Source organism: Stenotrophomonas sp. SORGH_AS_0321 (genome assembly GCF_031453215.1).
Taxonomy (GTDB): domain Bacteria; phylum Pseudomonadota; class Gammaproteobacteria; order Xanthomonadales; family Xanthomonadaceae; genus Stenotrophomonas; species Stenotrophomonas chelatiphaga.
In genome coordinates this window covers 1363037-1478379 of record NZ_JAVIZG010000001.1, presented here as the reverse complement: position 1 = coordinate 1478379, position 115343 = coordinate 1363037, and the positions used below count along the sequence as shown (strand labels likewise).

Genomic DNA, 115343 nt, shown 5'->3' with positions numbered 1-115343 from the left:
CGGGGTCGCGATCGCGCCGGAACCGCTGGTCGCCGATGACATCGCCGGCGGGCGACTGATCGCACCCTGGGGATTCACCGCCACCGCCGGGGCGTGGGTGCTGGCGCGGCACGCAGCGCGTGCGGATCCGCGTGTCGATGCGCTGGTGGCCTGGCTGAAGGCAGAACTTGCCGATCAATGAGCCGGCACTGGGCGCATCTGCTCAGTCGAGGGTGGCGCAGTCCGCGCGGCGGACCTCTTCGACGAACTTGCGCATCAGGTAACCGTCCTTGATGCCCGGCTCGGACTCGATTCCGCTGGACACGTCCACGCCCCACGGCAGGGTCGCCACGGCCGCATCGAAGATGTTTTCCGGGGTCAGCCCGCCTGCCAGCAGGAACGGTCGGTGCAGGCCGCTGGGAATCCGCGTCCAGTCGAAGGCAACGCCGGTCCCGCCGCCGCCGCCCGGCGCGTGGCTGTCGAACAGGAAGCCGGCCGCACTGGGGTAACGCAGTTGCAGGGTGCGCGCATTGACCTCTTCGCGGCCGCCCATCGCAATGGCCTTCAGGTAAGGCATGTTGAAGCCGCGGCAGAAACCCTCGTCTTCATCGCCATGGAACTGCAGCAGCGTCGGACGCACGGTGCGCAGCACTTCGCGCACTTCCTCGCGCGTGTTGTCACGGAACAGGGCCACTACATCGACCATCGGCGCGATCGCCTGGCGCATCGCGCGTGCTTCGGCCGGCGCCACGCGGCGCTTGCTCTCGCGGGCGAAGATGAAGCCCACCGCATCCACGCCGAGCTCGCCGGCCAGGCGGACATCGCCGGCCCGGGTCATGCCACAGAACTTGATGCGGGTACGGTAATAGGAGCGGCTCATAGAGTGACCTCGGCAGGCAGGTGCCAGTTGTCGGGGTACAACGGGCCCAGGAACACCAGTCCCTGAGGAGGTGCAGTGGGCCCGGCGACAGTACGGTCCCGGCCGGCCAGCAGCTCGCCGATCCACTCGACCGGACGCTCCCCGCTGCCGACCAGGATCAGCGAACCCACGATATTGCGAACCATGTGATGAAGGAATGCATTGGCGCGCACCGACACTTCGATCACGTCCTCGTTGCGCAGCACGCTGACCGACTGCATGTCGCGCCGAGCGTGCAGCGCTTCGCACTGGATGCTGCGGAAGGCACTGAAATCATTCTCGCCCAGCAGTGCCTGTCCGGCCTGGTGCATCAAGCTGGCATCCAGCGGGCGCCGTTCCCAGCTCAGCGTCTGCCGCTGCAGCGCCGGGCGTATCGAACGGTTCAACAGGCGATAGCGGTAGCGCCGCGCGCGTGCGGAAAAGCGCGCATGAAAATCATCGGCGACCGGCATGCACCAGCGCACCGCGATCGACCGGGGCAGTCGCGCGGTGGTGCCCAGGGTCCAGCCGCGCGGATCGCGCACGGCATCGGTGTCGAAATGCACGACCTGGCACTGGCCGTGAACGCCTGCGTCGGTACGGCCGGCGCAGACCACGCGCACCGGCGAATCAGCAATCGACGACAGCGCCTTTTCCAGGCTGGCCTGCACGCTCGGGCCGGCTTCGCCCAGGTTCTGCCAGCCCTTGTAATCGCTGCCGTCGTACTCAACGCCCAAGGCGTAACGCATGCTGCTACCTCTGAATCTGTGAAAAGACGCCAACCCGGCCGCCGGTGCCGGCGTCAGCCGGCCGGATCGCGCTCGGACCAGACCGCCAGCGCGTTGCCACCGGGCTCGCGGAAGTGGAACCGGCTGCCTCCCGGAAAAGAAAACACCGGCTTGAGCAGCTCGCCGCCCGCGGCGAGGATCGCATCGATCACCGGCTGCAGCTGGTCGGCATACAACACCACCAGGGGCGCGCCTGCGGTGTCGGTTGCCACCGGCGCGGCACGATAGAAGCCGCCCTGCAGCCGCCCATCGTCGAAGGCGGTGTAATCCGGACCGTAATCCTGGAACTGCCATCCGAACACGGCCTGGAAGAACGCGCGACTCTGCGCCGGATCCTGCGTAGCGAATTCGATGTAGTCGATGCGATGGTCGCGTTGCATGCTCGATACTCCGTTCAGCGTAGGGCTCAGCCGAGGCGCGCCAACAGTTCGCGCGCCTGCGCCTGCAGATGCGGATCATCGCTGCGCGCCACCTCTTCCAGCAGCGAGCGCGCGGTCTGCGCATCGCCCAGGTCCAGGTACGCGATGGCCAGTTCAAGGCGGTCATGGCCACCGGCATGCGCGGACGTGGCAGCGGCCGCATCCGGCGCTTGCCCCGCTGCCTCTTCCGGCAGCTCCGATGCCACCGGTACGTCGCTGGCGGGAAGCTCGAAAACGCCGCGGAAGGCGTCTTGCTGCTCGGCATGGCGGGCGTAGGCGGGCACCGGATCAACCACCGGTTCGGGTTCGGGTTCGAAGAACGGTTCCACGGCAGGCGGCGCCGCCGTCGAAACGCTTGCCGGGGGTTCCAGGTCGAAATGCACGGGCGTTTCGCCGGCAATGCCGGTCCCGGTGTCGGTGCGCGCATCCGGCAGCACGTCGGTCACCGCGTCGGCGTCGACGTCTGCCTCGGCCTGCTCCCGGGGATCGTGCTCCCAGGCCGCGCGCTCGGCCAGCACGTCCAGCCCGGCGCCGGCCGGGACGGCAACCGACAGCGCGCTGTCGTCGTGGTCGTCGCGGCGCAGCGGCGGCAGGGGCGAAGGCTTGCGGCGAGGCGACAGCCACCAGCCCACGGCCACCAGCAGCAGCAACGGCAGCACCAGCCAGAACCAGGGACCGCTGGACGCCTGCTGCGGGGCCTCTGCCAGGCGCGCCTGTGCGGCCGCGATCTCGGTGTCCTTCAGGCTGACCAGCGCCTGCTGCTGCGCCTTCAGCTTTTCCAGATCCGCGACGCGTTGCTTGAGTTCATCGATCTCGGCATCGCGCGTGGCGACGTCTTCCCTTGCCTGACGCAGTTGTTCGTTGCCGAGCATGTCACCCTCGTTGCCATCACCGGTGCCGGTGGTTGAGCCAGCCGTGGCGGCCGCAGCCGCCACCGCCGGAGCGATTTCAAGACGCGCGCCGGAACCGCGGGCCGCCGGTGCGGCGGCGGCTGGCGTGGCCGCTGCAACGCTGGAATCGGCTGCTGCAGGCTGCGGAAGGGTGCGCGACTGCCGCCACTGCGCGGCGTGCTCCCTCACCATCGCCGCCGCTTCGCTGCCATCGACGGCGGCCAGCGAGGCAGCATCGGGCACCCGCAGTACCGCCCCCTGCTTGAGCAGGTTGATGTTGCCGCGGATGAAGGCCTCTGGATTGGCCCGCAGCAGGGCGATCATCGCCCGTTCGCGGCTGATCTGTTGGCTGCCGGCGAGGGTCTGGGCGATCTGCGACAGGGTCTGCCCCGGTCGCACGGCGATATCACCTTCCGTCCCCGCAGCAAGGGGCGCGGTCGCGCGGGAGGGCGCCGCGCTGGCGGTCCGCGTTGCAGGTGCAGCGTCCGCAGGCAACGTTGCGGGGGGCGTCTGCGCCGGCACGGCCTGCGGCTCACGGATGATCGCATTGGACAGTGCGCCGGCGGGCGCTTCGATCTCCGGCTCGCTCAGCGCAACCGCGCTGGTCGGTGCATCCATCAGCGCCGAATACTCGCGCACCAGCCTGCCTTGGCCCCAGTCGGCCTCGATCAGGAACGCCAGCGCAGGGGTTTCCACCGGCGAAGCCGAGGTGACGCGCACCACCGCCCGTCCCTGTGCGGTACGGGTGAGTTCGAACTGCAGTTCACTGACCAGGCCGGTCGGGCGCTGCAGGCCCACCCGCTCGAAGGTCACCGGCGAAGCCAGCCCGACCCGCAGGTTCTGCAGTTCGGACGGATCGGCGGAAATCACCGGAATTTCGGCGACCAGCGGCTGCCCGGGCCGGGACAGCACGCGGATGTCACCCAGCCCCAACGCCATCGCCGAGCTGCTGGCGAGCGCCAGCAGCAGGATGGAAAGATACTTGAGCGGTCGCATGACGCCGCGGGCCCCTTTGTTCATGGCGGCCAATATAACGGCTGGCCGCCACAAAGTGGGGGGTCGCGACCGGCACGCCCCCCCCTCCCTCCTCAGCGTGCTTCGGCAGCGACCAGCTCGGCCAACTGCACCGCATTGAGCGCAGCGCCCTTGCGGATGTTGTCCGACACGATCCACAGGTTCAGGCCGCGCGGGTGCGAAAGGTCTTCGCGGATACGGCCGACGTACACCGCATCGGTGCCCGAGGCGTGGGTGACCGGGGTCGGGTAGCCGCCGGCTTCGTGGCGATCCACCACTTCCACGCCCGGCGACTGCGAAAGCAGTTCACGCGCCTGCGCGGCAGTGACCTTGTCGCGTGTTTCGATCGCCACGGCTTCGGAGTGGCCATAGAACACCGGCACGCGCACCGCCGTGGGGTTCACCAGGATGCTGCTGTCGCCGAGGATCTTCTGGGTTTCCCAGACCAGCTTCATTTCTTCCTTGGTGAAGCCGTTGTCGAGGAAGTCGTCGATATGCGGGATCAGGTTGAAGGCGATCTGCACCGGGAAGCGCTGCGGATCGATTTCCTGGAAGCTGAGCAGCTGGCCGGTCTGCTTGCCCAGCTCTTCCAGCGCCGAACGCCCGCCGCCGGACACCGACTGGTAGGTCGCCACGTTGATCCGCTCGATGCCGTAACGCCGATGCAGCGGCGCCAGTGCCACCAGCATCTGCATGGTGGAGCAGTTGGGGTTGGCGATGATGCCGCGCGGACGGTTGGCGACCTGGTCCGGATTGACCTCCGACACCACCAGCGGCACGTCGTCGTCGTAGCGGAAGGCCGACGAGTTGTCGATCACCACCGCACCGGCGGCAGCGAACTTCGGCGCATAGTCCTTGGACACGCTGCCACCGGCGGAGAACAACGCGATGTCCACGCCGGTCGGATCGAAGTCGGCGAGGTCCTTGATGATGTGCTTCTGGCCGTTGAATTCGACTTCGCCGCCGGCCGAGCGCGACGAGGCGAGCAGGGTCAGCGTGCCGACCGGGAAGTCACGCTCGGCCAGGATGGACAGCATGGTTTCGCCGACCGCACCGGTGGCGCCGACGACGGCGACGTGGAAGGAACGTTGTTCGGTACTCATGGGGCATTCTCAAAAAAAGTAGGGGGATTCACGCAATGCGGCCGGGTTCGGGGAACCTCCTCGTGCAGGCGCGGAGGCTCCCTATCGTTTTTTGCTTTTATCGCCCGAAGCAGCGCGCGCGGCCAGGGCCGCGTCGGCATTGATCGCGCTCGGCATGCGCGTCGCTTCACCGGCCACGCCCAGCGCGGCCAGCAGGTTGTCCACCGCCAGCTGCACCATGGCCTTGCGGGTGCCCAGCGAGGCGCTGCCGATATGCGGGGTCAGCACCACGTTGCGCAGCGCCAGCAGTTCCGGACGCACCTGCGGCTCGCCTTCGTAGACATCCAGCCCGGCCGCCGCCAGCCGGCCGTGGGCCAGTGCATCGGCCAGCGCCAACTCATCGACGATACCGCCGCGGGCGATGTTCACCAGCGTCGCAGTGGGCTTCATCTTCGCCAGCGCGGCCGCGTTGATCAGGTGGTGCGAGGCTGCCGTGTACGGCAGCACCAGCACCAGGTGGTCACTCTGCGCCAGCAGGGCATCCAGCTCGGCATACTGCGCACCGACCTCCGCTTCGGTCGCAGCCGGAAGCCGCGAGCGGTTGTGGTACAGCACGCGCATGCCGAAGCCGTGCGCGCCGCGGCGGGCGATGCCCTGCCCGATGCGGCCCATGCCCAGGATGCCCAGCGTGCTGCCGTGGATGTCCGCGCCCAGCATGGTCTGGAACGACCACTGGCCCCACTGGCCGTCGCGCAGCCAGCGTTCGGATTCGGTGATCCGGCGCGCAGCGGCCATCAACAGGGCAAAGCCCAGGTCCGCGGTGGTCTCGGTCAATACGTCCGGGGTGTTGCTGGCCAGGACGCCGGCCGCGCTCAGCGCATCGACATCCAGGTTGTTGTAGCCCACCCCGACATTGGCGATCACCTGCAGGCGATCGGCACCGGCCAGCTGGGCCGCACCGACGCGTTCGTTGAGGGTGATGATGGCCCCGTCGACGTCCCGCAGCCGTTCCGCCAGTTGCTCCTGCGTCCACGCGGTCACCGCGTCAGTGGTGATCAGCTCGACCTGCGCTCGCAGCGGCTCGATCACCGCATCGATGAGCGGCTGGCTGACCCAGACGACGGGGCGCGCATCAGCCATCGATGTGGCCCGGGATGCGCGGGGTGATGCTGCCGACATCGCCACACTGCGCGCGGTGGCGCAGCGCCTGGTCCATCAGCACCAGCGCCATCATCGCTTCGGCGATCGGCGCCGCGCGGATGCCCACGCAGGGGTCATGCCGGCCGGTGGTCACCACTTCGATCACATTGCCTTCGCTGTCCAGCGAAGCACCGGGCAGGCGCAGGCTGGACGTGGGCTTGAGCACGATCGACGCCGTCACCGGCTGCCCGGTTGAAATACCGCCCAGGATGCCGCCGGCATGGTTGCTGGCAAACCCCTGCGGGGTCAGCAGGTCGCGATGCTCGGTGCCCTTCTGCGCGGCACTGGCGAAGCCGTCGCCGATCTCCACGCCCTTCACCGCGTTGATGCTCATCAGCGCCGAGGCCAGTTCACCATCCAGCTTGCCGTAGATCGGTTCGCCCCAGCCCGGCGGCACGTTGTCGGCCACCACGTCCACGCGCGCGCCGACGGAATCGCCGGATCTGCGCAGCGCATCCATGTAGGTCTCCAGCTCGGGCACCTGCGCGGCATCGGGCCAGAAGAACGGATTGTCTTCCACCGCCGACCAGTCGAAAGCACGCGGCGTGATCTCGCCCAGCTGCGACAGGTAACCGCGCACGGTCACCCCGAAGCGCTCGGCCAGCCACTTCTTGGCGACCACGCCGGCCGCCACGCGCATGGTGGTTTCGCGTGCCGACGAGCGGCCGCCGCCCCGCGGATCACGGATGCCGTACTTGTGCCAGTAACTGTAGTCGGCATGTCCCGGGCGGAACTGCTGGCCGATGTTGGCGTAGTCCTTGCTGCGCTGGTCGGTGTTGCGGATCAGCAGGGCGATCGGGGTGCCGGTGGTCAGCCCCTCGTACACGCCCGACAGGATCTCGACCTCATCGGCCTCGCGGCGCGCGGACGTATGCCGACTCTTGCCGGTGGCGCGCCGCTGCAGGTCGTGGGCGAATTCGGCTGCCTCCAGCGCCAGCCCCGGCGGGCAGCCGTCGATCACGCAGCCGATGGCCGGGCCGTGCGACTCGCCGAAGGTGGTGACGGTGAACAGCCTGCCGAACGAATTGGAACTCACGGCCGCTGTGCCGCCAGTTCGGTGATGCGGGCACTGTGGGCGATCAGCTCACGGCATTCCACCGCGAAGATGCCCATCTGGCCGACCTTGAACTCCACCCAGGCGAAGTCCACTTCCGGCAGCAGCTTGACCAGGTGCTGTTCGGACTCGCCCACTTCACAGATCAGCAGGCCGTCTTCGCTGAGGTGCAGCGGCGCATCGCGCAGGATCTTCAACACCAGGTCCAGGCCATCGTCGCCCGCGCGCAGGCCCATTTCAGGCTCGTACGAATACTCCTGCGGCAGCGCGTCGGTTTCGTCATTGGTGACGTACGGCGGGTTGGTGACGATCAGGTCGTAATGGCGCCCGGCCAGGCCGGTGAACAGGTCCGACTTCAGCAGGGTCACGTTGTGCGCCTGCAGGCGGTCCTTGTTCTCATGCGCCAGCGACAGCGCGTCATCGCTCAGGTCCACGCCGTCCACTTCCCAGTTCGGGTAGTAGTGGCCCATGGCGATGGCGATGCAGCCCGAACCGGTGCACAGGTCCAGCGCGCGGTCCACGTGGCGGCCAGCCAGCCACGGTTCGAAGCCGGTTTCGATCAGTTCGGCGATCGGCGAGCGCGGCACCAGCGCGCGGCTGTCGCTCTTGAAGCTCAGCCCGGCAAACCAGGCTTCGCCGGTCAGGTAGGCGGCCGGCACGCGTTCGTCGATGCGGCGCTGGAACAGCGCCAGCACGTCCTGCTTTTCAGACTGCAGCAGGCGCGCCTGCCCGTAGGCCGGACCGAGGTCGTGCGGCAGGTGCAGGCTGTGCAGCACCAGCTGGGTCGCTTCATCCAGCGCATTGTCGTAGCTGTGCCCGAAGGTCAGGCCCGCCGCGTTGAAACGGCTGGTGCCGTAGCGGATCAGGTCGATGATCGTGTGGAGTTCGGCGGCCGGTTCGGCGGTCATGGCGGTACGACGGGTAGATTGGCCCCCGATTATAGGGTCTGGCGCCTGCCTCGGCATCCGTTGCAGGGGAAACCGCCACCGCGCTGCCGTTATGATGGGGGCCGATCCCTCGGCAGCGCAGGCCCTCATGTTCAATCGCAACGTCGGCATCATCCTGCTGATCGCCCTGGCCGCGGGCCTGGGCCTGCTGGCCGCGCAGAAGGTATTCGCGCCCAAGGCGCCCAGCGGCCAGCCCGCTACCGAAGCGATCACCTTCTATCCCCAGCCGCGCCCCCTGCCGGACTTCAACCTGGCCCAGTCCGACGGCACCCGGCTCATTCCCGGCGAGCTGAAGGGCCACTGGACCCTGGTGTTCCTGGGCTTCACGTTCTGCCCGGATGTCTGCCCCACCAGCCTGCTGGACCTGGCCCAGGCGCAGAAGCAATGGGAGGCGGTGCCTGAAACGCTGCGCCCACGCGTGTTGTTCGTATCGGTCGACCCCGAGCGCGACAGCGCCACCCGGCTCGGCGAATACGTCCACGCCTTCCACAAAGACACCCTGGCCGCCACCGGCGACGTGCCGTCGCTGGAAAAATTCGCGACCTCGCTCGGCCTGGTGTTCCAGAAGGTGCCCGGCAGGACCTTCGACGAAAACCCCGAGGACTACACGATGGAACACTCGGCCACGCTGGCCGTGCTGGATGCCGAAGGCCGGCTGGCCGGCATCATCCGTCCCCCGTTCAATGCGCCGGCCATCGCCCGCGACCTGCAGAAGCTGACCGAGAAATCCGCCCCATGAGCTTGATGACCACCCTGAGCTACGCCCTGCCCCACCGACTGCTGTCTTCGATGGCGCGTGCGCTGGCGTACTCGGACAACCCGCGCGTAGCGCAGTGGCTGATCGACACCGTCACCGCGAAGTTCGGCGTGGACCTTGGCGAAGCGGCCAATCCGGATCCGCGCAGCTACAAGACCTTCAACCAGTTCTTCACCCGTGCATTGAAACCCGGCGCGCGCGTGGCCGATGCCGATCCGCGCACCCTGGTGATGCCGGCGGACGGCCGCATCAGCCAGCTCGGCCGCATCGAAGGCGGCAGCATCTTCCAGGCCAAGGGACAGTCGTTCACCGCCGCCGAACTGCTGGGCAGTACCGAAGATGCCGTGCCGTTCAACGACGGCCTGTTCGCCACGGTGTACCTGTCACCGAAGGACTACCACCGCGTGCACATGCCGTGGACCGGCACCCTGCGCGAGACCGTGCACGTGCCCGGGCGGTTGTTCAGCGTGGGCCCGGCGGCGGTCAACAAGGTACCCGGCCTGTTCGCCCGCAATGAGCGGCTGGTCTGCCATTTCGACACCAGCTTCGGTCCGATGGTCAGCGTGATGGTCGGTGCGCTGCTGGTGTCCGGCGTGGAGACGGTCTGGAGTGGCGAGGAGATCCCGCACTACGGTGACCGCATCACCTGCAAGGATTACCGCGGCCAGGGCATCACCCTGGAGCGCTTCGCCGAAATGGCGCGTTTCAACTATGGCTCCACGGTGATCGTGCTGCTGCCGCCGGGCGTGGCCGATTTCGCCCCGCACCTGGATGCCGAACACGCCGTGCAGCTGGGGCAGGCGCTGGCCACGCTGCGCTGATCGGCTGCCAGCGGCCGTTACGACTGCAGGGCAGATGCGGCAACACCGCATCCCACCGGCATCCCTCGGTAATACAGGGCGACGGGATAGAATGCGGTCATGACTGAATTCATCCCACCCGGCACGCTGTTCCACGCCCTCCCCTCCCCGTTCCCGTTCAAGCGCGGCGGCGCGCTGAGCGCTGGACGGGTGGCGTATGAAACCTGGGGCACGCTGGATGCCGATGCCGGCAATGCGATCCTGATCGTCACCGGGCTCTCGCCCGACGCGCACGCCGCGAGCAACGCCGCCAATCCGGCTACGGGCTGGTGGGAAGGCATGGTCGGACCGGGCAAGCCGATCGATACCGATCGCTGGTTCGTGATCTGCGTGAACTCACTGGGCAGCTGCAAGGGCTCCACCGGGCCGGCGAGCATCGACGCTGCCACCGGCAAGCCGTATCGCCTGAGCTTCCCCGAGCTATCGGTGGAAGACGGCGCACGCGCCTCTGTCGAGGTGGTGCGTGCGCTGGGCATCACGCAGCTGGCCTGCCTGGTGGGCAACTCGATGGGCGGCATGACCGCGCTGGCCCTGCTGCTGCTGCACCCGGGCATCGCGCGCAGCCACATCAACATTTCCGGCAGTGCGCAGGCCCTGCCGTTCTCGATTGCCATCCGCTCGCTGCAGCGCGAAGCGATCCGGCTGGACCCGCAATGGAATGGCGGCCAGTACGACGATGCCAACTACCCGGAATCGGGGATGCGCATGGCACGCAAGCTCGGCGTGATCACCTACCGTTCGGCCTTGGAATGGGATGGTCGTTTCGGTCGCGTGCGGCTGGATTCGGACCAGGCCGATGACGATCCGTTCGGCCTGGAATTCCAGGTGGAAAGCTACCTGGAAGGCCACGCAAGACGCTTCGTGCGCTTCTTCGACCCCAACTGCTATCTGTATCTCAGCCGCTCGATGGACTGGTTCGACCTGGCCGAGCAAGGCAATGGCGACGTAATGGCCGGACTGGCGACCATCAAGGTGGAAAAAGCCCTGGCCATCGGCGCCAATACGGACATCCTGTTCCCGGTACAGCAGCAGCAGCAGATCGCCGAAGGCCTGCGCGCGGGCGGGGCCGAAGCGCAGTTCATCGGCCTGGATTCGCCGCAGGGACACGATGCGTTCCTGGTTGATTTCGAGCGCTTCGGTCCTGCGGTACGCGGTTTTCTCGGCGAACTGTGAGTCGTCGCGCCACGCCACGCAAGCGCGCAAAGCCCGCGGCCGATGCACCCGCGCTGAGCCCGCGGACCGCGCTGGCGCTGCTGGTGGCCGGCATGCTGCTGGGCTGCACGGTGGCCGGCTGGCTGCCGGAGTGGTTGGCCGGCTGGCTGCTGCTGGTCAGCCTGTGGACCTTCGGCGCTTACTGGCGGGACAAGCGCGCGGCGATCCGCGCCCAGCCACGGGTATCCGAACGCAGGCTGCAGGTGCTGGCGCTGCTGGGGGGCTGGCCGGGTGCCCTGTTTGCCCAATCGCTGCTGCATCACAAGAACCGCAAGGTGAGTTTCCAGCAGGTGTTCTGGGTCTGCGCAGCGGCAAACGCAGCGTGCACCCTGGCACTGCTGCGCGCCTTTTCCGCTGCTGCCTGAGATCGATCAGGGCACGATGTTGTTGAAGTACTGCTTTACCTGCGGCCAGATCAAGTCGATCCTCGCCCCGGAATTGGTGCAGTTGCTCCAACCGAGGTGATGAAGTGCGACCACGCGGTTGCTGGCACGCCCGATGACCGGCGAACCGGAGCTTCCGCCTTGGGTATCACAACTGTAGCTGGCGTCCCGCCCGCCGTTGGCGGCGGTGCTGATGAGCGTGCAACGCTGCCCACCCTGCGCGTCGCTGGTGACCGCCAGCTCTTTCAGGCGACCCTGAGGATGTTGCGGGATGAAGATTTCCTGGCCTGGCCGGGGCGTGCCGACATCCAGGCCAAGGTAACCAAAGCGCGTGATGTTCGCGAACTGGTTGACCGTGAACAGGCTGTAGTCGAGTGCGGCGTCGGTTTTCAGCAGCGTGGCGCCGCTTACTTTGGTGACCGCCGCGCTGGCTCCGCTGCCACACTGCGCTGCCTCATGGTTGAACCAGACCTCCGTGGAGGCGACCCCTGCGGCACTGTTGAAGCAGTGATTGTTGGTGAACAGGCGGTTGTCGCTGCCCACCCGCCAGGCCGTGCACAGAAAACGTCCACCGATCAGCAGCCGTGCCACCGGCCTGGCCGCGTTGTAGGCTTGGTTGTCATGTCCTGCCAAGCAGGCTACCGGCTGCAGGTCATTGGCGCCGCAGATCGCGCGCGGCCCCGCAACCGCGCCTTCCAGAGGGCTGGCCGCAGCCAACCGGGCAACCTGGTCAAGCGGCAACCCTTCGTCATAGTGTGCAACGTGGACGCCGTGATGGCCTTCCCACGGCTCTTCCGCCGTGCCGGTCAGGCGCAGGATGGCGGTGTCGCCGTGGATGGACATCGCACCGAACCGGGTTCGACCGTCCTCATCCAGGGCGGCATCAACCGTATGGGCGTCACGGACCTGGCTGCTGTAGCGATGGACTTCCGTTCCGTCCGGATTGGATATCTCCAGCGTTACACCCCGCGGCAGATCGAACTGGCTCAGGTGGACCTTGATGTAGGTGGCATGTTTTGCCGTCACGACGATGGGCTTGGTATCGCCTGCACCGCGCGACGCAGGGGAGACCAGCCGCACGTCCGTCGCGCGGGTGACCCCTGCAACAGGCGGCTCAGCTGCGTTGGCAGCCAGGGAAAGCGTTGAACTCATGGCCAGGACACAGCTCAGCCGACGGACGTAGGTTGCTGCATGTTTCATTGCGCGCTCCAAGGGAAGGACACAGTTCGACTGTGCAGCCCTCCGCCATGAAGCGACGTCAGGCGAACACCCGACGCCTGCTGGGCAGATGGCCCTGGCAGACATCGGAGTCCGCCGGTCCAGGACCTGCCGGGTGGTCACACTACGCCGGCAGCGGCATCTGCAGCGCCGCACGGGTGCGCCACGATTCCAGCAGCTGCCGGCCCTGCCAGCGCCGCCACCCTGCTTCAGGTCATGGCATGCCGGCAAGCCGGTCCAGCGCCGCACGCAGGTTGGGCAAGGGGCCGATGTGCCCATTGTTGCCGACCTGCGGCGTGCCGGTCTCCACCAGCAGGCTGCGCATCTGCAACGGGGTGAGCGAGGTCCCGCGCGCCTTCGCGGCGCCGGACACTGCGGCGACCGCCGAAGCCACGATCGGTCCCGCGCTGGAGGTACCGTTGAAGCGCTGCGTGTAGCTCGCGTTGGCTCCCCCGTTGTACAGGTCGCGGCCTCCGGTGGTGGCCACGCAGCCGCCCCACCCCTGCAGGTTTACCCGGCGTCCGTGGGTGGAGAAACCCAGTCGTGAGCGGGGCACCACGCTGTCCCTGCACCACTGCGTGGCCGCCGCACCGCCCGCGCCCGCCAGGATGGCGCCGGAGTCAGGCCGCCCGCGCGGAAAACCGGGACCGAAGCAGCCAGCGTCCAGGTTGACGTTGCCGTTGCCTGCGGTCTCCACCACGTGGATGCCACGCCTGACCGCGGAAACCACCGCGTCGTAGATCGATGGGATCCATTCGGGTGCGACGTAGCCGTTGCACGGCGCCGGGCCGGGGAACTGCTGTTCGATCAGGATCACATCGCCCGGGGCGAGCTTCGCCGCTGCCAGCGCCACTGCATTGGCCGCGTTGTAGCCGGTCTGTGGACTGGTGACGTTGACGTAGTGCGGCGTGGCACCACTGACCAGCCCGCGCACCCCGAAGCCGTTGTCATCGGCGATCATCTCGCCCAGCACCGATGTGCCGTGGTTGTTGTCGTTGAACGGATCGCTGATGCTGGCCCCCTGCTTGATCCAGGTTCCCGGCACGCGCAGTTTGGTCAGGTCCTCGTGCTGCCAGTTCCAGCTGTATTCGATGTCGACCACGCGTATGCCCTTTCCATCGCCCCCCGGCACCGTGCGTGCGTGGACGGCATCGATACCGGTCGGGGCAGCCAGCGCGTACCCCTGCCGCTCGACGAACAGCGGTGACGCCCACTGCACGGTGGCAGGCGCCGGAGCGACCGATGGCGGTGGCGCGGGCAGCGGTGCGGCGTAGGCGATTTCCACCGCATCCATGCCGTTCAGCAGGTCGATGACGGCTGCCGCGTCCTGTCCCGCTTTCAGCTGCATGCGATACCACTGGCCCAGTGCGGGCAGGTCCACGCGATGCGATGTGTCGTGCACGACATCGGCGGAAAACAGCGGGGTGACCCGCAGCACCGGTCCATCCGCTGCAGTCAACGCGTCAAGCCGGGGCAATGCGCCGCTGCGCCGGGAGGTCCAGCCGGCCGTGCCGGGTGCCGTGCGGTCGGCATTGCGGAACTTCACTTCGATGAGGTCCTGCGAGTAGCCAGGGCCGATCCGGGTCTGCCGGGGTTTTTCGATGGACCACGCCGCATCATCGTTGCCGGCCTGCGCGCCGGCGATGGCGGGCGACAGCAGCAGGGAGCAGGCAGCACTGGCGAACAGGGCCTGGGACAAGGTCAGGCGCATGGAGATTCCTCCTGGAGACAGTGGCGCGGGTCGAAGCCCGCACGCGCCACGGTGTGGCGCATCTCCAGTGTGCTGAACGCCCGGATTGCTTCCATCGGACAACGCTGCGGCGCCAGCTCCGGGAATCACCTGACGCTGGCGGGCTCAGCCAGGCTCCGCCACGTGCAGCCGTCCGGCCTGCAGCCGGTACACCTGGTCCACCACGCCTTCGGGCAGTGGATCATGGGTGATGATCAGCAGGCTGCGACCTTCGAGCAGCGCCGGCAGGTCAGCCAGCAGTGCGTGGGCGGCATCCACGTCCAACCCTTCGGTAGGTTCGTCCAGTACCAGCAAAGGTGCGCCGCGGAGCAACGCGCGCGCCAGCGCCAGGCGCCGCGCCTGCCCCGCCGACAGCGTGGCGCCGTTCTCGCCGACCCAGCCCTGCAGGCCACCGACCGCGCGCGCCCAGTCGCCCAGCCGCACCCGCTCCAGCATCGCCCACAACACGGCGTCGCTGGCGTCGGGATCACCAAGACGCAGGTTGTCGGACACGCTGCCGGCGAACACCGGTGCGTGCTGCGGCAGCCACGCCAGCTGCCGGTGCCAGTCATCCTGCGCGTAATGGCGGATGTCGATCCCGCCATGGGTGATGCGTCCGCCGGTCGGGTCATACAGGCGCAGCAGCAGGCTGGACAGGGTGGTCTTGCCGCTGCCGCTGTCGCCGCCGATGGCGATGCGCCGGCCCGGCTCCAACGTCAGGTCCACGCCATCCAGTACGCTGCGCCCGCCCTCCGTCCAGGCGAACGAAACGCCTTCCCAGCACACTGCCGCCGGGACCGTCGGCAGCGGTCGCGGCGATGCAGGCTCACTGACCATCGGCGACTGGTCGACGATGGACTGCAGCCGGGACACCGACACCTGGCCGGACTGCAATGCCTGCCAGGCCAGCCCCAGCCCCGCCCACAGTTCGATCATGGCCACGCTGAGGAACACCAGCCCGGAGGCCATCGGTGCATCCAGGCGCCCGGTTTCATGGGCTGACAACGCCAGCACCAGCATGGCCAACAGGCCGCCGCCGGTCACCACGCCATGCAACGTCGTGCCGGCCAGCAGGCGCCAGCGCCGCCGACGATCACGCGCGCGAAGCTGGCGCGCGGCCACGTCCACCCTGCCCTGCCAATGGTCCAGCGCATCCAGCGCCGCCAGGTCGGCAGCCCCCTCGATGCCCTCCAGGGACAGCGTGCGCAGCTGCGTGCGGTGTGCTGCGCGGTCGCCTTCTTCGCCGGCGCGTCCGCGCACCCCCAGCCACGGGACGCCCACGCCGACCAGCACGGCCATGGCCGCCAGCAGCGCCGCGGCCTGGGGCAGGATCAGCCACGCCGATCCGATGGCCACCAGGCTCAGCGCGGCCAGCGCGCACAGCGGACCCAGCGCGCGCACGAACAGGCCATCCACCTCGGCGATGTCGCCCAGCAACCGGGGCCAGCAGTTCGCCGGTACGCGTGCTGCCCAGCCGCGCCGGTGCCAGCGGCAAGGCGCGGCGGAAGAACCAGACCCGTGCATCGCGCGCGATGCGCAGGGTCACATCGTGGCCGACCAGCTTTTCGAAGTAGCGCGACACGATCCGCGCCATGGTCAGGCCGCGGATGCCCGCCGAGGGCGAGAAGAAGTTGAACCCGCTGCCAAGGCCGGCAGCACCGGCCAGCGCGGCCGCGGTCAGGAAGCCGCCGGACAGGCCGAGCAGCGCCGTCCCGGCCAGCATCGTGGTCCACAACAACAGGACCGTCAGCAGCAGGCGGGGCGTGTGGCGGGCGAACACCGCGCGGAGCGGATCGCGTTGCGCGGCGCTCATGCGCGCACCTGCCGCGGGTCGTGGTGCAGCAGGCCGTCGGGCAGCCGCAACGTGCTGTCGGCCCAGGCGATGGCCGCGGGGCTGTGGGTGGCGATGATCACACTGCGACCGCGCGCATGGATTGCCAGCGCCTGCAGCAGGGCCGCTTCGGTACGCGGATCCAGGAACGCGGTGGGTTCGTCCAGCAGCATGATGCCGGGATTGCGCAGCAACAGCCGGGCCAGGCCGATGCGCCGCGCTTCACCGCCGGACAAGCCGAAGCCGCGCTCGCCGATCACCGTATCCAGTCCGTCGGGCAGGCGGTCGGCGAAGGCCAGCACCTGCGCGGCCCCGGCCGCCTGGCGCAGGGTGGCCAGGCTGGCGGTCGGATCGGCAAGCCGCAGGTTGTCGGCGATGCTGCCGTGGAACAGATAGGGGCGCTGGCCGGCATAACCGACTTCCAGTCCCGGACGCACGATGATGCTGCCCTCGCGTGGCGGCAGCCAGCCGGCCAAGGCTTCAAGCAGGGTGCTCTTGCCGCTGCCGCTGGGCCCTACAACCGCCAGTCGCTGGTTCGGTTCCAGCTGGAAACCGAGGTCCTGCAGCACATCGTGGCCTGCCCCCAGCGGGCGCAGCACCAGCCCACGCGCCTGCAGCACGGGCGCGTGCACCTGCACCGGCTCTGCAGGCACGCTGACCGGCGCCCGCCGCGGGGCAGGTCCCACCGCAGGCCCGGGCAGCTCGCCGAGCAGGCGTTCGATCTCCGCGGCAGCGGCCAGCGCGTTGGCACGATCATGGTAGTGCGCGGCGAGGCGACGAAGCGGCGCATAGAATTCCGGTGCCAGCAGCAGGCAGAACAGGCCCGCCCCCAGCGTGGGCACCTGCGCATGCAGGGACATCATGCCGAGGTAACTCAGGCCCAGGTACAGCGCCACCATCGCCACGCTGACCGATGCGAAGAACTCCAGCACGGTGGAGGAAAGGAACGCGATCCGCAGCACTTTCATCGTGCGCTGGCGCACGCCATCGGCGGCCGCGGCCACGCCCTCCAGTTCGGCCTGGCCGCGGCCGTACAGGCGCAGCAGGCCCAGTCCCTTGATACGGTCGGCGAAGTGCCCGCTCATCCGTGCCAGCTCACCCAACTGGGCGCGCCCGGCCGCTTCTGCGCCCCAGCCCACCAGCATCATGAAGAACGGCACCAGCGGCGCGGTGGCGATGAAGATGATCGCCACCACCCAGTCCACCCAGGCCACTGCCACGGCGATGATCAGCGGCACCACCACCACCTCGATGCGCACCGGCTGGAAGCCGCTGTAGTAGTTTTCGATGGCATCGGCATGGGCCAGCATCACTTCGCCAAGCTCGCCGCTGCGCTGTTGCCGCAGCCACAGTGGCCCCTTGCCCAGCACGCTGGCATAGGCACGTTCGCGCAGCGCCAGCCGTGCTGCATCGGCCACATCGCCGGCGCACGCCTGGGTCGCGCTGCCCAGCAGGGTACGCAGCAGCAGCACCACGCCCAGCCCCGCCAGCACCCACGCGCCGTCGGCCAGCGGTGCGCGTTCGAACAGCACATGCTGGACCAGCCAGGCAATGGCCCCGGCCTGGGCCACCAGCAGCACCCCGGAAACGCTGATCGCCGTGGCGGCCAGCCGGCGGCGTCCGCTTGCCGCTGCTCCCAGCGTATCCAACCAGTGCTGGCGGGCCTTGCGCTGCAGCGCTTCGTGGCGCTGGGCTTGGATCAACTGGGTTTCGATGTCCTGGCTCACGGTGGCTCGGCTGGAACGGTCTGGGGGCATTGTAGGCGCAGCTCCCTGCACCCCTGCGGCGCCCGGTCGCACCGACGCTGCGGTTGGCATACGATTGCGCCGGGGATCCATTCATACATTGATCTGAATCAAGGCTGTTCGAAGTAGTCGGTCACATCATCGCTCCACGTAGACCACCCTTCCCGCAACCCCAACGGCACTATCCCACGAGGTAGCCAGGCCATGATTGATTCGACAGTCGTAGAACTGTCGCGGCTGCAGTTCGCCCTGACCGCGATGTACCACTTCCTCTTCGTCCCGCTCACCCTTGGCCTGTCCTTCCTGGTGGCCATCATGGAAAGCGTGTACGTCATGACCCGCAAGCCGGTCTGGCGCCAGATGACCCTGTTCTGGGGCACGCTGTTCGGCATCAACTTCGCCATCGGCGTGGCCACCGGCCTGGTGATGGAGTTCCAGTTCGGCATGAACTGGTCCTACTACAGCCATTACGTCGGTGACATCTTCGGTGCGCCGCTGGCGATCGAAGGACTGATGGCGTTCTTCCTCGAAGCCACCCTGATCGGGCTGTTCTTCTTCGGGTGGAAGCGGCTGACCCCGGTCAAGCACCTGGCCGTGACCTGGTTCATGGCGCTGGGCACCAACCTGTCGGCGGTATGGATCCTGATCGCCAACGGCTGGATGCAGAACCCCACCGGCGCGGTGTTCAACCCGGAAACGATGCGCATGGAGGTGGTCGACTTCGCCGCGGTGCTGCTGAACCCGGTGGCCCAGGCCAAGTTCGTGCACACCGTCAGCGCCGGCTACGTGACCGGTGCGATCTTCGTGATGTCCATCAGCGCGTTCTACCTGCTGCGCAACAAGCACCGCGAAATGGCGCGCCGCTCCTTCGCGGTGGCGGCCGCCTTCGGCCTGCTGTCCTCGCTGTCGGTGGTGGTGCTGGGTGACGAAAGCGGTTACGCCGCCAGTGAACACCAGAAGATGAAGCTGGCTGCGATCGAAGCGATGTGGGAGACCGAGCGGGCACCGGCGGACTTCACCGCCTTCGGCATCCCCAACCAGGCGACCCAGCAGAACGACTTCGCGATCAAGATCCCCTACCTGATGGGGCTCATCGCCACCCGCTCGGTGGACCAGCCGATTCCCGGCATCCTGGAACTGGTGGAACGGGCCGAGCACCGCATCCGCGGCGGTCAGATCGCCTACGGCGCGCTGCAGCGGGTGCGGGCGGACAAGAACGACCTGCAGGCGCGCGAGATGTTCGATCGCCACTGGCAGGACCTCGGCCATGGCCTGCTGCTGAAGCGCTACCGCGACGACATCGGCAACGCCACGCCGGAAGAAATCAGCAAGGCGGCGATGGACACCGTACCGCGGGTCGCTCCGCTGTTCTGGACCTTCCGCATCATGGCCGGGCTGGGCTTCTACCTGATCGCCTTCTTCGCACTGGCGTTCTATTACTCCTGCCGCAACAACTTCCAGGACAAGCGCTGGTTCCTGACCCTGGCCCTGTGGTCGCTGCCGGCGCCGTGGATCGCGATCGAATGCGGTTGGTTCGTTGCCGAATACGGTCGCCAGCCGTGGGCCGTGGATGGCGTGCTGCCCACGTTCTACGCTGCCTCCGGCCTGGCCCTGCATGAAATCCTGACCACCCTGGCGGTGTTCACGCTGTTGTACACGGTGCTGCTGGTGATCGAAGTCAAGCTGATGCTGAAGGCCATCCGCACCGGTCCCGACGAGATCCTGCCGTCCCTGCAGGCGCCACGCGCGTCCGTTTCCCACAATGCCGCCCCGGCCCCAGGCCAGGCGTAAGGCAGGAGAACCCCGATGGAATTCCTTGGACTCGATTACACCACCCTGCGCATCATCTGGTGGCTGCTGCTGGGCATCCTGCTGATCGGCTGGGCGGTGATGGATGGCTTCGACCTCGGTGTCGGCACGCTGCTGCCGTTCGTGGCGAAGACCGACGACGAACGCCGGCTGGTGATCAACACCATCGGCCCGGTGTGGGAAGGCAACCAGGTCTGGCTGGTACTGGGCGGCGGTGCGATCTTCGCCGCCTGGCCGCCGCTGTACGCGGTCAGCTTCTCCGGCTTCTACCTGGCCATCTTCGCCATGCTGTTCGGCCTGATCCTGCGCCCGGTGGGCTTCAAGTACCGCAGCAAGATGCCCGGCAAGCGCTGGCGCGACAACTGGGACCGGGTGCTGTTCGTCGGCGGCCTGCTGCCCGGCCTGATCGCCGGCGTGGCGGTGGGCAACGTGCTGCTGGGCGTGCCGTTCCACTTCGATGACAGCATGCGGATCTTCTACACCGGCTCGTTCTTCGGCCTGCTCACCCCGTTCGCACTGATCGCCGGAGGGGTCAGCGTGGCGATGCTGGTATCACACGGGGCGGCCATGCTGGTGTTGAAGACCGACGGCCCGGTGGCCGAACGCTCGGCCCGCTATGGCAGCGTGGCGGCGCTGCTCAGCTTCGTGCTGTTCGCCCTGGCCGGCGCCTGGGTGGCCTTCGGCCTGCCGGGCTATGAAATCACCTCGCAGGTGGTCACCGATGGACCGACCAATCCCTTGCTGAAAACCGCCGCCGAGGGCGCCGCGGCCGGCGGCTGGCTGCGCAACTACAGCAGCATGCCGGCCACCCTGCTGGCCCCGATCGTCGGCCTGCTCGGTGCGCTGGCCAGTGCGGTGCTGCTGCGTGCCCGGCGTGGCGGTCTGGCGTTCCTGGCTTCGGGGGCGTCGATCACCGGCATCATCCTGACCGTCGGTTTCGCGATCTTCCCGTTCCTGCTGCCCTCCTCCAGCCAGCCCGGTTCCAGCCTGACCGTATGGGATGCCTCCTCCAGCCACCTCACGCTGTTCATCATGCTGGTGGCCACGGTGATCTTCCTGCCGATCGTGCTGGCCTACACCACCTGGGTCTACCGCGTGTTGAAGGGCAAGACCACGGCCGAAGACATGTCAGACAACCCCAACGCGTATTGACCCCCACGTGCCGGCCAACCGCCGGCACCTCTCGAAGGAGCACACCATGTGGTATTTCGCCTGGATCCTCGGCACCGGCCTGGCCTCGGTCGTGGCCATCCTCAACGGCATGTGGTTCGAAGCCCGCGAGTCGGGCAGCATCGACGGCCGCGACGGCCGCGACGGCAAATGATGTAACAAAAGTGTTGCCGCCTTGGCCTTCACACGGTATCTTAGGCGGCTCCTTCGGGGTGTAGCTCAGTCTGGTAGAGCGCTACGTTCGGGACGTAGAGGTCGCAGGTTCGAATCCTGTCTCCCCGACCACTCTGGTGGTCGGAACGACCGAAGGAAGTTGAGATTCCCCTTGCCGCCCAGTGCGGGAATCGATATGATAGGCGGCTACCCTTCGGGGTGTAGCTCAGTCTGGTAGAGCGCTACGTTCGGGACGTAGAGGTCGCAGGTTCGAATCCTGTCTCCCCGACCACTTTGTTGGTCACGAAGAAACCTGGAAGACGACGGTCTCCCGGGTTTTTTTGTGCCTGTCGTTTTTGCTGGCGACGTACAATGGCCACCTCCCCCACCCTGCCGCACCGGCGTTCGCCCGGTGCCGCCGTTGCATCCGGAGGCCGCCGCGCGCGCCACCGGCAAGGATCCACCATGAGCCCCACCGCCTCCTCTTCATCGCCTGCGCCTTCGCTGCTGCACGGGCGCGCCCTGGTCTTCGCCGCCATCGTGCTGGCCGCGGTCAACCTGCGCACCGCGGTGACCTCGGTCACCCCACTGCTGGACGTGCTGGGCCAGACCTTCGGCTTCGGCACCACCATGACCGGCGTGCTCGGGATGCTGCCGACCGCTTCGTTCGCGCTGTTCGGTGTGTGCACGCCCCTGCTGGCGCGCCGCCTCGGCCTGGAACGCACCACGCTGCTGGCGATGTCGCTGGCGCTGGTCGGCCTGCTGCTGCGCTCCAGTGCGCTCGGCATGGGCAGCCTGCTGGCCGGTTCGGTCATCGCGCTGGCCGGCATGGGGATCGGCAACGTGGTGGTGCCCCCGCTGGTGAAGCGTTACTTCGCCAACAAGGTGGGCACGATGAGCACGCTGTACATCAGCGCGCTGCAGCTGGGCACCATGCTGCCGGCCTTGCTGGCGGTGCCGGTTGCCAACGCGGCCGGCTGGCGCGTGTCGCTGGGCATGTGGGCGCTGCTGGCCCTGGCCGCGACCCTGCCATGGCTGATGCTGGTGCGCCGCACCCCGCGCCACGATGTGATCACCGACGGCCCGGATCCGGGCGCCCAGCCACACGGCCGCGTCTCCGCGACCTCGCTGGGCTGGGGCATGACGCTGATGTTCGGCATGACCTCGCTGATGACCTATTCGATGTTCACCTGGCTGCCGCGCATCGTGGTCGAAGCCGGCGCATCGCCGGCCTTCGGCGGGGTGATGGTGGCGATGTTCTCCGCGCTGGGCCTGCTGCCTTCGCTGGTGATTCCGTCGCTTGCGGTACGCATGGCCAACCCGTTCCCGCTGGTGCTGATCGGCTTCGGCTCCTTCGTGGTGGCCTTCGCCGGGCTGCTGCTGGCGCCGATGAAGGCCCCGCTGCTGTGGGCCTGCCTGCTGGGCCTGGGTCCGTCGACCTTCCCGCTCGCGCTCACCCTGATCAACCTGCGCACCCGCACCCCGACCGGATCGGCCGCGCTGTCCGGCTTCATGCAGGGCGTCGGCTACAGCTTCAGCTGCCTGGGTCCTTTCCTGGTGGGTTGGCTGCATGACATCAGCGGCAGCTGGACGTTGCCGTTCGGGTTCCTGTTCTGCTGCGCGCTGGTGATGCTGTGCGCCTCGTGGTTCGCCTGCAAGCCGCGCAAGCTCGAAGACCTGTGGTGAAACACGTCGCTGGGTGAAAAGCCATCCACGACAATCGCGTTATGATCCGTCGCAACTGACGCAACGCGTCACTTGTCGACCCTGCATCTGTCGCAGGGCGTCTTCCTGCGGTGGCGGCCGCAGCATGAACGTCCGTGGCCGGACGTGCATCCAGTCGCCCCCGCATTGCGTATAGGGGCAAGGATGCGGGCAAAGTCACTGGCAGCAGGCACGATCAGGCTGGACCGGCCCGCCTCCGCATCCCTCGATTTCCATCACGCGGCTCCGCAACGCGTCGTTGCAGGGGCTTGGCACGTGATGTGCGTCACACTTTCTAATTCTTTATCGCACGAACCAGCTCCTGGGGGTTTCATGTTTGTCCATCGTCCGCTGGCGCGTTGCGTCGGCCTGGCCTGCCTCGTCCTGGCGACAGGCGCGCACGCCGCCCTTGCCCCCGCCAACCGCGCCGAGCAGATGGCTGAAATCAGCCGCCATCGCGACCAGGCCCAGTGGCTGGATGCGCTGGCGGCGATCGAGCGCGCGCAGCAGTCCAGTCCCGGCGACGACCTGCTGTACAAGCTGCAGGTGCTGACGTTGGGTGATATCGGCAATGCCAGCCGTGCCTGGCAGCTGTACCAGGCACGCCCGGACCTGTTCGATGCGGGCCAGAAGGAACGCTTCGAAGCGGACTACCTGGCTCGCCTGGTGGGCTGGAGCATGGCCTATGGCGAAAGCGAAGACACCCGCCTGGATGAAGCCGAAGACACCCTGGCGCTGATGGAAAACTACCTGCGGCGCGACGGCATCCCGCTGGCGCAGGCCCCCCGGCGCATCCGCCTGGACCGCCTGATCCTGCTCAACCGCCTGTCCCGCCACGCCCAGCTGCGCGAGGAGTATCTCGCCCTGCGCGCCGATGGCATCGAGCTGCCCGACTACGTGCTGCCGGCGGTGGGCGACTCGCTGATGGCCACCCAGCATCCGGACGAGGCGATCCCGGTGCTGTCGCAGGCGGTGAAGAACGACCCCTCGCGCTTCCAGGCGCGCTCGGAACTGGCCTATGCGTACCTGGAAATCGAACAGGCGGACACCGCCATCGACTACCTGGTGGCCTGGCAGAAGGACGAGCCGATCTGGCGCTGGGGTCCGAATGCGCGTGCGCCCTACGCCAACTGGGCCCGCTATGAGGCCGACCTCAACCTGGCGATGATCCGCGCCTACAGCAACGACCTGCCCACGGCCCAGGCCGAGCTGGAACAGCGGGTGGCGATCGGTCCGGGCAACGGCGGCCTGCAGACCGCGCTGGGCGGCGTGTACCAGATGCGCGGATGGCCACGGCGTGCGCTGGAGCGCCACCAGATGGCCTACACGCTGGATCCGCGCGATGTCTCTCCGCGCATCGGCATGTTCGAGTCCCACATCGCGCTGCAGCGCGACGACCGTGCCCGCCCGATACACGACGACCTGCTGGCCCGCTACCCGAACCAGCCTTCGGTGCAGCGCATGGACCGCGCCTGGCGCGCGCACCGCGGCTGGCAGCTGGAAGCCAATGCGGAAGTCGGCCGCAGCAGTGGCGGTGGCGGCGCTTCGCCGCTGGGCAACGACGATGGCAGCTACCGCGTGCAGGCATCTTCGCCGATCCTGGCCGATCGCTGGCGGGTGCTGGCCTTCGCCGACCGCCGTTCGGTGGACTTCCAGAACCAGCGCATCAACCCGTGGTGGTTCGGGGCCGGGGTGAACTACCGCTTCGACCAGCTGGATGGCGAGCTGGTGGTGCTGCACCCGAATGACGACGTCGGCGACACCGGTCTGCGCGCCGGACTCGGCTGGCAGTTCAACGACCAGTGGCACATCGGCGCCAGCGCCGCACGCAACGATGCCGATGCGTCGATGCAGGCCCGCGTATCGGGCATCACCGCCGACAGCGTGGCGCTGGCTACGACCTATACCCGCAACGAGCGTACGCAGTGGCGGATCGGCGCCAGCCAGTACCGCTATGACGACGGCAACCGCCGCGACACCGTCAGCACCTCGGTGGAGCAGCGCCTGCTCAGCCGCCCGACCCTGCAGGTGGACGGGCTGGGCAGCCTGTATGCCAGCCGTGGCAGTCGTGATGACGTGCCCTACTTCAATCCCTCGCGCGACCGCTCGGTGGAAATCGGCCTGCGCATCGACCAGCAGTTGTGGCGGCACTACGAGAAGCATTTCCGCCACCGCCTGACCGTGTCGGTCGGCGACTACTGGCAGGAAGACTTCGGCAGCGCACTGGTGCCCTCGGTGGAGTATCGCCACGAGTGGCAGATCGGTGCGGGGCGCATTTTCGAGTACGGGGTGCGCTGGTCGCGTCCGGTGTATGACGGCCAACGCGAGCGGCATGTCGGCCTGGAAGCCGGCCTGCGCTGGGGAGAATGAGATGCGAGTGAGCAACATGCGACTGCCGATGATGATGATCCTGCTGGTGCTGCTGGCGCTGTGCGCGCCGCTGCAGGCCCAGACCCGCCCGGAACTGGATGCGGCCGGCAACGGCCTGCTGGTGCTGAGCTACCACGACATCCGCGATGACGTGGCCGCCAAGGGCGATCCAGATGCCTATGCGGTGAGCACGCAGAACTTCGCCGCCCACCTGGACTGGCTGTCCGCGCACGGCTACCACCCGGTGTCGCTGAGCCAGCTGGTCAAGGCATCGCGCGGGGAAGCGACGCTGCCGCCCAAGCCGGTGCTGCTGACCTTCGATGATGGCCTGCGCAGCGTCTACAGCAAGGTCTACCCGCTGCTGCGTGCCTACAACTACCCGGCGCTGGTGGCGGTGATCACCGACTACGTGGACATGGCCCCGGATCGCACCATCGATTACGGCTACCGCCCGTTCGGCCGCGATGATTTCCTGACCTGGGACCAGCTGCGCGAGATGAAGGACAGCGGCCTGATCGAACTGGCCAGCCATACCGACAACCAGCACCACGGCGTGCAGTCCAACCCGCAGGGCAACTCCACGCCGGCAGTCATCACCCGCGCTTACGATCCGGCCACCGGTACCTACGAGAGCGCGGCTGCGTATGAAAAGCGCCTGCGCGATGACCTGTCGCGCAGTGCCGGACTGATTGAAAAGAACCTCGGTGTGCGTCCGCAGGCGATCGTCTGGCCGTACGCGGCCTACAACCAGCTCAGCAACGACATCGCCGAGCAGCTCGGCATGCCGGTGTCCTTCGACCTGGAAGGCCGCAGCACGCCGGTCACGCGTGACCTGCACGGGTTGGCGCGCCTGCTGGTGACCGGCAATCCGAACGTCACCGGGCTGGCCTTCGAACTGCGCCGCAACACCAACCTGGACGGCACCCGCGCCCTGCAGATCGACATGGACGCGGTGTATGACAAGGACCCGGCGCAGCTGGCGCGCAACCTGGACACGCTGATCGACCGGGTCAAGAAGATCGGCCCGACCCACGTCTACCTGCAGGCCTTCGCCGATCCGGACGGAAACAACACCGCCGATGCGCTGTATTTCCCCAATCGCCACCTGCCGATGCGCGCAGACCTGTTCAACCGCGTGGCGTGGCAGCTGAAGACCCGCGCAGGCGTGAAGGTGTACGCGTGGCTGCCGGTGCTGGGCTATGAACTGCCCGATCCGGCACAGAAGCAGGCGCTGGGCATCGCCAGTCCGGAAAAAGACGGCATGTACCGGATGGACTTCACCAAGCCGGCCGCTCGCCAGATCATCCTGGACATCTACGAAGACCTGGCGATCAATTCCTACTTCGAAGGCCTGCTGTTCCACGACGATGCCTACGTGCGCGATACCGAACTCACCGGCCTGGCGCAGGAAGGCGATGACGGCAACCGGACCCAGGCGCTGATCGACTTCACCCTGGCCCTGCGCGACCGTGCGCAGCGCTGGCGACCGAAGCTGGGCACCGTGCGCAACCTGTATGCACAGCCGGTGCTGGAGCCGCAGAGCGCGGCCTGGTTCGCCCAGCGCCTGGACCTGTTCAACGCCGCCTACGACCACACCGCCCTGATGGCGATGCCGTGGATGGAAGGCAGCCGCCACCCGGAACGCTGGCTGGACCGGCTGGTGGCCGCGGTGCGCGAACACGATCCAGAGCTGAAGCACACCCTGTTCGAACTGCAGACCGTTGACTGGCGTACCCAGACCGCGATCCCCGGCGAGCGCCTGCGTGCGCAGGTACGCCGCCTGCAGGCACAGGGCGTGCGCCACCTGGCGTGGTACCCGGATGACTTCATCGCGGACAAGCCTTCCACGGCCGATGCGCGCGCGGCGATGTCGGCGCGCAACTTCCCCTACCCGGAGCGGTGACATGGACCACGCGCCTGTCTACTACCTGTTCCAGTTCGCCTTCTTCTACCCGATGGTGATGGCGTTCTTCTGGATGTCGGGAGGCCTGTACTACTTCTTCCGGCGGGAGCGGAAGTCGCGTGACCGCAATGATCCGCCGCCGATGGACGAGTACCCGTTCGCTTCGCTGCTGATTCCCTGCCACAACGAATCGGACAACCTGGACGACACCATCGGCGCGGCGCTGGCGCAGCGCTACCCGGACTTCGAAGTGATCGCCATCAACGATGGCAGCCGCGATGACACCGGCGCGCGCCTGGACGCGCTGGCAGCGATCCATCCGCGCCTGCGCGTGGTGCACCTGGACCGCAACCTGGGCAAGGCCAACGCGCTGCGCATGGGCGCACTGGCCGCGCGCTCGGAGTACCTGGTGTGCATCGACGGCGATGCGATGCTGGAAGAGCACGCCATGCACTGGATGGTCTGGCACCTGACCAGCGGGCCGCGCGTGGGCGCGGTCACCGGCAACCCGCGCATCCGCAACCGCTCCACCCTGCTGGGCCGCCTGCAGGTGGCCGAATTTTCCTCGATCATCGGCATGATCAAGCGGGCCCAGCGCGTCTACGGCCGCATCTTCACCATTTCCGGGGTGATCGCCGGCTTCCGCCGCACCGCCCTGCATCGCATCGGCTACTGGGCCGATGACATGGTCACCGAAGACATCGACATCAGCTGGCGCCTGCAGCTGGACCACTGGGACATCCGCTACGAGCCCAATGCGCTGTGCTTCATCCTGATGCCGGAAACCCTGCGCGGACTGTGGAAGCAGCGCCTGCGCTGGGCACAGGGCGGCGTGGAGGTGCTGCTGCGGCATGGCATGAGCCTGTTCAACTGGCGCAAGCGCCGCATGTGGGGCGTGCTGGTGGAGTACATCTTCAGCGTGCTGTGGGCCTACGTGATGCTGCTGATCATCGTGTTGTGGGCACTGGGCAAGTTCGTCGAACTGCCGCCGTCGCTGTACATCCAGACGCTGCTGCCGCAGTGGCACGGCGTGATCCTGGCGCTGGTCTGCCTGCTGCAGTTCGCCAGCAGCCTGATCATCGACCGTCGTTACGAAATCAACATCGGCCGCAATTACTTCTGGGTGATCTGGTACCCGATGGCCTACTGGTTGATCAGCCTCTTCACCACCCTGGTGGCACTGCCGAAAACGCTGATGAAGCGGGGCAGGAAGCGCGCCACCTGGGTCAGTCCGGACCGGGGAATTCGATGAACGCCAACAAGCCGTCGCGTCGTTTCGATTCGCGCCTCATCCAGAAGCCGCGCCAGCAGCCACGTCTGCAGCGCACTGCATGGGGATTCGTCACCATCGCGTTCTGGGCGTTCTATTTCTACCTGTGGGCGCCGGTGCTGACGCTGATCTCGTGGCTGGTCGGTGGACGCCTGGCGTGGCTGCAGTTGTATGAGCGCAAGCAGCAGCTCGACCCGTTCATCGTCATCGCCCTGCCGGTGCTGCTGATCGGCTGCGCGGCCCTGCTGATCCTGTGGGCCGAGTACAACCGCTACCGGTTTGCCGGCAAGGAACGGCGCACCCCGCGCGTGGATGTCGCACTGCCGGAGATCGCACGCGACCTTGGCGCCAGCGATGCGCTGGCACGCCAGCTGTCCGGGGCGAAGGCGGTCACGCTGCACATGGACGATGATGCACGTCCGGTCGGCATGACCGAACAGGTGCTGATGGTGCGCCCGCTCGCGGTCGGCTGACCTGCCGCCACCTGCCCTGCGGTAGTGACGGCCGCTGGCCGTCTGCTCCTGCCCTCGCCGCTGCGCTCGCCGAGCATGGCTCGGCGCCACCTGCCCTGCGGTAGTGACGGCCGCTGGCCGTCTGCTCCTGCCCTCGCCGCTGCGCTCGCCGAGCATGGCTCGGCGCTACCTGCTCAAGGGTAGTGACGGCCGCTGGCCGTCTGCTCCTGGCCTCGGTGGGTGACGACCGTTGGTCGTCACGCCTTGTCCGTACGCACCTGGCCTTCGCCGCGCACCACGAAACGTTCCACCGTCAACGCTTCCAGGCCCATCGGGCCGTAGGCATGCAGGCGCGTGGTGGAAATGCCGATCTCACTGCCCAGACCCAACTGGCCGCCATCGGAAAAGCGCGATGATGCATTGACCATCACCACCGCCGACTGCAGGGCGTGGATGAAACGTTCGGCGTGGTCCGCGTCCCGCGTAGCGATCACTTCCGTGTGGTCGGAGGTGTAGCGGCGGATATGCGTGATGGCCGCCTCCAGATCGTCCACCACTTTCACCGCGATCACCAGGTCCAGGAACTCGGCCGCGTAGTCGTCATCGGTGGCCGCCGTACTGCCCGCCAGCAGCGGCAGGGACAGGGCGTCGGCGCGCAGCTCGACACCGCGTGCGGCCAGCGCCTGGCCGGCGCGCGGCAGGAATTCCGCGGCGACATCCCGGTGCACCAGCAGGGTTTCCAGCGAGTTGCACGCCGACGGCCGGCTGCACTTGCCGTCCACCAGCAGGTCGATGGCCTGATCGATATCGGCGCTGGCATCCACGAACAGATGGCAGACGCCCTTGTAGTGCTTGATCACCGGCACGCGCGCATGTTCGGCAACGAAGCGGATCAACCCTTCGCCACCCCGCGGGATCGCCAGGTCGATCAACTCATGCAGTTGCAGCAGTTCCAGCATCGCCTCGCGGCGCAGGTCGGTCAGCACCGTCACCGCCGCCTCCGGCACGCCGTGCACAGCCAATGCGCTGCCCAGTGCGGCGGCGATGGCGGTGTTGGAATGGATCGCCTCCGAGCCGCCGCGCAGGATCACCCCGTTGCCGGCCTTCAGGCACAGCGCCGCGGCCTCGGCGGTGACGTTCGGGCGCGCTTCGTAGATCATCGCGATCACCCCCAGCGGCACGCGCACTTTCTGCACGCGGATGCCATTGGGACGCACGTCGTCACGGGTCACCTGGCCTACCGGATCCGGCAGCCCGGCCACTTCGCGCAGCGCCTGCGCCATCGCGAACAGACGCGGCGGGTCCAGCATCAGCCGGTCCAGCATCGCGCTGCCGATGCCCTTGTCACGCGCGGCGGCGAGATCGCGTGCATTGGCGGCCAGGATCTGCCCGGCATGCGATTCCAGCGCAGCGGCCATGGACTGCAGCAGCGTGGTGCGCTGCACCGTGTCGAGCCCGGCCACCACGGTGGCCGCAGCGCGGCAGGCGCGTGCTTGTCCTTCGATATCGCTCATGGCAGCAGGCACTGACCGGGTTCACAAGGTGGGAACCGGAGTATAGCCGAGGCCTGCACTGGGCCTTGGCCGGGTGACCCCTGCACCCGCCTGTCTGGTCTGACTCCTTCCGTCGGAGCGTTCGCCGTCGTTGCGGGTCCATCGGCGGCGCCACAGGGCGCACCTGTACTGACTTCAAGCTGCCCGGGCGCATGTGCGCAATGCTGGGCCGGGCCTTTGAATCCAGCGCCCGGCCCGCAACCCGACCCTGACCATGGAGCCGACCAAGCAATGTCGACCAACGCCGAAGAATCCAATCCTCGCGATCCGTCCCCCGATCCCACCATCCGCCTCGCCATTGACAATGTCACGTTGGCACCGCAGGCCGGCGCGGCGATCGACTTCAGGATCAGTGCCTCCACGCTCCTCAATCCCAGCGCCGGCTACCAGCTATGGAGCGAAGACAGTGAAGGAAAACTGCATCGCCATAGTGCTACGAAAAGCAGTGGGGAGATGCACTCCCAGCCTTTCGGCACGCGACAGTGGTGGGCATCAGTGGGAAAAAATTCCAACCGCACGATGCGATTCTTCGCAGCACGCGAACGGGAAAACCCGAGGCGGGCCAGCGAGTATGTGGACGTGCCGCTGCCCGAGGTACCTCCACCGGCCGAGTTCACCGCCCGCGACGGTGTGATGAAAGTGGTGGCAACCGGCAGAGTGCGGCCAAACGCATCAGCCCAGCTCAGTGTCAGCGGGCGGGTCACGACCGTCGAGGCGAACCGCGACGGCCGCTGGACAGCCACCGTCGTTGCAGCGGAGGGAACACATACCGCCAGCGCAATCGCGCTCGATGTGCGACTGGGCAACTCGGCTCCCGCTTCGACAAGCGTTACCGTCAGCGCCCCCCCGCACATCCCCCTGCGACTGCAGTTTCCAGAAGAAGGCAGAAAGATTACCCGGATAACGCGCGTTACCGGCGTCTCCACTCCATACTCGGACCTACAGGTGTCGCTGGGCGAGGGTCCTCCAGCCGCAGCAACAGCGAATCCGGGCGGCGCATGGGAAGTCAGTGAAGTCCGCTCCGAGCGCTCCGGAGAGGTCGTGCTGCGGGTTGAGAATCTGTCAACCGGGGAGGTCGTTGAACGTCGTGTCGAGGTCGACTATTTTCCGCCCTGGAGCGTCTCTCGTCTGATCGCTGGCCCTCTGGTCGATGAAACCGGCCTGGTCACTCGGTTCGGTGCCATCGCCGAGGGCACGGGCGAGCACTTCGACATCATTGAGTTCAGCGTGGGCAGGGACGGTCCGTGGACAGAACTGAGCACCGTTGACGAAAACGGTGTGTGGCGATTCGAGCACCTGATCAGCCCCCCTCCACCACCGTTCCGGCCGGGCCGACTATTCCTGCGTACGGCGGGGGATCCGATCGCCCAGCTGCACACGGTCGAGTTTCAGGCACCGATCATCACCTCACCACGGGAAGGGGAAGAGACGGGCCCTGCTCCTGTCTTCAGCGGCACCGCAGTGGCCCCCTTCAATATCGAGCTGGCAGACGGCAGCAAACAGCATCTCAGACCAGACACGGAGAACAAATGGAGCACTGAACTCGGGCCGCTCGCGCCCGGCGAGCACACCATCATCGCGCGCGTCTCTGACCGGTCCCAGCGCGAGATCACCCGACGTACCATCCGGGTGCTGGAAGAAGCGCCTCCCGGAGTTCCCGATGTAAACCGTAAGCAGTAGAGGCGAAACAGCCGCGCACAGCGTGACGCTAGACCAGCACCAGGTCGTCGCGGTGCACGACGTTGCCCCCGTAGTTGTAGCCGAGCGCCGCTTCGATATCCCGCGAATGGCGCCCGGCGATGCGGCGTATGTCGCTGGCTGCGTACTGGGTGACGCCGCGCGCGACGCTCGCCTCGCCACCGCCGGCGCCCGGCCGGCAGCGGATCTCGACCATGTCGCCCCGCCGGAACTCACCGTCCGCCCCGGTGATGCCCCCCGGCAACAGCGAAGCGCCCTTGCCGCGCATCGCCTGCACGGCGCCGTCGTCGATCCAGATCACCCCGGGTTCCACGGGGGCGTGCCGCAGCCAGTACTTGCGTGCGGCCTCGCGGCTCTGTGACGCATGCAGGCGCGTGCCATGCAGACGCCCCTGCGCAAGCGCGCGCACCACATCGCCGTTGCGGCCATTGAACAGGATCGTTTCGATGCCCAGCCGCGCCGCTTTCGATGCCGCTTCCAGCTTGGTGCGCATGCCGCCGGTGCCTGCGCTGCTGCCGCTGCCGCCCGCCATCGCCAGCACGTCGGCGGTCAATTCCTGCACCTGCGGGATTGGCTGCGCCGAGGCATCGCGGCGCGGATCGGCGCTGTACAGGCCGTCGATGTCGGTGGCGATGAACAGCACATCCGCATCCACAAGCGCCGCCACGGTGGCGGCCAGGTTGTCGTTGTCGCCAAGCTTGAGCTCGTCCACCGATACGGTGTCGTTCTCGTTGACCACCGGCAGCGCGCCCAGCCGCAGCAGCTCGTTAAGGGTCGCGCGTGCGTTGAGATAACGACGGCGGTTGCGCAGGTCATCGTGGGTGAGCAGCACCTGCGCCACGGGCCGTTCGAAGAAGCGCTGCCACAGGCCGATCAGCTGGGCCTGGCCGAGTGCAGCCAGGGCCTGGCGGGCGGCCATCGCCGCACCGGCCGCCTCGACCCGCGGCAGGATCGCGCGGCCGGCGGCGACCGCGCCGGAAGACACGATCACCACATCGCGGCCGGCCAGCACGTTGGCCGATACGAACTGGGCAAGCCCCAGGGCATGGCGTGGGGACAGCCCGCCGCCATCGGCGGCGAGCAGGCTGCTGCCGACCTTCAGCACGGCGCGCCGCCAGTCCGGCAACGCTTGTCCGGGAAACGGCGATGCGGTCATGGCGGCAGGGTCGATCATCAACAGGGGCTCACCGGGTGGTCCATTCGTGGACGGTCAGGTCCGAAGACTGCAGGGTCAGCAGCGGATCGCGCGCGACGATGGCGCGGGCCTGCTCCAGGCTGTCCACGTTGCACAGCACGTATGCCCCGCCGCTGCCGTCACTGAAACCGCCGGTCAGCTGCAGCTGGCCGGCAGCACGCAGTTCATCAAGGAAGGCGGTGTGCGGCTGCACCGCCGCCGGATCGAAATCCGGCCGCCGCATCGCGATCACCAGGTACACGGCGGCGGCCATCAGGCCAGTGCCTGCCAGCGCGCGCGCAGGACGTCCAGGCGCAGGTCGGCGGCGGCGCCGGGCGACACCCGCGCGGCCAGGCTGCCTTCCGGCGTACGGCCCTGGCCCGCCGTGTCCGCGCCTGCCGCTGCGGCCTTGTAGGCTTCACGGAACGGCACGCCGGCGACGGCCGCCTCGACCGCCACGTCGGTGGCGTACATACCTGAATCGATTCCGGCCAGCAGCTTGTCGTTGCGCCATTCCAGGTTGGCCAGCAGCGCCGGCAGCAGTTCCAGCGCGGCCAGGCCGCGGCCGAAGCCGTGGAAGATCGCGCCCTTGGACCCCTGCAGGTCACGATGGTAGCCGGACGGCAGCGACAGCAGCTGCTCGATTTCGGTGCGTGCGGCGGCGACGCTGGCGTGAGTGGCGCGCATCAGTTCGATGACATCGGGATTGCGTTTGTTCGGCATGATTGAACTGCCGGTGGTGTACTGCGCCGGCAAGGCCACGAAACCGAATTCCGCGCTGGTGAACAGGGACAGGTCCCAGGCGATGCGGCGAAGGTCCAGCGTCGCGCCGCCGAGTGCTTCCAGCGCGGCCATTTCGAACTTGCCGCGCGACAGCTGCGCGTAGATCGGCGATACCTGCATGCGCGCGAAGCCGAGCGCGGCAGTGGTGTGTTCGCGGTCCAGCGGCAGGTTGACGCCGTAGCCGGCGGCGGTGCCAAGCGGATTGGCATCCACCAGCGCGTGCGTATCGCGGGCGCGGATGGCGTTGTCGATGAACGCCTCTGCCCAGCCCGCCCACCACATGCCGGCCGAAGACACCACGGCGCGCTGGATGTGCGTATAGCCCGGAATCGGAAGGTCTTTCTCGGCGTCGGCCCGATCCAGCGCCACCTTGGCGATCTCCGCGCTGAGCTGCGCTACGCGCTGCAGCTTTTCCTTCAGCCACAGCCGGGTCGCCACCAGCACCTGGTCGTTGCGGCTGCGGCCGGTGTGGATGCGGCGACCGGCATCGCCGAGGCGGTCGGTCAGGCGCGCTTCGATGGCCGAATGGCCGTCTTCGTACTGTTCGTCCAGCACGAAACGCCCGGCACGGAAGTCATCGGCCAGCACCTCCAGTTCACGCTGCAGGCCGGCCAGCTCGTCGGCGCTGAGGATGCCGATGTGCGCCAGGCCCTCGGCGTGCGCTGCACTGGCGGCGATGTCATGCAGGAAGAATTCGCGATCAAGGATCACGTCATCACCGGCGAGGAAGGTCTGGATCTTTGCGTCGACCGCGACGCCCTGCTTCTGCCACAGAAGGTCTGCCATGCTGTGCTCCATCGGCGGCCTGGGCCGCCCGTTGATTCAATCAATGCGGGATCGAGGTGAGTTCGTCGATACCCAGCGCGAGGTTGAGGTTCTGCATGGCCTGGGTGGCCGCGCCCTTCAACAGGTTGTCCAGCGTGGCCACCACCACCACCCGCTTGCCGCCGGGCGCAACGGTGAAGCCGCCGACCTGCACGCCGTGGCGGCCGGCGATGCGGCTCACCCACGGCGCGTCGTCGACGACTTCGACAAGCGGCTCAGCGGCGTAGGCATCGGCGAAGCGCGCGGCGATCTGTTCCCGGGTCTGCATCTGGTTGAGCCAGAGGTTGACCGTCATGGTGATGCCGCGGAAGTGCGGCGCCACGTGCGGCATGAACTCCACCGGCACGCGCAGGTGCGCGGACACCTCGCGTTCGTGTACGTGGTTGGTCAGTGCGTACGGCATCAGGTTGTCGGCCAGCAGTTCCGGATTGTTCTTGTCCGAAGGCGTCGTACCGGCGCCGGAATAGCCGGACACCCCGAAGCACTGCGGCGGGCCGGCCAGCAGGTCCAGCAGCGGGTGGATCGCCAGCTGCATCGCGGTGGCATAGCAGCCCGGGTTGCTGATGTGCTTCTCACCGTTGTACTGGGTGCGGGTCAGCTCGGGCAGGCCGTAGTACCAGCTGCCTTCGAAGCGGTAATCAGCGGACAGATCGACGATCACCGTGTCCGGCCTTGCCGCCTCCAGCGCGGCCACGAACGGTGCGGCCAGGCCATTGGGAAGCGCCAGGATCACCGCGTCCACGCCTTTGGCGGCGACCGCGTCGGCGTCCAGGTTTTCGTACTGCACCTCGCCGGTGATCTCCGGATGGTGGTCGGCCAGCCGTTGCCCGGCGCGCTCGCGCGAGGACACGAACGCCAGCTGCAGGTTCGGATGCGCGGCCACCAGTTTGATCAGCTCCGCGCCGGTGTGGCCGCGGGCACCGACGATGCCCAGGGTGAAGGTTTTTACGTTCATGCGTGGCTGTCCAGGCGGAACTGCAGGTGGCGTTTCACCGCCGCCCATTCCGTGTCGATGATGGAGAAAACAACGGTATCGCGCGGCGTGCCGTCGGGATGCCGGGTGTGGTTGCGCAGCACGCCGTCCTGCTTGGCGCCGAGACGCGCGATGGCCGTGCGCGAGGCATGGTTGAACCAGCTGGTTTCAAACACCACGGCCAGGCAGCCGAGCGTTTCGAAGGCATGCTGCAGCAACAGCAGCTTGGCCTCGGTATTGACCCCGCTGCGCTGTACGCGCGGCGCGTACCAGGTATAGCCGATGCTCAGCTTGGGCACGCTGGCATCCAGCGCGTAGCAGCGCGTGGTGCCGACGATCTCTCCGCCTGCATCACGGATCACCATCGGCAGCACCTTGCCTTCGGCCTGCGCCTGCAGCGCGGCGTCCACATACGCCGCCATGCCGACGACCGACGGCACCTGGGTGAACCACAGCTGGTCCAGCCCGGTGCCTTCCACGGCGCGCTGCAGGCCCGGCACGTGCCGGGCCTGCAGCGGCTCCAGCGAGACGTGGCGGCCTGACAGCGTCGGCGCAGCGGTCCAGTCGGCGGGCGCGTTCATCCGAGCAGGCTCGGCGCGCGCTGCGCGCAATGGTCGACGTAGGCCTTGATGCGATCGAAGCCGTCGGCACCGAACCAGAATGTCTTCCACGTGCCCTGCTTGTAGCAGCCATCGGATTCGGCATAGTAGAAGTGGTTGATCGGATTGCCGTTGCGCGAGCGCCAGAACAGCTGCGGCGTCTCGTCCAGCATCACGTTCCACACCGCCCGGCCCAGGCCCTCGCCCTGTGCGTCGTCGAGCACGGCGAACTTGTCCAGGTACACGCCTTCGGCTTCGTCGGTAAGGATCACCGCGGTGCGGTAGTTTTCGCTGACATACGCGCGCAGCAGGCGGGTCTTGTCGAAGTAATCCGGCACCAGCACGCGGCCGAAACTGGATTCGATCAGCCCGCGCAGGCGCGGCAGGTCCAGTTCGTCCCACGATGTCGCGCGCAGCACGCGTTCGCCCTTGCGCACCAGCGTACCGGAGCCCTTGTGGGTGAACAGTTCCTTGGCCAGGTCGGCCGGCCGGGTGATCGACACCGACGACTCCAGCGGCAGCCGGTCCAGCAGCGATTTGATCTGCTCGATCTTCACCTTCATGCCGCCGTGGATCCACGGCTGGGTCATCAAGTGTTCGTACTCGGTGGACAGGTTGATCGAGTCGATCACCTTGCCCTCCTCGTCCAGCAGCCCGCCGGTGCCGGTCAGGAAGATGATCTTGTACGGCTGCAGCTCCTGCACCAGCTCGTTGGCGGCGAAGTCGGCGTTGACGTTGAGGATCTGTCCGCTGCGGGTCTCACCCAGGCTGGTGATGACCGGAATCGAACCGGCGCGAAGGCTGGCTTCGATCGGTGCAAGGTTGACCTTCTTCACTTCGCCGACCAGCCCGTAGGTGGCCTGGTCCATGTACTCGGCTTCGAACACGCCGCCGGTGATCGAAGTGGCGCGCGCGCCGTTCTGCTGCAGGGCCTCCACCAGCCGCAGGTTGGACTGCTGGAACACCTGGCGCACGATCGCCAGCGCTTCCGGCGAGGTCACCCGCAGGCCACTGACGGTCTGCTTTTCGATGCCGGCCGCGGCCAGCTCGGTATCCAGCTGCGGGCCGGCGCCGTGCAGCACGATCGGGGTCAGGCCTACCTCCTGCAGGAACGACAGCGAGGACGTCAGCGCTTCCAGGTCATCGCGCAGCACCGCCCCGCCGACCTTCACCACGGCGAAGCGCTTGGCGTCGAGCTGCGAAAAACGCTTGAGGTACTGGCTGATTTCCTTCGCGCTGGCCATGCTGGAAAGCAGGCGCACGATGGTCTGGCGGGTCTGGCGATGAGGCTGGAGGGCTGGGGACATTTCGGTTTCGTCACAGGCGGCGGGGGCCGCGTTGCAGTTCCGCCGTGCCGGAGCACGACGGCGTTGGGGGGTTCACGCGCCGGCGCTGATGATCCGGTGCACGGCGTCGGCATAGCGCTGCAGTTGTTCCAGGGTCACGAACTCATCGGCGGTATGGGCCTGGGCGATGTCGCCCGGGCCGAACACCAGCGTGGTGTAGCCACCGGCCGAGAACAGCGAGGCCTCGGTCCAGAAATCCACCGCGTTGCCGATCGGCAGGTCCAGCGCATCGGCCACGTCACGCGCGGCCAGGCGCCGGTTTTCGGCATCGGCGATGTCACCGGCCGGAAGGCTGGGGCCACGGAAGGTTTCGGTGAACAGCGCCGCTTCCGGTTCGGCGAAGCCGGCAAAGGTCGCCAGCAGTGCATCGATGTCCATCGACGGCAGTGGACGGAAACCAAAACGCAGCTCGGCCGCCGGCGCGATCATGTTGGCCTTGATCCCGCCTTCCACGCGGCCGATGTTGAAACGCAGGCCGGTCAGCCCGCCGAAGCGCGCCGTGGACAACGAGTCCACATGGTCCAGCGCGCGGTTGCCCCAACGCATTGCCTGGTGCAGCGCGCTGGCGGCCGCATCCTGCTTGCCCGACGCGTGGCCGGCGCGGCCGGCGAACTGCATCAGCACCGAGCTGATGCCACGGTGGGCCAGCACCGCCTCGCTCATGGTCGGCTCGGCCACCAGCACCGCTTCGTAGGGAAGGCCACGGGCCAGGAAGGCGGCAATACAGCGCGGATCGTTGGCTTCCTCGTCGCTGGAAAACAGGAACGCCGCGTCGCCCTCACTGGCATTGGCCGCAGCCACCAGCGCAGCGGCCGCGCCCTTGATGTCACACACTCCCAGGCCGACCACGCGGTCGTCCAGGCGGCGCATCACATGCGGATCCGCACTCCAGTGCGGCGAATCCGGCACGGTATCCAGGTGCACGTTGAACAGGTACTTCGGCGCACCGCGCACCGCATGCAGGCTGACCGCGCCGTCACCGTGGTCGACCACCTCCACATTGAACCCGGGCAGGTTGTCGCGCAGGTAATCGAAGATGCCACCGGTGGTGATCGCACGCGGCGGGTTGCGGGTGTCGAAGGACACCAGCGCCTGCAGGTGATGAAGCGTCTGTTCAAGCATGGATCAACAATCCTGTGGAATTCCGCCGGGCATGGCCCGGCGCTACCGTAATGCGTCTGGTGGAGAGCCCCCTTGGTGTTCAAGGGGGCGCGCCAACGGCGCGGGGTTGAGGAAGAATGCGCGGGCAGGTCGATCGCGGCTTAGCCGCGATTGACCTGCGCGTAGAGCGTGGAGCTCATCCCGAACAGCTTGATGAAGCCTTCGGCCTCTTCCACGCCCCAGTCGGCCGACTGCGCATAGGTGGCGCCCTTGGTATTGAGCAGGTGCGGCGAACGCACGGCCACCGCGTCGACGCGGCCACCCCGGGTTTCCAGCACCACTTCACCATTGACCTTGGCCTGGGAGGACTTCAGGAAGGCTTCGATGTCGGTCTTCAGCGGGTCGTGGTAGAAGCCTTCGTACACCAGCTCCACCCACTTGCGCGACACGTCCGGCTTGAAGCGGTTCTGCTGCTTGGTCAGCACCGCGTCTTCCAGCGCGCGGTGCGCGGCCAGCAGCGAGACCAGGCCCGGCGCTTCGAACACGATGCGGCCCTTCAGGCCGATCACGGTGTCGCCGGTGTACACGCCACGGCCCACGCCATACGGAGCGAACAGCTTGTTGAGCGTGGCCAGGATCTTCTCGCCCGGCAGCGCCTTGCCGTCCAGCTCCACGGCAACGCCGTCGACGAACTTCAGGGTGACCGTGAGGGCCTGCTCCGGCCATTCGCTGCGCGGTGCGCACCAGCCGCGGGCGCCTTCGCCCGGCGCTTCCCAACGGTCGATCTCACCGCCGGACATGGTCAGCCCCAGCAGGTTCTCGTTGATGGTGTAGGCCTGCTGCTTGGCGCGCACGCCGAAGCCGCGCTCTTCCAGGTACTTCTGCTCGTAGGCACGGGTCTGGGTGTGCTCTTTCTGGATTTCGCGGATCGGGGCGATGATCTGGTAGTCGCCCAGCGCCTTCACTGCCAGGTCGAAGCGCACCTGGTCGTTGCCCATGCCGGTGCAGCCGTGGGCGATGATGTTGGTGCCCAGTTCGGCGGCGCGCTTGAGCGCGGCATCGACGATCAGGTAACGGTCCGACACCAGCAGCGGATACTGGCCCTGGTAGCCTTCGCCGGCCCACACGAACGGCTTGACGAAGCCTTCCCAGATCGCAGGACCGCCGTCGACGGTGACATGGCTGGTGACGCCCAGTTCGGCGGCGCGCTTTTCGATGAAATCGCGCTCTTCATCATCCACGCCACCGGTGTCGGCGAACACGGTGTGCACGTTGTAGCCGCGTTCCTGCAGGTAGGGCACGCAGAAGCTGGTATCAAGGCCGCCGGAGAAGGCGAGGACGACGTCTTTGTTGCTCATGGGGGTAAGGTCCTGGTAGCGCCGGGCCAAGCCCGGCGGAAGGTTCGAATCGGAAAGAAATCAGCGGCCGGCCAGCGCGGCCATGATCGCCTTCTGCACGTGCAGTCGGTTTTCGGCCTCGTTGATGGCGATGCACTGCGGCGAATCCATCACCGCATCGGTGGCCTTGACGTTGCGGCGCAGCGGCAGGCAATGGCTGAAGACCCCGTTGTTGGTCAGCGCCATCTTCTGCTCGTCGACGATGAAGTGCTTGTACTGGTCGCGGATCGGCTTTTCCGGTTCCCAGTTGCCGAAGAACGGCAGCGCGCCCCAGCTCTTGGCGTACACCACGTCGGCACCGGTGTAGGCGCTTTCGATGTCATGGCTGACCTGCAGCGAGCCGCCGTTCTCGGCTACGTTCTGCTCGGCCCAGCCCATGTAGCGCTCGTCCAGGATGTAATCCGGGGTCGGGCACAGCAGGGTCACGTCCATGCCCATGCGGGTGGCGATGGTCAGCGCGGAGTTGGCCACCGCGGTGTTCAGCGGCTTGGGATGGTAGGTCCAGGTCAGCACGTACTTCTTGCCACGCAGGTCCTGGGTGCCGAAGTGCTCCTGCAGTGCCATCGCGTGGGCCAGTTCCTGGCACGGATGGGTGATGGTTTCCATGTTGATGACCGGCACCGGCGAGTACTTGGCAAAGCTCTTCAGCACGGTGTCTTCGCGGTCGACCGACCAGTCCACGAACTTCGGGAAGGCGCGCACCGCGATCATGTCGCAGTAGCGGCCCAGCACCTTGGCCACTTCGGCGATGTGCTCTTCGGTATCGCCATCCATCACGGTGCCGAGGTTGAACTCGATCGGCCATGCGTCCTTGCCCGGCTGCAGCACCACCGCGTGGGCACCGAGCTGGAAAGCACCCAGTTCGAAGCTGGTGCGGGTGCGCATGGACGGGTTGAAGAACACCAGCGCGATCGATTTGCCTTTCAGCTGGTCGCCGAGCTTGTTGCGCTTGAACAGCGCGGCCTGGGTCAACAGCGCATCGAGTTCGCTGCGGCTCCAGTCCTGGGTGTTCAGGAAGTGCTTGAGGGACATCAATCGATCCTTGCGGTGTGGAGTTGAGTGCAGATGCAACTTTTCAGAACCCGGAAACGAAAAAACCCAGCCGGGGGGCTGGGTTTTTTACCGAACAGACAGCACGAAGCTCCGGTCACCCAGCGGAAATGTGGGATTCCGGTCGGCGGGCACGCGAGGTCATGCTGCTGGCCTGGCGGGCGGCGCTGGAGTCGTGCTGGAAGTCGGTGGCGTTCATTTCCGCCCATGGTGGCATGGCCGATGGTGCGGTGCAAGACCCGCCGTCAGGGATTTGCCGGCGAACCCTGTTCGGCCCCGACCCAGGGGGTGATGGAGACCCGGATCTTCAGCCGGTTGCCAGGATCTTCCGGCAGCCGCGAGCGGTACTTGGTGCCCTTGTAGACGTAGTCCACGTCGTAGGCGATGGGCCGGCGGAACTCGCGCCCGACCGGCACGATGCGGCAGTCACGGGTCAGGATCGGCGCGTTGCTGGGCTGGGCCCCGACCGGCACCGCGGCCACGTCCGCACTACCCTCTTCGCCGGGCTTGAAGATCGATCGCACCGAATCCCACAGGCGCCCGAAGCGCCCCTTTTCTTCCACCGGCTCTTCGCCGGTGACATTGACCGGCGGCAGGTTGCGCGTGGTGACCGGTTCACAATGCTCTTCGGTGCGGGTGGCGCGCAGGGTCTGGAACACCGGTTCGACGTTGAGCACCTGGGCGTAATCGAGCTTGATGTTCTCCACGATCACCACCCGGTTGCGCGGCTCGGCCTCTTCCGATTGGGCCATGGCAGGGCCGGCCAGCAGGCAGGCAGCCAGTGCGGGAAGGAAGAGGTATCTCATCGGCAACGGGTTCGAGGGCACATCGATAGTGTAGGCAGCACGGACGCCAAGGGGCTGAACATTACCCGTCCGCCGCGCAGGGGGCCAGCCCATGGCGTGCCCGGATGACCCCGCGCGGTACCCCGGGAGCCCCTGCAGCGCTAGAATCGACGGCTTGTCCCCCAGCGCCCCCGCCATGACCCTGCGCCTGCACAACAACCTGACACGCCAGCTGGAAACGTTCGCCCCGCTCGATCCGGCCTGTCCGACCCTGTATGTGTGCGGCCCCACGGTCTACAACTACGTGCACATCGGCAATGCGCGCGGTCCGGTCGTGTTCGGGGTGCTGGCCGACCTGCTGCGCCGTCGCTTCGGCGCCCTGCGCTATGCCCGCAACATCACCGACGTGGACGACAAGATCAACACCGCCGCGCGTGAGCAGGGCGCTCCGATCAGCACCATCACCGACCGGTTCGCCGCCGCCTACCGCGAGGACATGGCCGCGCTGGGCGTGGTGCCACCGGACATCGAACCGGAAGTCACCGCGCACATGCCGCAGATCGTGGAAATGATCGCCCAGCTGATCGACAACGGGCACGCCTATGCCGCAGAAGGCCACGTGCTGTTCGCGGTGGACACCTTCGACGGCTACGGCAAGCTCTCCCGCCGTGATCCGGAGGAAATGCTGGCCGGCGCCCGCGTCGAAGTGGCCCCGTACAAGCGCGCAGCCGGCGATTTCGTGCTGTGGAAGCCGTCCAGCGACGACCTGCCCGGCTGGGACTCGCCATGGGGCCGTGGCCGACCTGGCTGGCACATTGAATGCTCGGCGATGGCCGCCGCCCACCTGGGCCCGACCATCGACATCCATGCCGGTGGCGTGGACCTGCAGTTCCCGCACCATGAGAACGAAATCGCGCAGAGCGAGTGCGCGCATGGCGGCAAGGTGTTCGCGCGTTTCTGGCTGCACAACGGCATGCTGAACTTCGGCGGTGCCAAGATGAGCAAGTCGCTGGGCAACATCGAGCGCGTGCACGACCTGGTCCGCCAGCATCCGCCCGAAGCCCTGCGCCTGGCCCTGCTTTCCGCCCATTACCGGCAGCCGCTGGACTGGTCCGATGCGGTGATCGAGCAGGCCGAGCGCACCCTGGACCGCCTGTACGGCACCCTGCGCGACCTCGCCGACCTGCAGGCCACTGCCCGCATACCGGCCGTGGTGGAAGCGGCGCTGGACGACGACCTCAACACGCCGCTTGCCTTGGCCGAACTGGCCCGCATCGCCGGCGAAGCGCGCAAGGCCACCGATCCGGCCGAGCGCATGCAACTGAAGCAGGACCTGCTGGGCGCCGGGCTGGCGCTGGGCCTGCTGCAGCAGGATCCCGCCGCCTGGTTCGGCACCGCGGGCGGCAGCCGCGACGACGATGCGCGCATCCAGGCCCTGATCGATGAGCGTGCCGCCGCCAAGCAGGCACGGGACTTCGCCCGCTCCGACGCCATCCGCGACCAGTTGGCCGCCGAAGGGATCGTGCTGGAAGACACCGCGCAGGGCGTGCGCTGGGTGCGCAAGCGCGCCTGATCGCCCTCGTGCCGGCCCTCCCTGCCGGCCGCACTCCGCCACATGAAGAATGAAATGACCGACTCCCCGTTCCCGCTTGAAGCCAACGCCGCCGAGGCCCAGACCACCATTGCCGAGGAGTTTTCCTTCTTCGGCGACTGGTCAGAGCGCTACCAGTACCTGATCGACCTGGGCCGCAAGCTGCCGGTCTTCCCGGAAGAATGGAAGAGCGAAGAGCATCGCCTGCTGGGTTGCCAGTCGATGGTGTGGATCGTGCCGGAGGGCAACGCCGATGCCCTGCACTTCCACGCGATCAGTGACTCGGCCATCGTGTCCGGGCTGATCTTCCTGGCCCTGCGCGTGTACTCCGGGCGCTCGGCGCAGGAAATCATCGATACCGAACCCAGCTACATCCAGGACATCGGCCTGGCACGGCACCTGTCGCCCACCCGCAGCAACGGCGTGGCCGCGATGCTGGCCTTCATCCGCGAAACCGCGCAGGCCCAGTTGCAGTCCACGCGCCCGTGAGTCTCCCGGCCCCCACCGAAGAGACCGCACGCACGCTGCTGGCGCGCCCGGGCTTCAGCAAGCTGCTGGCCTACCGCATCTTCGCGATGCTGTCCTACCAGGTGGTTGCGGTCACCGTGGGCTGGCACATCTATGAAGTGACCCGCAACCCGTTTTCGCTGGGCCTGGTCGGCCTGGCCGAAGTGTTGCCGTTCTTCTGCGTCGCCCCGTTTGCCGGCTACCTGGTCGACCACCTGCCGCGACGCCGGCTGGGCATGGCCGCCTGCGCCGGCCTGGTGGCGACCGCGCTGGTGCTGTGCGCGGTGGCGCTGGGCTGGCTGCCGTTCCACGGCGTGTGGCCGATCTATGCCGCCATCGCGCTGACCGGCATGGTCCGTGCCTTCCTGTCACCGATCTACAACGCCCTGTTCGCCCGGGTGCTGGAGCGCCACCAGTTCGCGCGCGGCGCAGGCCTGGGCAGTGTGTTCTTCCAGGCCGGCATGGTGGTCGGCCCCGCGCTGGGCGGCGTGCTGGTCGGATGGGGTGGCAAGGGCGTGGCGTACGGCGTTGCGACCGGCTTTGCGTTGATGGCGATGGCCTGCCTGGCGACGCTGAAAGTCAGCGAGCCGGTGCACACCGGTCCGGCCGCGCCGATCTTCCGCAGCATCGCCGAAGGCGCGCGCTTCGTGATCGGCAACCGGATCATGGTCGGGGCGATGGCGCTGGACATGTTCTCGGTGCTGCTGGGCGGCGTGGTGGCGATGCTGCCTGCCTTCCTGCAGGAGATCCTGCATTACGGGCCGGAAGGGCTGGGCATCCTGCGTGCGGCGCCTGCCTTGGGCTCCATCGCGGTCGGCCTGTGGCTGGCCCGCCACCCGCTGCAGAAGCATGCCGGCCGCGTGCTGTTGTTCGCGGTGGCCGGCTTCGGGCTGTGCGTGATCGGCTTCGGGCTGTCGCACCACTTCTGGCTGTCGGCGCTGATCCTGCTGTTCTACGGCGCGTTCGATGGCGTTTCGGTGGTGGTGCGCTCGACCATCCTGCAGTTGGCCACGCCGGAAGAGATGCGCGGCCGCGTGTCGTCGATCAATGGCATCTTCATCAGTTCGTCCAACGAGCTGGGCGCGTTCTACGCCGGCACGATGGCGAAGTGGCTGGGACTGGTGCCGGCGGTCGTGCTGGGCGGATTCGCGGTGCTCAGCGTGGCGGGCATCACGGCGTGGAAGAACCCCACGCTGCGCCGCCTGAACCTGCGCGACCTGCAATAGATCCGGCAGCGTGACGGCCAGCGGCCGTCACTACCTGGATCCTCAGTTGCCGCAGCCCTGCAGCTTCAGCGTCTGGCCCTGGCGCAGGCTGTAGGCCGGGGCCTTCAGTCCGTTGGCGCGGGCCAGCGTGGGCACGTCGCAGCTGAACTTCGCGGCGATCCGGCCCAGCGTCTCACCCTTTCCTACCTTGTGCGAGCGCACCGGCTGCGCGCGCGGCGCGGCCGGACGCGGCGCCACGACGGGCGCGGTCGGCGCGGTGCCCACCACGCTGGCTTCCGCCGCGGCGACCGGCACCACCCCGCCCACCGCCACGCTGCCGGTGAAGCTGGCCGCGCTGGGGCGCACGATCGCCGCGTTCAGATCAGCGGTGATCAGCGTGCGTGCCAGGTCAGCCCGCGGGCCGCTCACGCAGTTGCGCGTGTACAGGCCGGCGATCCGGGTGGTGGCGTTGATCAGCGTACCGGCCGGGATCCAGCCGTCGGCTTCGTAACGCGGGTTGAGGTTGCGCAGGGTGCGCATGTAGCCATCCCGCGTGCCCTGGCTGCCCAGGCAGATGGTCAGCTCATAGATCGTGGTGGACTTGGCCAGGCGCACCGTCGCCGGCTGTGCGTTGACCTTCGGGAACTCCACCCCGTACTGCTGCGGGTGCAGGAAGATCCACGCCGCGGCGATCACCATCGGCACGTAGTCCTTGGTCTCGGCCGGGAATTCGCTGTACACACTGTCTACCCAGAAGCTCTGCCCGCCGCCCTGGCGGAACACGCGCAGCGCGCGGCCTTCGCCGCCGTTGTAGCCGGCCAACGACAGCTCGATGTTGTTGTTGAGCTGGCGCATGCGCTCGTTGAGGTAGGTCGCACTGGCTTCGGCCGCGCTGCGCGCATCGAAGCGGGTGTCGAAGCCGGTGCCATCCGGGCCCAGCCCGAAACGCCGGCCGGTGGCCGGCATGAACTGCATCAGGCCGGCCGCGCCGGCGCGCGAGGAGGCGTGTACGCGACCGTTGGATTCCTTGGCCATGATGCCGAACAACAGCGCTTCGGGCAGGCCGCGCTTTTCCCATTCCGGCCACATCACCGCGCGCACGTTCTGGTAGTTCTCGTAGCTGGTCAGCAGCGCCGGGCGCATGTCGGTCAGCCAGCGCCGGATGCCGGCCTGGATGGCCGGGTTGTACTCGACCATGCTGTCGAAGGCATGCCGCTTGTCGTTGAGCAGCGCCGCCGCGCGCGCCGCCTCGGGCACGTCGGCCGCCAGCGGCCCGATGTGGTCCGGGTCGGCCTGCAGGGTGTCGCCGGCCTCATCGGCCACGCTGTCATCGCCTTCGGCATCGGCATCACGCTTCAGCAGGCGCTTGTAGGTCGCCAGCAGGGTGCTCATCTGGCAGCCCTTCTGGCCCACGCACTCGCTCAGCACGTCCTCCATGTCTTCCAGCGCTGCATCAGCCTCGCCCGCGGCCTTCGGATCGGCATTGGCCACGCGCAGCAGCGCGTCGGTGTAGCGCTTTTCGGCCACGCCCATGCGCTGCTGCAGCGCCTCGGCCTTGGCACGATCACGGGCGGAAACACGTTGCGCATGGGCATCGGGGACGGCCAGCAGCAGGCTGGCGAGGGCCAGGACGGGCAATCCACGAGCAAGCAGGACAGGAACGGGCATTTTTGGCACTGTGTGCGAATCAGGCAGGCAGAGTAGCGGTGCCGCCACGATCCGGGCAACCCGGGGCGGGCCCGCACCGCGCTGCCGGTTAACATTGCGCGCATTCATCACGAGGGATGGACCATGGACCCGATTCTGCTCGGCAAAGGCATCACCGACGACGTAGCGGTCACCCTGTTGCCGAAGCTCGGCAATCGCCACGGCCTGGTCGCCGGCGCCACCGGTACCGGCAAGACCGTGACCCTGATGACGCTGGCCGAGGGCTTCTCGCGGGTCGGCGTGCCGGTGTTCCTGGCCGACGTGAAGGGCGATGTGTCCGGCCTGGCCGTGGCCGGCGCCGGTGGCGATGCGCTGCTGCAGCGCGCCGCGCAGATCGGCGTGGCCGACTACGCGCCGGCCGCCAGTCCGGCCGTGTTCTGGGACCTGTACGGCAAGCTCGGCCATCCGGTGCGCACCACCGTCAGCGAGATGGGCCCGACCCTGCTGACCCGCATCCTGGAGCTCAGCGACACCCAGGCCGGGGTGATGGACATCGTGTTCAAGCTGGCCGACGACCGCGGCCTGCTGCTGCTGGACCTGGACGACCTGCGTGCCCTGCTCGGCCTGGTGGCCGAAGAGCGCAAGGACATTTCAACCGAATACGGGCTGGTCAGTGCGCAGTCGGTGGCGGCGATCCAGCGCGCCCTGCTGCGGCTGTCACAGGACGGCGGCGAGGCGTTCTTCGGCGAACCGGCGCTGGAACTGGCCGACATCATGCGGGTCAACCACGATGGCCGCGGGGTGATCGGCATCCTGGCCGCCGACCAGCTGGTGCTGAAGCCGAAGCTGTATTCCACCTTCCTGCTGTGGCTGCTGTCGGAACTGTTCGAGACCCTGCCGGAAGTGGGCGACCTGGAAAAACCCAAGCTGGTCTTCATCTTCGACGAGGCCCACCTGCTGTTCAACGATGCGCCCCCTGCCCTGGTGCAGCGCATCGAACAGGTGGTGCGGCTGATCCGCTCCAAGGGCGTGGGCGTGTACTTCTGCTCGCAGTTCCCCGACGACGTGCCGTCCAACATCCTCGGCCAGCTGGGCAACCGCGTGCAGCATGCGCTGCGCGCCTTCACCCCACGCGACCAGAAGGCAGTGAAGACCGCTGCGGAGACCTTCGTGCCCAACCCGAAGCTGGACGTGGCACGCGTGCTGTCCTCGCTGGGCACCGGCGAAGCGCTGGTATCCACCCTGCAGGACAAGGGCATCCCGATGCCGGTGCAGCAGACGCTGATTGCCCCGCCGCGCTGCCGCATGGGGCCGGTGACCGAAGCCGAACGTGCCCAGGTGCGCGCCGGCAGTCCGGTCGGCAGCCGCTACGACACGGCGATCAACCGCGAATCGGCGGCTGAACTGCTGGCCCAGCGCGCGCAGAAGACCGTCGAACAGGCCGCTACCCCCAAGGCGCGCACGCGCGAGCAGGACGACGCGCAGGACGGCGGTTTCGGCCAGACGATCAAGGATGCGATCTTCGGCACCAAGCGCCGCCAGGGGATGATCGAAACCATGGCCAAGCAGACCACGCGCACGGTGGGCACCAAGCTGGGCAACCAAATCGTGCGCGGGATCCTGGGCGGCATCTTCGGCGGAAAGCGCTGAAGGCCCGTAAGCTGTCCCATTGCAGTTGCGTAGAGAGCAGTAGATGTCGCGTTGGCGTCCCCCCGCAGAAAAGAGCACCGCGCTGATCACCTCCGGCGGCCATGCACGCTTGAAGGCCGAGCTGGAGGACCTGTGGCGGGTGCGCCGCGACCGGAGGTGGTGAAGGCACTGGCGGCTGCGGCGGCCGAAGGTGACCGCTCGGAGAATGCCGAGTACACCTACCGCAAGAAGCAGCTGGGTGAGATCGACCGCCGCGTGCGCTACCTCAGCAAGCGGCTGGAGGCGCTGCGCGTGGTCGATGGCGAACCGAGCGACGCGCAGGCGGTGTTCTTCGGTGCGTGGGTGGAGCTGGAGAACGTGGACAGCGCGGAGATCAGCCGTTATCGCATCGTCGGCCCGGACGAAACCGATGCCGCCACCGGCTGGATCAGCATCGACTCACCGCTGGCGCGGGCGCTGCTGAAGAAGCGCGTGGACGATGAGTTCGAAGTCGAACTGCCCGGCGGCCGCCAGGGCTTTGCGATCCTGTCGGTGCAGTACGGCGCCGGAACGCAGGAACGGTAACGTCGGTAGCGCCGAGCCACGCTCGGCGAGCGCATCGCGCGGCCTGGCTCGGACACCGATATCCCCGAACGAAAAGCCGCCGACCATGGGTCGGCGCTACCGAAGCGCGCGGACGTTCTGGTAGCGCCAAGCCACGCTCGGCGAGCGCATCGCGCGACTGCCCCAGAAGCCGCCGACCATGGGTCGGCGCTACCGAAGCGCGCGGACGTTCTGGTAGCGCCGAGCCACGCTCGGCGAGCGCATCGCGCGGCCCGGCTCGGACACCGATATCCCCGAACGAAAAGCCGCCGACCATGGGTCGGCGCTACCGGAACGCACGCCCTGCATCAGTGCGGAGCGAGCACGCCAACCGGCAGCGGCGGCGGATATTCGCGTCCCGCCCGCAACGGACGGAAATAATCGGCCTGGGCATACAGCCCGGCGTCCTGCCGCAGGTGCCAGCCTGGGATGCCGGCCAGTGGCAATGGGCGAAGCTCCAGCGGATCCTGCAGCACCGTGCCCGCGTCCAGCGCGCGCGCGACGGCTGCGATGCAGGCATCGTCCTCCTCGCCCTGCACCACCAGGCACTTGCCCACCAGCAGCCGCTCCGGCAGCAGCGCCTGCTCCATCAGCGCATGACCGATCACTGCGGCCACGCCGATCTCCCCGCTCACCCACCGCCCTGCCCCCTGCACGAACAGCGCCTGCCAGTCGTGCGCATCCCACGCCGCGAGCAGATGCGGGTCACGCACCCGCACGATCACCCCCGATTCGTCGAACTGGGTCAGCGCGGCCTGCGCACGGTTGCGGGCCTGCGGGCCCACCTGCTGGATGTGCTGGCACTGGCGGCTATTGAGCGCCCGCTTGATGCTGGGGTAGCGCGCCCACACCAACGCGTTGAACAGGTCGTGCCAGTTGCAGGCACGGGTAGCGATCTGGCCGGTTTCGGCGATGCGCTGCTCGTAATGCCGGCCATCAGCGAGCAACGCCGCGTCCTGCTCGACCAGCTGCTTTTCCGATAACGGCAACACCGCGTTGAGCGCTTCGATGGAAGGCCACTGCGCAGCCTCCAGCAGCCTGGAAAACGGCGCCAGTGCGCCAAACATCTGGGTGCGCGAAGCAGGCCGCAGCCACCGCCTCGCGCGGTGGCGCGACGAAGCGGCGGCGGGTCGCGCAGGAATCCGAAGCGTGACGACCAGCGATCGTCGCCCACCCGGGACCCGGCGCTTCCGGCTGAGTCACAGCATTTTCAGGTCGAGTGGCTTGCGCACGGCGGGCACGGCAGCCGGTGGCAAGGCATCGCCGTACAGATCGTGCTCGTCGCTTTCGGTGATCTCCACGTCGACGAAATCGCCGACCCGCAGGGTCACCGCATCGGCATTCTGGATATGCACCAGCCCGTCGATCTCCGGTGCGTCGGCCTTCGAGCGCGCCACGGCGATATCGCCTTCGATGGCATCGACCAGGCACTGCTGCACCGTGCCGATCTTGGCTTCCAGCCGCGAGGCGGAAATCTGCGCCTGCTTTTCCATGAAGCGCGCCAGGCGTTCCTGCTTCACTTCTTCCGGTACCGGGTTGGGCAGGTCGTTGGCGGTGGCGCCTTCGACCGGCGAATACGCGAACGCGCCGACGCGGTCCAGCTGCGCCTCGTCCAGGAACGACAACAGTTCCTCGAACTCGGCTTCGGTCTCGCCCGGGAAGCCGACGATGAAGGTCGAGCGCACGGTGATGTCCGGCGCGATGCGGCGCCAGTTCTGCACCCGCTCCAGGGTCTTTTCCACCGCGCCGGGGCGCTTCATCAGCCGCAGGATGCGCGGGCTGGCGTGCTGGAACGGGATGTCCAGGTAAGGCAGGATGCGGTTTTCCGCCATCAGCGGCACCATCTCGTCCACGTGCGGGTACGGGTAGACGTAGTGCATGCGCACCCAGGCATCCAGCTCGGACAGGCCTTCGCACAGCGACTTCATCCGCGTCTGGTAGGCCTTGTCGCGCCACATGCGCTCGGCGTATTTCACGTCCACGCCGTAGGCAGAGGTGTCCTGGGACACCACCAGCAGTTCGCGCACGCCGCCACGCACCAGCCGTTCGGCTTCGCGCAGCACCTCATCCACCGGCCGCGAAACCAGCTTGCCGCGCATCGAGGGAATGATGCAGAAGCTGCACTTGTGGTTGCAGCCTTCGGAAATCTTCAGGTAGGCGTAATGGCGCGGGGTCAGCTTGACGCCGTAGTCCGGTACCAGGTCCACGAACGGGTCGTGGCGCGGCGGAATCGCCGCATGCACCGCTTCCATCACGCTCTGGTAGTCCTGCGGCCCGGACACCGCCAGCACGTCCGGGTACGCCTCGCGGATCTGCTCCGGGCGCTTGCCCAGGCAGCCGGTGACGATCACCTTGCCGTTGGCGTTCATCGCCTCGCCGATCGCATCCAGCGATTCGGTCACCGCCGAATCGATGAAGCCACAGGTGTTGACCACCACCACGTCGGCGGCGTCGTAGGTCGGGACGATGTCGTATCCCTCTACCCGCAACTGGGTGAGGATGCGCTCGGAATCGACGAGGGCCTTCGGACAGCCAAGGCTGACGAAGCCGACTTTGGGGTTCAGCTGGGACATGGATCGGGACTCTGGGGGCCTGGGCCGGGCGTGGCCTGGGGGCCTGGATCGGACAAGTATACCGGGCCCGCCGGGCGCCCCTGAACCCTGCCCGGCCCACAGGTGGGCCACGGCAAGGACACGCTAGTCACCTACGTGGATTCCACAGCATTTCGCATGGTCAGACAGCCCAGACAGTCACAGGATGGACGGGCGCGCGACAGACACCGCCCGCGTGCCGGGCCGGCACGGTGCCGGCATCCATTCAACAGGAGCCCCCGATGAAACCCTTTGCCGCCACCTGCCTGGCCGCCGTGCTGCTGGCCGCCGGCCTGCCCGGCGCCCGCGCCGCTGACAACCATTACACCTGCTCCTATCGGCTTTACGAGAACGGCCAGCCCGTGGTCCGCCGCGTGGAATACGTCGAGGCGAACCTGCAGGCGGCGATGGCCAAATTCGAGGCCTTTCTTGCCGACCTCAGGGCGCAGGGCAAGCACCCACAACACCTGGGATGCCGCTGAGCTGACCCCGCGCTGACGTCCCAGAGGAGGATAATTCTGTCGAAATCACACTGAAGAGGCGTCACACCATGGGAAACTGGATCACCCTGGATACCCACCACGGCAAGGCCCGGGCCTGGGAGGCGCTGCCGGAGGGCACCCCGCGCGGCGGCCTGGTGGTCATCCAGGAAATCTTCGGAGTCAACGAACACATGCGCTCGGTGGCCGAGCGTTTCGCCGCCGAAGGCTATGCGGTACTGGCGCCCTCCTTCTTCGACCTGCTCGACGATGCCGACGCGGGCAAGCCGCTCGAACTCCCCTACGACAACGAAGGGGTCAAGGCAGGCCTGGATGCGGTCAACGCCATCGGCGTGGAAAAGTCGCTGGTGCTGGTCCGCGCCGCGGCTACCCGGCTGGCCGGCCATGGCAAGGTCGGCACCGTGGGCTACTGCTGGGGTGGCAGCATCGCCCTGCTCGCCGCGCTGCGTCTGGGCCTGCCGTCGGTCAGCTACTACGGGGCGCGCAACGTGCAGTTCCTGGATGAAACACCGAAGGCGCCGGTGATGTTCCACTTCGGCGCGCTGGACAAGAGCATCCCGCCGGAAGCCATCGCCGCCCACCGCGAGAAGCTGCCGAAGATGGAGACCTTCGTCTACCCGGCCGACCATGGCTTCAACCGCGACGTCGGACATGCGTATGATCCAGACAGCGCCGCCCTGGCGCTGCAACGCACCCTGGACTTCTTCACGGAGCATCTTGGATGAGCGATTTTGAACTGGATACGCGCCTGGCCAATGACAGCGTGCTGGTGGCCGAAGGCCCCCTGTCCCAGATCAGGCTGATGAACGACGAACGTTTCCCGTGGCTGGTGATCGTGCCGCGGCTGGGCGGTGTCACCGAGTGGATCGAACTGGACGGCGAGCAGCAGGACAAGCTGCGCACCGAACTCAACCGCACCTCCAAGGCACTGAAGTCCGAAGACGGGGTGGAGAAGATCAACATCGGCGCACTGGGCAACATCGTGCGCCAGCTGCATTTTCACGTGATCGGCCGCCATGAAGGCGACCCGGCCTGGCCCGGACCGGTCTGGGGCAGTGGCCAGGCGCATCGGCATGACGCCGACGAACTGCAACGGCGTGTCGCACACTGGAAGGACAAGCTAGGATATCCGCCCCACCCTTGAGCGTTCGCAGACTCCGATGCGTTTCAATCTAGTCGCTGCCATCCTGCTGATCCTGGTCGGGCTGTTCATGCTCGCCACCAACCTCGGCTGGACCAACATGAACTTCACCCGCCTGCTCACCACCTGGTGGCCGGTCGGCCTGGTGGCGGTAGGCATCGGCATGCTGTTCGGCCGCGGCAAGTAAGCCACGGCCCTGGCGGTGCCGGTCCTGCCGGGCCGGCACGCCACGAATGATCAGGTACGCGGCAGGGTGACGCCGGTCTGGCCCTGGTACTTGCCGCCACGGTCCTTGTAGGACGTTTCGCAGATGTCGTCCTGGTCGGCCTGGAAGAACAACATCTGGGCAACGCCTTCGTTGGCGTAGATGCGCGCCGGCAGCGGCGTGGTGTTGCTGAATTCCAGGGTCACGTGGCCTTCCCACTCCGGCTCCAGCGGGGTCACGTTGACGATGATGCCGCAGCGCGCGTAGGTGCTCTTGCCCAGGCACACCACCAGCGTATCGCGCGGGATGCGGAAGAACTCCACCGTACGCGCCAGCGCGAAGCTGTTGGGCGGGATGATGCACTCATCGCCCACCACGTCGACGAAGCTCTTCGGGTCGAAGTGCTTGGGGTCCACGATGGTGGAATTGATGTTGGTGAAGACCTTGAATTCGCGCGAGCAACGCACGTCGTAGCCATAGCTGGACGTGCCATAGCTGACGATGCGCTCGCCGTTGGCCTGCTTTACCTGCCCGGCTTCGAACGGCTCGATCATGCCGTGCTGTTCGGACATGCGGCGGATCCAACGGTCACTCTTGATGCTCATGCTAAGTCCTGGCTGGGAGGGACGGGCGCGCGCCCGGGAGCTGATTCTACAGGCCCGACCCGCTCAGAGCAGCGAGGACAGGATCGGGATGGACGCGCGCGGACGCTTGGCCAGTTCCTCCAGCAGCCGGCTGGCGGCCTGCCGGTACGCCTGTGCTGCGGTGGACTCGGGCTGTGCGGCGGTGATCGGGGTACCGGCGTCGCCCTGCTCGCGGATGTCGATCTGCAGCGGCAGCGATCCCAGCAGCGGCACACCGTACTGCGCCGCCATCTTTTCCCCGCCACCGTGGCCGAACAGATGCTCCACGTGGCCGCAGTTGCTGCAGGTGTGCACGGCCATGTTTTCCACGATGCCCAGCACCGGCACTTCCACCTTCTCGAACATCTTCAGCGCCTTGCGTGCATCCAGGGTGGCGATGTCCTGCGGCGTGGTGACGATCACCGCGCCGGCCAGCGGAATCTTCTGGGTCAGGGTCAGCTGGATGTCACCGGTGCCCGGCGGCAGGTCGATCAGCAGTACGTCCAGGTCGTCCCACAGGGTGTCGTTGAAGAACTGGGTCATCGCCGAGGTGGCCATCGGCCCGCGCCAGATCATCGGCGTCTCGTCATCGATCAGGTAGCCGATCGACATGGTGTCCACGCCGAACGCGCGCGGCGGCTCGATGCTCTTGTTGTCCGGGCTTTCCGGACGGCCGGAAAGGCCCATCATCGCCGGCACCGACGGGCCGTAGATGTCCGCATCCAGCAGGCCCACGCGCACGCCCAGCTGCTGCAGCGCCACCGCCAGGTTCACCGAGGTGGTGCTCTTGCCGACCCCGCCCTTGCCCGAGCCCACCGCGACGACGTTGCGGATGCGCGCATGCGGGCTCAGTCCTTTCTGGACCTGGCTGGCGTGGGGGCGGCGTTGCGGGTTGTTCACTGCGGTGCTCCGGAATCTTAAAGACGGTCGGCTGCCATGATACAAGCCGGTGGGTCACGTGCCGCTCCTGCCCTGTGTGGCGTGCCGTCTTGATGCGGGCGCCGCCCTGCGTTTGCCGAGCCTGTCCGGCGAAGCCTCTTGCGCCCCGACATGACCTTCGACACCCTTGCAGGCTTGGCCGGAGGCGTATCGTCCGGCCTACAGCCCTCTGGGAACCTTCCCAGACATCACGCGGCCTGGAGGCCATACAAAAGTGACCCGTACTCCCAAGATCGTCCTGCTGACCCTGGCCGTTTCGGCCGCGCTGGTCGGCTGCGGCAAGAGCGAAACCCCGGCCAAGGAAGGCGCCGCCTCCACCCCGGCCGCCGCCACCGAAGCCCACACCTACACCCTGGACCAGGCCAAGCTGCCGGCGTACAACGCTTTCCAGCCCAGCGACCTGGACACCACGCTGGACGCGTGCACCGCCTTCGGCGACTACGTCAACAGCAAGTGGCTGGCCGCCAATGAAATCCCGGCCGACCGCACCAGCTGGGGCGCGTTCACCATCCTCGACGAGCGTTCGGTCGCCGCCCAGCACCAGCTGGCCGAGCAGGTCGCGCAGGTAAAGAACCCGAACCACATCGAAAAGGTGGTCGGTGACCTGTGGGCCACCGGCATGGACGAAGCCAAGATCAACGCGCAGGGCATCGAGCCGTTGAAGGCCGACCTGGCCGCCATCGACGCGTTGTCCGACAAGGCCGCCATCGCCGCCTACCTGCGTAACACCGCCGCCAAGGGTGAGAACGTGCTGTTCGGCTTCGGCGCCGAAGCGGACTTCAAGAACTCCGCGGTGAACATGGCCTACGCCAGCCAGGGCGGCCTGGGCCTGCCGGACAAGACCTTCTATACCGACGCGGCCAAGGCCGACAAGCTGCAGGCCTACCAGGCCCACGTGGCCAAGGTGCTGGAGCTGGCCGGCGTGCCGGCCGCCGACGCCGCCACCCAGGCAGCCGAGGTCATCAAGTTCGAAACCCGCCTGGCCAAGGCCTCCAAGTCCAGCGTCGAACTGTCGCGCGACGTCTCGCTGTACTACCACCCGGTCACCCTGGCCGAAGCCGATACCCTGACCCCGAACTTCAGCTGGACCGAGTTCTTCAAGAGCCAGGGCGTGGCCGCGCCGGAGAAGTTCTCGCTGGCCATCCCGGCCTTCCATGAGGAAGTCAGCAAGGCGCTGGGTGATACCGATCCGGCCGTGTGGCGCGCCTACCTGCGCTTCCACACCGTGGACAGCGCATCGCCGTACCTGAGCGATGCCTTCGCCAATGAGAACTATGCCTTCTACGGCAAGACCCTCAACGGCCAGAAGGAACAGAAGCCGCGTTGGAAGCGCGTGCTGGGCACCATCGAAAATGGTGCCGGCGAAGCGTTCGGCCAGCTGTACGTCAAGGTCGCCTTCTCGCCGGAAGCCAAGGCGAAGATGGAAACGCTGGTGAAGAACCTGGCCGATTCGCTCAAGGAGCGCATCCAGGGCCTGACCTGGATGAGCGATGAGACCAAGGCCAAGGCGATCGCCAAGTGGGAAACCTTCACCCCGAAGATCGGCTACCCGGACAAGTGGCGTGACTGGTCCGGCCTGGAAACCGGCCGTGACAGCTTCCTCGGCAACGTCCGCGCCGCCAACGCCTTCAACTACAAGTTCAACCTGGCCAAGGTCGGCCAGCCGGTGGACAAGACCGAGTGGGGCATGACCCCGCAGACCGTCAACGCCTACTACAACCCGCTGCAGAACGAGATCGTGTTCCCGGCCGCCATCCTGCAGCCGCCGTTCTTCGATCCCAACGCCGACGACGCGCTGAACTACGGCGGCATCGGTGCGGTGATCGGCCACGAGATGACCCATGGTTACGACGACCAGGGCAGCCGTTTCGGACCGACCGGCAACTTCGAGAACTGGTGGACCGAAGCGGACAGCAAGAACTTCTCCGGCCTGACCGGCAAGCTGGTCAAGCAGTTCAACGAGTACAAGGTGGATGGCCAGGCCGTCGATGGCAGCCTGACCCTGGGCGAGAACATCGCCGACCTGGGCGGCCTCGCAACCGCCTACGATGCGCTGCAGAAGGCATCGGCCGGCAAGGAAGATCCGAAGGTCGATGGCTTCACCCGCGACCAGCGCTTCTTCTTCAACTGGGCCACCGTGTGGCGCACCAAGTACACCCCGGAGAACGCCAAGGTCCGCCTGGCCACCGATCCGCACGCACCGGCGCAGTTCCGCGCGATGGGCGCGCCGTCGAACCTGCCGACCTTCGCCGCCGCGTTCCAGTGCAAGGCCGGCTCGCCGATGTCGCGCGCTGGCGATGCCAAGGTCGTGATCTGGTAAGCCACGGCTGAAGCCGCGTTGAAAGCGAGGCCCGGGGAAACCCGGGCCTCTTCGTTGGTGATGCCGGCCGCGGGGTGACCGGCGCTGGCATGCATGCCGTGCACATGCCCGGCTTGCTATAGTTCGCCCGCCCTTAATCCATCATGGATTTGCTCTACATGCCCACTCTTCGTCCGCTTGCCATCTCCCTGGGCGTCAGCCTGGCCATGCTGGTTCCCGTCCACGATGCGCTCGCCGCCAAGAAGAAGGCCGCACGTGCGCCGGCCGTCAGCGCGCAGTGCACCGATTTCCACGACGCGGCCAATGCCGCCTGGCTGAAGGCCAACCCGGTTCCGCAGACCGGCGCCACCACCGCGCTGGGGCAACTGGTCGAGCGCAGCCGCCTGCAGCAGCGCGAACTGCTGGACGGCGCCATGGCCAGCCCGCAGGGCAACGTGCAGAAGCTGCTCGGCGACTTCTGGGCCAGCGGCCTGGATGAAGCGGCGGTGGAAGCCGATGGCTCCAACCCGATCGCCCCGCTGCTGACCCGCATCAATGCGATCAAGCGCGCCAAGGATGTCCCCGCTTCGATCGCCGCCCTGCACCAGGTCGGTATCCCGGTGGCGTTCAACTTCAGCCCGGACGTTGACCTGAAGGCGCTGGACCGCCACATCGGCTACTTCATGCAGGGCGGCATGGGCCTGCCGGACCCGGCCTTCTACACCCGCACCGACGCCGACACCGTCGCGGTGATGGGCCGCTACCGCGCCTACGTCAAGCAGATCCTGGCGCTGACCGGCACCCCTGCGGCCAAGCTGGATACCGAGGTCGCCTCGGTGATCGCGCTGGAAACCGAGCTGGCGCGCAATGCGCAGTCGCTGGCCGACCTCAACAACCCGTTCCGCAACTACGCGCCGATCTCCACCCGCGACCTCAACGGCCGCTACAAGAACCTGCAGCTGGACGCGTTCCTGAAGGTGCAGGGCGTCAACGACGACCTGGTGTCGCTGTCCGACGCCGCGCTGTTCCAGGCGCTGGACGGCATGGTCACCCGGATCAAGCCGGACCAGTGGAAGGCCTACCTGCGCTGGCGCGTGGGCGATGCGATGGCACCGTACCTGTCCAAGGCCTACCGTGACGCCGAGTTCGAATTCCGTGGCCGCGTGCTGCGTGCACAGACCCTGCCCGCCCCGCGCTGGGAGCAGGTCCTGGATGCGATCAACGTCGCCGCCGGTCCGATGCTCGGCCGCGAGTACGCCGCCAAGCACCTGAGCGCCGAAGATCGCCGCCAGGCGGCCTGGATCATCGACAAGCTGCGCGAAACGCAGATCGAAGCGGTCAAGCGCAGCACCTGGCTGAGCGCCGAAGCCAAGGCCGAAGCGGAAGCCAAGCTGGGCGCGTTGAAGATCGAGATCGGCACCCCGCTGCGCGACCTGGATTACAGCGTGCAGCCGATGGGCCGCGGCAGCTTCGGCGGCAACATGCTGATCGCTTCCACCTGGCGCCACCGCGAGGAAATGAAGCGCATCGGCCGCGGCAACGCAGACCGTCGCTGGGACGTGCTGCCGCAGCAGCCGTCGCTGGCGTATGACCTGGCGCAGAACCGCCTGATCGTCACCGCCGCCGCCCTGCAGGACCCGATCTTCAACGCCCAGTCCAGCGCGGCCAACAAGTTCGGCAGCTACGGCGCACTGGTCGGCCATGAGCTGACCCGTGCGATCGACGCCAAGGGCGCGCTGATCGACGCACGTGGCGAACTGCGCAGCTGGTGGACCCCGGCCGACAAGACCGCCTGGACCCTGCTCGGCACGCGCATGGCCACGCAGTACAGCGCCTACGATTTCCCGGGCGTGAAGGGTGCCAAGGTCAACGGCACGCTCACTGCGGACAACAATCTGGCCGACCTGGCCGGGCTGGAACTTGCCTGGGAGGCCTACCGCGCCGTCGAAGCCAACGCCAAGCCGGCCGACCAGCAGGGCTTTTTCACCGCCTGGGCCGCCCTGTGGCCGCAGCAGCTGTCGCCCAACGAGGCGGCCGCACGTGCCAGCATGGATATCGAAGCGCCGGGCAAGTGGCGTACCAATGGCCCGCTGGCCAACCTGCCGGCCTTCGGCGCCAGCTTCACCTGCAAGCCGGGCCAGCCGATGCAGCGTACCGACGCCGAACAGATCCGCGTCTGGCGTTGAGTTGCCTGCTCTTGCAGCAGCAGAAAGGGCGCCCGCAGGGGCGCCCTTTTTTCGTGGCCGATGCAGCGTCAGCGTGTCAGAAGTCGTACGAGGCGGTCAGCCGGACCGAGCGCGGTGCGGTGAAGTAGGTGCCGATGCCGTAGATGTTGGACACGGTGTAGGGGCCCTCTTGGTACTTGGCTTCGGACTGCAGCGGGCGGCGCTGGTTGAGCACGTTGAACACATCCAGCCCGAACGCGAGCTGCTTCTGCGCAAACGCTGGGCGATACATCACGCCGAGGTCGAGGCGGGCCGTCCACGGCTGACGACCGGCATCGCCAGGACGCGACGGGCTGCCATTGCAGTAGTGGTATGACGATCCGTATCTGATCGGGTCACTTTCATCGGCTCCGTAGTAACCCAGGCAGGTTTTCGGCGCACCGGACATCACCCGCAGCGTGGCCGATGCCGTCCATTCGTCGGTGAACTGGTACGCGCCGTAGCCCTTCAGCTGGTGTCGACGGTCGTTGGCCAGGTAGCCTCCGGCGTACTCCATCAGGTACGACGAATCCCAGTCCTGGGTCTTGGACACATCCTTCTGGCCCAGGTCCGACTTCACCTGGCCTTCGGTGTTGCCGAAGTTGCGCGACCAGGTGTAGTCCACGCGGCCGTACCAGTTGTTGCGCATCGGGTGCTCGACGAACAGGTCAACCGCCACGTAGTCACGCTTGGCCTTCTGCCCGCCCAGTCCCCAATCGGCACCGCTCATGCTCACCGGGACGTAGCCCGACCCGTCGCGCTTCTTCACCAGGAAGGTATTGGTCTTGCCCGGATTGAAGATCACGCAGCCGGGCAGATCCAGTGCGCTGGAATCCACGCCCATCGCGTCCAGCTTGTCGCTGATGCGGCCGGCATCGCAGGTGTCGTCGATCGCGGTCTGCAGACGACGGTAGGTCGCCTTGGCACCGCTGTTCCAGGAATCGCCGAGGGTCTTTTCGAAGCCCAGGATCAGCTCGTCCTGGAACTGCGACTTCAGGTCCGACGGCGCCACGCTGCGCGGGTCCGGGGTCTGCCCATATTCATTGTTGGACGATACCGGGCCCGGTCCCAGCGCGGTCAGGCCGGTCGGGTTGCCGTTGGCATCGATGCCGCTGTAGGTGAAATACTCCCGGGTATAGGTCGACGCCGATGCACCGCGGATGGCCACGCTGTTGGGCAGCGCCAGGTAGTAGCGCCCCAGGTTGGCGAACACCTTCAGCGAGGAATCGCCGAACACATCCCACGCCGCGCCCAGCCGCGGGGCCCACTGGTCACCACTTTCCACATAAGCGGCACCGGCGCTGTTGTAGTTGGTGAACTTGTCGTTGCGCAGGCCCAGCGTCAGCAGCCAGTCCGGCGTCACCTGCCAGCGGTCTTCCAGGTAATACGCTTTCTGCTGCAGTGACATGCTGGTGGTGCTGGAGAAGATGTACTTCTGCACGAAGTAGCCGTCACCGCCGGGCGGGGTGATGCCGAAGCCCGGCGCAGGCGAAGAGCCCGGGGCGATGCGCGAATAGATCCAGGCATGGCCCGGCCCGGTCATGGCCTGGCCTTCGTTGCTGGCGTTGAACGTCATGTTGTCGATGCCGGCGGTGAGCTCGTGGTCCCCGATGCGGTACTGCAGGTCCACGCGCAGGCCGCGTGTACTGCTGCCCGCATTGGATGCCTTGTCATTGATCGCAACCTGGTCGTTGCGGATCGGCCTGCCGCCGGTGATCGCGGGATCCTGGTTGTTGGCGCCGCTGATGAACGGGTTGGACGAATCCAGCGGGTTCGCGTCCAGATTGCGCTGCCTGCTGCGCCCCCACAGCGCACTCAGCGTCAGGTCATCGCTGAGGTAGCTGGTGAACTTGAAGATGTCGTAGTTGTCTTTCAGCTTGGTGGTGTTGGCGAACGTGCCGGTGCGTTCTCCCTCGCTGCGGGTCGCGTAGTCGTAGCTGCGGTGGTAGGCATCGTAGCGATCCGTGTTCTGGATGCGGGTGTACTCCAGCGTGTTGCTGTCGTTGATGTTCCAGTCGATCTTGCCGTAGAACTTCGGCGCATCGATGGTGTAATGGCGCTTCACCTGCTGTGCCGATTCGATGCTGTGGGTCAGGACGCCGCTGGACTTGTCGACCTCGCCAGCCACGTGCACGAACAGCCGGTCCTCGATCAGCGGGCCGCTGACGTAGCCGCTGTAGGTGGTGCGGTCAGCGCCATCGCCCCGCCGCGAACGGTACAGCGAACCGGGAAGGGTCGGATCCTCCAGTTGGTACCCCGCCGGCAGGGCACGGTCCGGGTAGAGGATGTCGCGCGGCGATTCGGCCAGCGCTGCCGGTTGCCAGGTGGTCTGCACCCCGAAGCGCCACTGGTTGGTACCGCGCTTGCCGAGCTGGTTGATCACCCCGCCGGTGGAGCGTCCGTAACTGGCACCGTAGCCGCCGGTGAAGGTTTCCTGCTGGTCGATCGAACCGTAGGGCAGGCTCAGGCCACCGATGTTGTTCAGTGGATTGGTGGCGTTGAATCCGTTGAGGTAGTACGCGTTTTCGGTGACGCTGGCGCCGCCGAAGGACAGCGACGAACGCGAACCGTTGAGGAACGCCCCACTGCCGGCGACCACGCCCGGCGCCAGCAGCGCGATCGCTTCGGCACTACGGCCCAGCGGCAGCACATCCAGCTGTTCGGAGGTGATCACCGAGCGCGAGACGGTGTTGGTGACATCGATCTTCGGCAGCTGGGCTGCCGTCACGGTCACGGTTTCCAGCGTGGTGGCCGCCGTTTCAGCGAAGGAAACATCGGTGCCGGCGCCGACCTTCAGCTGCACGTTGTCGCGCTGCTGCACCACTTTGCCATCGCGCTGCAGGGTTACCGTGTACTTGCCGACCGGCAGTGAGCCGAGTGTGTAACGGCCGTTGGCATTCACCTCCACGGTGCGCTTCAGGCCGCTGTCGCTCTCCACGATGATCGAGGCGCCCGCAGCGCCCGGTGCGCTGCCGTAGAGGGAGCCGGTGGTGCTCTGTGCGGAGGCCGCGCCGATGATCGACATCAGGGCCACGACGATGCTGGTGCGCTTCAATGATGCGGCCCGCTTCATGCTGCTCATGCAAACTCCTTGTCCAAAGGGAAGCAGGCCGCGGGTCACCGCAGATCTGCGCCTCAAGTTGAACAAGCAGCTGAACGGTAAGCCTACAAAGAACGCGACATGACCGTGTTTCAGGGCTGATATCGCCGTGCACTGCCGTGATCAGCGCGGGTTCCGCACGAACAGCGCACGAACAAGAAACCGGCGCGATGTCATTCACGACCCTCGTCCTGGCCGTCCTGCGCGTCCAGCATCCCGCGGTAGGCCACGATCCGCCCCACCACCGGCGCGGCGATTTCCACGTCGAAGGCGAAGCGGCCGTCCACCTCGGTTTCGAAACTGTTGCCGCCGGGCAGCAGCCATCGCGGCAACGGCACGCCCCACACCGACCAGCGCCGCGGCAGCAACTGCAGCCGACCGCCGTCCACCACCAGCGCCAGCGCGACGTCGATCACCCCGAAGCGCTCGACCAGCAGCGCCTCGTTGCGGCCCACGCCCGTGGTCTGCAGCGAAGAAAACGTTCTGCCCGCGAAGCGCCGCGTCCAGCGCTCGCCGCCGGCCTCATCGGTGAACGCCACGACGACCGGCACCTGCTCGCCCGCCGCGGGAAACCCGAACACCGCTGCCAACAACCGCGACAATACCCCGCTGCCGCGCTCCACGCGCGCCGTGCCATGCCAGCGCTTGGCTGCCGAAGGCGCGTGCAGTGCCTGCACGCTCGCCGGCAGTGTGGCATACGCGCTGCCCAGCACGCGCTGGTAAAGGCTGGCACCGGGCAGCTCCCGGCGGAAGCCGGTGTGGATGCTGCGCCCTTCAAACAGCTGTTCATAGTCCGCCAGCTCCAGCGCATGCGTGGCCGCCCGCGCACCCGGCGCAGGGCGCTGCCCCTGCAGCAGCTTGCGGATGATCGCCTCGATGGCCATCGACGGAATATAGGGACCATCATCGCCCTCGGCCAGCAGGTGCCAGCTCTGCAGGACCGCCACCCCATCGCGCCGTCCGGTGGCGCGCACGATCATGCCGCCACGGTGCTCGCCGAACTTCATCCGGTTCAACACCCGGTAGAACAGCGGAGACAGCGGTTGCAGCGAAGGCAGGCGCAGCTGGTGACGTGCCTTGGCCAGCAGGTTGAGCATCCGGTGCAGCACGTCGGGCACCGGTCCGGCGCCGATCCAGATATCGGTCATGGCGGGGTGTTCGGGCGGCAGCACCTGCAGGTCCGGCACCTCCACCAGCGAATAACGCAGGTTGCGCAGCGGCACCCTGCCCGGCACCGCCACGGTGAAACGGCGGCTCTCGGCCAGGCCGATGCCGTGTGCATCGTGACCATCGCGACGCAGCTTCACCGGTGCACCCGCATAGCCCACCACCGCGCGCATGACGTTCAGGCCGATGCCGGCGTAGGGCGACGGCGCAATGCCGGCTTCCACGCTGACGATGTCCATGCACTGGGCCATCTGCCGCAGCACGGCGGCGGTCAGCACCGGGAAACTGCTGACCCCGGACAACACGAACACCCCGGCCGCCCTGGCCTGCGCATCGTAGCGGCCGACGCCGGCAACGAAGTCCGCTGCATCGGCGAAGTCCAGGTAATCAGTGCCCGCCGCGATGCAGGCTTCGATGGCCGCGTAGCACTGCCCACCGTAGGCCTGGAACGGTCCGGAGGCATCCACCACCAGGTCAGGGTGCTCCTGCTGCAGGGTGGGCGCCAGCGCGCGCCGATCCAGCTGCAGCGGCCGCACCCGTGCCTGGCCGACGAACGCATGGCAGAAGGCCGTTGCCGCGGCCAGGTTGCGCCCCCCGATCAGCAGTTCCATTGCGGGAAGGTCGGCCAGCAGCTGCGCCAGCCGCCCGCCGAACACACCGTAGCCCCCGAGGATGAGAATCTTCACCTGCGTTCCGTCCGTGTCCGCGTTGCCGACAGGGTAGCGTGCCGGCGCCCCGGTCGAGCACGATCCGCGATTAACATCGGCCGTGCTATCGGTGCACGCTCGTCCCTTCGGGAGCACCACCATGGTCCACAAGAACACGGTCTGCATCTGGTACGACAACGGCGCGCTGGACGCGGCCAGCTTCTACGCGGAGACCTTCCCGGACAGCGAGGTGATCGCCGTCCACCATGCGCCCGGCGACTTTCCATCGGGCAGCCAGGGCGATGTGCTGACCGTGGAGTTCAGCGTCTGCGGGCTGCCCTGCGTCGGCCTCAATGGGGGCCCCGCCTTCCGGCAGACCGAAGCGTTCTCGCTGCAGGTTTCCACCGAAGACCAGGCCGAGACCGACCGGCTGTGGAATGCCATCGTCGGCAACGGCGGCCAGGAAAGCGCATGCGGCTGGTGCAAGGACCGCTGGGGCGTGTCCTGGCAGATCACCCCGCGCATCCTGCTCGAAGCGGTGACCAGTACGGACAAGGCGCTGGCCAAGCGTGCCTTCGACGCCATGATGACCATGCACAAGATCGACATCGCCACCATCGAGGCCGCCATCGGCCAGCCCCGGTAGTGACGGCCGCTGGCCGTCAACCCGATCATCCCGGTAGTGACGGCCGCTGGCCGTCAACCCCATCATCCCGCACGTGACGGCCAGCGGCCGTCACTACCCGCGCGTCTTACTTGATCGAGCGCAGGTGGTTCGGCCGCTTCGGCGGGCCCGGTGGGCGCGGCTTGAACGGCGGCTGGCCGCGCCAGTAGCGGATCAGCAGCCAGCCGAACAACATGCCGCCCAGGTGCGCGAAGTGGGCCACGCCCGGCTGCCAGCCGGTGGCGCCCAATACCAGTTCACCCACACCGAACAGGATCACGAAGGTGCGTGCCTTCATCGGGATCGGCGGGAACAGCAGCATCACCCGCTGGTTCGGGAACAGCATGCCGTAGGCCAGCAACAGACCAAATACGCCGCCGGAGGCACCCAGCACCGTGGCCGGATTCTCCATCAGGCTGCCCACCAGCAACTGGCACAGGCCGGCGCCGGCCACGCAGACCAGGTAGTAGATCAGGAAGCGCTTCTCGCCCCAGGTCTGCTCCAGCGGCGCACCGAACATGAAGACGGCGAGCATGTTGAAGAACAGATGGCCGAAGCTGCCATGCAGGAAACCATAGGTCAGCAGCTGCCACGGCTGGAAATTGCCGCCGGGCGAAAAGGCATCGAAGCTGCCCTGCAGCGGTTGCAGCATGAACGGTGCGAAGGTCGCATCGCCCAGCAGGAACGGCTGCTGCAGCAGGAACAGGATCGCGTTGGCGATCAGCAACGCCTTGGTAACGGTGGGCAGTCGCGGAAGCATGGGGGCATCCTCTGGAACGGTCTCCATCATAACGGCAGCGCCCATGGATGGCGTTGCCCTCGCCGCCCACGCGTTCAGCCCGCCGGCGTGCTCAGCGCGGCCCCCAGATCTCCGCATCCAGCGCCTTGGCCGGATCCAGCGCCGGCATCCGCACGCGTCCCCGTTCCACCACCACGCCTTCGGCGCGAAGGCGCTGGCTCTGCTCGCGCCAGCCGCGCGATCCCTCCGGCATGGCGATGCGGCCATCCGCGCGCAGCACCCGGTGCCACGGCAGCTGCGGATCATCGTTCATGCCCAGCACGCGCGCGGTCAGCCGCGCCCTGCCCGGTAATCCCGCACGCGCGGCGACCTGCCCGTAGCCCATCACCTGCCCGGCCGGAATGGCACGGATCACCGCCAGGATGCGCTCGCGCGCCTGCTCCGGGGTCAGCGCCGCAGGCGGGTCACCAGCAGCACCCCGCACAGCACCAGCACGGTGCCGGCGATCTGCGCCGGGCCCATCGGTTCGTCGAGCAGCCATAGACTCATCACGATCGTGGAAACCGGTCCGAGCATACCGACCTGCGCGGCCAGCGACGAGCCGATGCGCTTGACCGCCAGCATGATGGCCATCACCGGCAGCACCGTACAAACCGTCGCGTTGACCAGCGACAGCCACTGCACCGGTGCCGGCGCCTGCCACAGCAGCGGCCATGGATGGGTCAGCCCGAAATGCAGCAGCACCAGCACGCAGGCCACGCAGCTGGCCTGTGCGGTCAGCCGCACCGCGCCGATCCGCGCCACTACCTGGCCGCTGCCGAACAGATACAGCGCATAGCTGATCGCGCTGCCCAGCACCAGCAGGCTGCCGAGCACGATCTGCCCGCCTTCGCGCTGCAGGTCGTGACCGAATGCCACCAGCACGCCTGCATAGCTGAGCGCCAGCGCGGCCAGTTGCCAGCGGCCCGGGCGTTGTCGCGCCAGCAGTACGTTGATCAGCAGCACCAGGGTCGGGTTGAGGTACAGGATCAGCCGTTCCAGCGTCACGCTGATGTACTGCAAGCCTTGGAAATCCAGCCAGCTGGACAGGTAATAGCCGGTGAAACCCAGCCACAGGATGCGTGCACGGTCAGCCCAGTCCAGCGATGCGGCGCGGCGTGACGACCACCAGGCCAGCAGCAGGAACAACGGAAACGCCATCGCCATGCGCAGCGCCAGCAACGTGGTCGGATCCACGCCATGGCGAAGGCCCAACTTGACGATGATCGCCTTGCCGGACGCTGCCACCGCGCCGATCGCGGCCAGCCCGATGCCCCCCAGCGCGATGCGGGTGGACGAGGTGGCGAGGGACGAAGGAGCGCTCATGCAGCGCCCCATTATCGCATGGGTGCGTGCCGTGCATTTCGTGGTGCCGACCTTGGCCGGCACCGCGTGCTCAGCCCCGCATCAGCACGATTTCTTCCGACGAGGTGGGATGGATCGCCACGGTGTCGTCGAACTGCGCCTTGGTCGCGCCCATCTTCACCGCCACCGCGAATCCCTGCAGGATCTCGTCGGCCGCCTCGCCCAGCAGGTGCACGCCGACCACCCGTTCATCGGCGCCCACGCAGACCAGCTTGAACATGCTGCGCTGGGTCCCGTCGGCCAGCGCCTGCAGCATCGGCCTGAAATTACTGTGGTAAGTGCGCACATCGCCATGCTGGGCGCGCGCCTCCTCTTCACCCAGTCCCACCATGCCCAGCGGCGGATGCGAGAACACCACACTCGGCACGTTCGCGTAGTCCATCCTGGCGTCCGGCTTGCCGCCGAACAGCCGGTCCATCAGATGCCGCGCAGCGGCGATCGCCACCGGCGTCAGGCCCACCTTGCCGCCGATGTCACCCACCGCGTGGATGCTGGGCACGGAGGTGTCCTGCCACTCATCGACAATCACTTCGCCGCGCTCGCCCACGGCAACCCCGACCTGCTCCAGGCCGATATCCGACGAGTTGCCGCGCCGGCCGATCGCGAAGAACACCGTATCGAACACGCTGTCCAGCGGACCATCATGGCCCAGCACGCGCACGCGCTGGCCATCATCGTCACGCTGCAGCTCGCGCAGGCGGTAGTTGAAGTGGATGCGCACGCCCTGGTGGCACAGGTTGTCGGCCAGCTGCGCGGCCAGTTCACCATCGAAGCGGTCCAGCAGCCGGCCACCCCGCACCAGCAGGGTGACCCGGCTGCCCAGCGCCTGCAGCAGCCCGGCCAGCTCCACCGCGATATAGCCGCCGCCGACGATGGCCACCTGCGCCGGTGCGTCGCACAGGTTGAAGAAATCATCCGAGACCAGGCCCAGTTCCGCACCGGGAATGTCCGGGCGCTGCGAATGCGCACCGGTGGCCAGCAGGATGTGTTCACCGCTGATGCGCACTCCGTCGCTGCACTCCACCGTGTGCGCATCCACCAGTCGCCCGCGGCGCGGCACGCGCACCACGCCGGTCTCGTCCAGGCGCTTGCGGTAGCTGACGTGGATGTTCTCGATATAGCCCTGGCGGTGCACCACCAGTTCCTTCCAGGACAGCGCCGGACGCAGCGGCACATCGAACCCCATCGCGCGTGCCAGCCCGATCCGTCCGGCCAGGTCGGCGGCCAGCCACATGGCTTTCTTCGGCACGCAGCCGACGTTGACACAGGTGCCGCCCAGCTCGCCGGGCTCCAGCATCGCCACCTTCCTGCCGTGCTGTGCCGCGCGGAAGGCAGCGGCCAGGCCGCCGGATCCGCCGCCGAGGACGATCAGGTCGTAGTCATGCGCAGTGCTTGTCATCGGGTTCGCTCGCGTCGTTGCGTCAACAGGTGGTACCAGCGCAAAGCATGCCATGAGCAGCCGCGCGCCAGACGTGACGATGCCGGATCAGGGCGTCTGCTGCGTGCGCCGCAGCGGCGGCCAGCGCAGGTAGGTCATCGCCCGCCACAGCCACTCCATCGGGCCATACCGGAAGCGTGCCAGCCACAGGTGGCTGATGCCCACCTGCAGCGAGAACAGGGCCACGGCGAACACCAGCTGCCACGCACGCGGCAGCTGTTCGAAAAAGCCAAGGCCATAGCCGAAGAACAGCCACGTACACAGCAGCGATTGCAGCAGGTAGTGGGTCAGCGCCATGCGCCCGGGGGCGGCCAGCCAGCCCAGCGCGTGCCGCGCCTGCACGATCCAGCCGAGGTAGCCCAGGGCCATCAACAGGCTGGCAACCGCCGCCATCGCATACGACAGACCGGTCCGCACGGTGAACTCGCCGGGCGCCAGATAGGGATGCCACGCGGCACTGGCCAGCATCAGCACCACGCCCACCGGCATCGCGATCCAGCGCAGCCGCGCATACAAGGACGCAAAGCGCGCAGGGTCGGCCAACGCACCGCTGCGCCCGAACCACGCGCCGATCAGGAACATGCCGAAGATTTCCGGCCCGGTGATCAGGATCCCGCCAACCATGTGCCGCAGGTCGGCCAACCGCTGCACGTTGGCCTGTGCCCAGCTTCCCTGGCCATACGCCAGCCGCTGCGCTTCGATGACCTCCTGCGCCGCACGCATGCTGCCCGCGCTGTCCAGCGGGCTGCCACCGCTCGCCGCCGCCCACACCAGCAGCGCGAACAGCAGGCTGAGCCCCACCGCGAAGGCATACACCAGCGCGCCCATCGCCGGCAGCATCGACACGGGCCAGCGCCGCGTGCCCAGCAACAGGAAGGACAGCAGCGCATACACCAGCAGGATATCGCCGGACCACACCAGCAGCGCGTGGCAGGCGCCGATCAGCAGCAGCGCGACGCTGCGGCGCAGGTAGATCGGGGTGAAGTCCCGCCCGGCGCCCTGTGCACGCTGGGCCATCACCGCGAAGCCGGCGCCGAACAGCAACGAGAACAACAGGAAGAACTTGCCCTGCACCAACACATACACCAGCGCGTCGGCGAGGTAATCAATGCCGTGCCAGTGCGGATCCACGCCGGTGAACGACAGGTCCAGCGGGCCGGTGAACGCTTCGATGTTCATCAGCAGGATGCCGAACAGGGCGGCGCCACGCAGGATGTCCATCACGGTGATGCGGTCGGCGGTGTTCAGCGGTTGCAGGGCGGAAGGTGCGCTGGTCACGGGGGATCCGGGGGTGCGGGGCGACATTATGCGGTGGGGGTGGGTCGAACGGGTGTGACCCCCTCGCGGGTGGCTTCTGTTTCTTTATCTGGTGGGGGGCCGGGCGGTGGGGCTGGTCGGGGGACGGCAGAAGCTGCATCCATGCGGGCCTCGTTTCGCGCCATCCATGGCGCTCAACGCCCCCGCCCAGCCCCACCGCCCGGCCCCCTGACAGGTTCCGGTGGCCGCCACCCGCGCAATGAAAATAAAAAGAGCAAAGGCAGGGGTCAGAGTCCTTTCGCGTAGCGAAAGGACTCTGACCCCATCTCTCACCCACCCTTCCAACCCCCGCCGTGTCCAAGGCCACCCTGGACCTGTCGAAGGGGGGGCGGGGTGGCTGTGCAGGACCGTCTTTTCGCATGGATGCGAAAAGCGAGCCTCCATGGACGGATTCACGGCGTGTCCTGCACAGCCACCCCGCCCCGCCACCAAGCAGCCCTGCAGCTTCTGACGTTGACGTTGACGTTGTCGCAAAAAAAAACGACCCGCTCGCGCGGGCCGTTCGAACGACTTCAAACGTGCTCGGCACTCAGTGCTGGTGGCCGCCATCGCCGTGCACGTGGCCGTGCTGGATCTCTTCTTCGCTCGCTTCGCGCACGTCGATGATCTCCACGTCGAAGTGCAGGTCCTTGCCTGCCATCGGGTGGTTCAGGTCAACGTCGACCACGCTCATGCCGACCTTCTGCACCGTCACCGCGCGCGGACCGAAGTTGGTCTGCAGCACGACCTGTGCACCCGGCACCAGCTTTTCCTTGCCGAAATGCTTCTTCGGCACGCGCTGGGTCAGGCCTTCGCGGCGCTCGCCGTAAGCATCGGCCGAAGCAACGTCCACGCCGAAGGTGGCGCCGGCTTCCTTGTCTTCCATGGCCTTTTCCAGGCCCGGGATGATGTTGCCGTGGCCCACCAGGATCGCCAGCGGCTCCCGGTCCTTGGAGGACTCGATCGGCTCCTGGCCGACTTCGGACACGGTGTAGTGGAAACGGACGACGCGGTCTTTTTCGATCTTCATGCGCAACTCTGTCTGGTAACTGCCAAGGGCAGGCGGTGGGGGCGGGTTGCCGCCCGACGGGTACGCCGCCATCATGACGGCCTATCTGAGGTCGCGCATTATCCGGAGATCACGCACATGACGCCAGTTTCGACCGGACTGCGCCGTCGCGCCGCCGCCCTGATGCTGCTGATGGCGACCGCCGCCCTGGCCGCCTGCGGCGGAGGAAAGACCAGCCGCCCTGCCCCGCCACCGCCGCCTGCCAAGGTCTGGCCCAGCACCCCGCCGGCCAACCCGCAGGTCGCCAATGCGGTATTGATGCGCGCCATCGGCCTGGTCGGTACGCCCTACCTCTACGGAGGCAACACGCCGGAATCCGGCTTCGACTGCAGCGGCCTGGTCACCTATGTGTACCGTGAGATGGTCGACCTGAAGCTGCCGCGGACCTCGCGCGAACTGGCCGCCGTGCAGGGCCCGAAGATCGACCCACAGCGCTTGGCGACCGGCGATCTGGTGTTCTTCGGCAGCCGTGGCAACGTCAGCCACGTCGGAATTTATGTAGGGGAAGGCCGCTTCGTGCATGCGCCAAGTTCTGGTGGAACCGTCAGGTTGGATTCCCTGGGCGGGCATTACTGGAAGGACCACTACACAGGAGCGAAACGCGTCCTGCACTAACCTGAACAGGGCGAATGCTCCAAAACGTGATGCATATCACACTGAAACAAACGAAACTTTAACGAAATTTGTACTTGTTCCACGCGTTGGCAGGGCATGATTGCCCATCGCTTCCAACCCTGTGACCGCCGAGTGACGACCGACGAACTGATGTGTGAAGGCCAGCGCGCCGTGAATTCACCCCGCCTGACCCAGCGCATCAAGCGCGCCACCCTGCTCTCCCTTGCCCTCGTGCTCACCAGCGCGCCGGCCTGGGCACAGAATGCAACGGCCACCCCGGCTACTGCCGAAGCTGCCGTAGCCGTTGTAAAAGCCAAGACCGAAGCGGCTCCCACGCGCAGCCGCGCCGATGCCGCCGCCAGCGCCACCCTGGCCGCCCTGCTGCCGCACCTTGCAGCCAATGACAGCATTCCCCTGATGGACCGCTCGGCGATGGTCGCCGGCGACCTCAGCCGCCTGCTCGCCAACTACGACACCAGTGCATCGGGTTCGATCGTGGTCGGCGGCGCCGAAGAAAACGGCAAGATCCAGTCCGTCCTGCGCCGCGCGATGACCCTGCTGGGTACGCCGTACCGCTGGGGCGGCAACACCCCGGACAGCGGCTTCGACTGCAGCGGTCTGGTCGGCTACGTGTTCCGCACCGCCCTGGGCGTCGAGCTGCCGCGCGTTTCCCGCGACATGGCCAGCGACCGCAACAACCAGCTGATCGCCGACCGTACCGCGCTGACCGAAGGCGATCTGGTGTTCTTCGGCCGCAAGGGCCGCGTGGACCATGTCGGCATCTATGTCGGCGAAGGCCGCTTCCTGCATGCGCCGAGCACTGGCAAGGACGTCCGCGTGGACACCCTGCTGACCGGCTACTGGGGCAACAAGTTCATGCAGGCGCGCCGGGTCGAGCTGTAAGCCTCGCCCTACCGCGCCGCATGTTGAAAGCCGCTGCCCTGCAGCGGCTTTTTTCATGGGCGGATCCCCGATCCAATGGCCGCTATCGGCTGCCAACCGCGTTTGCATTGGTATCCCCGGAATGGATCCGGCGGCGGTCGGGCAGCCATGTCCGGCCGGGATGGCGGCGTGGGGGCGGCACGCACGTGTTCCTGAGTCGTCTGCCGCCCCTCTACAAGGACAGGTGAGGCATGGCGGCGGTCTCGGAGATTCAGTCCCGGTGTGTGATCTGGTTTGGCCACCCACTGGCCGCCGAGCGGGCGGCATTGGCGGCGGCCGGCTGGCAGGTGCGCAGCGTGGATCCGCTCAACGCCCAGGCCGTCGGCCTGCGTGCCCGCGACCAGTTGGTCGGCATGATCGACCTGCGCCAGATTCCCGCCGCTGCGCTGGTTTCGGTGCAGGCCTGGATCCAGCAGCACGACCACCTGCCGCTGCTGGCCGCGCTGCCCGGCGGCATCGCCTCCCCCCCGCCCAGCTGGCAGCCGTTGCTGGATGCCTGCCCGCATCGTTATGTGATGCCACAGGACCTGGCCGGGCTGGTGGACCACCTGCAGCGCGACCAGCCGGATCCCACCCGCTTGGCGGACAGTCCGGCGCAGCGGCTGATCGGTGACAGTCCGGCCCTGTTGGCCACCCGCGCGGCCCTGTTCAAGTTCGCTCCGGTGGACCTGCCGGTGCTGGTCACCGGCGAAACGGGCACCGGCAAGGAACTGGCCGCGCATGCGCTGCATGCGATGTCCGCGCGTGCGGCGCATCCCTTCATGGCGGTCAACTGCGGCGCCATCCCGGCCAACCTGGTCCAGTCGGAGCTGTTCGGCCATGAGCGCGGCGCCTTCACCGGTGCCGCGCAACGGCGGCTGGGGCTGTTCGAAAGTGCCAACGGCGGCACCGTGTTCCTGGACGAGGTCGGCGACCTGCCGCTGGATGCGCAGACCAGCCTGCTGCGCGTGCTGCAGGAAGGCACCATCGAACGCGTCGGCAGCAGCCAGCCACTGCGGGTGGACGTGCGGGTGCTGGCCGCGACCCACGTGGACCTGGAACAGGCGGTCGCGCAGGGGCGCTTCCGCCGTGATCTGTTCTATCGCCTCAACGTGCTGCGGCTGGCCATGCCGGCCCTGCGCGAACGCAGCGGCGACGTGCTGGTACTGGCCGAACATTTCCTGCGCCAGTTCCGTGCGCGCCATCCGGGCCGCGCGCGTGGCTTCAGCAGTTGTGCGCGCCAGGCGATGCAGCGCTTCGATTGGCCGGGCAACGTGCGCGAGCTGCTCAACCGCGTGCAGCGCGCGGCGATCGTCGCCGACGGCGAGCTGATCGAGCCGGCCGACCTGGACCTGGTCGCCACCCTGCCCGCCGCCGCCCGCGCCCTGCTGCAGGATGCGCGCGAGCAGGTGGAACGCGAGCTGCTGCTGCAGGCACTGCGCGAACACGAGTTCAACGTGTCCGCCTGCGCACGCCACATGCAGGTATCCCGGGTCACCGTGTACCGGCTGTGCCGCAAGCACCAGGTTGAACTGCCGGCGCTGCGTTGATGCCGTGGGCGCTGTGACCCGGTAGCGCCGAGCCATGCTCGGCGGCATTTCGCGCGGTGTGGAGCAAGCTCCAGACTACAGCATGTACGGCACCTTGAATGCCAGGGTGAAGTCCGGCGCATCGGGGGTCAGGCCGATGCCGAGCAGGCTCACCAGCGTGGTCTTCTGGTTCAGTGCGTAGGTGACGCCCAGGTTGAACGTCGCCGCGTTGGCATCACTGCCGATCACCTTCATCCACTGCCCGTTGCGGTAACGGGTGGACGCCCGCGCGCTCAGCTTGTCGCTGAAGGAAATGCTCAGGCTGGTGCGCTCGTTGAACGCGAACGCCACGCCGGCACCGAAGTAGTAGGAGCCGCCGAGCTTCACGTCACCGGGGTTGACCGTATCCGGATTGCCGTCGAGGTCGTCGAAGCTCGCTTCGAAGGAATGGATGTAGCCGGCGTTGGCGAACAGGATCGCCGGATCGGCGGTCTTGACGATCGACAGGCCCACGTTGGCCTGCCACACCCCGTTGCCGGTGGGCTGCTCCTTGGGTACGGCGAAACGGATGTAGTCATCGTCGTCGCGCTCCAGCACGGTCCAGTCCACGCCGTAGGGCTCACGCCCGGTGGGCGCAGTGACGCCTGCGGTCAGCACCGTTTCCGGTTTCCAGCCGCGTTCGCCGAACAGCCGGTAGTTGGCACTCAGGCCGATATCGCCGATGCCGTTGCCGCTGGTTTCCTCCTCCGCCACCGCCGCGGCGGATCCACCCGCGCCCCCCTTCTGGTACACCGTCCGGCGTGCGACCCACGGCACGTCCATGTTGACGGTCAGGTTGGGACTGACACCCCAGCGCGCGGCCAGGTTGTAGGTCAGCGAATCGGATTCGACGTTTTCGATGCCGATGTTGCCGAGGAAGATCGCATCCAGGGCGAGGAAGCCGTTGAGGGTGAGCTGCTTGCGGTCGTAGCGCGCGTAGGTGAGGCTGTTTTCGATGGTGAAACGCCGCGAGAACAGCGCCTGCTGTTGCTGCTTCACATCGTCCACGCTGCGCCTCGCGGCCTGCTTGGCCTGCTGCGCTTCCGCCGCGCTGCTGGCGTAGCCGCCTTCGCCCCCGGCGGTCGCCGTCGCTGGTGCGCGTGCCGGTTCCGGTGGCAACGGGGGCCCCTGCTGCGCCACGCCGCCGGCCTTGCCGGAAAGCCGCGCCTGCATGGCCTGCACCTGCATGTCCAGTTCGCGCAGGCGACGGACTTCCTGCGCGTAGTTGGCCTTCAACGTTTCCAGCTGGGCCATCAATGCCTGCACATCGGCCTGCTCGTTGCCGGCCGCCGTGGCCGGCTGGGCGTGCGCGTTGTCGGCGAACACGATCCAGGCCAGCGCCGCCAGCGCCAGCGGGGTGATGCGGTGATTGCTGTGCATGTCCTTCTTCCGTTGAGTGCCATCCCCCTTGCCGCGCCGCTGTTACTGGCCCGGCCCGATCCCGCGTGTCAGCGCCATCGCCTGGGCGATGTTCTGGGTCAACGGGGTATTGCTCGCCATGCTCTGCCTGACCAGTTCGATCTGCAGGCGGTTGCTGACCTGCTGTGCATTGCCGCCCAGCGCGATGGTCTGCCCGACGCTGCCGCTGCGGATCCACTGCTGCACCGCGCCGACGCCTTCCAGCTGCAGTTCCAGGCGGGCCTGGTTGTTGTCGAAGGACGCGGTGGCACTGGCGCCCCCCTGCTGTGCACTTGCGCTGCGCACGCCGCTGTCGGCGACGACCGGCACCTCGCCATCGCGGATGGTCAGCGAGCTCACGTTGCGCGCACTGTTGCCATCACCGGCGACCTGCACGCTCTGCACCAGCCCGGATACGTTGGCCAGGCCACTGCTGTCCACGCTGGCAAGGGGCGCGCTGGCGGTGTCGGTCGCCGTCTGCGGCAACGGCGCGTCGGCCGCGGTGACGCTCACGGTCGGAGTGAAACTCACCTTCGGCGTACCGCCGTTGCGGAAGTCCATGCCCAGCTGCAGCGCGCCTTCCATCGCCGCGCCGCTGGACGCCTGCCACTGCGATGCCATGGTCACGCCGAACCAGGCGACGTTGTTGCCGCCTACCGTGTAGCGCCCACGCATCAGGTTGAGTTCGGGATCGGGGATTTCGGTCAGTCCCTTGCCGCTGCGCTTTTCCTGCGCGTGCAGGACGGTGGGCAACAGCGCGGCGAGGGCGCTGGCAATGACGATGAGGCGCATGTTCATGGTGGAACTCCTTCAGAACAGGTCGGCGTGGCTGAAGCCGAAGTCGACCAGTTCGGCATCGGTGATGGGGCCCTGGCGCGCATACAGCGCGCGTGCACTGGGCCGTTCGCTGGGTTGCAGCAGCACGGTGTTGCGATCGAAATCACTGCCGATCACGATGAAGACCGCGCGCGAAGGCCAGGCCTCCAGGAACTCGGCCAGCGGCACGCTGCGGTTGCCGAGGATCGGATCGGCCACTTCGACGAAATCGCCACGCACCTGCTTCATGACCACGAAATGGCGGAACCCGCGTACGTCCATCAGCACCAGGCCAGGAACGCGCAGGTTGCGCAGGCGGGCTTCGTCGACGCGGTAACCGCGCCCACGCATGCCCATCGATTCGACGTAACGCTTGATGTCCAACAGGGAAAACCCACGGTCGCGTACCAGGGTCTGGTCGGACACGTTCATCATCCCTTCGATCACCGTGGCCTCGTCGGCATCCAGGTGATAGGCGTACTTGAGGATGGTGGCCAGCGCGGCGGCGCCGCAGCTGTAGTCGGTGTGCTGGCGGACCAGGTGGCGGAAGCGCCGTTCCTGCATGCTCTCCACCCGTTGCTGCAGCAGGCCGCCATTGGGCAGCACGCCGCTGAAGGCCACGTCGCCGGCACGTACCGGCGCAGCAATCGCCAGCAGCATCAGCCAGGGCAACATGAAGGTGGACCAGGAAACTCGCATTGCAACGGCTCCTTCCGAGGTAGGAGCCCCTGCCCCAAAAGGGGGAGATGGGACAGGGGCTCCCGGGGAGCCCGGTCATTGGCGGATGACCGGGTTTGTTGCGCTCAACGCAGCAAGCCTGCGAAAGCGGTCACGCCACGTGTTACTCGCCGCCGCCGCCGCCCGGGGTGCCGCCACCGGTCGACGGCTGGGCCACGGCCAGGGCCAGGCTGTTGGCCTGCAGGTTGCCGGTGCCGGAGGCCACGTTCACACCGATGTTGCCCGACGCGTTGGAGAACGCACTGCCGGACAGGCCAGCGGTGTTGGTCGCATTGACCGCCACCCAGCGCGAGGTCCGCACGGTGCCGCTCAGGCTGGCATAGAGGTCGGCCACGCCCAGTTCGACGAACTGGCTGGTGCCTTCCTCGTCCGTGTCGAAGGCGATGCCGCCCACGCCGTCACGGTACGGGTTGTCGGTGGCGTTCTGGATCTCGTTGTCCAGGTCGATGTGGCCGGTGCTGTCACCGCTGGTGTGCGGCAGCGCGCCATCCCAGCTATCGAGGTAGTAGTTGTCCTGCTGGTAGGCGTTGCCGGTCCCTTCATAGGTGCCTGCACCGAAGGCCAGCGTTGCACCCGCCACGCGGCCGCGCAGGGTGACCTCGGTGGTGTCACTGAAGCGCTGCACGTAACCGGCGTTGGACACCGAATTGCCGCTGGACACCTGGTTGGACGAGATGCTCGATTGCGCGATCGCCGCGGTGGCGACCGATGCGGCCAGCGCGTTCTTCTGCGCGTTGTTGTTGCCCGAGGCCACGTTCACGCCGATGTTGCCGGCGGCGCCGGAGAACGCATTGCCACCCAGGCCGGCGGCGTTGGTGACGCCTTCGTTGAGGGTGGTGTTGCCGCCCACCGCCTGGTGGACGAACACTTCCGCATCGGCCATGCCGAAGCTGAAGGAGGCATCGGCCGCAGACAGCGAAGCGGCGTTGTCCTGTGCGTTGTTGTCACCGGCGGCGACGTTGAAGCCCAGGTTGCCCGAGGCACCGGACGCCACGTCATCGGAAATCGACGCGGTGTTGTCCAGCAACTCGTTGGAGGCTTCGTTGTCACTGATCGACTGGCGATTGTCGATGACGGCGATGGCGGCGGAGTCGAGATCGATGTCGCCGGTGATTTCCGGATCACCCGAGAAATTGATGTCCGAGCTCAGGCGCAGGTCCTTTTCCAGGTTCACGTCCACGCCGTGGTTGTTCTTTTCCTTGCTCTCGTCCGCCGAGATGTTGCTGGTCTCGTTGACCGCTACATCGCGGGTGTGGTCGACGTCGGAGAAATCAACGTTGGAACGGCTGGTGTTGGTCGTGGTGCTGGAGTAACGCACGTTCGAGGTGGTGTTGGCGGTGTTGTTGGTGGTGCTGCTGTTGTTGGTCGTGTTGGTGTTGCGGGTGGTGTTGCGCACCAGGTTACGGGTGTCGTTGACCGTGTCCGTATCGGTGTTGGTATTGCTGGTCACGTTGTTGCGGGTGACATTGCGGTTGTCGTTCAACGTCCAGTTTTCATTGACGTTGTGGTTGTGGTTGATGGTGGCGCTTGCGTTCTGGTCATCCGCCGCGTGTGCGGTGGCGACCACGCCTGCGATGGCCATGGCGAGTACTGTCCCTTTCACGATCGCTTTCATGGTGCCTTCTCTCTCATCAGTGGTGTAACGGGTGGGTACCACTCACGGGTTGCCGTGCACGGACATACCGAGGATGTTGGCCGTGTCATTTCCTGCGCCCGCGATTTGATTGAGTTGCAGGACACCGTCGAACCCCTGCATCGCCGACGCTGCCACGCCGACGCTGCGGGTGCCCGCGGCCAGACCGTTGCCGGCCCTGCCCTGCCCCCCTGCTGACGCGGTCACGCTCGATTCGGCCAGGGCCTCATCGTCGGACTCGCGTATTCCTTCCCGGGCCAGCGTCGCGCGCACCACGTTCATGCTGGTGTTGGCGATGCCGCTGGTCTGGTTGATGGTTGCGATGCCATTGGCGCCCTGCAGGGCCTGGCCATCGATGTGTGCACTGGCGTGCAGCGGTCCGTCCAGCAGCGCGCTGTTGCGCGAGGACGTGCTGCGCGCATCGATATCCACCCGCGCCTGGTTGCCCTGCGCCATGCCCACCAGGTTGGCCTGGGCGTTGAGGTCACCCGCCACCTGGTTGACCGCGATGGCACCACTGGCGCCGGTCAGCGCGCGGCCGTCGATGCGTGACTGGTTGAGGTACCCAAGCATGCCGGCGTAGTCGTCGGCCCAGGCCAGCGCCGGCAGCATCAGGCCAGCGGCAGCGGCGAGGAGCAGCAGCGCACGCGTCTTCATTTGCCACCTGCCGGGGCGCCCATCGGGAACTGCGCCAGGGCGCCGCGCACCGTATCGCCGATGCCGCGCGTGGTGTTGCCGACCGCACCGAGCGGGCCGCTCATCGCCCCGCTGATCTGGTTCCCGGAAATGATCCCGCCGTTGGAACTTCCCAGGCGGCCTACCGCGCCACCGAGCGCATTGCTGGTGACCCGCTCCACGGTGGTGGTACCGGCGTGGGCCGGCGCGGCGGCCTGGCCCGCACCCAGCCCGGCGAAGTCATCATCGCTGAGCTCGGCCATGCCGGTCGACGTGCCCAGGGCGGCGCCCACTTCGCGCTGCGGCGACGGGTCGGCGATCAAGGCCACGCCCGGCGGGGCCAGCCGGTAGGCGGTGCGGGTGTGCACATCGCGCAGCAGCACCATCTCGCCCGGCTTCTGGGTGACGCCCTGGCGGGCACCGGAGGCATGTACCAGCGCGGGGCATGCGGCCAGCGCGACCACGCTGGCCACCAGGAACATTCCGCGCTTCGTGCTGCTGTCCATGCCGCTCTCCCGTTACGTATGGGGAGGGAGAACGCAGCTTTCGTGCCAACTGCGCGAAGCCCTGAAACAAAGGGATTCCGGCTGGAAACAAGGGACGGGCTGGATGCCGACCGTTACACATGGGTTGAAGGCAGAGCGCGCCTGAATCCGCACAGAGGCCCGCTGCACCTGCCCGCCGCCGGGGTGTAACAGACCTGTTACAGGTCATGAGACAACCGCGTACGCCCCCGCTTCAGCTACCGCCCACGTCGGTAGTGACGGCCGCTGGCCGTCAACCTGATCGCCCGCTCCTGCTGCGGTAGTGACGGCCGCTGGCCGTCAACCTGATCGCGGGCGATTGACGGCCAGCGGCCGTCCCTACCCTGCGCACCACCTCACGCCCGCGGGGCGGGATCCGGATCGTCGATACCCACGTTGGTGGACGGGTTGTCGTACACGCTCTGGTCCAGCAGCCCGGTTTCCTTGGCCACCAGCACCGGCACCAGCATCTGGCCGGTGACGTTGGTCATCGTACGCATCATGTCCAGGATGCGATCGATCGCATACAGGTACCCGATGGTCTCCAGCGGCAACCCGGCGGCACTCAGCACCACGGTGGCCATCACCACCGCCGTGCCCGGTACACCGGCCGTACCGAAGCTGCCCAGTACCGAAGCGATCAGCACGATCAGGTACTGCTCCGGTGACATGGGCACCCCGCTGTACTGCGATATGAACACCGCGCACAGCGCCGGGTAGATCGCCCCGCACCCGTCCATCTTGATGCTGGCACCCAGCGGCACCGCGAACGAACCGTAGTCCTTGTTGACGCCCAGGTTGTGGGTGATCGAACGCAACGCCACCGGCATCGCCGCGAAGCTGGACGAGCTGACGAAGGCCACCTGCATGCCCGGCGCGGCACCGCGGAAGAACTTCAGTGGATTCAGGCCGTGCGAAAGCAGCAGCGCGCTGTAAACCACCACGATATGCAGCGCGCAGGCGATGTACAGCGCCAGCACGAAGTTGCCCAGCGGCAGCAGCTTTTCGAAGCCGTAGCTGCCGACCAGCCCGGCGATCAGGCCGAAGGTCCCGATGGGCGTGACTTCCAACACGAAGCGGGTCACCTGGATCATGATCTCGCTCATCTGCCCGACCAGCTGGCGGGCCTGGCCGACCTTCTCGCCCAGCTTGACGATGGCAAAGCCCACCAGCCCGGCGAAGAAGATCACCGGCAGGATCGAACCGCGCCCAGCGGCCAGCACGGTTTCGCCGGCCGCGTTGACCCGCGTGCCGATGCCGCTCAGCGCGTAGAACACGTTGGACGGCACCACGTCCAGCAGCACCTGCACCACGCTGGGCACTTCGCGCGGCACGTAGTTGTGGGCCATCGCCAGCTGCAGGCCGCCGGTACCGGGCTGCATCACCGTGCCCACCAGCAGGCCGATGCCGACCGCCAGCGCGGCGGTGATGACGAACCACAGGAAGGTGCGCCCGCTGAGCGCGGCCACCGATTTCTGCCCGTGCAGCGACGAGATCGCATTGATGACCGCGAAGAACACCAGCGGCACCGCGATCATCTTGATCAGGGTCACGTACAGGTCGCCCAGCGGGCCGAACCAGGTTTCAGCGGCCGGGCCCATCAGCCAGCCGGCCAGGGCGCCAAGGACGAAGCCTGCGACCACGCGTTGCCAGAACGGGATGCGCAGCCAGGCAGAGACCAGCTTCATGGAAATTCCAGGGGGAGAGAACGATGTTCGCACCTTAGCCCAAGCGGGCCCGGCGTACGACCAGCCTGCGGACAAATCAGCGTGTCATCGGCATGCCTTGTCCACCCGGTCATAATGAACACCTGTTTCGTTTCGTGAGGACGCGCTGTCCATGATCCGTACCACCTCCCTGCTCGCCGCCACTGCCGCAACCCTGTTGCTGGGCGCCTGTTCCAGCAACCCGCAGGCATCCAGCCCGGCCGGCCTGTCGATCACGGTGCCCACCGTGGCCCACCCGGATGGCGAGACCCCGCAGTGGTGGTACCGCAGTGGCGCAGCCCAGGCGGCCGGCAATGGCGCCATGAACGGCAAAGCCAAGAACGTCATTCTGTTCCTCGGCGATGGCATGAGCCTGACCACCGTGGCCGCCGCGCGCATCTTCGAAGGCCAGCGCAAGGGCGCATCCGGCGAAGAGAACCTGCTGTCCTGGGAGCGCTTCCCGGCCACGGCATTCAGCAAGACCTACAACGTCGACTCGCAGACCCCCGATTCGGCCGGCACCATGACCGCGATCACCACCGGCGTGAAGACTCACATGGGCGCCATCGGGGTCAGCGCCGGCAAGCGTCCGGACTGCGCCGACAGCCTGCAGAAGGGCCTGCTGAGCTGGCTGCAGCTGGCCGACAGCGCCGGCATGGCGACCGGCATCGTCACCACCGCGCGGCTGACCCACGCCACCCCGGCAGCGACGTATGCGCATTCGCCGGAACGCAACTGGGAAAACGATACCGACCTGACCGAAGAGGCCAAGGCCGCCGGCTGCAAGGACATCGCCCAGCAGCTGCTGACCACCTCGCGCTTCGGCCGCGGCCCGCAGGTGATCCTGGGCGGGGGTCGCGGTGAGTTCACCACGGTGGAAGAGCGCGATCCCGAGTACGACGACAAGGTCGGCCAGCGCCTGGATGGGCGCAGCCTGGTCACCGAATGGCAGCAGGCCAACCCGCAGGGCGCCTACGTGTGGAACGCCGCCCAGCTGAAGGCAGCGGCCAACGCGCCGGCCATCTTCGGCCTGTTCGAACCGGACCACATGCAGTACGAATACGAACGTGCGAACGATGCCGGCGGTGAGCCGAGCCTGGCCGAACTGACCCGCACCGCCATCGCCAACCTGTCCAGGGAAAAGCAGGGCTACGTGCTGATGATCGAAGGGGCGCGCATCGACCACGCCAACCACAGCGGCAACGCCTACCGGGCGCTGACCGATACCGTGGCGATGTCCGATGCAGTGCGCGTGGCCACCGAAATGACCAAGGACGATGACACCCTGATCATCGTCACCGCCGACCACTCCCACACCCTCAACTTCGTCGGCTACCCGGCCCGCGGCAACCCGATCCTGGGCAAGGTGAAGGACAAGGGCGGCGAAGACGGCCTGGGCGCGCTGGACCTGGCCCGCGACGGTGGCGGCCAGCCGTACACCACGCTGACCTACGCCAACGGTCCCGGCTTCACCGGCGCCACCAACCAGCAACCGGCCGGTGCCAAGCGCTACCCGCACAACCCGTCCAGCTTCGACCCGGCCACCGGCCGTCCGGACCTGACCGCCGTGGATACCGAACACCCGGATTACATGCAGGAAGCGCTGGTACCGGGCAAGAGTGAATCGCACGGTGGCGAAGACGTGGGCATCTGGGCGCGCGGCCCCGGCAGCAAGGCGATCCGCGGCACGCTGGAACAGAACGCGATCTACCACATGATCGTGCAGGCCACCCCGCGCCTGCGCGAGCGCCTGTGCCAGGCCGGCACCTGCGATGGCAACGGCGTGCCGGTGGAACTGCCGGCGCCGGTCGAGTTCGAGCGCAACGCGCCGGCCGAATAAGCGCGCGGCGGGACTGGAGCAATACGAAGGCGGCGACCATACTGGTCGCCGCCTTTTTTCGTGCTGCCCATGCCCCTGTTCCCTGCCCTCGCCCGTGTCGATACCCCCCTGCTGGTCGGCTACAGCGGCGGGCTGGATTCGACCGTGCTGCTGCACTGGCTGCAGCGTTCGGCCGCGGCGGAAGGCGTTGGCGTGCGTGCCGTGCACGTGCACCACGGGCTGCAGGCCGCGGCCGATGACTGGGCGCTGCACTGCCAGCAGCAGTGCGATGCACTGGGTGTGCCGCTGTGCATCCACCGCGTCGCGGTGGATCTGGATGCCGGCTTGGGGATGGAGGCCGCCGCGCGGCAGGCCCGACGTGCCGCGTTCGCCGCCGAACTGCGCGATGACGAGACCCTGGCACTGGCCCAGCACCAGGATGACCAGGCCGAAACCTTCCTGCTGCGTGCCCTGCGCGGTTCCGGCGTGGATGGGTTGGCGGCGATGGCGGCCGATTCGGCACTTGGCGCGCATCGGCTGTGGCGGCCGCTGCTGCAGGTGCCGCGCAGCGCGCTGCTCGTCTATGCACGGCAGCAGGCACTGCAGTGGATCGAAGATCCCAGCAACGCCGACGACGGCCCGGACCGTAATTTCCTGCGCCTGCACGTGCTGCCGCTGCTGCGCCAGCGCTGGCCGCATGCCGGCCCGGCATTGGCCGCCAGTGCCGCCCAGTGTGGCGATACGGGGCGGATGCTGGACGAAGAAGACGAGAAGCTCCTGCAGCACCTGCAGGTGGCATCGCGCGTGCTGTCGGTGGAGCTGCTGCGGCAGGTTTCGCCCCAGCGCCGTGCCCGCGTGCTGCGGCGCTGGGTGCTGGCCCACGGTGTGCCCGCGCTGCCCGCCCGGGTAGTGTCCCAGCTGGAGCACGAGCTGCTGCCTGCCGCGCCGGATCGTGATGCGCAGGTGCGCTGGCAACAGCACAGCATCCGCCAATGGCGCGGCCACTGGTACCTGCTGCCGGCCGTGCTGCCGCAGCTGCCGGCCGGCTGGCAGGCAACGTGGGATGGCCGCGCACCGCTGGCCCTGCCCGACGGCGGCCAACTGCGGTTGCAGGGTGCGGCAGCCTTCGACGTGCCGATGCAGGTCACGGGCCGGCACGGCGGCGAGCGCATCCAGCTGCCCGGCCGCAATCACCAGCACGCGCTGAAGGACTGCCTGCAGCGTGAACACCTGGCGCCGTGGCGACGCCGCCAGCTGCCGCTGCTGTTCGCCGATGGCCAGCTGCAGGCCGCTGCCGACGTGGTGCTGTCCGCGCCGCTGCAGGCCTGGCTGCAGCATCACGATGCCCAGCTGCACTGGCGCCCGGGCGGTTGGTGAATTGACCCCTGCGCGCGGGCCGTCCACACTTGTCGCATGGCTAAGAAAACCCCCGAAAACGCCTCCCCGGTAGCCCAGTTCGAGCAGTCGCTCGAGTCACTGGAGCAGCTCGTAGAGCAGATGGAAACCGGAGAGCTCAGCCTGGAAGCTTCGCTCAGCGCCTACGAACGCGGCGTCGGCCTGTACCGCCAGTGCCAGCAGGCGCTGGAACAGGCCGAGCTGCGCGTGCGCCTGCTCACCGATCCGGCCCAGCCGGAAAACGCCGAGCCTTTCGACCCGCCGTCCCATGACGGTTGAAGCGACCTTCGCGCGCCTGCGTGATCGCATCGAAAGCCAGCTCGACGCCGCCCTGCCTTCCGCAGCCGACGCCCCGCGCCGGCTGCACCAGGCCATGCGCCATTCGGTGCTGGGCGGAGGCAAGCGCATGCGTCCGCTGCTGGTCCATGCGGCCGGTGAAGTATTCGGCGCCGACCCGCACCAGTTGGATGCGCCGGCGATGGCGGTGGAATTGATCCATGCCTATTCGCTGGTCCACGACGACTTGCCCGCGATGGACGACGACGCCCTGCGCCGTGGCAAGCCGACCACCCACGTTGCCTTCGACGAAGCCACCGCCATCCTCGCCGGTGATGCCCTGCAGACCCGTGCGTTCAGCCTGCTGGCCGAAGCGGCGCTACCAGCGGAGCTGCGTGTTGCCTGCCTGCAGTCGCTGGCACACGCCTCCGGCGCGGCCGGCATGTGCGGCGGACAGGCGCTGGACATCGATGCCACTGGCCAGTTGCAGTCACTGGACGCGTTGACCCGCATGCACGCCCTGAAGACCGGTGCGCTGATCCGCGCTGCGGTGCGCATGGGCGCCTTGTGCGGCCACGCCCCGACCGCGGACCTTGCGCGCCTGGACCGCTTCGCCGATGCACTGGGCCTGGCGTTCCAGGTACGCGATGACATCCTGGACGTGGAAGCCAGTTCCGAGCAGCTCGGCAAGACCGCCGGCAAGGACGTCGCGCAGGACAAATCCACCTTCCCCGCCCTGCTCGGCCTGGACGGCGCCAAGGCCAAGCTGGCCGAACTGAGCGCGGTGATGGACGACGCCCTGGCCGGCTACGGCGAAGAAGCCAACGCCCTGCGCGCCCTCGGCCGCCTGGCCATAGAACGCGACCACTGACCCGGTAGTGACGGCCGCTGGCCGTCACGCTTCGGTAGTGACGACCGTTGGTCGTCACGCTCCTGACCCTCACAACTTCACGGTCAACCCCACATACACCGAACGCCCCGCAGCAGGCGAAAACATCGGCTGCGCCTGCTCCCAGAAGAAGCTGTCATACCACGCATACGCGTATTCCCGGCCGGTGGCATTCTTCACCTGCAGGTCCACGCTCCACGCCGGATTGATCTGGTAGCGCGCGCTCAGGTCCAGCACCGCAAAGCCACCGAACTTGCCCGCCACGTTGCGTTCTTCCAGGTAGTAGTCACCCTGCGCACGAGCCTGCAGCCCCAACTGCAATGCATCGCTGGCCTGGTAATCCACGCCGATGTTGCTGATATGACGCGGGGTGGCGGCCACTTCGCGGCCCTGCAGCGAAATGGCCGCATCACGATCATCGCGGGTGATCTTTGCTTCCTGGTAGGCATGCGACGCCCACAGCGTCCAGTTGTCGCCCCACTGCGTGCTGATCTGCGCATCCACGCCGCGACGGCGCGTCTTGCCCAGCGTCACCGTGGTGCCCGTGGCCGGCATGTTCGACACCTCGTTGGCCGCGTCCTGCTGCCACACCGCGACGCGTGCCTGGCTGCCCACGAAGGGACTGAACTTCAGGCCCAGCTCCATGCCGGTATTGGTCGATGGACGCATCGCCGCCTGCCCTGGCGTCAGGTACGCAGGCGCGGTGGAGCCGGTCAGTACCTGGAAGGTGCGCCCCCAGTTCGCATACACGTTGGCGTCCTGTGCCAGCGCGTACACCACGCTCAGCTTCGGCTGTTCGATGGTGCCGTAGCGCTGCAACGGGCCGCTGACGCCGCCGGGCAGCCGGGTATCGCCATCGAAGCGATCCACGCGGTAGGCCGGCACGATCTTCAGCGGCGCGATCGGCTGGTAGATCGCCTGTACATAGGCACCCCAGTTGTCGAAGGTATGCCGGTCATCGTTCTGGATGCGCGCCGGCACGCTGCTGAAATCGGTCGGCTCGCTGTAGCTGAAGCGCAGGCGCTGGTAGCCGTTGTCCTGGTGTTCGTAGTTGATGCCCCCTTCCAGGGTCAGGCTGTCCTTGGCATGCCAGGTAAGCGTGGTCAGCATGCCCGTCTGCTTCTCGTCCCACAACCGGCGCTGGCGCGGCGCGTTGCCGGCAGGCAGGTCGCTGAAGGTCACCCGACGATCGTCTTCGTAGCGGTTGTAGTAAAGCTTGCTGCCCAGGAACAGGGTGTCTGCCAACTTCAGGTCCATGTGCACGCCCACCTGCTGCATGTCGCGCACATCGCGGTCATTGAGGTTGCGGCGCTGCGCACCACGCCGCCCGCTTCGCAGCTCGTCGGCGGTCATGAAGCCGGGTTCATCGGCGATGTGGTGATAGGCACGCGCGGTCAGCCCGATGCGCATGCCCTCTTCGAGATTTCCAAGGAACCACTTGCCACCCAGCGTGTGCTTTTCGGATGTGTCGTGGTCCCGGTAGCCATCGGATGCCTGGGTGCCGACGAAGTAATTCTGCGCGAATCCATCGCGCTCGCGGCCGACCGCCAGCTGCGCATCGCGCGTGTTGTAACTGCCATAGCCCAGCCGGGCATCGGTGTAATTGCCCCCTTGCCGCGTACCGAAGTTCACGTTGCCACCGATGTTGTGCAGGCCGTAACGCGGATCGTTCGTGCCCCGTACCACCTCGATGAAGCTGATTTCCAGCGGAAACAACATGTCGATGAAGCGCTGGTTGCCGCTGTTGACGTTGCTGGGCACGCCGTCGATCAGGGTCTTGATCGCATTGAGGTAGCCCTCGCCGTTGAAGGCGCGGAAGCTCACCTTGCCCGATTCCGCACCCTGCCGGGTTTCGGTCAGCTGGATGCCGGGCATCTGCCCCAGCAGCTCCCAGCTGTGCGACACGTTCTTGTCCTCGATCTGGTCCGCACCCAGCACGTCCACCGAGGTCAGCACCTGGTGCGCGGTGAGCTGGCCGTCGGTGTGCTGGTGCACATCCACCTTGCCCAGGGTCAGTGCGGAGCTGGAGGACTGCGCGCGCGACTCCGGCGCGAACAGGATGGCCGCCGTGGCAGCGACCAGAGCTTGGATCTTCATGGGGTGGAAACGCCTGATGCGGAAGGAAACAACGTCGTGAGTCGCATAATGTTACAGAATAACATTACACTTCGCCTAGTCCCCCACCGGGTGATGTACGGCCCACCGCCCCGCCTTACCATCGCAGGCTCGCCGTTCCGCACAGAGAGCACCCGCATGGCCCACGTCCACGTCACATCCACCGGCAGCAACTTCGCCCATCGCATCAGCAGCGGCCAGCACACCCTGCTGGCCGATGAGCCCGCGTCACTGGGCGGCCAGGACCAGGGCATGGCTCCGTTCGACCTGTACCTGGCCGCGTTGGCCGCGTGCACCGCCATCACCCTGCGCATGTATGCCGAAAAGAAGGGCTGGGAGCTGGGTGAGTTCAATGCGGAGCTGTCCTCCACGCGCGACGCGGCAGGCAAGCTGCTGGTGCATCGCAGGCTGAGCGCATCGGCCAGCGTGAGCGACGCCCAGTGGGCGCGCCTGCTGGACGTGGTGGAGCGCACTCCGGTCACGCTGGTGATGCGCGAAGGCGCCACCATCACCAGCGAACGTGCCTGATCGGCCGCACGCGTGGCCTACCCGGCGTAGGCTACCCACCCCCTGAAACTGAAGGCGGCGTAGAACAGGTCCACCGTGCCGAAGCCAGCCTCGTGCAGCAGCGCCACGTCCTGCTCCGGTGACAGCGCGGGCAGCAGCCGGGCCATGCTGTCCACGGTGTGCGCCACGTCCAGCGCGATCCCCGACGAGGCCGAGAACGCGGCAAAGCGCTGCAGCCAGCGACGCTTCTGCGCGTCATCCTGCGCGTAGCTGTGATGTGCCACCACCAGCGGAGCGCCCGGTTTCAGCCGCCGCCGCACTTCCTTCAGCGTGTGCAGCCGCTGTTCCGGCGGCAGGAAATGCAGGGTCAGCAGGCAGGCTGCGCCGTCGAACAGTTCCTCTGGCGCGTCGTCGATGTAGCCTTCGGTCAAAGCCACGCGTGATGCCAATGGCCCCAGCCTCTGGCGTGCCATGTCCAGCATCGGTGCAGACGTATCGATGCCGCGGAAATGCCAGCCGGCCTGTGCCTCGGCGAAGGCCCGCAACTCCATCCCACCGCCCGCGCCGAGCACCAGCACGTGGCCGTCTGCCGGCACGCGTTCTTCCAGCAGCAGCCGCGCCATGCGCTGCATGTCCAGCAGGCCCGGCACCTTCTGCACTGCACCTTCTGCGTAGCCTGCAATGGCGTGGGGATCGGAAAACATGCGCGCCTGCCTCATCGATTTGACCTGGGGCGCCAAAGGTAACATCATTAGTTACATGAAACGCGACAGCCGACTTTCCGCCGTCCTGCATGCCCTGCTGCACATGGCCGAGCACCCCGGACCGATGACATCCGACGCCCTGGCGATCTGCCTGGGCACCCATCCGGTGGTGGTACGCCGGACCATGGGCCTGCTGCGCGAAGCCGGATTGGTCGCCGCCGTGCGCGGCCATGCCGGCGGCTGGCGCATCAAGGCGGACCTGAGCAAGGTCAGCCTGCGCCAACTGCATGAGGCGCTGGGCGAACCGGCGCTGTTCGCCATCGGCAACCGCCACGAAAACCCCGAGTGCCTGGTCGAGCAGGCCGTCAACGCCGCCCTTGACGATGCCTTCGAACAGGCAGAAGCGCTGCTGCTGGAGCGCTTTGCCGCCGTGTCACTGGCCGATCTCGCCGCCGACTTCAAACGCCGTCACGCCCACCATCTGCGGAGCAAGCATCCATGAGCATTCATGACGTCATCATAATCGGCGGCAGCTACGCCGGCATGGCCGCGGCCCTGCAGCTGGTACGTGCAAGGCGGCGCGTGCTGATCATCGACGCGGGCAAGCGACGCAACCAGGCAGCCGCCGATTCGCACGGCTTCCTCAGCCAGGACGGCGCCGACCCGGCCGAGATCGCACGCACCGCACGCCAGCAACTGCAGGCCTACCCCACCCTGACCTGGGTGGAAGACGTAGCCCTGGATGCATCGGGGACGCGCGATGCCTTCAGCGTGGCCACCGCAGCATCCGGCACGTTCAGCGCCCGTCGCCTGCTGCTGGCCACCGGAGTATCGGACGAACTGCCCTCCATCGATGGCATCGGCGAGCGCTGGGGAAAGAGCGTGTTCCACTGCCCCTATTGCCATGGCTACGAGCTGGATCAGGGCGAGATCGGGGTGATTGCCGCGGTGCCGATGTCGATCCACCAGGCGCAGTTGCTGCCCGAATGGGGCAACGTCACGTTCCTGCTCAACGAGGCCATTGAACTGGATGCGGCGGCGCGCGACGAACTTGTTGCGCGTGGGGTACGCATCGAAGCAACGCCCATCGCCCGTATCGAAGGACATGCCGATGTGGTGCTGGCGGATGGGCGACAGCTGTCCTTCGCGGGCCTGTTCACCGCCCCGCTCAATGCGCCGTCCACGCCGATCGCGCAGACCCTGGGCTGTGCGCTGATGGAGACTCCGATGGGTACCCAGCTGCAGACCAGTGAGGCCAAGGAGACCAACGTTGAAGGTGTGTTCGCCTGCGGTGACGTTGCGCGCATGCCGCACTCGGTTTCATTGGCCGTGGCGGATGGCGCGTGGGCGGGGGCGCAGATCCATCGGACGCTGGTGTGGCCTACGGCGGGGTGAGTTTTGGAGTCCTTCATGGACCTGCAGTAAAAAACCATCATTCCTTGCGGCTCATCCACTGCCGAATGACATCCTCGACATGCTCAATCTGCGCTTTCGCGCAATAAACACTACTCCTTGACGCCGAATCGCACAGAAACCTGGCACCGGAACCATCTGGCACGCACGCTATTGCCTGCGGCACAGGGAGATGCCCAGCATCCGCCTTTTGCACGGAGACGTCCCACACCGAATCGTCCTGCCCGTCGTCTTCCACGGACAAACACAACTCGATCAGCGCGGCGTCAATAACTATGGATAGCCGCCCATCCGCTTGGAGTTGAGTCGATTCAACCGTCTTGCCAATGCAGAAGAATACACGCGCAAGAAACTCACTCCGCCTGACAAAGAAATCGACTGATCTCGGCGTGGCAGGCGCCAGTCCTTTCTCGAGAATTGTCGCAGAACATCCAAAATCGGCGTCAACGTACAGGCTCTCGCCCGGAATCAAAACAGGATTGATGAATCGAAGGGAGATGGAAATGCTGGTAACACTAAGGCTGTCAAGGTACGCCCCTGCAAGCATATGACGCAGCGCGCCATCGGCCGTTTCCGTATCCAGCTCCATCTTTTCGTAAGTCGACGTCACAGCACACGGCGGTCTCAAGAAGCAAGCGCAACACGTGATCTGAATTCGGCGATCTCTTTGTCCATCACTTCGGCGGGCGTTTTCCAGCCAAGCGTCTGACGCGGGCGTGTGTTCATGAGCATCGCAACGTGATTGAGGTACTCCTGGCTCGCGCTCGACAGATCAATGCCCTTGGGCAGGAACTGCCGAAGCAATCCATTGGTGTTCTCGTTGCTGCCGCGCTGCCACGGCGCGTGTGGGTCAGCAAACCACACGTCGATATCCAGGCGATCCATCAGCTCTGGATAACACGTCAGCTCCGTGCCTTGGTCGTAGGTCAAACTGGTGCGCATGGATTCAGGCAGCTTTTTCAGTTGCCGACTGAAACCCTCCAGTGCCGCTTCAGCTGTGCAGCCATCCATCTTGCAGAGGATCACAAAGCGTGTCTTACGTTCGACCAGCGTCCCTACGCAGGAGCGGTTGAAAGCACCCTTGATCAAGTCGCCTTCCCAGTGGCCCGGAACCAGTCGCTTCTGCACTTCTTCCGGGCGATGCACGATACGCAGCTGCTCAGGAACCCATGTCCGCTTGGCTGCCGTCGTGCGGCGTAGACCTCGCGTCGGCTTGCTCTGCCGAAGCGCTTCCACCAGCTCTTTCTTCAGCCCTCCGCGCGGATGGGCATAGATGCTGGCGTAGATAGTCTCGTGGCTGACGCGCTGGCTGGAATCGTCCGGGTGCATGTCACGAAGCTTGGCAGCAATCTGCTGGGGCGACCAGCGATACAGCACCAAGTGATCACGAACGAACTGAGACAACTCGCTGCCCTCGGTCAGCCGCCGGTGCCGAACAGAGCGTAATCGGCGGGCACAATAGTCTTTGCCAGCCTCGCTGGCGCTGTACGCCCCAGCGATCTGGCGCGCCACCTCCCGGCTCAGGGTCGAAGGGCTGCGCCCCAAGCGCCTGGCGATGGATCGCATGCTCTTGCCATCCTGGATCTCGATCTGGACAACGGCGCGCTCTTCGGCGCTCAAATGGTTGTAATGCCTGGACATGCTGACACCCTACTGGTTAGTGGGTGTTGCACTTGGAAATTGAGTCTAAGCACTCCCGATCGAACGCGCATCAAAATCGAAGCCTACGAGTAAGCAGGCGTGAATTGATCACACCCGCGCGTTGAACAAGACGATTTCACCACCCCAGCGCCCGTCAGCCTCCACCATCATGCCCTTTAAGCCACTCAGCCAACCGTTCACCAATAGAACTTTCCCGAGGACAAACGCCAGTATTTAAACGACGTGAATTCCGAAATTCACATACGCGAAATCCCGACAATACATTCGCCGCATCCACACGCTTGCGCTCATCAGCGACATCAGCATGAATATGAATCGCTCCATTGCGAGAATTGCCCCTCAAAACGACAACATCCAAGACCTTTTTGCCCGCACTTGGCGATGACAGGTAACCAGACACCGTGCGCCCCCTGTCACTGAACGATATGGATGGATTGGTGATCGAGCCATCCAAAGAGTGAGCATCGCCTTCATAGATAATCATCGACATCCCGGCTTTCGACGTGACAGTATGAAGCCCAAAGTCCGCCGGAACCTCGTAGGAAACAATCATGAAGTCTGGAAGCCGGATGCAAGCTGACCTGAACGAATAATCACAAGGGTAACGCCACAACCTCGCATCCTGTGCAGCCGCGGGCGCCCCAATCAGGAGCGCCGTAAAAAACGTCCACGCATGCCGCCTTGTGACCCTCCCGAAACGAGCAGCCTGCATTGGCTTCGTTTTCCACCTATTTATGAACATTTGTCCTCGCATTCAACATCCCCTCTACCGTTCTGTCTTCTATCACGCCAGGAACCCTATTCATTATCTTATCGCCTTCGCTCGGTCGTGGGCGTCCTGTTGACTTGTCGTAGAGGTCATCCACGCCGGCAAGGTGCGCCACTTCATGCGGCACGACACCATTCCTCTGGAACCGTTTTGTTACGTCAATCTCTGACCTCTTTCCACCGAGTTCAGCGAAGCTGCGACCTTCGGGATGCGAGGTCTGCCCGTTCACAAGCACAATCTCGTTCCGCGCCTTTCGAGGCGTCCCTTTTCCGATGTCGGTGACTTCGAACTTGACTTGAGTCTGGCTACCGTTGACTTCGTAGGTGCCAGACATAGCGGCTACGTGGTCCTTAAAAGCAGCGATGTTCTGCGGCGTCGCCCCAGACCCAGTGAACTTCGCCGGAATCTGAACATTTGCAGTTCCATCCTTTGCCCGACTTACGATGGCAACACGGCCATCAGGGTCTTTAAACCTGTATGGATTGCCGTTGCCGTAGCGGTAGCGATTGAACTGCCTCACCGGATTCTCCAACGCGGGGGTGAACCCCATGAGGGCGACGCCGATGCGGCCGCCCCAGCTCAGTTTAGTAGTCAACCCCACTCTCCCTTTCATCCCGCATCCACCTAGCCGCGCACGTGGCCGCCGCAGAGGACGACGCTTCCATACGCTGTTGTCATGAGATAAATCGTAGAGGATGAGAGCCCCCGGAACACGCGGCAAGGCGTCAGTGTCGGCGAACGCCATTCTGTCGCAGCGGGTCCAGAAACCAAGCAGCACGTGGAAGCGAACTTCACAGTTTTTCTCATGGACGATCCTGCCACCCGCGTCGGACGATGACCGTGCTGAAGCCGAAGAGCGACAGCCGGGATTGGCATCCTGTACGCAATGATTTATTTGGCTCTGTTTTGCCCTTTGGGCACGGCGGAGAATGCACTGCATCGCTTGCCCGATCACGGTGGGCGGTGTGTGGGGATCCCTGATCCGCCGGATACTTTTGAATCATTGCACCGGTATGCCAACCCGCATCGCCTGCCACCTCGCGCTTCGGCGCAGGTGGCCTCAAGCCTTGTGAGGTCTACCAATGGATACCAAGCATCCGCTCAGCGCCAAGCGCCTGCATGCCCTGATGGGCGACAGGATCCACGACATCCCGCCCTACTTCGTGGAACAGCTGGAACGAAAGCTGCAAGAGATGGAGCAGCAGCGTGCGCAGCCTTCCCGCGTGGTGCGACTGAGGCCGGTCAACGCAGTCAACGATCAACGAACAGCATCAAACCACGACGGTGCTGCCAGCCTGCCCCATGTCGAGCGTGTCGCGATCCCCGTCACCACGCTGCAGGCGCTGGCGTATACCCTCGATATCCTGCACACCGCGCATCTGTTCCGACAGGACCACATCAGTGTCGGCATGGTCTCCGAACAGATGGTGGAAGGCCTGATCATCTCCGGGCAGGAGATGTTGAAGGGCTACGTCGCCGCAACATGGGCCGACGCATGAGCAGTACCGGGGATGGCCGCGCTGACAGCCGCGGCAGGAATCCACGCGCAGCGGAGATGGCAGACTATCTGGATGCGCGACTGCAGATGTTCGACGGCGACGAGCCCGGCATTGCAAGGGCCCTGTTACTGCTCTCCGAACTGCACGGCATCGATCGCGTCGCGGCAGCGTGCGGGCTCAACACTGAAACCATGCGTCGGCAGCTGAACGGCACGCGGCCACTGCACTTCGACACGGTCATGGGCGTAGTGGGTGCGCTGGGGATCCGGTTGCGGGTGGAGCCGCGCTGACCTGGCGTTGTGTCGTTAAAGAGGTCACGCGCGTCGACGCTGTTTCGGATTGGCTGCACGTACCGCTGCGAGCCTTGCCTCTGCGTTGGTCCGATTCGCGTCACTCAGCTGTACGCTTCCAGGGGGAAGAAACCAGCCCTTCACGCAGCCGAGATCACGTAGTGCGATCTGAACGTGATTGTCCCTGTCCGATCCGTGCCCCAGCGAGCACGGTACGCCATCATTTCGAGCACGGAAGCGGATCTTCCTTTGTCAGCTGCCACCCGCTCGGATGCCTGCTGAAACGCCAGCCCGGTTCGAGTTCCAGCGTCCAACCGGGACCTCTCCACGAATTGTTGCAGCCCTTTATCGCACCGCCTCCCACGCTGATCTGTGACCAGTCCGGCAACAGCAGTCCGCCTGAGTCGGCCGTCAGCTCGCCCCAGTCGTCGCGCACCGTGACCGGGGTGTATACGGTACCCACGCTGTCCAGCGGGAACAGGCTGCGCGGATCGAAGGACAGCGCTGGTTGCTTCAACGGAAAGCGGACGGCATCTTCTCCCAGCAGACGCACGCGAAGCGCTGCGCTGCGCCGCTCCCGTTCTTCGGCGCGCGCTCTTTCCTCGGCGCGCACCTGATCCATGCCATAGCGCTGGCCGACACGCGCGACGTCGATATTCGCCGGGCTGCTCCTGATGCGATCCGCCAGCAGTACGGGCAGACTCGTCCCTGCGGACAGTGCGCTGCGCCAGCCCGGTGACCAGCGGTCGAGCAGCATTCCATAGGCCGGACCGGTCGCATACGCCGCAGAGCGGACAAAGCTTTCCGAGCTCTCTGCCTTGGCCAACGCGTCTACGACCGCAGCCACGCCATCGCCCTGAGCTCCCGCGGCCGCGACGCTGCGGCCGGTGTACTCGGCCAGCCCCTCGTTGCGTTCCAGTTTGGCCTCTTCGGCCAAGGCATCCGTGCCAGGTGCCCCAGTGCCGCCCCGAAGCGCTCGAAACCTCAACGCTGCGGCGAAGTGCTTCCGCGCCTGCGCGTCGTCCCCGGTCGCGAGTGCGCGCGCCAGCGCACGCATTTCCAGCCTCAGCCAGGTACGGCCTGCTTCGCTATCCAGGTGAGCCGTATTGCCTTCGGAAGCGGGCAGGCCGAGGCCCGTTTGGATGCAGTGCCATTGCTCATGCCAGTACAGCGCAGCCAGTGCGCTGCTGTCCGTCGGCAGTGGCAGGAGCAGCGTCACGTGCGGCGCTCCTTCAACATCGATGCAGGTGTTGGCCGGCGGCTGATCCTTCCGAAGCATCACCGCCAAGGGCGCACCCGTCGCGGGATCGCTGCGCCAACTCATCCCCGATGACCGATCGCGGAGGATGGTGGGAGCATCCAGCTGGCGCCCCCATAACTCATGGGCGGCCCGCTTCTGGACGGGCGACTCCGCTATCACCGCGATCCGTTGCAAGGCCTCCGCGACGCCTGCGGGCGCCGCTTCGGCAACGGCCTTCTGTGGCAGCACGCAGATGGCAGCAAGACCTGCGGCGAGCCGCAGCGTGGCGGTCAATCGGCGCCCGGCACCTGCCGCGGAACGACGCGCAACGGAAATCCTTTCCATGCCTTCCTCACATTTCCCTGGGAGGGTGATTGCTGCTCACGGATGCATCTGCAACGGCGACCGGCAGATCTTATGACGATGACGAGCCGTCAACAACGTGCTGCCCGCCCACGCGATACTGTGGGCCGGACGCCACAGCCTGCCGGGTCGAAACGAGGAGCCACCGCTTGAGATCCGCCCTGCGATACATCGCCGCCCTGCTCGCGGCTGCCGGTGTGACCGGCGTTATTGCCAGCCTCATCCAGACCCAGCTCGTCCTGCAGGAACTGCGCGGTTTTGGCATTCCGGTGACGCCTGCTGTGCGGGCCTGGATCACGCTGGAAGACGTCGCGATGTTCGGCCCGGTCATGGCCGGGATCGCGGTGGCCGCATTGCTGCCCACGGTGCTGATTTGCCATCGGATCCTGCGCGTCGCGCCCTCAGGCTGGCGCAGGTGGGTCTTCACTGCAGCATCGGTGTGCGGGCTCTGGATGGCATTCTGGCTGATGCGCTCGGTGATTCCCATGCCCGCGATACCGGGCACCCGGGAATGGCTGGGGCATCTCCTGATGTCCTTGGCGGGTGGTGTCGGCGGCCTTGTGTATGCCAGCCTCGGCGCACCAGAGCGCGGGGAACTGCGGGCAGCCGCGCACAGACGAACGTGGCGCGATGCCACGATGGTGGCGACGCTGTTGATCTTCCCCTTGGCGCTGTTCCTTCTGATGGCGCCGCGCGCGGGCGACAAACCCGCCGCCGTGGATCCTGCGAGCTACGCGATCCAGACCGTTGCAACCGCCCTCAACCGCCCGTGGTCGGCCGCGTTCCTGCCTGATGGTCGCGTGCTGCTGACCGAGATGGGCGGTCGCCTGTTGGCGATCGGCCCGGATGGAGCCTCCTCGGAGATCTCGCTCGACGGGCTGCGGCCGATCTTCCAGCAGGGCGGCACCACCGGTCTGATGGATATCGCACTGGATCCACGGTTCGCCCAGAACGGCTGGATGTATCTGACCATGGGCTATGGCGAGGCGTCCGCAAATGGAGTGCGGCTGTTGCGGGCCCGGCTCGCGGGCGATCGGATCGAGGACGTCCGCGTGCTGTTCAACTCCACGCCGAAGGCAAGCGCGGGCAACAACGGCGGGCGCATCGCCTTTCTCCCGGATGACAGCCTGGTGCTGTCGCTGGGAGATGGGGGCCGCCGCCGCGAGGAGGCACAGAATCCCGCCAACGCTCTGGGCACCGTGATCCGGATTGATCGCGAAGGTCGGCCGGCTGCGGATAACCCCTTCGTCGGGCGGGCCGGGATGGCACCGGAGATCTACAGCGTGGGCCATCGCAATCCACAGGGCATCGCCGTGGACCCGGCAAACGGCGATCTGTTGCTGACCGAGCACGGTCCGCGCGGGGGAGATGAGATCAACCTCATCGTGCCGGGCGGCAATTACGGTTGGCCCATCGTCACTGGCGGCATCGATTATCCGTTCGCGCGCGTGTCGCCGTTCCGCAGCTTGCCGGGGTATCAGGATGCACTTCTCCAATGGACGCCTTCGATCGCGCCAGCGGGCTTGGCGATATATAACGGAGCGTTGTTCCCGCAGTGGCGTGGCGATCTGCTGGTGCCTGCGCTGAAGGAACGCGCGGTGCGGCGCGTTATCCGCGACGGACGGCGGATCGTCGGTCAACAACTGCTGCTGGCCGAATTGAACGAACGGATACGGGATGTAAAGGTTGCACCGGATGGGTCGGTGTACGTGCTCACCGATGGCACAGACGCCAAGCTGCTGCGGCTCACGCCCTCCGCCCGATCTGGCTGAGCAGCGATGCACATCGGTAGCGCCGACCCATGGTCGGCGAGCGCAGCGGGCTGCAGGCTCACGGAGTCCGCCGAGCACGGCTCGGCGCTACCGGGCTCTGCGATCCCGATGCACATCGGTAGCGCCGACCCATGGTCGGCGAGCGCAGCGGGCTGCAGGCTCACGGAGTCCGCCGAGCACGGCTCGGCGCTACCGGACTCTGCGATCCCGATGCACATCGGTAGCGCCGACCCATGGTCGGCGAGCGCAGCGGGCTGCTACACGTATTCGGAAATCTCGATCAAGTTCAGATCCGGATCACGCAGGTAGACAGAACGGATCGGGCCGGTCGCGCCGGTCCGGGCAACCGGGCCCTCGACAAGGGGCACGCCCAGTGATTCCAGTCTGGCGATGACCTCATCCAACGGCAACGAAGCGATGAAGCACAGATCCAACGCCCCCGCAACCGGCGTGTGCGCCTTGGGCTCGAACTCCCTGCCTTTGACGTGCAGGTTGATCTTCTGATTGCCGAAGCGGAATGCCTTTCGCCCTTCGCCGAAGCGCTCCAACTGCATGCCCAGCACATCCACGTAGAAGTGCGTCGCTGCCGCTTCGTCGGTCGTGGTCAGCACCAGGTGGTCAAGGTGGTCGATCATGAAACCCTCGCATCAGTTGCATCGGGGTGGGTAAGGCCCGAGGCGGCTTTCCCGCCCCGCCGCACCAATTTTACGCGACCCGCCGCAGCGCCAGCGCTATCCTCCGCGTTACGCCCCCGGCCACCTGAAAGGACGGAACCGATGCGCAAGGTCTCATCCCTGCTCGCCTGCGTGAGCCTCTGCACCGCCCTGCTCTGCCCACCTGCATGGAGCAGATCGCCCGCCCCGGCGGCACCACGTACCGAAACCGGTGAGCTGCAGGGAGCGCCCTGGCGGATCGACTACCCGGCCACCTGGAACGGCGAACTGGTACTGCTGGCGCATGGATTCGAAGCGCTCGGCACGCCTCGCCCAGTCCCGTGGCCGGCGAACGAATCCAGCGAGGCGCTGGTAAAGGCGGGCTACGCCGTAGCGCAGAGTGGCTACGCCAGCCAGGGCTGGGCGGTCAGCGATGCCATCGACGATACCGAGCGCCTGCGCCAGCACTTCATCGCGAAAAATCCCGCCACGAAGCGGACATGGATCCTGGGGTTCTCGATGGGCGGTGCGGTGGCGATCGCCACGCTGGAACGGCTGCCGCAGTATTACGACGGTGGCGTGTCGCTATGCGGCGCCAACCTGCCCGGTGATGTGCTGGCCGGGGAGATGCTGACCTCGCTGCTGGCCTTTGCGTACTTCTTCCCGGATGCCAAGGGGTTGCCCGCCGGTGGGCTGACTTCATCCGCCGTTGCAGGGCTGCCGCAGGGTACGGTGTATGAACGCATCGCTGCTGCCGTTGAAGCCAAGCCGGAAGCCGCCGCACCGCTGGCCAAGCGGCTTGAGGTGCAGGTCGATGAGCTGGCCGGCACGCTCAGCCTGCACACGCTGGTGTTCCAGCAGCTGGTCACGCGCAGCGGTGGGTTGCCGGTGGGCAACCAGGACACGGTGTACAGCGGCTTCGGGGATGACAAGGCATTCAATGCGGGCGTGCGCCGCGTGGCTGCCGATCCTGCTGCGCAGGCACGGTTGGAGCAGGCGCTACGCCTGACCGGCGCCCTGCGCAGACCGCTGCTGCTGCAGTACAACCATGAGGACCCCTCGGTTACGCCGCGCTTCGAGCCGGTGTACCTCGCGCTGGCGGCAAAGGCGGGCGCGCGGCCGGCACCGCGCGTGTTGCCGGCCACGGGCGAAGGACACTGCGCGTTCAAGCCGCAGGACGTGGTGGACGCGGTAGTGATGCAGAGCACCGCGGCGCGGTGACGGTCTCCCTGTCCGCACACATATCGGTAGCGCCGACCCATGGTCGGCGAGCGCAGCGGGCCGGATGCTCACGGAGTCCGCCGAGCGCGGCTCGGCGTTACCGGGCTATGGGGTGGGGTGCGAAGACTTCCGCCTGAACTTGCGTGACATCCACTCGCCCAGATCATCCACCACCGTGAACGCGGCAGGGATCACGATCAGGCTGAGCAGCGTGGAGGTGATCAACCCACCAATCACCGCGATCGCCATGGGCGCGCGGAAGCTGGAGTCACCGGCGAAGCCCAGCGCGATGGGCATCATGCCCGCGCCCATCGCCAGGGTGGTCATGATGATCGGCTGTGCACGCTTGCGGCAGGCATCCACCAGTGCATCGTGCTGGCTCATGCCGTGCTCGTCCTCGGCGATCACCGCGTAGTCCACCAGCAGGATCGAGTTCTTGGTGGCGATGCCGATCAGCATCAACAGCCCGATCAACGCCGGCAGCGACAGCATGTTCTGGGTGATCAGCAGCGCACCGAACGCACCACCGGCGCACAGCGGCACCGCCGCCAGGATGGTGACCGGCATCAGCGCATGGTTGAACAGCAGCAACAGCACCATGTAGATGCAGATCAACCCCGCCGCCATCGCCAGCATGAAGCCGATGAACAGTTCCACGAATACTTCGGCATCGCCGGTGTTGAGGAAACTCACGCCCGGCGGCAACTGCTTCACCCCGGGCAGCGCCTGCACCTCGGTCATCACCTCGCCCAGCGGACGCCCGTTGAGTTCAGCGGTGAGGGTGACATTGCGCTGGCGTTGGTAACGCGAAATCTGCGACGGGCCACTGCCCTGCTGGATATCGGCCACCGCGGCGAGCGGCACCGGGCCGTCGCGTCCGGGCACGCGCAGCTGGCCGATCAGCGCCGGATTGGCCAGCGTCGCTTCGGCGAAACCGACGCGGATCGGTACCTGCCGGTCCGGCAGGTTGAGCTTGGCCAGGCGTTGTTCGTAATCACCGGCGGTGGCGATGCGCGCGGCTTCGGCGATGTCCGCCGTTGCCACGCCCAGATCGGCGGCACGCGCCGAATCCGGAACGATCTGCACTTCCGGTCGCAGCAGCGAGGCGGTGGAAGTGACGCTGCCCAGCCCCTCGATGCCGCGCAGGTCGCGTTCCAGCGCGGTGGAGGCTTCCTGCAGGCGCTGCGGATCATCGCCGGACAGCACCAGCTGCAGCAGGTTGCCCGGTTCGGAACTCACGTAGCTCACGCGCACGCCGGGCAGGTTGGCCAGCTTGTGCCGGGCCTCGCGCTCCAGTGCACGCTGGTCGCGGTCGCGGTCATCGGCCGATCCCCAGTCCAGCACCAGCGTCGCTTTGCGTGGCTCGCCCACGCCGGTGGAACCGGGGTCACCCAGGTCCAGCACGCTGCCCACCGCGGTGTAGACCTGTTTCAGTTCCGGCATGTCCGTGAGCAGCGCGCGCGCGCGCTCGGCCACCGCCACGGTGTCCTGCAGACGCGTACCCGGCGGCAGTTCCAGGTTGAGGTTGCTGCGGCCCAGGTCGGACTGGGGAATGAAGGTCGCCGGGATGAACGGCACCAGCCCCAGCGAGGCGACGAACAGGCCGGTGGCCAGCCACAGCGTGCGGCCACGGTGGCGCAGCGCGGCATCCACCCAGCCCAGGTACCAGACCATCAGGCGCGAATCCGGCTTCTCTTCGCCGTGTGGCTTGAGCAGGTAGGCGGCCATCATCGGCGTGAGCAGGCGCGCCACCAGCAGCGAGAACAGCACCGCGGTGGCGGCGGTCCAGCCGAACTCGCGGAAGAACTTGCCCGCGATGCCGGGCATGAAGGCCACCGGCACGAACACCGCCGCCAGCGTCAGTGAGGTGGCGATGACCGCATTGCCGATCTCACCCGCCGCTTCGCGCGCAGCTTCCAGCGGCGGCTTGCCCATGCGCAGGTGGCGCACGATGTTCTCGATTTCCACGATGGCATCGTCGACCAGGATGCCGACCACCACCGACAGCGCCAGCAAGGTGATGATGTTCAGCGTGAAGCCGAAGAAGTACATCACCGCGAAGGTCGGGATGATCGACAGTGGCAACGCCAGCGCCGCCACCCAGGTCGCCCGCCAGTCGCGCAGGAACAGCCACACCACCAGCAGGGCCAGCAGCGCACCTTCCCACAGCATCGTCATCGACGAATCGTAGGAGCGGTGGGTCTCGTCGATGGCGGTGGTGACCAACCGGAAATCGATGCCCGGATGTTCGGCCTTGATCTTGTCCAGCGCGGCATGCACGCCGGCTTCCACCTTGACCTCGCTGGAGCCGCGCGTGCGCGACATCGAGAACGCCACGACCTGCTTGCCATCCAGCAGCGCCCGCTTCGGTGGGGTCGGCGGCCGCGTCGGTCACCGTGGCCAGCGTGGACAGGCGCACCGCGCGGCCATCGGGCAGCGCGATGGAGTAGTCACGCAGCGCCTGCGCATCGCCTACCGTGCCCAGCGTGCGGATGGTCTGCTGTGCGCCTTCGATTTCGGCCTTGCCGCCCGCGCGCTCCACCTGGATGCGCGCCAGCTGCTGGGATACATCACCGGCGGTGATGCCCATGGCGATCAGTGCGTTCGGGTCCAGGTCCACGCGCACCTGGCGCTCCACGCCGCCCACCCGGGTGACCTGGGCCACGCCCGGCACGCCGTACATCGCGCGCGCGATATCGCGGTCGACAAACCAGCTGGCTTCGTCGCTGCTCATGTGCGGGGCGACCAGCGCATAGGTCATCAGCGAGCCGCCGATGTCGACCTTGGAGATCACCGGCTCCTGGATGTCCTGCGGCAGGTCGGTACGGATGCGGGTGACCGCATCACGCGTGTCGTCCAACGCCGTGGCGAGGTCGGCTTCCAGCTGGAACTCGATGGTGGTGGTGCTGACGCCCTCGCTCACCGAGGACATCACCCGCTTGACGTTGTTGACGGTGGCGACCGAGTCTTCGACCTTGCGCGTGACCTCTGCTTCCAGCTGGCTCGGCGAGGCGCCGGGCTGGGTCACCGTGACGGTGGTCATCGGGAAGGCGATGTCGGGGAAGCGCGCAACCGGCAACTGGTAGAAGCCCCAGAGCCCGGCCACGCACAGCACGAAGAAGATCAGCAGCGCGGGCAGCGGGCGCTTGATCGCCCAGGCGGAAAAATTCATTGCGCAGCCGCCTTCGCCGGATCGGCCTTGGGCGCGGTGACCACGCGCACGCGGTCGCCCTCACCCAGGAAGCCCGCGCCGTCCACCACCACCTGGTCGCCGGCCTTCAGGCCTTCCAGGATGGCGGTGCGGCCCTGCACGGCCTGGCCGGTGCTGACGCGGTGGCGACTGGCCTGCTGCTTGTCGGTGACGGTGAACACGTAGTTGTGGCCGTCGCGCTGGACGATCGCCGCCGTGGGGATGGTCAGCGCCTGCCCGTCACCGGTGACGATGCGGCCTTCCACGTAGACGCCGGGCTTGAGCGGACCGGGTGTGGGCAGGTCGGCATACAGCGTGCCGGTACGGGTCTGCGCATCCACGCCGGGGGTGACCGCGCGGATGCTGCCGGTGACCACCTGGCCTGCGTAGCGCAGTTCGATGGTGTTGCCCACGGCGACGTCGGCCAGCTGGTTTTCCGGCAGTTCGGCGCGCCATTCCAAACGGCCGTCGCGGATCAGGCGCAGCAGCTCGGTGCCGGCCGATACCACCTGGCCAGGCTGAACCAGCCGCTTGGAGATCAAGCCGTCGGCCGGCGCGCGCAGGTCGGCGAAGTCACGCCGCAGCTTGGCTGCATCGCGCGCGGCACGGGCGCTGGCGGTCTGCGCTTCGGCATTGATGCGGTTGGCGCGCAGCTCATCCAGGCTGCTGGCACTGATCAACTGCTGGGCGGCCAGCTTGGCGCTGCGCTCGTAGTTCATCCGCGCCAGTTCCTGCGACGCCTGCGCCTGCCGCAGCGAGGCATCGGCCTGGGCCAGTTCGCTGTCCAGCGTGCGATGGTCCAGCTGCAGCAGCACTTGGTCCTTCTTGACCCACTGGCCTACGTCCACCGGCAGCGCGGTGACCCGCTGGCCGCTCATTTCCACCCCCAGCTGCATTTCCTCATAGGCCGTGACCGGGCCGGAGACCAGCACCGTGCGCGCCATCGCCTGCTGCTTCGCGGGCGCCAGCGAGACCGGCAGCGCCGCGCTGTCGGCAGCGGTTTCATCGGCCGCTTCGTCCTTGCCACCGCAGCCGGCGAGCAGGGAAACCAGCAGGATCAAAAAGGGTGCACGCATGGGTGGCTTTCCGTGTGGAGGCATCAGGGTCAGAAGGAAGTGGCGAGTCAGGGGGTGCGGCCAAGCCGCAGTTCGATGCCGTCCAGCATCAGTCCCAGGCCCTGTTCAAAACGGGTATCGAAATCGACTTCACGCCAGACCTCGCGCGCTTCCCAGCAATGCGGGAAACGTTGCTCGGCCAGCGCCATGAAGGCCTCGCCCAGCGCTTCCATGCTGCCATCGCCTGGCCAGGATTGTTCTTCGATGACGTAACCCATCGTGTAGTACACAAGGTCCATCGCCGTGGTGGCGGCGAAGCTGGCCGATGCCCCGGCACCTACCAGCGCGACGATGCTGGCCTCGCCTGCCCGCAGCACGTTCTCGGTGGCCAGAAAGGTACCGGCATAGACCCGCGCGCCATCGCGCCGCGCCTTGAACGCAACGCGGAACTCGCGTGCGATCTGCAGCAGGGTCTGGCGCCAGGGCTGCCCCTCCGGGATGACCTGCGCCACGTCGGCGATCATCGCGTCGGCCATGGCGTCGATCAACGCCTGCTTACTCTTGAAATGCCAGTACAGCGACGGCGCACGGATACCCAGCGAGCAGGCCACTTTGCGCAGCGTCACGCCTTCCAGGCCGGCCTCGTCGAGGATCCGGAAGGCCGCCCCGACGATCTGTTCGCGGGCAATCGGTTGGCGCAAGGGGGCTCTACCTAACGTTGTTAGGGAGCGAATCTAACAGCGTTAGGTTGGGCTTTGCAAGGCCCCTCATGTGACGACCTGGTTCGGTGGGTGACGACCGTTGGTCGTCACGCTCTCGCCGCTGCGCTCACCGAGCACGGCTATGCCGGTCGTCCTGACCGGCCCCCTGCGGGCCGTCGCAAGCGACGTTGGCAGCGGCTCCTGCCGCTGCCTTCGGCGCTACCGATCCCGTGCACCGATACCGTTCGCGTATTCCGTTCCCGGGCGCCATCACCGCTCGCGGACGCTGCTACCGGGTAGTGACGGCCGCTGGCCGTCATGCTCTCCGGGACCCCGCCTGAACCATCGGCCACCCAGCCAGCCCCGGTAAGTCGCCTGTAAGTCAGCGCCAGCAAGACTCGCCGCACTCTCCCCCCAGCGAAGTCCCTCCGATGCTCAAGTACGTAGTGTCCGTTCCCTTCCTGCTGCCGGGCCTGGCCCTCGCGCAGAACGCCTCCAGCACCGGCGACCTGCTGGCCAAGGCCGAGGACGACCGCTGGTCGATTGGCGTGGCCGCCGCGGCCAGGCAGAGCCCTTACGCAGGCGAAGGCACCCGCGTGCGCCCGCTGCCGCTGGTCACCTTCGAAGGCGAGCGGATCTTCTGGCGCGGCGTGAGCGGCGGCGTGCACCTGTTCAAGGGCGAGTCCTTCACTTTGGATGCCGTGTTGGCCGGCCGCTTCGATGGTGTTGACATCAAGGACCTCGGACGACGCGAGCTGGCAGGCAATGGAGTCGATCGGGACCTGCTGGAGGACCGCGACGACGGCCTCGATGCCGGCCTGGCAGCCAGTTGGAGCAGCCGTGCCGGCGAGTTCAAGCTGAGCGCTCTGGCCGATGTCACCGATACCAGCGGCGGCTACGAGATCGCCGCCGACTACGCGTACGCTGTCACCTGGGGACGTACCACCCTCGTCCCGGGGGTCGGCGTCCGCTGGATGTCCAGCGACGTGGTCAACTATTACCATGGCACGCTGGAAGAGGAGGTCGCACGCGGCGTGGCACGCTACCAGCCGGGTTCGGCGCTGGTACCGCAGATCAGTGTCGGCTTCTCGCGTCCGCTGGGCGAAAAATGGCGCGTGATGGGCGGCGTGGACTACCGGTTCCTGCCAGACGAAATCACCGACAGCCCGCTGAGCGAGCCCGATACGGACGGCTCGGCCGGCCTCCGCATCGGCATCACCCGCAGCTTCTGACGTTCCGCTTCCCGGTACCCGCCTGCCATGCCACCGCCCCCGCCTGCCGCCCTGCCCAACCGGATCGCGCTGGTCGAAGATCATCCCCGCCTGGCCAGCCTGGTCGAGCGTGGCCTGGGCGCGGCGGGCATTGCGGTGGATACCTACCCCGGCGTGGAAACCGCGTGGCATGCGATTGCGCGGCATGGTTACGCCGCGGCGGTGATCGATCGCGGCCTTCCCGATGGGGATGGCCTGGACCTGGTGCGGCGCATGCGTACGGCCGGCAACCGCATTCCCTGCCTCATGCTGACGGCCCGCGACGGCCTGCACGATCGTGTCGATGGACTGGATGCGGGAGCCGATGACTACCTGCCCAAGCCGTTCGCCATCGAAGAACTGGCCGCGCGCGTGCGCGCCTTGATGCGCCGGCCATCGGAACTGCGCACGCTGGATGTGGTCCACCAGGGACTGCACGTCAAGGCGGCGGAAGGCTGCATGCGCTGTGGCGACGAGCAGATCAGCCTGGCGCCGGCCGAATTGCAGATCATCCTCTCGCTGGTGCACGCCGGCGGCCAGGTGGTCCGCCGCAGCACGTTGGAAGCGGCCGCGTGGGGGGTCGGTGAGGCGGTGACCCCGAATGCGCTGGACGTGGCGCTGCACCGGCTGCGCCGCAAGCTGGCGGCCATCGAATCGGGCCTGGGTGTGGTGAACGTGCGCAACCTGGGCTTTGCCCTGCGGGCAGCCGATGCGGCCGCGTAGCCTCAGCGCACGCTTGATGCTGGCCACGCTGCTGGCACTGCTGGCCGCGGCGGCCGCCGCGGTCGTGGTCACGGCCTGGGTACGGATGAGTACGCCGGAAGACGCGGTGCGCGAGGAATTGCTGGAAGAAGTGGATGAGCTGCGGGCAGCCCTTCGGCTGGATGCCGCTGGCAGGCTGCACGTTGTGCTGCCGCCACAGGCCGGCAACGTGTACGACGCCATGCCCCGCGATGCGGCGTACTGGATTACCAACGCACAGGGCCGCACGCTCGCCAGCAGCCGCGCCGGTCCGGCGCTGGACGCAGTGAAGCGCGTTGCGGCCGGCGCCACCCGCCTGACCGTCGCCAACCCCGGTGGCGACATCGCGCTGCAGGTGATCCACGCCCCGATCGACCATGCTGGAACGGCCTACATGGCACACATCGCACGCAGCGACCGGCTGGTGATCACCCTGAAGAACCACGCAGACAAGCTGTACCTGCGTGCCGGCGCGGCGGTGGTCATCCTCGCCCTGCTGACCTTCGCGCTGGTGATCACGCTCACCGTCAACCGCATGCTGCGACCGCTGCGGCAGGCCTCACGCGTGGCGGCGCGGGTGGGTCCGCGCAACCTGGGTGCACGCCTGCGCAGCGACGGGCTGCCCGCCGAGGTGGTGCCGTTGATCGAGGCGTTCAACGCCGCACTGGAACGCCTGCAACAGGGCTTCCGCGTGCAGCAGGACTTCCTCGCCGCCGCCGCGCACGAGCTGAAGACCCCACTTGCGCTGCTGCAGGCGGAGATCGAGCTCAGCGGTGCCCCCAACACACCGCTGCTGTTGCGTGACACCGAACAGATGGCGCGCCAGGTGCACCAGCTGCTGCACCTGGCCGAAGTCAGCGAGGGCCACAACTACACCTTCGCCCCCATCCAGCTGGGCGCGGTGGTCACCGACGCGGTGGACTACCTGGCACGGCTGTCGGCACAGCACGCGGTGCACGTGGTGGTGCTGCCGCCCCGCATGCCCTCGCCTGCCGTGGAAGCCGATGCATCGGCGGTGTTCGTGCTGGTCAAGAACCTGCTGGAAAACGCGCTGCATCATTCGCCGCCGGGCAGCACCATCACCATCGCACTTCAAGCCGATGGCTTCAGCGTATGCGACCAGGGAGGTGGCGTAGCGGAGGCGGACCGTCCACACCTGTTCGAACGCTTCTGGCGCGGTACGGCCCGCGACGGTCGCGGTGCAGGACTGGGCCTGTCCATCTGCCTGGAAATCTGCCTGTCGCATGGATGGACGATCCGGCTTGAACCTGCCGATGGCGCACCAGGCGCGTGTTTCATGGTGGAAACCAGCGGCGGATTGGAATGATCAGCCGACCACTTCGCCATCTTCCTTGGTGAAGGGCGTAGCGATCGGCGGCAGGATCTCCAGCACCACCTCCGATGGACGGCACAGCCGCGTTCCCATTCTGGTCTGCACGAAGGGGCGGTTGATCAGGATCGGGTGCGCCAGCATCGCATCCAGCAAGGCGTCATCACCGAGGTTGGCGGCGTCCAGCCCGAGCTCCAGGTAAGGCGTGCCCTTCTGCCTGATGGCATCGCGCACGCCAAGGCCAGCAGCGGTGATCAATTCAACCAGCCGGCTCCGGTCAGGTGGATCAGCCAGATAGTCGATCACCTCAGGCTCAAGGCCGGCGTGCCGGATCAGCGCAAGGGTATTGCGCGAGGTTCCGCATCGGGGGTTGTGGTAGATCACTGCATTCACGCGTTCTTCCTCGAATTGGCAGGCCTTCGCCCGGGCCCCATGCCTGCACTTTATTCGACGGCAGGCAGATTGCCAGCGGCCGCACAACCGTACCCGGCCCCACCTGTGACAAAGCGTCGCAGTGGACGCCAAACCGACCGTCTCACGCGCCGCCCCGGCTGGCTTCCCTTAGAATCAGGGCGTGCGCTCGCCCCTCTTCCACCGCTGGCTCCACGCTTGGGCATGCCTGGCCATGGCCCTGGTGATGGTGGCACCGCTGATCAGCCGGGCGCTGGCGGAGCATCCTGCGCCGAACGCCGTGCTGGCGCCCGCAGAATCCGCCGCCACCCCGCACGCGGGCAGTGCACACGATATGCATCATGGCACGCAGCACGCCACGCATCACGACATGACGGCAGCGCAGCCGCCAGTGCACGCGGCCTCCATCGACACTGCGCCGCCGGATCCGCACGCCAAGCATGAGATGGGCGTGGAGTGCGACTACTGCCTGATTGCCGCCCGCATGGTCAGCCTGCTGGTGGCGCTGCTGTTGTTGCTAACGGTCTGGCCCGCAGCATTCCGCACGATCACGGCACGTCACCCGACCCGGTCTGCTCCTGCGCTGGGCACGCTGGGCGCGCGCGGTCCACCCGCCATCGCCTGCTGATTCAGTTCGCCCTCCTGCGGCTGCACGCCGCATTTCGACGCGTGACTGGATCCCCGACCTCCCTTCCCCCGGGCTGACGCACCGGATCTTCTGCCTGTCCCGACCGTCTCCGGTCGTGGCATTTCGATGTTGTGGACAATGAAAAAACTTCAACCAACGCGCCCGCTGCCCACGGTGATCGTGGCGGCACTGGCGTGCACGGCCACCGTAGCTTCGCCGGCGGTCGCGCAGGAAGGAACCGCACTGACACTGGGCACCGTACAGGCTCGCGCAATGCCGCAGAGGGAGCTGCCGGCGCGCCTGATGTTCACCTCGGTGGACGTCATCGGTGGTGACCTGCTGCAGCAGCAGAAAGTCGACCACAGCTGGGAGCTGCTGATGAATGCCCCCGGCGTGCAGGTGACGCAGTTCAAGATGGGCACCGATGCCGGCCGCTTCTCCTTCCGCGGCTTCAATGGCGAAGGCCGCATCAACGCAGTCAAGTTGCTGATCGACGGCATTCCCAGCAACGACAACGCCGGCGGCATGCCCTATCTGGACGCCGTGTTCCCGCTGGACATCAGTGCACTGGAAATCGTCCGCGGCACCAACGATGCCCGCTATGGCCTGCATGCCATCGCCGGCGATGTGAACGTGCTGACCCGCCAGGGCGGCAACGACGGGCAGGCCAGCGTCACCGTCGGCAGCTTCGGTACCCGCGATATCCAGATCGCCAAAGGAGTCGAAAAGGGCGCGTGGGCGCAGAACTATTTCGTTGGCTGGCGCGGCTCCGATGGCGAGCGCGACCATGCCCGATCCACCCAGCGCAGCTTCTCCGGCAAGTGGTTCTACACCAACGAAGAGAGCCAGTGGCGTGCGGGGCTGACCGCCCGCTATTACAACAACACCGCGCTGGAAGCCGGTTACCTGAGTTACGCCGAAGTGCAGGCCAATCCAACGCAATCACCGGATTACGCGCGCGATGACCGCAGCGAGCGCCAGACCGTCCAGACCGCGCTGCATGCCGATGGCCAACTGGGCAACGGCTGGAGCTGGAATGCCAAGGCTTATCAGAACGACTACCGCAACCAGCGCTGGGTGACCTTCACCGCCGGCGGTGCACAACAGGAGCGCTTCAACGATGAGACGCACCGCGGCGTGATCATCAACACGACCTGGCGCCCTGCGACATCGCTGGCCGATCTGGTGCTGGACGCCGGCGTGGACGCGCAGTGGCAGGACAACCTCGCCGCCCGTTACCGCACCGTGGCGCGCGAACGCCAGACCACGCTGCGTGACTGGCGCTTCGCCCTGGATACCCAGGGCGCGTACGTGCAGGCCGTGGTCAAGCCGACTGAAGCGCTCAAGATCGTACCCGCCTACCGGGTGGACCACATCGACGGAGGATTCCACAACCGCGCCGATGGCAGCCATGCGCCCGCTTACCGCTACGGGCTGATCAAACAACCGAAGCTGAGTGTGTCCTATGACCTCGGCGACCGCACCGTGGCCTATGCCAACTGGGGCCGCACCTTCCAGATCGGCAGTGGCAACGGTGCCTACCGTATCCAGGCCAACAACGTGCTGCCCTCGCGCAATGAAGGCTGGGAGAGTGGGCTCAAATGGACGCCGCTGCCGGGGCTGCAGGCCCGCGTGGCGTACTGGGAGCAGCATGCATCGGATGAAGTCGCCACCATCCTGGGCGTCAACGGGGCGATCGGTGCCAATGAAGTCGGCAACGTCGGCCAGACACTGCGGCGGGGCTGGGATGCCCAGCTGAGCTGGCAGGCCAGCGAACAGTGGCGGGCGTGGGGATCCTATTCGCGGCAGAAAGCGGTGATCACCGTGGCCGACCCGAGCGCGCCGCAGACCCGTGGCCGGCAGATCGAGAACGTGCCGAACTGGCTGGCCAGTGCCGGCGTGGACTACGCGCCGCGTGCGGACTGGAGCTTCAGCGCATGGGGCAACGGCCAGGGCGATTACTACGTGGAACGGAGCAACACGCTGGGCCGTCATGGCGGCTACGTACTGATGAACCTGAGCGCGACCTACCACGTGGATGAGCGTAACCGCGTGGCCCTGCAGCTGAAGAACGCAACCGACCGCTTCCATGTCTACGCCTGGTATGACAGTGGTTCCTCCGGTTACTCGCCCGGCGATGGACGCGCGTTCTACCTGAGCTGGACACGGGATATCTGACATGCAGACAACGCCTACCCAGAGCCCGAGCGATCGCTGGCGCTTCCATCGCGCGGTGTGGCGATGGCACTTCTATGCAGGCCTGTTCGTGCTGCCGTTCATCGCATGGCTGGCGCTGACCGGCGCGGCGTACCTGTACCAGAAGCCGATCGACCGCTGGATCCACCACGATCTGAAAGTAGTTGAACCCACGCGCGGCACGCCTGCATCGGCGAGTGCCCAGATCGCCGCGGTCGAGGCCGTTGCAGCAGGACCAACGTTCCGTTACACCCTGCCCGAGCGCGCCGATGGCAGCGTGGAAATCGGCGTGCAGCAGCCCGATGGAGCGCGCGATGTGTACTACGTCGATCCCGGCACCGCGCGGGTGCTGGGATCGCTGCCCGACAAGGGCACCTTCTCCGGCGTGGTGCGCCGGCTGCACAGCCTGGACCTGGTCGGACGCTGGGCCAGCGCGTTGATCGAAATCGCCGCGGGCTGGGCGATCCTGCTGGTGATCACCGGGGTTTTCCTGTGGTGGCCGCGCGGGCAGAGCGGCGGCGTCACCCGCGTGCGGGGGCGACCGGCACAGCGCCTGTTCTGGCGTGACCTGCATGCGGTGACCGGGGTCTGGGTGGGCGCGGTGCTGCTGTTCCTGGCCCTGACCGGCATGCCGTGGTCGCTTGTCTGGGGCAAGCAGGTCAATGCCTGGGCAAACGGACACAATTCCGGTTATCCGGCGGGCGTACGCGTTGATGTGCCGATGTCCGATCAGCGCCTGGCCGATGCCACTGCCCCGAGCTGGTCGATGGAGCAGGCTCGGCTGCCGGCCTCGCAGCTCGCGCACGCCCAGGCACCTGCCCGCCACGCGGCGCCTCCGCAGCAACAGGCACACGAAGGCCATGAAAGCCACGCCGGCGTGGGACCCGGGGATCTTTCGCCGCAGCCCGGGGCCATCGGCATCGATGCAGCGTTGCAGCGTTTCAACGCGCTCGGCATGGCCCCCGGTTACAGCGTGGCACTGCCGCGTGGCCCCATGGGGGTGTACTCGGCCTCGGTCTATCCGGAGCAGGTGAACCGGCAACGCGTAGTGCACATGGACCAGTACAGTGGCCGCATCCTGCTGGACATGGGTTACACCGACTACGGCGTGCTCGGCCGCGGGCTGGAATGGGGCATCAACGTGCATCTGGGCCAGCAATACGGCGGCGTGAACCGCCTGTTGCTGCTGGTTGCCTGTGCGGCGATCGTCCTGCTCTGCGCGAGCGGTGCGGTGATGTGGTGGAAGCGCCGGCCAGCGGGTGGCGTTGGCATCCCTCCCCTGCCGCACGCCAGGCGCACGGTCGCGATCGTGTTCGCGCTGCTGTGCATCGGCGGCATCGTGTTCCCGCTGATGGGGCTGTCGCTGCTGGTCATCGGCGTGATGGACTATGTGCTGACGCAGGGTTGGCGCAGCAGCTAGCGACGGAACGCTGCGTGTTGCGGCGTTTCGTCGAAGCAGGCAATCAACAATTCGGTCAGTGCCCGCACCTTCAGCGAGGGGTGCGGGCCCGGCGGACGGATTACATAGATGCCGGCTGCCGGAGGCGGATAACGCGGCATGACCGGCACCAGCGTGCCGGCTTCCAGGTAGGGCTGGGTAAGCCCATCGGGCAGCCAGGCGATGCCCAGCCCCGCCACCGCCGCGGCGATCAGCGCGGTGCCATTGTCGGCCTTGAAACGCCCACGCGGATGCACGGTCACCACGGCATCGCCATCGCTGAACTGCCAGGCCTCGGTGCCCTGCATCAAGGCCTCGTGGGCCAGCAACTCATCCGGCGTTTCCGGCGCGCCGTGGGCCGCCACATAATCCGGACTGGCGACAAGCTTTCCGTACAGCGGTCCAACGCAGCGCGCGATCAGGTTGGAATCGGGCAGGTATCCCACGCGGATCGCACAGTCGAATCCCTCCGCCACCAGATCGGCAAAGCGGTCGCTGTAGGACGCATGCACGTGCAATTGCGGATGGCGCCGTGCCATCTCGGCGAACACCGAAGCGAAGTGGGTAGGACCGAAGGTCAGCGGCGCGGCGACACGCAGGCGTCCGCGCAGATCCCCGCTGGGCAGGATCGCGTCGCGCGCCGCATCGATCTCCGCACAGGCCCTGGCCGCGTGATCGCGGAACGTCGCACCGGCTTCGGTCAGCGCCGCGCCACGCGTGGTGCGCGCCAGCAGTTGTATGCCCAGTTCCGCCTCCAGCCGGGCCAGCCGCCGGCTGACGATCGACTTGGACACATTCAGCCGGCGCGCGGCGGGGGAAACGCCGCCTGCGTTGGCCACTTCCACGAACGTGCGCAGCGCTTCGATATCCACCGTGACCTCCCGGATGCACTCCCTAGCCTGACACATGCCGGGCTGGTCCTGCGTTCCCCTTTGCGCGACACAGCTTGGCAGGAAAGGGTTCTACCGCCCCGGGCGGGGGGATGACAAGGTTCGGGTTCGTTTCCCCCCCTCGATAACAAGGATGACTCCATGACCTTCCGCAACGGCCTTTCCTCGCTGCTCCGCCCTGAAGATTCCGTGCTGGTCCTTATCGACCACCAACCCTACCAGCTGGCAAACCTCAACAGCCACGACCCGCATGCGGTGGTGAACAACGCAACGGCGCTGGCGAAGGCGGCCAAGGCCTTCAAGGTGCCGACCATCCTCACCAGCGTGATCGCTGACCGCGGCGGGCTGATCTTCCCGCACATCACCGACGTGTTCCCCGGACAGGAGGTCATCGACCGTACCTTCATCAATACCTGGGAAGACCCGAAGGTGGTCGACGCAGTAAAGGCCACCGGCCGCAAGCAGCTGATCATCGCCGGCCTGTGGACCGAGATCTGCGTTGCGATGCCGGTGATCCAGGCGCTGGGCGAAGGCTGGGATGTCACCGTGATCACCGATGCCTCCGGCGCGGTCTCGGTCGAAGCCCACCAGGTGGCGATCCAGCGCATGATCGCGGCCGGTGCCAACATGATGACCTGGATGGCATTGGCCGCCGAATGGCAGCGCGACTGGGCGCGCACCGAGCACGCAGCCGAGCTGACCGAAGTGCTGAAGCAGCACGCTACCGGCAGCGGCATTGCCTACCTGTGGGAGCAGCAGCTGCTCAACACACCGGTGCCGCCGAGCGCAGGCTGATACTGCGCGTTGCCGGAGCGGAAAGCCGCTGACCATGGATCGGCGCTACCAAGGCCACGCCGATCCGGTAGCGCCGAGCCAAGCTCGGCCAGCGCGAAGCGCGGCGTGTATCTGCACGCGCGCAAAAAAATGGTTCTTCACCCAACTCCGGGGAAGGCCGCCCGGATCTTCAGGAAGAAATATGCGTCGTCTCGGTATCCGTAGGCGA

General features: G+C 66.8%; 101 protein-coding genes, 2 tRNA genes and 4 pseudogenes (2 of these 107 running past the window's edge). 49 read left to right on the top strand and 58 right to left on the bottom strand.

Annotated elements, in window-relative coordinates; genetic code table 11:
• Positions 1-181 carry the 3' portion of a LysR family transcriptional regulator gene (locus tag QE373_RS06375; protein ID WP_123699661.1) on the top strand. Its footprint begins 713 nt before the window's first position, so 181 of the gene's 894 nt are visible here — the last part of the coding sequence; its start codon lies off the left edge, out of view; it ends in the stop codon at positions 179-181.
• A 21-nt stretch (positions 182-202) separates the two neighbouring features.
• Here QE373_RS06375 and QE373_RS06370 read toward each other — a convergent pair whose 3' ends face one another.
• The 8 genes from QE373_RS06370 to prmB form a co-directional block, all read right to left on the bottom strand.
• Positions 203-859: a phosphoribosylanthranilate isomerase gene (locus QE373_RS06370; protein WP_123699660.1), complete on the bottom strand. Its 657-nt coding sequence runs from the start codon at positions 857-859 to the stop codon at positions 203-205.
• Positions 856-1626, bottom strand: coding sequence for a tRNA pseudouridine(38-40) synthase TruA (truA, locus tag QE373_RS06365; RefSeq protein ID WP_309684797.1), 771 nt, complete (start codon positions 1624-1626; stop codon positions 856-858). The genes QE373_RS06370 and truA overlap by 4 nt, the downstream gene beginning before the upstream one ends.
• 53 nt (positions 1627-1679) lie before the next feature.
• A complete protein-coding gene (locus QE373_RS06360; RefSeq protein ID WP_057687226.1) occupies positions 1680-2045 on the bottom strand; it encodes a VOC family protein in 366 nt (121 codons plus the stop codon).
• Positions 2046-2071: 26 nt separating this feature from the next.
• The gene (locus QE373_RS06355; RefSeq protein WP_309684792.1) at positions 2072-3994 is read right to left on the bottom strand and encodes a FimV/HubP family polar landmark protein; all 1923 of its coding nucleotides are present in this window, start codon (positions 3992-3994) and stop codon (positions 2072-2074) included.
• Positions 3995-4062: 68 nt separating this feature from the next.
• Positions 4063-5091 (bottom strand): aspartate-semialdehyde dehydrogenase, encoded by a 1029-nt coding sequence (locus QE373_RS06350; RefSeq protein ID WP_309684789.1) that lies wholly within the window; start codon positions 5089-5091, stop codon positions 4063-4065.
• An 81-nt stretch (positions 5092-5172) separates the two neighbouring features.
• Positions 5173-6210: a D-glycerate dehydrogenase gene (locus QE373_RS06345; RefSeq protein ID WP_309684787.1), complete on the bottom strand. Its 1038-nt coding sequence runs from the start codon at positions 6208-6210 to the stop codon at positions 5173-5175.
• Positions 6203-7306: a chorismate synthase gene (gene aroC, locus QE373_RS06340; protein ID WP_309684784.1), complete on the bottom strand. Its 1104-nt coding sequence runs from the start codon at positions 7304-7306 to the stop codon at positions 6203-6205. The genes QE373_RS06345 and aroC overlap by 8 nt, the downstream gene beginning before the upstream one ends.
• Positions 7303-8232 (bottom strand): 50S ribosomal protein L3 N(5)-glutamine methyltransferase, encoded by a 930-nt coding sequence (prmB, locus tag QE373_RS06335; RefSeq protein ID WP_057687231.1) that lies wholly within the window; start codon positions 8230-8232, stop codon positions 7303-7305. The genes aroC and prmB overlap by 4 nt, the downstream gene beginning before the upstream one ends.
• A gap of 127 nt (positions 8233-8359) precedes the next feature.
• Here prmB and QE373_RS06330 point away from each other — a divergent pair, with 127 nt between their 5' ends.
• The 4 genes from QE373_RS06330 to QE373_RS06315 all read left to right on the top strand — a co-directional run bounded on the left by QE373_RS06330 (position 8360) and on the right by QE373_RS06315 (position 11465).
• Complete coding sequence (locus QE373_RS06330) at positions 8360-9010, top strand: SCO family protein (RefSeq protein ID WP_309684780.1); 651 nt, start codon at positions 8360-8362, stop codon at positions 9008-9010.
• Positions 9007-9849, top strand: a complete 843-nt coding sequence (asd, locus tag QE373_RS06325; RefSeq protein WP_309684777.1) for an archaetidylserine decarboxylase — start codon at positions 9007-9009, stop codon at positions 9847-9849. The genes QE373_RS06330 and asd overlap by 4 nt, the downstream gene beginning before the upstream one ends.
• A gap of 99 nt (positions 9850-9948) precedes the next feature.
• On the top strand, positions 9949-11061 hold the full coding sequence (locus tag QE373_RS06320) for a homoserine O-acetyltransferase (protein ID WP_309684774.1): 1113 nt from the start codon (positions 9949-9951) through the stop codon (positions 11059-11061).
• Positions 11058-11465, top strand: a complete 408-nt coding sequence (locus tag QE373_RS06315; protein ID WP_245625352.1) for a DUF1294 domain-containing protein — start codon at positions 11058-11060, stop codon at positions 11463-11465. The genes QE373_RS06320 and QE373_RS06315 overlap by 4 nt, the downstream gene beginning before the upstream one ends.
• A gap of 6 nt (positions 11466-11471) precedes the next feature.
• On the opposite strand, the gene QE373_RS06310 is transcribed toward QE373_RS06315, so the two are convergent.
• From QE373_RS06310 to cydD, 4 genes and pseudogenes are all read right to left on the bottom strand, one after another.
• The gene (locus QE373_RS06310) at positions 11472-12683 is read right to left on the bottom strand and encodes a serine protease (RefSeq protein ID WP_309684770.1); all 1212 of its coding nucleotides are present in this window, start codon (positions 12681-12683) and stop codon (positions 11472-11474) included.
• A gap of 232 nt (positions 12684-12915) precedes the next feature.
• Positions 12916-14412 (bottom strand): S8 family serine peptidase, encoded by a 1497-nt coding sequence (locus tag QE373_RS06305; protein ID WP_309684766.1) that lies wholly within the window; start codon positions 14410-14412, stop codon positions 12916-12918.
• Between the two features lie 144 nt (positions 14413-14556).
• A pseudogene (cydC, locus tag QE373_RS06300) lies at positions 14557-16243 on the bottom strand (thiol reductant ABC exporter subunit CydC).
• The gene (gene cydD, locus QE373_RS06295) at positions 16240-17988 is read right to left on the bottom strand and encodes a thiol reductant ABC exporter subunit CydD (protein ID WP_309684763.1); all 1749 of its coding nucleotides are present in this window, start codon (positions 17986-17988) and stop codon (positions 16240-16242) included. Before cydD ends, cydC begins: the two are co-directional and overlap by 4 nt.
• A 222-nt stretch (positions 17989-18210) precedes the next feature.
• Between cydD and QE373_RS06290 the strand changes: the two genes are divergently transcribed.
• From QE373_RS06290 to pgaD, 10 genes are all read left to right on the top strand, one after another.
• Positions 18211-19797 (top strand): cytochrome ubiquinol oxidase subunit I, encoded by a 1587-nt coding sequence (locus QE373_RS06290; protein WP_309684761.1) that lies wholly within the window; start codon positions 18211-18213, stop codon positions 19795-19797.
• A 15-nt stretch (positions 19798-19812) separates the two neighbouring features.
• Positions 19813-20967: a cytochrome d ubiquinol oxidase subunit II gene (gene cydB, locus QE373_RS06285; protein ID WP_057687240.1), complete on the top strand. Its 1155-nt coding sequence runs from the start codon at positions 19813-19815 to the stop codon at positions 20965-20967.
• Between the two features lie 46 nt (positions 20968-21013).
• The gene (gene cydX / locus QE373_RS06280; protein WP_309684757.1) at positions 21014-21139 is read left to right on the top strand and encodes a cytochrome bd-I oxidase subunit CydX; all 126 of its coding nucleotides are present in this window, start codon (positions 21014-21016) and stop codon (positions 21137-21139) included.
• A 54-nt stretch (positions 21140-21193) separates the two neighbouring features.
• A tRNA-Pro gene (locus QE373_RS06275) sits at positions 21194-21270 on the top strand.
• 83 nt (positions 21271-21353) lie between these two features.
• Positions 21354-21430, top strand: a tRNA-Pro gene (locus QE373_RS06270).
• 173 nt (positions 21431-21603) lie between these two features.
• Entirely contained in the window at positions 21604-22824 is a 1221-nt protein-coding gene (locus tag QE373_RS06265; RefSeq protein ID WP_309684753.1) for an MFS transporter, read from the top strand.
• Between the two features lie 351 nt (positions 22825-23175).
• Positions 23176-25212, top strand: coding sequence for a poly-beta-1,6 N-acetyl-D-glucosamine export porin PgaA (gene pgaA, locus QE373_RS06260; RefSeq protein WP_309684751.1), 2037 nt, complete (start codon positions 23176-23178; stop codon positions 25210-25212).
• A 16-nt stretch (positions 25213-25228) separates the two neighbouring features.
• Complete coding sequence (gene pgaB, locus QE373_RS06255) at positions 25229-27115, top strand: poly-beta-1,6-N-acetyl-D-glucosamine N-deacetylase PgaB (protein ID WP_057687278.1); 1887 nt, start codon at positions 25229-25231, stop codon at positions 27113-27115.
• A gap of 1 nt (position 27116) precedes the next feature.
• On the top strand, positions 27117-28367 hold the full coding sequence (gene pgaC / locus QE373_RS06250; RefSeq protein WP_057687243.1) for a poly-beta-1,6-N-acetyl-D-glucosamine synthase: 1251 nt from the start codon (positions 27117-27119) through the stop codon (positions 28365-28367).
• A complete protein-coding gene (gene pgaD / locus QE373_RS06245) occupies positions 28364-28858 on the top strand; it encodes a poly-beta-1,6-N-acetyl-D-glucosamine biosynthesis protein PgaD (protein WP_057687244.1) in 495 nt (164 codons plus the stop codon). The genes pgaC and pgaD overlap by 4 nt, the downstream gene beginning before the upstream one ends.
• Positions 28859-29094: 236 nt before the next feature.
• Here the strand turns inward: pgaD and QE373_RS06240 are convergent, their stop codons facing one another.
• A complete protein-coding gene (locus QE373_RS06240; protein ID WP_309684742.1) occupies positions 29095-30351 on the bottom strand; it encodes a glutamate-5-semialdehyde dehydrogenase in 1257 nt (418 codons plus the stop codon).
• A 270-nt stretch (positions 30352-30621) separates the two neighbouring features.
• Between QE373_RS06240 and QE373_RS06235 the strand changes: the two genes are divergently transcribed.
• Positions 30622-32070, top strand: a complete 1449-nt coding sequence (locus QE373_RS06235) for a hypothetical protein (protein WP_309684736.1) — start codon at positions 30622-30624, stop codon at positions 32068-32070.
• 28 nt (positions 32071-32098) lie between these two features.
• Here the strand turns inward: QE373_RS06235 and proB are convergent, their stop codons facing one another.
• The 10 genes from proB to QE373_RS06185 all read right to left on the bottom strand — a co-directional run bounded on the left by proB (position 32099) and on the right by QE373_RS06185 (position 42142).
• Positions 32099-33262 carry a glutamate 5-kinase gene (proB, locus tag QE373_RS06230; RefSeq protein ID WP_309684735.1) on the bottom strand — a complete coding sequence of 388 codons (1164 nt, stop codon included), beginning with the start codon at positions 33260-33262 and terminating at the stop codon, positions 32099-32101.
• 10 nt (positions 33263-33272) lie between these two features.
• Positions 33273-33536 carry a YciI family protein gene (locus QE373_RS06225; RefSeq protein ID WP_309684732.1) on the bottom strand — a complete coding sequence of 88 codons (264 nt, stop codon included), beginning with the start codon at positions 33534-33536 and terminating at the stop codon, positions 33273-33275.
• Positions 33536-34831: an argininosuccinate lyase gene (argH, locus tag QE373_RS06220; protein ID WP_309684730.1), complete on the bottom strand. Its 1296-nt coding sequence runs from the start codon at positions 34829-34831 to the stop codon at positions 33536-33538. The genes QE373_RS06225 and argH overlap by 1 nt, the downstream gene beginning before the upstream one ends.
• Before the next feature lie 40 nt (positions 34832-34871).
• Positions 34872-35825 (bottom strand): N-acetyl-gamma-glutamyl-phosphate reductase, encoded by a 954-nt coding sequence (argC, locus tag QE373_RS06215; RefSeq protein ID WP_309684727.1) that lies wholly within the window; start codon positions 35823-35825, stop codon positions 34872-34874.
• Positions 35822-36424 carry a GNAT family protein gene (locus tag QE373_RS06210; RefSeq protein WP_309684724.1) on the bottom strand — a complete coding sequence of 201 codons (603 nt, stop codon included), beginning with the start codon at positions 36422-36424 and terminating at the stop codon, positions 35822-35824. Before QE373_RS06210 ends, argC begins: the two co-directional genes overlap by 4 nt.
• A complete protein-coding gene (locus QE373_RS06205; protein WP_309684721.1) occupies positions 36421-37749 on the bottom strand; it encodes an acetylglutamate kinase in 1329 nt (442 codons plus the stop codon). The genes QE373_RS06210 and QE373_RS06205 overlap by 4 nt, the downstream gene beginning before the upstream one ends.
• Positions 37750-37821: 72 nt before the next feature.
• Positions 37822-38910, bottom strand: coding sequence for an acetylornithine deacetylase (locus QE373_RS06200; protein ID WP_309684718.1), 1089 nt, complete (start codon positions 38908-38910; stop codon positions 37822-37824).
• A gap of 140 nt (positions 38911-39050) precedes the next feature.
• Complete coding sequence (locus tag QE373_RS06195; RefSeq protein WP_309684715.1) at positions 39051-40247, bottom strand: argininosuccinate synthase; 1197 nt, start codon at positions 40245-40247, stop codon at positions 39051-39053.
• A gap of 60 nt (positions 40248-40307) precedes the next feature.
• Complete coding sequence (locus QE373_RS06190) at positions 40308-41318, bottom strand: N-acetylornithine carbamoyltransferase (protein WP_057687254.1); 1011 nt, start codon at positions 41316-41318, stop codon at positions 40308-40310.
• Between the two features lie 263 nt (positions 41319-41581).
• On the bottom strand, positions 41582-42142 hold the full coding sequence (locus tag QE373_RS06185) for a hypothetical protein (RefSeq protein WP_057687255.1): 561 nt from the start codon (positions 42140-42142) through the stop codon (positions 41582-41584).
• A 175-nt stretch (positions 42143-42317) separates the two neighbouring features.
• Between QE373_RS06185 and cysS the strand changes: the two genes are divergently transcribed.
• From cysS to QE373_RS06170, 3 genes are read left to right on the top strand one after another with little or no spacing between them, the layout of a single operon-like run.
• Entirely contained in the window at positions 42318-43694 is a 1377-nt protein-coding gene (cysS, locus tag QE373_RS06180; RefSeq protein WP_309689593.1) for a cysteine--tRNA ligase, read from the top strand.
• A gap of 54 nt (positions 43695-43748) precedes the next feature.
• On the top strand, positions 43749-44201 hold the full coding sequence (locus QE373_RS06175) for a SufE family protein (RefSeq protein WP_309684709.1): 453 nt from the start codon (positions 43749-43751) through the stop codon (positions 44199-44201).
• A complete protein-coding gene (locus tag QE373_RS06170; RefSeq protein WP_057687258.1) occupies positions 44198-45445 on the top strand; it encodes an MFS transporter in 1248 nt (415 codons plus the stop codon). Before QE373_RS06175 ends, QE373_RS06170 begins: the two co-directional genes overlap by 4 nt.
• A 42-nt stretch (positions 45446-45487) precedes the next feature.
• Here QE373_RS06170 and QE373_RS06165 read toward each other — a convergent pair whose 3' ends face one another.
• The gene (locus tag QE373_RS06165) at positions 45488-47092 is read right to left on the bottom strand and encodes a transglycosylase SLT domain-containing protein (RefSeq protein ID WP_057687259.1); all 1605 of its coding nucleotides are present in this window, start codon (positions 47090-47092) and stop codon (positions 45488-45490) included.
• A gap of 123 nt (positions 47093-47215) precedes the next feature.
• On the opposite strand from QE373_RS06165, the gene QE373_RS06160 reads away from it, so the two are divergent.
• Both QE373_RS06160 and greB read left to right on the top strand, forming a co-directional pair.
• On the top strand, positions 47216-48721 hold the full coding sequence (locus tag QE373_RS06160; RefSeq protein WP_309684697.1) for a helicase HerA-like domain-containing protein: 1506 nt from the start codon (positions 47216-47218) through the stop codon (positions 48719-48721).
• Between the two features lie 43 nt (positions 48722-48764).
• Positions 48765-49285, top strand: a pseudogene (gene greB / locus QE373_RS06155) (transcription elongation factor GreB).
• 326 nt (positions 49286-49611) lie between these two features.
• Here the strand turns inward: greB and QE373_RS06150 are convergent.
• Both QE373_RS06150 and rimO read right to left on the bottom strand, forming a co-directional pair.
• Positions 49612-50467, bottom strand: a pseudogene (locus tag QE373_RS06150) (DUF3025 domain-containing protein).
• 35 nt (positions 50468-50502) lie between these two features.
• Positions 50503-51876: a 30S ribosomal protein S12 methylthiotransferase RimO gene (gene rimO / locus QE373_RS06145; RefSeq protein ID WP_309684694.1), complete on the bottom strand. Its 1374-nt coding sequence runs from the start codon at positions 51874-51876 to the stop codon at positions 50503-50505.
• Between the two features lie 260 nt (positions 51877-52136).
• Between rimO and QE373_RS06140 the strand changes: the two genes are divergently transcribed.
• From QE373_RS06140 to QE373_RS06125, 4 genes are all read left to right on the top strand, one after another.
• Positions 52137-52376, top strand: a complete 240-nt coding sequence (locus QE373_RS06140; protein ID WP_042614077.1) for a hypothetical protein — start codon at positions 52137-52139, stop codon at positions 52374-52376.
• Between the two features lie 68 nt (positions 52377-52444).
• Positions 52445-53119, top strand: a complete 675-nt coding sequence (locus QE373_RS06135; RefSeq protein WP_042614078.1) for a dienelactone hydrolase family protein — start codon at positions 52445-52447, stop codon at positions 53117-53119.
• Positions 53116-53538, top strand: coding sequence for an HIT family protein (locus QE373_RS06130; RefSeq protein WP_042614079.1), 423 nt, complete (start codon positions 53116-53118; stop codon positions 53536-53538). The genes QE373_RS06135 and QE373_RS06130 overlap by 4 nt, the downstream gene beginning before the upstream one ends.
• Positions 53539-53554: 16 nt before the next feature.
• Positions 53555-53722, top strand: coding sequence for a DUF5668 domain-containing protein (locus QE373_RS06125; protein WP_042614080.1), 168 nt, complete (start codon positions 53555-53557; stop codon positions 53720-53722).
• A 50-nt stretch (positions 53723-53772) separates the two neighbouring features.
• On the opposite strand, the gene dcd is transcribed toward QE373_RS06125, so the two are convergent.
• Positions 53773-54345 carry a dCTP deaminase gene (gene dcd, locus QE373_RS06120; RefSeq protein WP_042614081.1) on the bottom strand — a complete coding sequence of 191 codons (573 nt, stop codon included), beginning with the start codon at positions 54343-54345 and terminating at the stop codon, positions 53773-53775.
• 63 nt (positions 54346-54408) lie between these two features.
• On the bottom strand, positions 54409-55263 hold the full coding sequence (apbC, locus tag QE373_RS06115) for an iron-sulfur cluster carrier protein ApbC (RefSeq protein ID WP_309684675.1): 855 nt from the start codon (positions 55261-55263) through the stop codon (positions 54409-54411).
• Positions 55264-55516: 253 nt separating this feature from the next.
• On the opposite strand from apbC, the gene QE373_RS06110 reads away from it, so the two are divergent.
• Together QE373_RS06110 and QE373_RS06105 are read left to right on the top strand one after the other, a co-directional pair.
• On the top strand, positions 55517-57622 hold the full coding sequence (locus tag QE373_RS06110) for a M13-type metalloendopeptidase (protein ID WP_309684672.1): 2106 nt from the start codon (positions 55517-55519) through the stop codon (positions 57620-57622).
• Positions 57623-57780: 158 nt separating this feature from the next.
• Positions 57781-59787 (top strand): M13 family metallopeptidase, encoded by a 2007-nt coding sequence (locus QE373_RS06105; protein ID WP_309684670.1) that lies wholly within the window; start codon positions 57781-57783, stop codon positions 59785-59787.
• 76 nt (positions 59788-59863) lie between these two features.
• Here QE373_RS06105 and QE373_RS06100 read toward each other — a convergent pair whose 3' ends face one another.
• Positions 59864-62887 (bottom strand): carboxypeptidase regulatory-like domain-containing protein, encoded by a 3024-nt coding sequence (locus QE373_RS06100; RefSeq protein WP_309684668.1) that lies wholly within the window; start codon positions 62885-62887, stop codon positions 59864-59866.
• Positions 62888-63078: 191 nt separating this feature from the next.
• Positions 63079-64758, bottom strand: coding sequence for a DUF4166 domain-containing protein (locus QE373_RS06095; protein ID WP_309684665.1), 1680 nt, complete (start codon positions 64756-64758; stop codon positions 63079-63081).
• A gap of 121 nt (positions 64759-64879) precedes the next feature.
• On the opposite strand from QE373_RS06095, the gene QE373_RS06090 reads away from it, so the two are divergent.
• Positions 64880-65365, top strand: coding sequence for a VOC family protein (locus QE373_RS06090; protein WP_309684662.1), 486 nt, complete (start codon positions 64880-64882; stop codon positions 65363-65365).
• A gap of 106 nt (positions 65366-65471) precedes the next feature.
• On the opposite strand, the gene QE373_RS06085 is transcribed toward QE373_RS06090, so the two are convergent.
• The 6 genes from QE373_RS06085 to QE373_RS06060 all read right to left on the bottom strand — a co-directional run bounded on the left by QE373_RS06085 (position 65472) and on the right by QE373_RS06060 (position 71290).
• Positions 65472-66143 (bottom strand): rhomboid family intramembrane serine protease, encoded by a 672-nt coding sequence (locus tag QE373_RS06085; protein ID WP_057687273.1) that lies wholly within the window; start codon positions 66141-66143, stop codon positions 65472-65474.
• A gap of 91 nt (positions 66144-66234) precedes the next feature.
• Entirely contained in the window at positions 66235-66606 is a 372-nt protein-coding gene (locus tag QE373_RS06080; RefSeq protein ID WP_309684655.1) for an MGMT family protein, read from the bottom strand.
• Positions 66570-67487: a DMT family transporter gene (locus QE373_RS06075; RefSeq protein WP_309684652.1), complete on the bottom strand. Its 918-nt coding sequence runs from the start codon at positions 67485-67487 to the stop codon at positions 66570-66572. The genes QE373_RS06080 and QE373_RS06075 overlap by 37 nt, the downstream gene beginning before the upstream one ends.
• A gap of 70 nt (positions 67488-67557) precedes the next feature.
• Positions 67558-68925 carry a glutathione-disulfide reductase gene (gene gorA / locus QE373_RS06070; RefSeq protein WP_309684649.1) on the bottom strand — a complete coding sequence of 456 codons (1368 nt, stop codon included), beginning with the start codon at positions 68923-68925 and terminating at the stop codon, positions 67558-67560.
• An 87-nt stretch (positions 68926-69012) separates the two neighbouring features.
• Positions 69013-70269 (bottom strand): DUF418 domain-containing protein, encoded by a 1257-nt coding sequence (locus QE373_RS06065; RefSeq protein ID WP_309684647.1) that lies wholly within the window; start codon positions 70267-70269, stop codon positions 69013-69015.
• A 541-nt stretch (positions 70270-70810) separates the two neighbouring features.
• Complete coding sequence (locus QE373_RS06060) at positions 70811-71290, bottom strand: peptidylprolyl isomerase (protein WP_057687559.1); 480 nt, start codon at positions 71288-71290, stop codon at positions 70811-70813.
• A 117-nt stretch (positions 71291-71407) separates the two neighbouring features.
• Here QE373_RS06060 and QE373_RS06055 point away from each other — a divergent pair, with 117 nt between their 5' ends.
• The 3 genes from QE373_RS06055 to QE373_RS06045 all read left to right on the top strand — a co-directional run bounded on the left by QE373_RS06055 (position 71408) and on the right by QE373_RS06045 (position 74415).
• A complete protein-coding gene (locus QE373_RS06055; RefSeq protein ID WP_309684641.1) occupies positions 71408-71944 on the top strand; it encodes a C40 family peptidase in 537 nt (178 codons plus the stop codon).
• A 132-nt stretch (positions 71945-72076) separates the two neighbouring features.
• Positions 72077-72847 (top strand): C40 family peptidase, encoded by a 771-nt coding sequence (locus QE373_RS06050; protein ID WP_309684639.1) that lies wholly within the window; start codon positions 72077-72079, stop codon positions 72845-72847.
• Positions 72848-73077: 230 nt separating this feature from the next.
• Positions 73078-74415, top strand: a complete 1338-nt coding sequence (locus QE373_RS06045) for a sigma 54-interacting transcriptional regulator (RefSeq protein ID WP_309684636.1) — start codon at positions 73078-73080, stop codon at positions 74413-74415.
• A gap of 75 nt (positions 74416-74490) precedes the next feature.
• Here the strand turns inward: QE373_RS06045 and QE373_RS06040 are convergent, their stop codons facing one another.
• From QE373_RS06040 to QE373_RS06010, 7 genes are all read right to left on the bottom strand, one after another.
• Entirely contained in the window at positions 74491-75813 is a 1323-nt protein-coding gene (locus QE373_RS06040) for a hypothetical protein (protein WP_309684633.1), read from the bottom strand.
• A gap of 42 nt (positions 75814-75855) precedes the next feature.
• On the bottom strand, positions 75856-76629 hold the full coding sequence (locus QE373_RS06035) for a hypothetical protein (RefSeq protein WP_309684631.1): 774 nt from the start codon (positions 76627-76629) through the stop codon (positions 75856-75858).
• A 12-nt stretch (positions 76630-76641) separates the two neighbouring features.
• The gene (locus QE373_RS06030) at positions 76642-77322 is read right to left on the bottom strand and encodes a C39 family peptidase (RefSeq protein ID WP_309689590.1); all 681 of its coding nucleotides are present in this window, start codon (positions 77320-77322) and stop codon (positions 76642-76644) included.
• 166 nt (positions 77323-77488) lie between these two features.
• Positions 77489-79000 carry an adhesin gene (locus QE373_RS06025; protein ID WP_309684629.1) on the bottom strand — a complete coding sequence of 504 codons (1512 nt, stop codon included), beginning with the start codon at positions 78998-79000 and terminating at the stop codon, positions 77489-77491.
• A 42-nt stretch (positions 79001-79042) separates the two neighbouring features.
• The gene (locus QE373_RS06020; RefSeq protein ID WP_309684624.1) at positions 79043-79675 is read right to left on the bottom strand and encodes a hypothetical protein; all 633 of its coding nucleotides are present in this window, start codon (positions 79673-79675) and stop codon (positions 79043-79045) included.
• On the bottom strand, positions 79672-80175 hold the full coding sequence (locus QE373_RS06015; protein WP_309689588.1) for a hypothetical protein: 504 nt from the start codon (positions 80173-80175) through the stop codon (positions 79672-79674). The genes QE373_RS06020 and QE373_RS06015 overlap by 4 nt, the downstream gene beginning before the upstream one ends.
• 398 nt (positions 80176-80573) lie before the next feature.
• On the bottom strand, positions 80574-81905 hold the full coding sequence (locus QE373_RS06010; protein ID WP_057508795.1) for a dicarboxylate/amino acid:cation symporter: 1332 nt from the start codon (positions 81903-81905) through the stop codon (positions 80574-80576).
• Positions 81906-82056: 151 nt separating this feature from the next.
• Here QE373_RS06010 and QE373_RS06005 point away from each other — a divergent pair, with 151 nt between their 5' ends.
• From QE373_RS06005 to QE373_RS05990, 4 genes are all read left to right on the top strand, one after another.
• On the top strand, positions 82057-83763 hold the full coding sequence (locus QE373_RS06005) for an alkaline phosphatase (RefSeq protein ID WP_309684621.1): 1707 nt from the start codon (positions 82057-82059) through the stop codon (positions 83761-83763).
• 69 nt (positions 83764-83832) lie between these two features.
• Positions 83833-85119 (top strand): tRNA lysidine(34) synthetase TilS, encoded by a 1287-nt coding sequence (tilS, locus tag QE373_RS06000; protein WP_309684619.1) that lies wholly within the window; start codon positions 83833-83835, stop codon positions 85117-85119.
• Positions 85120-85155: 36 nt separating this feature from the next.
• A complete protein-coding gene (locus tag QE373_RS05995) occupies positions 85156-85416 on the top strand; it encodes an exodeoxyribonuclease VII small subunit (protein ID WP_042612267.1) in 261 nt (86 codons plus the stop codon).
• Positions 85406-86284, top strand: coding sequence for a farnesyl diphosphate synthase (locus QE373_RS05990; protein ID WP_309684612.1), 879 nt, complete (start codon positions 85406-85408; stop codon positions 86282-86284). The genes QE373_RS05995 and QE373_RS05990 overlap by 11 nt, the downstream gene beginning before the upstream one ends.
• A 69-nt stretch (positions 86285-86353) precedes the next feature.
• Here QE373_RS05990 and QE373_RS05985 read toward each other — a convergent pair whose 3' ends face one another.
• A complete protein-coding gene (locus QE373_RS05985; protein WP_309684608.1) occupies positions 86354-88399 on the bottom strand; it encodes a TonB-dependent receptor in 2046 nt (681 codons plus the stop codon).
• Positions 88400-88555: 156 nt separating this feature from the next.
• Between QE373_RS05985 and QE373_RS05980 the strand changes: the two genes are divergently transcribed.
• Positions 88556-88945 (top strand): OsmC family protein, encoded by a 390-nt coding sequence (locus QE373_RS05980; RefSeq protein WP_309684605.1) that lies wholly within the window; start codon positions 88556-88558, stop codon positions 88943-88945.
• A 17-nt stretch (positions 88946-88962) separates the two neighbouring features.
• Here the strand turns inward: QE373_RS05980 and QE373_RS05975 are convergent, their stop codons facing one another.
• Complete coding sequence (locus QE373_RS05975) at positions 88963-89628, bottom strand: class I SAM-dependent methyltransferase (RefSeq protein WP_309684603.1); 666 nt, start codon at positions 89626-89628, stop codon at positions 88963-88965.
• A 55-nt stretch (positions 89629-89683) separates the two neighbouring features.
• Here QE373_RS05975 and QE373_RS05970 point away from each other — a divergent pair, with 55 nt between their 5' ends.
• On the top strand, positions 89684-90130 hold the full coding sequence (locus QE373_RS05970; RefSeq protein ID WP_309684600.1) for an Rrf2 family transcriptional regulator: 447 nt from the start codon (positions 89684-89686) through the stop codon (positions 90128-90130).
• Positions 90127-91023 carry an NAD(P)/FAD-dependent oxidoreductase gene (locus QE373_RS05965; RefSeq protein ID WP_309684597.1) on the top strand — a complete coding sequence of 299 codons (897 nt, stop codon included), beginning with the start codon at positions 90127-90129 and terminating at the stop codon, positions 91021-91023. The genes QE373_RS05970 and QE373_RS05965 overlap by 4 nt, the downstream gene beginning before the upstream one ends.
• Positions 91024-91060: 37 nt before the next feature.
• Here the strand turns inward: QE373_RS05965 and QE373_RS05960 are convergent, their stop codons facing one another.
• The 4 genes from QE373_RS05960 to QE373_RS05945 all read right to left on the bottom strand — a co-directional run bounded on the left by QE373_RS05960 (position 91061) and on the right by QE373_RS05945 (position 94067).
• A complete protein-coding gene (locus QE373_RS05960) occupies positions 91061-91630 on the bottom strand; it encodes a hypothetical protein (RefSeq protein ID WP_309684592.1) in 570 nt (189 codons plus the stop codon).
• A gap of 35 nt (positions 91631-91665) precedes the next feature.
• Positions 91666-92682 (bottom strand): IS30 family transposase, encoded by a 1017-nt coding sequence (locus tag QE373_RS05955; RefSeq protein ID WP_309684588.1) that lies wholly within the window; start codon positions 92680-92682, stop codon positions 91666-91668.
• 154 nt (positions 92683-92836) lie between these two features.
• Positions 92837-93256 (bottom strand): hypothetical protein, encoded by a 420-nt coding sequence (locus QE373_RS05950; RefSeq protein ID WP_309684586.1) that lies wholly within the window; start codon positions 93254-93256, stop codon positions 92837-92839.
• 175 nt (positions 93257-93431) lie between these two features.
• Positions 93432-94067: a hypothetical protein gene (locus QE373_RS05945; RefSeq protein WP_309684584.1), complete on the bottom strand. Its 636-nt coding sequence runs from the start codon at positions 94065-94067 to the stop codon at positions 93432-93434.
• A 487-nt stretch (positions 94068-94554) separates the two neighbouring features.
• Here QE373_RS05945 and QE373_RS05940 point away from each other — a divergent pair, with 487 nt between their 5' ends.
• Together QE373_RS05940 and QE373_RS05935 are read left to right on the top strand one after the other, a co-directional pair.
• The gene (locus tag QE373_RS05940) at positions 94555-94971 is read left to right on the top strand and encodes a hypothetical protein (RefSeq protein WP_309684582.1); all 417 of its coding nucleotides are present in this window, start codon (positions 94555-94557) and stop codon (positions 94969-94971) included.
• A 56-nt stretch (positions 94972-95027) separates the two neighbouring features.
• Entirely contained in the window at positions 95028-95261 is a 234-nt protein-coding gene (locus QE373_RS05935; RefSeq protein WP_309684579.1) for a hypothetical protein, read from the top strand.
• A 220-nt stretch (positions 95262-95481) separates the two neighbouring features.
• Here QE373_RS05935 and QE373_RS05930 read toward each other — a convergent pair whose 3' ends face one another.
• The gene (locus QE373_RS05930; protein WP_309684576.1) at positions 95482-96846 is read right to left on the bottom strand and encodes a hypothetical protein; all 1365 of its coding nucleotides are present in this window, start codon (positions 96844-96846) and stop codon (positions 95482-95484) included.
• 167 nt (positions 96847-97013) lie between these two features.
• Here QE373_RS05930 and QE373_RS05925 point away from each other — a divergent pair, with 167 nt between their 5' ends.
• A complete protein-coding gene (locus QE373_RS05925; protein ID WP_309684571.1) occupies positions 97014-98636 on the top strand; it encodes a PQQ-dependent sugar dehydrogenase in 1623 nt (540 codons plus the stop codon).
• Between the two features lie 257 nt (positions 98637-98893).
• Here QE373_RS05925 and QE373_RS05920 read toward each other — a convergent pair whose 3' ends face one another.
• A complete protein-coding gene (locus tag QE373_RS05920) occupies positions 98894-99271 on the bottom strand; it encodes a VOC family protein (protein WP_309684567.1) in 378 nt (125 codons plus the stop codon).
• Positions 99272-99412: 141 nt separating this feature from the next.
• On the opposite strand from QE373_RS05920, the gene QE373_RS05915 reads away from it, so the two are divergent.
• Positions 99413-100510: a hypothetical protein gene (locus QE373_RS05915; protein ID WP_309684564.1), complete on the top strand. Its 1098-nt coding sequence runs from the start codon at positions 99413-99415 to the stop codon at positions 100508-100510.
• Between the two features lie 105 nt (positions 100511-100615).
• Here the strand turns inward: QE373_RS05915 and QE373_RS05910 are convergent, their stop codons facing one another.
• From QE373_RS05910 to QE373_RS05895, 4 genes and pseudogenes are all read right to left on the bottom strand, one after another.
• On the bottom strand, positions 100616-102835 hold the full coding sequence (locus tag QE373_RS05910; protein ID WP_309684561.1) for an efflux RND transporter permease subunit: 2220 nt from the start codon (positions 102833-102835) through the stop codon (positions 100616-100618).
• A 103-nt stretch (positions 102836-102938) separates the two neighbouring features.
• Positions 102939-103682: pseudogene (locus tag QE373_RS05905) on the bottom strand (efflux RND transporter permease subunit); the annotation flags it as partial.
• Positions 103679-104776: an efflux RND transporter periplasmic adaptor subunit gene (locus tag QE373_RS05900; RefSeq protein ID WP_309684558.1), complete on the bottom strand. Its 1098-nt coding sequence runs from the start codon at positions 104774-104776 to the stop codon at positions 103679-103681. The pseudogene QE373_RS05905 and the gene QE373_RS05900, both read right to left, overlap by 4 nt.
• 47 nt (positions 104777-104823) lie before the next feature.
• Entirely contained in the window at positions 104824-105456 is a 633-nt protein-coding gene (locus QE373_RS05895; protein ID WP_057508772.1) for a TetR/AcrR family transcriptional regulator C-terminal domain-containing protein, read from the bottom strand.
• Positions 105457-105887: 431 nt separating this feature from the next.
• Here QE373_RS05895 and QE373_RS05890 point away from each other — a divergent pair, with 431 nt between their 5' ends.
• From QE373_RS05890 to QE373_RS05880, 3 genes are read left to right on the top strand one after another with little or no spacing between them, the layout of a single operon-like run.
• Positions 105888-106688, top strand: coding sequence for a MipA/OmpV family protein (locus QE373_RS05890; RefSeq protein WP_309684552.1), 801 nt, complete (start codon positions 105888-105890; stop codon positions 106686-106688).
• A 27-nt stretch (positions 106689-106715) separates the two neighbouring features.
• The gene (locus tag QE373_RS05885; RefSeq protein ID WP_309684549.1) at positions 106716-107429 is read left to right on the top strand and encodes a response regulator transcription factor; all 714 of its coding nucleotides are present in this window, start codon (positions 106716-106718) and stop codon (positions 107427-107429) included.
• The gene (locus QE373_RS05880; RefSeq protein ID WP_309684546.1) at positions 107416-108774 is read left to right on the top strand and encodes an ATP-binding protein; all 1359 of its coding nucleotides are present in this window, start codon (positions 107416-107418) and stop codon (positions 108772-108774) included. Before QE373_RS05885 ends, QE373_RS05880 begins: the two co-directional genes overlap by 14 nt.
• On the opposite strand, the gene arsC is transcribed toward QE373_RS05880, so the two are convergent.
• Positions 108775-109170, bottom strand: a complete 396-nt coding sequence (gene arsC / locus QE373_RS05875; protein WP_309684543.1) for an arsenate reductase (glutaredoxin) — start codon at positions 109168-109170, stop codon at positions 108775-108777. It abuts the gene before it with no gap.
• A gap of 232 nt (positions 109171-109402) precedes the next feature.
• Between arsC and QE373_RS05870 the strand changes: the two genes are divergently transcribed.
• The 3 genes from QE373_RS05870 (at position 109403) to QE373_RS05860 (ending at position 113432) form a co-directional block, all read left to right on the top strand.
• Positions 109403-109816, top strand: coding sequence for a DUF2946 family protein (locus QE373_RS05870; RefSeq protein ID WP_309684540.1), 414 nt, complete (start codon positions 109403-109405; stop codon positions 109814-109816).
• A 273-nt stretch (positions 109817-110089) separates the two neighbouring features.
• Complete coding sequence (locus QE373_RS05865) at positions 110090-111994, top strand: TonB-dependent receptor (RefSeq protein WP_309689587.1); 1905 nt, start codon at positions 110090-110092, stop codon at positions 111992-111994.
• A gap of 1 nt (position 111995) precedes the next feature.
• A complete protein-coding gene (locus QE373_RS05860) occupies positions 111996-113432 on the top strand; it encodes a PepSY domain-containing protein (RefSeq protein WP_309684537.1) in 1437 nt (478 codons plus the stop codon).
• On the opposite strand, the gene QE373_RS05855 is transcribed toward QE373_RS05860, so the two are convergent.
• Positions 113429-114322, bottom strand: coding sequence for a LysR family transcriptional regulator (locus QE373_RS05855; RefSeq protein WP_309684533.1), 894 nt, complete (start codon positions 114320-114322; stop codon positions 113429-113431). The two genes, QE373_RS05860 and QE373_RS05855, sit on opposite strands and share 4 nt — an antisense overlap.
• 159 nt (positions 114323-114481) lie before the next feature.
• On the opposite strand from QE373_RS05855, the gene QE373_RS05850 reads away from it, so the two are divergent.
• Positions 114482-115135 (top strand): isochorismatase family protein, encoded by a 654-nt coding sequence (locus QE373_RS05850; protein WP_042612250.1) that lies wholly within the window; start codon positions 114482-114484, stop codon positions 115133-115135.
• Positions 115136-115272: 137 nt separating this feature from the next.
• Here the strand turns inward: QE373_RS05850 and QE373_RS05845 are convergent, their stop codons facing one another.
• Positions 115273-115343: the 3' portion of an ISL3 family transposase gene (locus QE373_RS05845; RefSeq protein WP_309683669.1), read on the bottom strand. The gene runs 1150 nt beyond the window's last position; 71 of the gene's 1221 nt are visible here — the last part of the coding sequence; its start codon lies off the right edge, out of view — the gene reads right to left on this strand; it ends in the stop codon at positions 115273-115275.

Coding starts and splice junctions, on each gene's coding strand:
- QE373_RS06240 (WP_309684742.1), bottom strand. CDS start 30,351: ATGAGCGATATCGAAGGACAAGCACGCGCCTGCCGCGCTGCGGCCACC.
- QE373_RS06105 (WP_309684670.1), top strand. CDS start 57,781: ATGCCCACTCTTCGTCCGCTTGCCATCTCCCTGGGCGTCAGCCTGGCC.
- QE373_RS05900 (WP_309684558.1), bottom strand. CDS start 104,776: ATGCGTGCACCCTTTTTGATCCTGCTGGTTTCCCTGCTCGCCGGCTGC.
- QE373_RS06055 (WP_309684641.1), top strand. CDS start 71,408: ATGACGCCAGTTTCGACCGGACTGCGCCGTCGCGCCGCCGCCCTGATG.
- pgaB (WP_057687278.1), top strand. CDS start 25,229: ATGCGACTGCCGATGATGATGATCCTGCTGGTGCTGCTGGCGCTGTGC.
- QE373_RS05960 (WP_309684592.1), bottom strand. CDS start 91,630: ATGGAGCTGGATACGGAAACGGCCGATGGCGCGCTGCGTCATATGCTT.
- QE373_RS06015 (WP_309689588.1), bottom strand. CDS start 80,175: ATGTTCCTGGTGGCCAGCGTGGTCGCGCTGGCCGCATGCCCCGCGCTG.
- QE373_RS05870 (WP_309684540.1), top strand. CDS start 109,403: ATGGCCCTGGTGATGGTGGCACCGCTGATCAGCCGGGCGCTGGCGGAG.
- QE373_RS06350 (WP_309684789.1), bottom strand. CDS start 5,091: ATGAGTACCGAACAACGTTCCTTCCACGTCGCCGTCGTCGGCGCCACC.
- QE373_RS06210 (WP_309684724.1), bottom strand. CDS start 36,424: ATGAACGCGCCCGCCGACTGGACCGCTGCGCCGACGCTGTCAGGCCGC.
- QE373_RS05935 (WP_309684579.1), top strand. CDS start 95,028: ATGGCAGACTATCTGGATGCGCGACTGCAGATGTTCGACGGCGACGAG.
- cydB (WP_057687240.1), top strand. CDS start 19,813: ATGGAATTCCTTGGACTCGATTACACCACCCTGCGCATCATCTGGTGG.
- QE373_RS06290 (WP_309684761.1), top strand. CDS start 18,211: ATGATTGATTCGACAGTCGTAGAACTGTCGCGGCTGCAGTTCGCCCTG.
- QE373_RS05965 (WP_309684597.1), top strand. CDS start 90,127: ATGAGCATTCATGACGTCATCATAATCGGCGGCAGCTACGCCGGCATG.
- truA (WP_309684797.1), bottom strand. CDS start 1,626: ATGCGTTACGCCTTGGGCGTTGAGTACGACGGCAGCGATTACAAGGGC.
- QE373_RS06190 (WP_057687254.1), bottom strand. CDS start 41,318: ATGTCCCTCAAGCACTTCCTGAACACCCAGGACTGGAGCCGCAGCGAA.
- QE373_RS05955 (WP_309684588.1), bottom strand. CDS start 92,682: ATGTCCAGGCATTACAACCATTTGAGCGCCGAAGAGCGCGCCGTTGTC.
- proB (WP_309684735.1), bottom strand. CDS start 33,262: ATGATCGACCCTGCCGCCATGACCGCATCGCCGTTTCCCGGACAAGCG.
- QE373_RS06235 (WP_309684736.1), top strand. CDS start 30,622: ATGTCGACCAACGCCGAAGAATCCAATCCTCGCGATCCGTCCCCCGAT.
- QE373_RS06135 (WP_042614078.1), top strand. CDS start 52,445: ATGGGAAACTGGATCACCCTGGATACCCACCACGGCAAGGCCCGGGCC.
- cydX (WP_309684757.1), top strand. CDS start 21,014: ATGTGGTATTTCGCCTGGATCCTCGGCACCGGCCTGGCCTCGGTCGTG.
- QE373_RS06265 (WP_309684753.1), top strand. CDS start 21,604: ATGAGCCCCACCGCCTCCTCTTCATCGCCTGCGCCTTCGCTGCTGCAC.
- QE373_RS06305 (WP_309684766.1), bottom strand. CDS start 14,412: ATGCGCCTGACCTTGTCCCAGGCCCTGTTCGCCAGTGCTGCCTGCTCC.
- pgaA (WP_309684751.1), top strand. CDS start 23,176: ATGTTTGTCCATCGTCCGCTGGCGCGTTGCGTCGGCCTGGCCTGCCTC.
- tilS (WP_309684619.1), top strand. CDS start 83,833: ATGCCCCTGTTCCCTGCCCTCGCCCGTGTCGATACCCCCCTGCTGGTC.
- pgaC (WP_057687243.1), top strand. CDS start 27,117: ATGGACCACGCGCCTGTCTACTACCTGTTCCAGTTCGCCTTCTTCTAC.
- QE373_RS05910 (WP_309684561.1), bottom strand. CDS start 102,835: ATGTCGCGCACGCGCGGCTCCAGCGAGGTCAAGGTGGAAGCCGGCGTG.
- QE373_RS06100 (WP_309684668.1), bottom strand. CDS start 62,887: ATGAGCAGCATGAAGCGGGCCGCATCATTGAAGCGCACCAGCATCGTC.
- QE373_RS06195 (WP_309684715.1), bottom strand. CDS start 40,247: ATGAGCAACAAAGACGTCGTCCTCGCCTTCTCCGGCGGCCTTGATACC.
- QE373_RS06040 (WP_309684633.1), bottom strand. CDS start 75,813: ATGCACAGCAATCACCGCATCACCCCGCTGGCGCTGGCGGCGCTGGCC.
- QE373_RS05850 (WP_042612250.1), top strand. CDS start 114,482: ATGACCTTCCGCAACGGCCTTTCCTCGCTGCTCCGCCCTGAAGATTCC.
- QE373_RS05990 (WP_309684612.1), top strand. CDS start 85,406: ATGACGGTTGAAGCGACCTTCGCGCGCCTGCGTGATCGCATCGAAAGC.
- QE373_RS06125 (WP_042614080.1), top strand. CDS start 53,555: ATGCGTTTCAATCTAGTCGCTGCCATCCTGCTGATCCTGGTCGGGCTG.
- QE373_RS06360 (WP_057687226.1), bottom strand. CDS start 2,045: ATGCAACGCGACCATCGCATCGACTACATCGAATTCGCTACGCAGGAT.
- QE373_RS05975 (WP_309684603.1), bottom strand. CDS start 89,628: ATGTTTTCCGATCCCCACGCCATTGCAGGCTACGCAGAAGGTGCAGTG.
- gorA (WP_309684649.1), bottom strand. CDS start 68,925: ATGACAAGCACTGCGCATGACTACGACCTGATCGTCCTCGGCGGCGGA.
- QE373_RS05995 (WP_042612267.1), top strand. CDS start 85,156: ATGGCTAAGAAAACCCCCGAAAACGCCTCCCCGGTAGCCCAGTTCGAG.
- QE373_RS06005 (WP_309684621.1), top strand. CDS start 82,057: ATGATCCGTACCACCTCCCTGCTCGCCGCCACTGCCGCAACCCTGTTG.
- QE373_RS05950 (WP_309684586.1), bottom strand. CDS start 93,256: ATGATTGTTTCCTACGAGGTTCCGGCGGACTTTGGGCTTCATACTGTC.
- QE373_RS06030 (WP_309689590.1), bottom strand. CDS start 77,322: ATGTTGCCCTGGCTGATGCTGCTGGCGATTGCTGCGCCGGTACGTGCC.
- QE373_RS05970 (WP_309684600.1), top strand. CDS start 89,684: ATGAAACGCGACAGCCGACTTTCCGCCGTCCTGCATGCCCTGCTGCAC.
- QE373_RS06165 (WP_057687259.1), bottom strand. CDS start 47,092: ATGCCCGTTCCTGTCCTGCTTGCTCGTGGATTGCCCGTCCTGGCCCTC.
- QE373_RS06330 (WP_309684780.1), top strand. CDS start 8,360: ATGTTCAATCGCAACGTCGGCATCATCCTGCTGATCGCCCTGGCCGCG.
- QE373_RS06225 (WP_309684732.1), bottom strand. CDS start 33,536: ATGGCCGCCGCCGTGTACCTGGTGATCGCGATGCGGCGGCCGGATTTC.
- QE373_RS06020 (WP_309684624.1), bottom strand. CDS start 79,675: ATGAAGACGCGTGCGCTGCTGCTCCTCGCCGCTGCCGCTGGCCTGATG.
- QE373_RS05930 (WP_309684576.1), bottom strand. CDS start 96,846: ATGGAAAGGATTTCCGTTGCGCGTCGTTCCGCGGCAGGTGCCGGGCGC.
- QE373_RS06310 (WP_309684770.1), bottom strand. CDS start 12,683: ATGAAACATGCAGCAACCTACGTCCGTCGGCTGAGCTGTGTCCTGGCC.
- QE373_RS06200 (WP_309684718.1), bottom strand. CDS start 38,910: ATGCTTGAACAGACGCTTCATCACCTGCAGGCGCTGGTGTCCTTCGAC.
- QE373_RS06160 (WP_309684697.1), top strand. CDS start 47,216: ATGGACCCGATTCTGCTCGGCAAAGGCATCACCGACGACGTAGCGGTC.
- prmB (WP_057687231.1), bottom strand. CDS start 8,232: ATGACCGCCGAACCGGCCGCCGAACTCCACACGATCATCGACCTGATC.
- QE373_RS06065 (WP_309684647.1), bottom strand. CDS start 70,269: ATGTCGCCCCGCACCCCCGGATCCCCCGTGACCAGCGCACCTTCCGCC.
- argH (WP_309684730.1), bottom strand. CDS start 34,831: ATGGCAGACCTTCTGTGGCAGAAGCAGGGCGTCGCGGTCGACGCAAAG.
- QE373_RS05980 (WP_309684605.1), top strand. CDS start 88,556: ATGGCCCACGTCCACGTCACATCCACCGGCAGCAACTTCGCCCATCGC.
- asd (WP_309684777.1), top strand. CDS start 9,007: ATGAGCTTGATGACCACCCTGAGCTACGCCCTGCCCCACCGACTGCTG.
- QE373_RS05920 (WP_309684567.1), bottom strand. CDS start 99,271: ATGATCGACCACCTTGACCACCTGGTGCTGACCACGACCGACGAAGCG.
- QE373_RS06035 (WP_309684631.1), bottom strand. CDS start 76,629: ATGAACATGCGCCTCATCGTCATTGCCAGCGCCCTCGCCGCGCTGTTG.
- QE373_RS06320 (WP_309684774.1), top strand. CDS start 9,949: ATGACTGAATTCATCCCACCCGGCACGCTGTTCCACGCCCTCCCCTCC.
- QE373_RS06175 (WP_309684709.1), top strand. CDS start 43,749: ATGACCGACTCCCCGTTCCCGCTTGAAGCCAACGCCGCCGAGGCCCAG.
- QE373_RS05915 (WP_309684564.1), top strand. CDS start 99,413: ATGCGCAAGGTCTCATCCCTGCTCGCCTGCGTGAGCCTCTGCACCGCC.
- QE373_RS05890 (WP_309684552.1), top strand. CDS start 105,888: ATGCTCAAGTACGTAGTGTCCGTTCCCTTCCTGCTGCCGGGCCTGGCC.
- QE373_RS05880 (WP_309684546.1), top strand. CDS start 107,416: ATGCGGCCGCGTAGCCTCAGCGCACGCTTGATGCTGGCCACGCTGCTG.
- QE373_RS06075 (WP_309684652.1), bottom strand. CDS start 67,487: ATGAGCGCTCCTTCGTCCCTCGCCACCTCGTCCACCCGCATCGCGCTG.
- QE373_RS06045 (WP_309684636.1), top strand. CDS start 73,078: ATGGCGGCGGTCTCGGAGATTCAGTCCCGGTGTGTGATCTGGTTTGGC.
- rimO (WP_309684694.1), bottom strand. CDS start 51,876: ATGTCCCAGCTGAACCCCAAAGTCGGCTTCGTCAGCCTTGGCTGTCCG.
- argC (WP_309684727.1), bottom strand. CDS start 35,825: ATGAACGTAAAAACCTTCACCCTGGGCATCGTCGGTGCCCGCGGCCAC.
- QE373_RS06370 (WP_123699660.1), bottom strand. CDS start 859: ATGAGCCGCTCCTATTACCGTACCCGCATCAAGTTCTGTGGCATGACC.
- QE373_RS06345 (WP_309684787.1), bottom strand. CDS start 6,210: ATGGCTGATGCGCGCCCCGTCGTCTGGGTCAGCCAGCCGCTCATCGAT.
- QE373_RS05940 (WP_309684582.1), top strand. CDS start 94,555: ATGGATACCAAGCATCCGCTCAGCGCCAAGCGCCTGCATGCCCTGATG.
- QE373_RS06205 (WP_309684721.1), bottom strand. CDS start 37,749: ATGTCCCCAGCCCTCCAGCCTCATCGCCAGACCCGCCAGACCATCGTG.
- pgaD (WP_057687244.1), top strand. CDS start 28,364: ATGAACGCCAACAAGCCGTCGCGTCGTTTCGATTCGCGCCTCATCCAG.
- QE373_RS06130 (WP_042614079.1), top strand. CDS start 53,116: ATGAGCGATTTTGAACTGGATACGCGCCTGGCCAATGACAGCGTGCTG.
- QE373_RS05860 (WP_309684537.1), top strand. CDS start 111,996: ATGCAGACAACGCCTACCCAGAGCCCGAGCGATCGCTGGCGCTTCCAT.
- QE373_RS05885 (WP_309684549.1), top strand. CDS start 106,716: ATGCCACCGCCCCCGCCTGCCGCCCTGCCCAACCGGATCGCGCTGGTC.
- QE373_RS05985 (WP_309684608.1), bottom strand. CDS start 88,399: ATGAAGATCCAAGCTCTGGTCGCTGCCACGGCGGCCATCCTGTTCGCG.
- cysS (WP_309689593.1), top strand. CDS start 42,318: ATGACCCTGCGCCTGCACAACAACCTGACACGCCAGCTGGAAACGTTC.
- QE373_RS06060 (WP_057687559.1), bottom strand. CDS start 71,290: ATGAAGATCGAAAAAGACCGCGTCGTCCGTTTCCACTACACCGTGTCC.
- QE373_RS06355 (WP_309684792.1), bottom strand. CDS start 3,994: ATGAACAAAGGGGCCCGCGGCGTCATGCGACCGCTCAAGTATCTTTCC.
- QE373_RS06090 (WP_309684662.1), top strand. CDS start 64,880: ATGGTCCACAAGAACACGGTCTGCATCTGGTACGACAACGGCGCGCTG.
- QE373_RS06085 (WP_057687273.1), bottom strand. CDS start 66,143: ATGCTTCCGCGACTGCCCACCGTTACCAAGGCGTTGCTGATCGCCAAC.
- dcd (WP_042614081.1), bottom strand. CDS start 54,345: ATGAGCATCAAGAGTGACCGTTGGATCCGCCGCATGTCCGAACAGCAC.
- QE373_RS06140 (WP_042614077.1), top strand. CDS start 52,137: ATGAAACCCTTTGCCGCCACCTGCCTGGCCGCCGTGCTGCTGGCCGCC.
- QE373_RS06025 (WP_309684629.1), bottom strand. CDS start 79,000: ATGAAAGCGATCGTGAAAGGGACAGTACTCGCCATGGCCATCGCAGGC.
- QE373_RS06185 (WP_057687255.1), bottom strand. CDS start 42,142: ATGAGATACCTCTTCCTTCCCGCACTGGCTGCCTGCCTGCTGGCCGGC.
- QE373_RS06010 (WP_057508795.1), bottom strand. CDS start 81,905: ATGAAGCTGGTCTCTGCCTGGCTGCGCATCCCGTTCTGGCAACGCGTG.
- QE373_RS05865 (WP_309689587.1), top strand. CDS start 110,090: ATGCCGCAGAGGGAGCTGCCGGCGCGCCTGATGTTCACCTCGGTGGAC.